Here is a 111593-nt window from a genome sequence, read left to right as displayed (position 1 = left end):
ATCACGCCCATCATCGATCAAGTGGTCGAGCGTATCAGCCGCGCACTTGCCTTTGCCTCCGTCCGCAACCGCATCGGCATGGTCGTGCCGCTGGTCGGATCGGTGGTCGGCGGGATCGTCAATTCCTCGTTCCAGAACGACGTCGGCAAAGCCGCCCGCTTCGCCTTCCAGGCCCGCCGCCTGCGCGCGGAAGAGGGCGTTATCGAGGGCTGATCGGGCGAGGAGCCTGTCCTACCCTCCCGCGTGGTAGAAATCGTAGATCTTCTGCGCGACCGCCTCGCTGATGCCGGGCGCGCGTTTCAGGTCGTCGAGCGCGGCTGCCCTCACCTTGCCTGCCGTGCCGAAGTGCAGCAGCAGCGCACGTTTACGGCTGGGGCCGATGCCGGGAATTTCGTCCAGCGGGCTGGCGGTGATGGCGCGGCTGCGCTTGGCGCGGTGGGCACCGATGGCGTAGCGGTGGACTTCGTCGCGCAGGGTCTGGAGATAGAATAGCAACGGCGAATTGACCGGCAGCGTCTTCTCGCGCCCGTCGGGGAAGTGGAACACCTCGCGCCCCTCGCGGCCGTGGTGCGGTCCCTTGGCGATGGCGATCAGCGGCAAATCCTCGATCCCCATTTCCGCCAGCGTATCGCGCACGCTCGACATTTGGCCCTTGCCCCCGTCGATCAGGACGAGGTCGGGCCAGACGGTCTCGTGGCTGTTCTTCTTCCCCTCTTCGCCGTCCGGGTTCTCGGCGAGATTGCGGAAGCGGCGGCTCATCACCTCGCGCATCATGCCGAAATCGTCGTTGGTCTGCGCGGACTTGATGTTGAACTTGCGGTACTGGCCCTTCTCGAAGCCTTCCGGCCCGGCGACGACCATCGCGCCCAGCGCCTTGTCGCCCTGGATATGGCTGTTGTCGTAGACCTCGATGCGCTGCGGCACGTCCTCCAGCTCTAGGAATTCGGCTAGCTCGCGCTGGATCTTTGCCTTCGCGCCGCTTTCCGCCTGTCGCCGCTCCAGTGCCTCGACCGCATTGCGCGTCGCCTGCTGCAACAGCTTGCGCCGCGTGCCGCGCTGGGGGATCGAAATGGCGACGGCATGCCCGGCCTTCTCGCACAGCGCCTCGGCGATCAAGTCCTGCTCGGGCAACTCGCGATCGACGAGGATTGTCTTGGGCGGCGGCACCTCTTCGTAGAATTGCAGGAGCACATCGGCGAGTACCTCCGCCTCTTCCACATCGCCGGTGTTGCGCGGGAAGATCGCGCGGTGGCCCCAGTTCTGCCCGCCGCGGATGAAGAAGGCCTGCACGCCCATGTGGCCGCCCTTGGCGGCCAGCGCGAAGACATCCGCATCGCCGACGCCGCTGGCGTTGATCGCCTGGCTGCCCTGGATGAAGGTCGCCGCGCGCAGCCGGTCGCGCAGGATGGCGGCCGTTTCGAAGTCGAGATCCTCCGCCGCCTTCGCCATCTGCTTTTCGAGGTCGGATTGCACCGCGCTGGACTTGCCGCCGAGGAAATCCTTCGCCTCCCGCACCAGCGATGCATAGCCCGCCTCGTCGATCCGGCCGACGCAGGGCGCGGAGCAGCGCTTGATCTGGTAGAGCAGGCAGGGCCGGTCGCGATTGTTGAAGAAGCTGTCGGTGCAGCTCCTGAGTAGAAACAGCTTCTGCAGCGCGTTCAGCGTCTTGTTCACGCTGCCCGCGCTGGCGAAGGGGCCATAGTAATTACCCTTGGCCCGCCGCGCGCCGCGATGCTTCTGGATACGCGGATAGGCATGGTCGGCGCGCAGCAGGATAAAGGGGAAGCTCTTGTCGTCGCGCAGCAGCACGTTGAACGGGGGGCGATAGCGCTTGATCAGCTGCGCTTCGAGCAACAGCGCCTCGGCCTCGGAGTTCGTGACTACGATCTCCATCCGGCGGCACTGGCTCACCATCCGCTGCAACCGGTTGGTGAGCGCCTTGACCTGCGTGTAATTCGCCACCCGCGCCCTCAGGCTGCGCGCCTTGCCGACATAGAGCACGTCGCCCCGCGCATCGAGCATGCGGTAGACGCCGGGGCGGGGCTTCAGCGTCTTCACCGTTTCGCGGATCGCGGTGAGGCCGGCTTCCAGATCGGGCTGAGCGCTGGCGACGGTATAAGTCGCGCGTTCCTCGTGGAAACGCTCCTTGCCTCTCGGGTCATGGGGGGAACCGGCTTTCGTGCGCGACATGGGTGGCAGATAGTGCGCGCACTCCGCTTGTGCAAAGCCGCGTTTGCCGCCATCCCCACCCGCCATGGACGGCAAACACATCGCACCGCCGCGCACGGTCGGCTTCTGGGGGACGGCGCTGTTCCCGCTCAACGGGATGATCGGGGCCGGCATCTTTGCCCTGCCCGCCGTGCTGGTGGCGGCGGTCGGCAACTTCGCGCCGTGGATGATGCTGGTGGGCGGCGTGCTCTTCCTGCCGCTGGCCCTGTGCTACGCCTGGATGAGCGCGCGGTTCGAGCATAGCGGCGGATCGGTGCTCTATGGCGAGGCGGCGTTCGGGCGCTTCGTCGGCTTTCAAGCCGGCTGGGCGCGCTATGTCAGCGCGATCGTCACCGCGGCGGCGAACATGCATGTCATGGTCGCCTATCTCGCAGTGGTATTCCCGGGGCTGGACGGGCCGGTGGCTGCGCCGGTCGCAGTGGCGGTCGGCCTGGCGATCATTACCGCGATCAATCTTTACGGTATGCGCGCTTCGGTCGGGACGCTGGGCGTCATGACCGCGATCAAGCTGGTGCCGCTCGCCGCGCTAGTTGTTTCAGCCTTCTTCGCCGGAGGAGAACTGGGCGCTGTCGCCCTGCCCGAGTTCAGCCAGGTAGAAACCGTGATCCTGCTCACCTTCTACGCCTTCATCGGCTTCGAGGGCGTGATCGAGGCGGCGGGCGAGTTCAAAAACCCAAAGCGCGATGTGCCGCTGTCGATCGTCACCATGGTGAGCGGGGTGACGCTGATCTACATGGCGGTGATCTGGGCCTTCATCCTGATCGGCCCCGAATTCGCGGGCGAGAACAATGCGCTGGCCGGCTCCGCGGAGGCGGCGATGGGCCAGATCGGCTCGCTCGCCATCGTGATCGCGGCCAGCTTCAGTATCGGCGCGAACAATTTCGCCAGCGGCGTCGCCCAGCCGCGGCTGATGTACGGCATGGCGCGGCGCGGCATGCTGCCGAGCTGGTTCGCCTATGTGCACCCACGCTTCCTCACGCCGTTCAACGCCATCCTGTTCTACGGCGTGGCGGCCATCCTGTTCGGGCTGTGGGAGGGCTTTACCGTGCTGGCCGTGGCGGGCACGTTGATCCGGCTTGTGACCTATATCGTCACGAGCTGTGCCCTCCCCGTGCTGGAGCATCGCGAGGGGCGGATCGTGCCACTGCATCTCGCCTGCGTGATCTTCGCGGTCGGTAGTTCGCTGTTCATCGCGAGCCAGACCGCGCTACAGGCGTGGCTGGTGCTCGGCGGTATATTGGTGGTCGGCGCGGTGCTGTATTTCCTCGCCGCGCGGCAACAGCCGGACTACGCGCTCGACGAGGGCTGACATGGCGGAGCGTTACGATGTAATCGTGCTTGGCGCAGGGGCCGCCGGGCTGATGTGCGCCGCGCGCGCGGGCCAGCGGGGCAAGCGCGTGCTGGTGCTCGAACGCGCGGAGAAGCCGGGGAAGAAAATCCTGATCTCCGGCGGCGGGCGGTGCAATTTCACCAATATCGGTTCGGGTCCGGCGAATTACCTGTCGCAGAACCCGCATTTCGCGAAGAGCGCGCTGGCCCGATACACGGCGCGCGATTTCCTCGAGCTGGTCGAGAGTTACGGGATCGCCTGGCACGAGAAAACGCTCGGCCAGCTATTCTGCGACGGGTCGGCCAAGCAGATCGTGGCAATGCTGTCGGAGGAATGCGCGAAAGGCGACGCGGATGTGCGCTGCGGCGAGGAGGTCGCCTCGGTCGAGCATGACGGCGATTTCACCGTTGCGACGCAGACTGCAACTTACACAGCACCCGCCCTCGTCATCGCCACCGGCGGGCCGTCGATTCCGAAGATGGGCGCGACCGGTTTCGCTTACGACCTCGCACGACAGTTCGGGCTCAAGGTGGTCGAGCCGCGCCCCGCCCTCGTCCCGCTGACGCTCGGCGGCGAAGAAGTGCTGTTTCGAGAAATTTCGGGTGTCTCCGCGCCGGTCGTCGCGAGCGCGGGCAAGGCCAGCTTCCCCGAAGCCGCCCTGTTCACTCATCGCGGCCTGTCCGGACCGTCAATCCTGCAGGCGAGCAGCTACTGGTCGCCGGGCGAGCCGGTGGTCGTGAACTTCCTGCCCGGCCACGCCGATGGCTGGCTGCTCGACGCGAAGCGCGAAATGCCTCGCGCCACGCTCAAATCGCTGCTCCGCGATGCCCTGCCAGACCGATTGGCAGACATCCTCTCCGAAAAGCTGGGCATATCGACCGAGCTCGGCAATGCGCCCGACAAGGAACTGCGCGCCGCGGAAGACCGCCTGCGTCGCTGGGAATTCCGGCCCAACGGCACCGAGGGCTTCGCCAAGGCGGAGGTCACCGTCGGCGGCATTTCGACCGCCGAACTTTCCAGCAAGACCATGGAGGCAAAGCGAATTCCCGGCCTCTACGCCATCGGCGAAGCGGTCGACGTCACCGGCTGGCTGGGCGGCTACAATTTCCAATGGGCCTGGGCGAGCGGGGTCGCGGCTGGCGAGGCTCTGTAAGGTTCCGCCGTTAGGGAAGGCATTGACGGGCGCGGCAAGTTGACCGGAACCGCAGATTCGCTAGCTTCGGATGTGACGGATCCGTGAAAACACGGGCCGCGCAGGGGATGCCGCCACACGCTCGCAACGGGTCTGGGGTGGTGCAGAAAGGAACGACATGCGCCAACTCCAGGGCATGGATGCGAGCTTCGTCGCGCTGGAAACGCGCAATTCGCCGATGCACATCGGCTCGATCCTGATCTACAACCCTGAGACCGCGCCCGGCGGCTTCGTCCGCTTCAAGGACATCCTGAGCTTCTTCGAAAGCCGCATGCAGCTCAGCCGCACGATCCGCCAGCGGCTGGTGCGCGTGCCCTTTGACCTCGACTATCCTTACTGGATCGAGGACCCGGATTTCGACCTCGAATATCACGTCCGCCATATCGCCCTGCCCAAGCCGGGCGACTGGCGGCAGCTGTGCATCCAGGCCGCCCGCATTTTTTCGCGCCCGCTCGATCTGAAACGACCCCCGTGGGAGTTCACCGTGGTCGAAGGGCTGGATAACATCGAAGGCGTTGCGAAAGGCAGCTACGCCATGGTGACCAAGGTCCACCACGCTGCGATCGACGGAATGAGCGGGGTGGATTTGCTGGAGGCGATGCACACTCTCGATCCCAACGAACCACCACCCAACAGTCTCGACGAATGGCAACCGGAGAAGGTGCCCAATCCCGTCGAACTGCTCGGCAAGAGCTATTTCAACGCGATCACCAATCCGATGAAGCAGCTGGAGGTCGCGGCGAAGGCTGCCCCTGGCCTCGCCAAGGCTCTGAAGGGCATGGTCGCCAAGGAATTCGACCTCTCGCGCGAGATGATCGCGCCCAAGACGCGCTTCAACCGCAAGATTTCGGGCCACCGCGTGGTCGAAGGGCGCAGCGTGCCGCTCGCCGATATCAAGATGATCCGGCAGGCGGTCGATGGCGCGAAGGTAAACGACGTGTTTCTCGCCATCGTCGGCGGCGCGATGCGCAAATACCTGCTTGCAAAGGACGACCTGCCCAAGAAGACGCTCACCGCCATGGCCCCGATTTCGGTCCGCACAAAGGACGAAAAAGGCGACATGGGCAACCAGGTCGCCGCGATGGTCGCGCCGCTGGGTACGCATATCGAGGAACCGCTGGAGCGGCTGCAATATTGCCACGACCGCACGAAGAATTCCAAAGCGATGACCGAGGCGATGGGCGCGCGCAACATGACCGAGGCGAGCAAGGTCAGCCCGGCCCTGTGGATGAGCCTCGGCGCGCAGCTCTATACCCGCCTCGGGCTCGCCAATCGAGGCGTCGGGCCGATCTTCTCGACCGTGGTGACCAATGTGCCCGGTCCGCCGGTGCCGATCTATTCCTGCGGCTCGCGGCTGGAAAGCCAGATGGGCCTCGTGTGCCTGACCGACGGCATGGGCCTGGGCCACGTCGTCCAAAGTTATACCGACGAAGCGACGATCAGCTTCACCGCCTGCCGCGAACTGCTGCCCGATCCCGATTTCTACATCGAATGCATCGTCGAAAGCTTCGAGGAACTGCGCGATGCGGCGAAGGCGGCGGCGGAAGCACCGGCGAAGGAGCCCACTGCCAAGAAATCTGCGCCTAAGAAAGGCGCGACAACGACCAAAAAGCCTGTCGCGAAGAAGCAGGCTGTACGCAAAACACCCGCCAAACCGGCGAAGGGAGGCACGAAACAGGCCACCAGCCGTTCGAAGGCCACCCGTAAAGGGAAAGGATCACAAACATCTTGACTACCGCAACTGCCGAGACGGCAACCGAAGCGCGCCCGCCGCACACGCTGCTTGCCCTGACCGAGCCGAGCCGAGCCATGGGCGAATTCGCCAGCTTCCTGGCGCTGCGCCCGCTGCTCAAGCGGCTGCCGAAAGGCGACGGGCATGGCGTGCTGGTGCTGCCCGGCTTCATGGCGTCGGATGCCTCGACGCGGCCCTTGCGCGCGATGCTGGAGCGGCTCGGCTACAATGCGGTCGGCTGGAACCTCGGTCGCAATTTGCGGGTCGACAATGCCCGCATCGAAGCGATGATGGCCTGCGTCGACGAAATCCACGATCGCACTGGCGACAAGATTTCGATCGTCGGCTGGAGCCTCGGCGGGGTCTTCGCGCGCGAGCTGGCCAAGCTGGCACCCGAAAAGGTCCGCATGGTCATCAGCCTCGGCAGCCCGATCAGCGACGATCGCAACCACACCAATGCGCGGCGGCTGTTCGAACTCCTCAACGGACGCGAACCCGAACCGATGCAGACCGGCAATTTCCGCGACCTCGCCAAGGCGCCGCCGGTGCCGACCACGTCGATCCTGTCCAAGGGCGATGGCGTGGTCCACTGGCGCGGGTCGGTCCAGGCGGCCGATCACGAGTGCTGCGAGAATATCGAGGTGATCGCCAGCCATATCGGCCTCGGCGTCAATCCGGCGGTGGTCTATGCCATCGCCGACCGCCTCGCCCAGCCCGAAGGCGAGTGGCACAAATTCAGCCCGCGCGGCATCGCCAACATCGCCTTCCCGCGCTCGCGGCTGCACTGACGCGCTAGAACGCCTTCCGGACGTCGATGCCGAGATAGCGCCCGGTCGGGTCGATCCGCAGCGGGTCGTAAGCATCTGGCACGACGCCGTCCTCGTCCACCACGCGGCGGCGCGCATCGAAGATGTTGTCGGCCTTGAGCGAGACCCGCAGGCCCTTGAGCCAGCCGTCGTCCTTGTCGAACACCTCGCCGAGATCGGCGAATAGCCGTAGGTCGAGGGTCGCAAGATCGTCGAAGAACAGATCGCTTGAGCCCGGAAGTCCGCTGCCGTTGAGCCGCGCCTTTCCGGTGTATCGGCCCGACAACCGCAAGCCGTAGCCCTGCCAGAACAGGCCACCCTCCAGCCGCGCGGAGTTCGCGGCAATTGCGCCGCCCCCCAGCACATCGCCAGCCAGCTGGTCGAACAGCGGGCCGCCGTCTGCCAGTAAGATGTCGTTCTCCAGCGTACGATCGAAATTGACACTGAAGAAATAGCGCGGCCGCTTGTCCTCGTCGCCGCCGCCGCGGCTGAAAGGGTTCATCCCCCCGCGCCGTCCGCCACCCCGGCGGGCCTGACCTTCCGTTTGTGCGCCATCGGCAGAACACATCCGCTCGCGCAGTGCCTTGAGCCGCTCGGGGTCGATTTCTCCATCCTCGTTCCTTAGGCGGGCCAGCATCGTCTCCGGCAAGCCATCCAGCTGGGGCGGATCGGCGCAAATGGCCGTGCGCATGGCGGCGAACCTTTCACCGCGCTGCTCGGCGCCCTCTCCGCAGAAACGCTCGCGCGCAGCGGCGATCTTCTCGGGATCGGGGTTGCCGCTGTCGTCCAGCAAGCGTGCGCGGAACTGTTCGGGGATTTGCGACAGGTCGGGGATCTCGCCTTGCGGCACTCCGCAGAAGGCCTTGCGCATCGCATCCATGCGCGCCGGGTCGAAGCCGCCACGCGCGCCTGCCCCGCCCCGCTGCGCATCACGCTCCGCTCCGCGCTCAGGCCGCTCGGGCGCCTTGCCGATCTGGCCGCGCGCGTTGAACCCGATCGACAGGATACGGCTGCGCGTTTCGAACAAGGTAATCGGCCGGCGATCGATCGCCAGCAGGTCGCCGCCAGCATCGCGCGTTACGCGGTCGGGAAAAGCTTCCTCGAAGGCCGCGCTGAACCCCGGCGTAGAGGTGACATCGTTCGAGCGATTAATCCCGTATTCCAAGTTCAGCCGCGCATCCTCCCAGAACGGCAGGCGCCAATTGCCGGAGAACTTCCAGTCCGATTGCGTTTCCGCGACGAGGTTGGGATTTCCGCCGGTAACCAAGGTGACCAACTCGGTCGCCCCGCTGGCATAGTCGAACACCGGCACGTTGAACTCGTCAATCCGCGGGCTGCCGAGATTAGTCAGGCTCGGCGCGACTTCGCGGCGGAAATAGGTCGCGCCCAGCGTCAGATTCTCGAACGGCCGCCAGGTTGCTCCTGCCGTCCAGTCGGTCAGCACGCCGAAATCGGACAGTTCGTCGATTCCTGCTGAAAGGTTCAGGCTGAGATCGCCGATGGCTCCCAGCGCTCCGTCGCGTTCGGCGATGGGTACGGCGAGATTGATGCCGCCGTCGACCCGCCTACGGGTGAGCGATAGATCCGTATCGGAGCGTGTGTCGGCGCTCTCGAGCCGCGTCCAGTCGAGACCCGCATCCAGCGTCACGGCCACGTCGCCCGCCGGAAGTGCGATGGGATAGCCGGTCAGGGTGGCGTTGTTGGTGATACTGTACGTCCTGCTGTCGGCGATATCGAAACCGGACGAATCGAAGCGGTCGATCTGCGTTTCGCCATCCGTAAACACGGCGTCGGAGATGAAATTGGCTTTCCAGTCGCCGAATGCGGAATTGAAGGTCCCGCCGAGCGAGATCGTGTCGGTTTCGCTACGCCGTTCGAGCGGTGTCAGCCCATCGTTCGCCAGCCCGGACAGACTACGGCTGCGGTCGCGGTTGAGGGTGGCGTTCAAGCTGATGGAATCGCCGCTCTCCATGAAGGCGCGCGCGTAGTTCGCCGTCAGCTCGCCACTCCAGGTGTCGGACACCAGCGAGCGGAAAGGTGCCTCGTCTTCGCGCCCTTCGATGGCGAGCCCGCGCTCCGCCTCGGTGAGCAGGCTGCGATCCTCGACTTCGGCATTGAAGTTGACCCGAGCTTTCTCGCCGATCCGCAGATAGGTGAGTTCCTGCTCGTTGTAGGAATAGCCGCCGCGCGAAGGCTGCTCGTACTCGACCTCTGCAGTGACGCTCTGAAAATTCGGCTTCAGGATGATGTTCACCACCCGCTGGTCGGGGGAATAGCCGAAGCGCTGGGCCACTTCCTCGGGGAAAACCTCGATCTTGGCGACAGACTCCGGCGGATAGGAGCGGAATTCGCGCCAGCTAGACACGCGGATCCCATTGATCAGGAAAACCGGGCGTCCGCCGCCGCGGCTGCCACGGGCTCCGCTACTGGTGGCAGGCTGGATCGCCTCGATGATGTCGGCGATCGAACCGCCGCCGAAAGCGGCGATATCTTCTTCGTCATATTCGGCGATGGGCGGCTGATCCACGATCAGCTGGCCGCGAATGCGCGTACTGGTGACGACGATCGTGTCGTCGTCGTACTCCGGCTCGTCGGACTCTTGCGCGTCGGCAGCGGGCTCCTGCGCTATCTCCGCCGCTTCTTGTGCGAGGCCAGTATTCGCCGAGACAAGCGCGGCGAGCGAGACGGTAATTGCAAGGCAATGCTTCAAGGGATCAGCTTTCGTATTTCGATATAACCGCCCCTCTCCTCCGTCAGTGTAGGAAACCCTTCAACGTTACAACAGGTGATGACGTATCGGATTGTAACCGGTCGAAGCGCATCCCACATTGGTCGGACAGCGCCCCGCGGCGCGGCGAGAGCGCCGAGGCTTCCCTTTTCGCAGGCTTGCCGCTACAGGGCGCGACCACGAAACTTCACCTAGACACGGATAGACAGACTGCATGGCCAAAGAAGAACTCCTCGAAATGCGCGGCAAGGTGGTCGAGCTGCTGCCGAACGCGATGTTCCGGGTAGAGCTCGAAAACGGCCATGAGGTGCTTGGGCACACTGCCGGCAAGATGCGCAAGAACCGCATCCGCGTGCTCGTGGGCGACGAAGTGCTGTGCGAACTGACGCCGTACGACCTGACCAAGGCGCGCATCACCTATCGCTTCATGCCCGGCCGTGGCGGCCCGGGCCAGGGCCCCGGCCCGCAGTAAGCGCGCGTGAGCTCGCCACGGCTCATTCTCGCATCGGCAAGTCCCCGCAGGCGCGAACTGATAGCGCGCCTCGGCGTGACTCCCGATGCCATCGCTCCCGCCGATATCGACGAGACGCCGCGCAAGGCCGAACTGCCGCGCGACTATGCCAGGCGCATGGCGCGCGAGAAGGCCGAAGCGGCCGCATTGGATGATGGCTTCGTGCTGGCGGGCGACACGGTCGTGGCGGCCGGTCGCCGCATCCTGCCCAAGGCCGAAGACGAGGCGACTGCGCGCCGATGCCTCGAACTTCTCTCCGGCCGCCGTCACCGCGTCCTATCGGCCATTGCGCTGCGCGACCCCGACGGCACGATGCGCGAGCGGTTGAGCGAGACCTTAGTAATGTTTAAGCGCCTGTCGACGCAAGAGATCGACGCCTACCTCGCCAGCGGCGAGTGGGACGGCAAGGCGGGCGGATACGCCATTCAGGGCATGGCCGAAGGGCTCATCAGCCGTATCCAGGGGAGCCACTCTGGCGTAGTCGGCCTGCCGCTCTACGAAACGCGCGCATTGCTGAAAGCGGCGGGGTTCGACATTGCCTGACACCAGGCCGGAGTGGTTTGTCGAGCATGGCATTAGCGAGACGCGCGCGCTCTTAGTGGAGGGCGACACCCCTCGGGCTGCGAAAATGCGCTGGCCGGGGGAACTTGCGCCCGGCGAGACCTTCGACGGAAAACTCCTCCGCAAGTCTGGATCGCGCGGTCTAGCGCTGCATCCGTCGGGCCGCGAGCTACTTGTCGATCGGCTGCCGCGCGATACGAGCGAAGGCGCAACCATCCCTCTTGTGATTACGCGCGCCGCCATCACCGAACGCGGTCGCTTCAAGCTGGCGGCTGCTCGCCCGAGGGCGGCGACATCCGCATCGGCGGACAGTCCGATAGATGGCGCAACACCTGTCCGCAGTTTCCCCGGCAGAGCGTGGGAGGACATCTGGCACGCCGCATCTTCCGGCGAAGTCGAATTCTCGGGCGGTTCGCTGCTCTTCGCCGTCACGCCAGCGATGACGCTGATCGACATCGACGGGGACCTGTCACCGCGAGAGCTTGCGCTGGCTGCCGTGCCGGAAATCGCGCGTTGGCTGCCGCTGTTCGATCTCGGCGGGTCCATTGGCATCGACTTCCCGACACTCGAAGCCAAAAAGGACCGCAAGGCAATCGATGCGGCGCTTGAGCAAGCCCTCGCGAACTGGCCGCACGAGCGCACCGCCATGAACGGCTTCGGCTTCGTCCACATCGTCGCGCGGCTCGAAGGCCCCTCGCTGCTCAATCGTTTTGCCACTTCGCGCGTGGGAATGGCCGCGCGTATGGCGCTGCGTCGGGCGGAAATGGTCGAGGGGCCGGGTGCGACTTTGCTGACGGTCCACCCCGCGCTGAAAGTCAAGCTCAAACCCGAATGGCTCGCGGAACTCGAACGCCGCACCGGTCGCCCGACGCGCGTCGAAACCGATCCCGGTCTTGCGATCGAGGCGGCGCAGGCCCAGATCGTGCCGCATGACTAAGCCCGCCAAGCCCTGCCCGATCTGCAAGAAAGCCCGCATCGAGGAATTCAGCCCGTTCTGCTCCAGCCGCTGCCGCGACCGCGACCTCTCGCAATGGTTTGGCGACGGCTATAGTGTGGCAGGCCGCCCCGCCCTGCCGGAAGAAATCGCGGCAGCGGTGACGGGCGCACAGGAAGACTGAATTCCCCCCTTGCCAAGGCGCGCCAGCTTCGCCATAGGCGCGCTCTCATTGCTCGCAGGGCCTCAGCGGTCCTCTTGCCGAAGCGGTGTGCCCGGGTAGCTCAGTGGTAGAGCAGACGATTGAAAATCGTCGTGTCGGTGGTTCGACTCCGCCCCTGGGCACCACTTCGCTACCCGAGCGATTTCAGCATTTCCGTGACTGCATTCACGCTCTCGCCTAGCGCTGCCAGATCGCGCGGGCGGGTCAGGCGATAGACCGGGGCCTGCGCTGCGATCTTGGCCGCGATCGCCCCCTGCTCGGCCCATAAGCCCATCTCCTCCAGCGCTTCGGGCCGGTAGATCGTCCCGGCGAGCACCGCCGCCAGCGCCGTGCCACCGGTCAGCTGATCCAGCGCGGGTTCGCTTCCACTTTGGAGCACCACGATCGCGTCGAGCGGCATGGCGCCCCCGCCCGCATGGTGCGCGGGGACCCGGCAGTGAAACTTGTCGTCGCGCAGCCAGTCCCGCACGATGATCCGGTCCCGCCAGCCGAGATGGTCGATCGCTTGGCTCCATAGCTTCAAGCGGCTGCTCGACGGGTAGATTAGCGCAGTGCCCTCGCCCGGTGCCGCACGGCTGAGATCGTCTGCCACCAGCGTCGCGCCGCTGGCGATCATCGCCGCCGCCATGGTGCTCTTGCCCTCACCCGCCTCGCCGCAGAAAAGCACGCACCGCCCGTCCAGCTCGACGGCGCTGCCATGCCACATCGCCTGCCCGCGCTGGTAGCCGAGCAGGCCCCAGGCGCTGCCGAGGGTGAAAAGCTGCAACTCGCGCGGATCGGCGCTGAGCGAGGGATGCAGCAGGATGCGCCGCCCCTCCTGCACCTGCCAGCCGCCAACACCTTCAATGGCGAAGCGCACGCCGTCAATATCGGTGGCGGTGCCGCCATCGGTCGGGCAGTCGGGACATCGTTCGTCGGACGTGACTATGGCGACATCCGGCTCGCCCTCATCTTCGGTGCGAAAGGCTTTCCATGCCTCGAGCTCGATCTGCGAGCCCACGAGCAGGCCGGAATGGCGATAACGCCACGGCAGGACTGGCCCGTCCGTCATGCGGAACCCCTGCCCGCGCCACACGCTTTGACCATCGAACCGAACAAAAAGGAATCCCTCATGACCCGCATCCTCGTGCTCTATTATTCGTCCTACGGCCACACTGCCAAGATGGCAGAAGCGATTGCCGAGGGCGTGCGCGAAACGGGCGCCGAGGCCGTGGTGCGGCACGTGCCCGAAACCGCGCCGCAGGAGGTGGTGGAAAGCGCAGGCTTCCAGCAGATGGAAGGCCACACCTGCATCGGTGGGCCGGAGGAGCTGGCCGAGTACGACGGCATCATCGTCGGCAGCCCCACCCGCTACGGCCGGATGAGCAGTCAGATGGCAGCCTTCTGGGACCAGACCGGCGGTCTGTGGCAGAAGGGCGCGCTGATCGGCAAGGTCGGCGCGGGCTTTACCTCGACCGCGAGCCAGCATGGCGGGCAGGAAACGACGCTGTGGTCGATCCTAAACAATCTGCTGCACATGGGCATGACGGTGGTCGGTCTCGATTACGGTTTCGAAGGACTGGTCGGCGTCGACGAGGTCAAGGGCGGCGCGCCCTATGGTGCCACCACGATCGCCGATGGCGACGGATCGCGCCAGCCGAGCAAAGTCGAACTCGATGGCGCGCGCTATCTTGGCAGGCGCGTAGCTAACACGGCAGCGAAACTTTGCGGCTGAGGGTTGTGCTGGCGTGATGCCGCGCTAACCCCTCCGGGATGCACGAGACAGCCAGCAGCGCGCTATCCGCCTTTGAACTCGCCGCGATCCTGGTGGTCGCCTCTGCCCTGCTCGGCTGGCTCAACCATCATTTCATCAAGCTGCCGCATATCATCGGCCTGACCGTGATGGGCGCGCTGGCGGCGATCGTGCTGACCGCGGTCGATGCGGTGGTACCAGGCATTACGCTGGACGACTGGGTAACCGAGACGCTCCAGCAGTTGAACTTCACCGAAACACTGCTGCAGGGGATGCTCAGCTTCCTGCTGTTCGCCGGTGCCCTGCATGTCGATCTCGACCGGCTGAAGGTCGCCTGGCTGCCGGTCCTGCTGCTGTCCACCGTGGGCGTGCTGATTTCGACCGTGCTGGTCGGGCTCGCCATGTGGGGCGTAGGCATGCTGCTCTCCCTGCCTATCGCGCCGATCTGGTATTTCGTTTTCGGCGCGCTGATCGCCCCGACCGATCCGGTGTCGGTGCTCGGCGTGCTGAAGGAAGAGAACGTCCCCGCATCGCTCCAGAGCGCAGTTGCGGGCGAAAGCCTGTTCAACGACGGCGTGGGCATCGTGGTCTTCATCATCCTGTTGGGCGCGGCGGTGAGCGGCAATGACTTCTCCCTGTCCGAAGGTGCACGGCTGTTCGCGATCGAGGCGGGCGGCGGGATACTGGTGGGGCTGGTGTTCGGCTGGGTCGGCTATCGCGCGCTCGCCAGCATGGACGAGTACACGCTGGAGGTGTTGATCACGCTGGCCGTGGTGATGGGCGGCTATGCGCTGTGTTCCTATCTCCACATCTCCGGCCCGCTGGCGATGGCGGTGGCCGGGCTGCTGATCGGCAACCAGGGGGTTACCTACGCCATGAGCGACGTGACCCGCGACTATGTGATCAAGTTCTGGGAGCTGGTGGACGAATTGCTTAATTCCGTCCTGTTCCTGCTCATCGGGCTGGAAATGATCGTGCTGACCGTCGGCTTCGACGAAGCGGCGCTGGCGCTGGTCGCCATTCCGATCACCTTGGCGGCTCGGGCAATCGGCATTTTGGTCTCGACCAAGGCCATTCCCGCCGCGCGCTTGCAGGACAAGGGCGCGGGCCGCGTGCTGTGGTGGGGCGGATTGCGCGGCGGTATTTCGATCGCACTCGCCCTCTCACTGCCGCCCGGCGAAACGCGCGACCTGATCCTCGCCGCAACTTTCGCCGCAGTGTTGTTCAGCGTCCTCGTCCAGCGCGCTACGCTCGGCCGGTTAATCGAGAAGCTGAAGCGCGATCATGCCCCCGCGGTCGAGGATGACGCCCCTACGGTCCACTGATTGCTTTAGCCGTACCGCTTCTGTATGCGGCTTGCCGAACGCCCCGGGCAGCGGTCGCATCCGATTCCGCCACCGGGGCGCAGGCTTTTGAAGCGCGAAGGAACAGCTGCATGGCACGTCGCCGCCAGATTTACGAAGGCAAGGCCAAGATCCTCTACGAGGGGCCCGAACCCGGCACGCTGATCCAATATTTCAAGGACGATGCGACCGCCTTCAATGCCCAGAAGAAGGGCACGATCAACGGCAAGGGCGTGATCAACAATCGCATCAGCGAGTTCGTGTTCACACGCCTCAGCCACATCGGCATCCCGACCCACTTCATCCGCCGCCTCAACATGCGCGAGCAGCTGATCCGCCAGGTCGAGATCATCCCGCTCGAAGTGATCGTGCGCAATGTCGCGGCGGGCTCCCTCAGCAAGCGCCTCGGCATCGAGGAAGGCGAGCTGTTGCCGCACACGCTGCTCGAATATTGCTACAAGGACGACAGCCTCGGCGATCCGCTGGTGTCCGAAGAGGAAATCGCCTGTTTCAACTGGTGCAGCCATGAAGAGCTGCAGGACATGGCCAGCATGGCGATCCGCATCAACGATTTCCTGTCCGGCATGTTCGCCGCGATCGACATCAAGCTGGTCGATTTCAAGCTTGAGTTCGGCCGCATCTGGGACGGGGATTACAGCCGCGTGATCCTGGCCGACGAGATCAGCCCCGACGGGTGCCGTCTGTGGGACATCAATACCGGCGAAAAGCTCGACAAGGACCGTTTCCGCCGCGACCTCGGCGGGGAGAGCGAAGCCTATCAGGAAGTCGCCCGCCGCCTAAAGCTGCTGCAGGACGACGATAACGGCCCCGGTGAGGTGCTCGACATGAGCGCCCATCGCAGCCGCTTGCGCTCCCCGGTCAAGCCGAAGAAATAGGCATAGGGCGCACGCACTATTGCCGCGCGCTGCGCTTGCGGCGCGGCGATTTTGCCTTAGGCTGACGTCCGGACTTGCCGCTGTTGCGGCGCAATCGGGACGCATTTCATGACCAGCCTCACCCCGCGCCGGCGCATTGCCGGCTTGCCCCTGCTCGCTCTGGCAGCGGCGGCCTGTCTTATCCCTGTGCATTCAGCTGCGCAGGAAACGGAACAGGCCGCCGAGGCGCAAATCGAGCCGAGTACTGTCACCGGCTGGAACTTCCCCGTCTACGACATTCCCGCCGACCCGACGGTCCGCTTCGGTACGCTCGACAACGGTATGAGATACGCGATCATGCGCAATGCGACGCCGCAGAACGAAGTGGTGCTGCGCATGCATTACGACGTCGGCTTCATCGACGAACTCGACGGCGAGCTGAACGCCGCACACTTCATCGAGCACATGGCCTTCAACGGGTCGGCCAATGTTCCCGAAGGCGAGATGATCAAGCTGCTCGAGCGGGAGGGGCTCAAGTTCGGCGCCGACACCAATGCCTCGACAGGCTTCGACGAGACGATCTACAAGCTGGCCCTGCCTCGCAATGACGAGAGCCTGATCGATACCGGCCTGATGCTGATGCGCGAGATCGGCTCGGAGCTGACCATCACGCAAGACGCGGTTGATCGCGAGCGCGGCATCCTGCAATCCGAAATCCAGACCCGGAACAGCTATCAGGCGCGCAACGCCCGCACGTCCTTCAAATTGCTCGCTCCGGACACTCTCTACGCCACGCGCTTTCCCGGTCCCGATGGAGCCGGCCCCACCGCCACGGTGACCGCCGAGCAATTGCGCGCGATGTACGAGCGCTATTACCGGCCGGACAATGCCACGCTGGTGATCGTGGGCGAAGTCGATCCGGACATGATCGAGGCCAAGATCAAGGAGCGCTTTGCCGACTGGCAGAAGCCGGACGAGCCGCTGTTTGTCACCAACGTCGGCACAGTCGATTTCGAGCGCGCACCCGCAGCGACCAATTTTGTCGATCCCTCGATCGATTATCTGGTCGAGATCACCCGCCAGTCGCCCTTCGTCGAGCGGCCCACGACCGTCGCCGAGGCAAGCCGGGCGTTCCAAATCGGCGTCGCCTCGCAAATCGTCAATCGCCGTTTGCAGAAGCTGGCGCTTGCGCCGGAATCGCCTGTTCTGCGCGCGGGGATGCGGATTGCCGATTTCCAAGATGTCGCAACGCACGCAGGCGTCACAGTCTACGCGCGCGAGGATCGCTGGGACGAAGCGCTCGCAGTCGGAGAGCAGGAGATCCGCCGCGCGCTCGAATACGGCTTCACCGCCAGCGAGATCACCGAAGCGCTGACCAATCTCGATACGGCGCTGAAGAACGGCGCCGAGCGGCAGGCGACGCGGCCGAGCGCGACGCTGGCGAACGGCCTCATCGCAACGCTGTCCGACGAGCGCCCCTTCGTCACGCCGGCCACCCGGTACGACGTGTTCCAGCGGATCCGCCCGGAACTGACAGCGGAGGCGGTTCATGCGATTTTCAAGCAAGCCTTCACCGGTTCGGGCCCGCTAATTCTCGTAGCGTCGAAGGCGCCGGTCGAAGGAGGCGAAGAAGCGATCCTCGAAGCCTATGAGGCGGCGCAAGAGGTCGCGGTGACGTCGCCGGTCGAGGAGGCGACGGCCGACTTCGCCTACACCGATTTCGGTACGCCGGGCACCGTGGTGGCGGACGAGCGGATCGAAGATCTCGGCTTCCGCGCGTTGACGTTCGACAACAACGTGCGGCTCAATCTCAAGCCGACCGATTTCAAGGACAACGAAGTCCGTTTCCATGTTCGCATAGGCGCGGGAGAGCTCGGCTACGGGCTGGACCAGCCGGGCGCGACGATGATGCTGAATTCGGTCTACGGACTTGCAGGGCTGGAGCAGCATGATTTCGAGGAGTTGCGCCGCATTCTGGCGGGGCGGAACGTGAGCCTCGGCATCGCCTCCGCGACCGACCACTTCCATGCCGCAGGAACCACCAAGGCTGCCGATTTCGAGCGCCAGATGGAGGTTACCGCGGCCTATCTGACCGCACCGGGGTATCGCCCCGAAGCCGAGGCCCGGTGGAACGCGATCATCCCGTCTTTCATCGCGCAAACGGATGCCTCGCCGATCAACGTCTTCCGCAACCAAGTACCCCGCGTGATCGGCGGAGGGGACAAACGCTTCGGCACGCCGGACGAGCAGGAATTGCTCGGGCTGACGCTCGACGACTTGCGCGCCGCTGTAGCGCCGGGACTCGAACAGGGTGCGATCGAGATCGCCGTAGTTGGCGACTTTGAAGAGCAGCAGGTGATCGATGCCGTCGCGCGGACCTTCGGAGCCTTGCCGGAGCGGCCCGAAGCGCTACGCGATTATCCCGAAGCACGGCAAGTCGTCTTCCCGCAGGACCGCAGCCTGCGCACGCTCTACCACAAGGGCGAAGCCGACCAGGGCCTTGTCCATGTCGCCTGGCCGACCGATGATGACGACAACCACAGGGAAGAGATAACCGGGCAGCTTGCCGCCGCGGTCATCACCCTGAGACTGACGGAAAAGCTGCGCGAGGAGCTCGGCGCGACCTATTCGCCCGAGGCCTATTCCAGCATGTCGAGCGTGTTCGACAGCTTCGGCTATCTCGGCGCGCTGGCTATCGTCGAACCTTCGAAGCAGGCGCTGGCCTTCGATGCGATCGACGAAATCGCCGCCGAGATGCGCGACTCTGCGGTGGACGACGACCTGCTGGCCCGCGCACGCAATCCGTTGGTGGAACGTATCGCCAAGCAGCGGCGCGAGAACAGCTATTGGGTCGGCGCGCTCGAAAACGCCCAACTCCGCGCCGACCGCCTCGACCGCATTCGTCGCTACGAGCCGCGACTGCGCGAGATCACCGCCGCCGACATCCAGGCTTTCGCCCGGCGCTACCTGACCGCCAACGGCGTGCTGCGCATTGCCGTCGTCCCGGAAGGCAGCGGCGAATAAATCCGGCGGACAACAAAAAGGCCGGGAAGGCATTCACCCTCCCGGCCTTTTCCCCCGTGACGATTGCGATCAGTAGCGGACGCGGGCCGACACGCCGAAGACGCGCGGGTCGTTCACGAAACCGGTATTGTTGTTGAAATCGATGCCGCCCTTCACATTGTCGGCATCGGTAATGTTGCGCACGAAGGCCGCGACTTCGAGGCTGCCGTCGGTGCGGGCATAGCCGACGCGCAGGCCGCCTTCGATCTGGTTGTTCGCGTTGAACTCCTCGCTCTCGTAGAGGAAGAAGTTCGTCGCGCCCTGATAGGCCCAGTCGGTGAAGGCGAAGATTTCGCCGCCATTGCCGATCGGGAAACCGTAACGCGCCGTTACGTCCGCGATCCATTCGGGCGCATTGGGGAACGGGTTGCCGTCCACCAGCGCGCGCGTGGTGCCGGACAGGACGACGGTCGGATCGACGACGGTGCACTGCGCGCAGATGCCCACAGCGAGGTTCTCGTCCTGGATCTTGGTGTCGTTCCAGCTGAGGCCGGCCGTAATCAGGAAATCGGGCGTCACCTGGAAGGCACTGTCGAGCTCGAAGCCGAGGCCGCGGCCCTTCTCCGCATTGACCAGCTGCACAAGGTTGCCCGCGCCGCCGACGGCAGAGAACTGCGGATCCTCGATCGTGTAGTAATAGACCGCGCCGTTCAGGCGCACGCGGCGGTCGGCCAGCTCGGACTTGAAGCCGACTTCGTAGCTGGTGATCTTCTCCGACAAAGCGATCGAGGGCGGCGCGCCGAAGGCCACGTCGCGGCCCTGGATGGTCGGTGCGCGGAAGCCGTTGGCGACGCGTGCGAAAACGCTGGCATCGTCGCTCACGTCGAGGAAGGCGGCGAGGTCCCAGCTAAGGCGCGAATCCTCGACTTCCCGAAACTGCAGGCCGGGACCGGAGATGAAGGACGGCGAGGTCACGCCGAACTGTTTCTCGTCATCGGTCCAGCGCAGGCCGCCGGTGAGCTTGAGCACGTCGGTCACCTGCGCCGAGAGCTGGCCGAACACCGCCCAGCTGTCATTGGTGTGGCGGACCGTCACGGAAGGCGGGAAATCGAAGCCGACGGTGGTCACGTTGAAATCGCTTTCGAACACGAACATGCCGACCTGCCAGTCCAGCGTGCCGCCGGTGTCGGAGGCCAGCCGCACCTCGTGGGTGAACTGGTCGAGCTCGATCGAGTCCTGCGTGTCGGAGGGGAACGGGATGAAGCCCGGACCGCTCACCGGCAGGAAGGCCGCGCCGAAGCCGCCGTCGATATCGCCGCGGCTGGAACCCTCGCTGTTGGCCCAGGACGTGATGCTGGTGACGGTGGCGAAATCGGCATCGTAGTCGACGCGGATGGTCGCGATGTCGGCTTCGTACTGCGCCTGGTTGCCCGCGCCCGCGTCGTAGAACACGGTCTTGCGGTCGTAATTCTCGTTGAGCTCGTTATCGCCCGGCCCAAGGATATTGGCACGGAACAGCGTCGAGGTGCCTTCGAGGTCGCGCAGCTGGTACGAACCCAGGATGCTCAACCGGTCGGTCGGCGTCAGCAGCAGCTGGATGCGACCAGCGAGTTCGTCATAGGCGCCATAGGTATCCTCTTCGCCGGTGAAGCCGTTGTCGATATAGTCGCCGCGGCTCTGCCACAGGCCCGATACGCGGACAGAGGCGATATCCGCCAGCGGCACGGTGATGCCTGCATCGAGCGAGATGGAATCGAAGCTGCCGTAGCTGACCGAGCCCTGCGCCTCGAAGGCGTCGCCCGGGCGCACGGTGTCGATCTTCACGATACCGGCCGGCGTGTTGCGGCCGAACAGCGTACCTTGCGGGCCGCGCAGCACCTCGATGCGTTCGATATCGAAGATCGGGAAGCTCTTGAGCGTCACGTTCTCGAGGACGACATCGTCCATCACGACCGAGACCGGCTGCGACGCGGCAAGGTCGAAGTCGGTATTACCGAGGCCGCGAATGTAGAAACGCGGAGCGGCACGCCCGTTCGAGCTTTCGACGAACAGGCCGGGCACGCGTGCGGCGAGGGCGGTAACTTCGGCACCGGCGTCGAAGATGGTCTTAACCGTGTCGGCATCGAGCGTGGCGGCGGAGACCGGCACGTCCTGCAGGTTCTCCTCACGGCGATTGGCGGTCACGACGATCGTGTTGAGCTGGCCATCGCCCTGCTGTTCGGCGCCGGTCGCCTCGTCCTGCGCGAAAGCGGGCTGCGAAGCGGCGGCGGCGAGCGCCACAAGGCTTGTACCGAACAGGCGGCGGGCGAGAATGCGATGGGTCATGGAAGAGGTCCTGCTTGATCCCCGCGCGATCCTCGCGAGGCGTTTGGAGGGTAAGGTCGAATGCGACGTGCCGCTTCATAGCCGATTCGCCGGCCATTCGCGTGCTGCAACTGCGAGATGCGTCACCAATCTGTAACCTATGTTGCATCGCGGCTACAGCGCAGGTGCCGGGACAGCGTCGCGATGCGGCAAAAGCCTGCCCCTCGTCTTGAAGTGCCGCGCGCTTCGCGGCATAGGCGCGCGCACACTCGCGCTAGCGAAAGGCAGCTCATGAAAATCCGCGTTCTCGTCAGTCTCAAGCCCGGCGTGCTCGACCCGCAGGGCCGCGCCGTGCACCACGCGCTGGAAGGGCTCGGCTTTAAAGGCGTGGAGGATGTCCGCATCGGCCGGACGGTCGAACTCGACGTGGCAGACGGCACCAGCGACGAAGCACTGGACGAAATGTGCCGCAAGCTGCTGGCCAATACGGTGATCGAGAATTACCGCATCGAGAAGGTCGGCTGATGTCTTTCCGTGCCGCCGTCATCACCTTTCCCGGCTCGAACTGCGACCGCGACATGGCGGTGGCGATCGAGCAGGCGTCAGGCAGCGCGCCGCTGCGGGTTTGGCATGGAGATGCGGACCTGCCCGACGGGCTGGATTTCATCGCCCTGCCCGGCGGCTTCTCTTACGGCGATTACCTGCGGTCGGGCGCGATGGCGGCGAACAGCCCGATCATGCGATCGGTCAAGGCCGCGGCGGATCGCGGCGTCCCGGTGCTCGGCGTATGCAATGGCTTCCAGGTGCTGACCGAGGCCGGCCTGCTGCCCGGCGCGCTGATGCGCAATGCCAGCCAGCATTTCATTTGCCGCACCGTTCCCCTGAAGGTGGAGAACGCACAATCGCTGTTCACCGGCGGCTACGAAGCCGGCGAGATGATCCATATTCCGGTGGCCCATCACGATGGCAACTACTTCGCCGACGACGAAACGCTCGACCGCATCGAAGGCGAAGGCCGCGTCGCCTTCCGCTATGCCGAGAATTGCAACGGATCGCGCCGCGATATCGCCGGCGTCCTCAACGCGGCGGGCAACGTCCTCGGCATGATGCCGCACCCCGAACGCGCGATCGAACCGGCACATGGCGGAACCGACGGGCGCAAGCTGTTCGAAACGGCTATCAAGGCTTTCGCCTGACGCTCTAGGCCCGCTTGCGGACGGCCTCCGCATTGCTTCGGACGAAGAGCATCCGCACGTCGGTGGCGGGCATGGGGCGGCCGAAGTGATAGCCCTGGATCTTGTTGCAGCGCAGGCTGCGGATCATCTCGGCTTCTTCCTCATTCTCCACGCCCTCGGCCGTAGTGGTCATGCCGAGGCTCTCCGCCATGGCGACCACGGCGCGGATGATGGCGAGCGATTCCCGGCTCTGCTGCGCTGCCCCCTGAACGAAGCTGCGATCGACCTTGATGGTCGAGAACTTGAGCTTGCGCAGGTAGCCGAGCGAGGAATAGCCGGTTCCGAAATCGTCCAGCGCCACCGAGCATCCCAGCGCCATGCACTGCTCCAGCGCCTTGCGAGCCACGCTCGCGTCGCGCAGGAAGATGCTCTCGGTCACCTCGATCTCGAGCCGCTTCGGGTCGAGGCCGCTGTGCGATAGCGCCTGCACCACGGTCGCGGCGAAATCGGGCTCCAGCAGCTGCTCCGGCGAGACGTTGATGTTGACCTTCACATGAGACGGCCAGTTGCCGGCCGCTTCCTTGCAGGCTTCCTGCATCACCCAAGTGCCGATCGGCACGATTAGCCGCGTGTCTTCCGCCAGCGGGATGAACTTGCCGGGGCTGACGAAGCCATGCTCGCTGCTGTTCCAGCGGACCAGGGCCTCGAAGCTGACGACCTTCTCGGTCTTGGCATCCACTACCGGTTGGTAGTGGAGCAGCATTTCCCCGCGTTCCAGCGCCTTGCGCAGCGAGAATTCCAGCTGGCGCTTCTCTTCCGCATTGGCGTGGAGCGAAGGCTCGTAATCGCAATGTTCGTTGCCGCCTGCATCCTTCGCCCGATAAAGCGCGAGGTCGGCATTGCGCAGCAATTCCTCGACCGTCTTGCCATCGCGCGGACCCACGGCCGAGCCGACGCTGGCGCCGACATAGAGGATCTGGTTTTCGATCTGGTACGGCTCTGACAGCTGTTCGATAACGGCGCGTGCCAAACGGTCGATGCGCTTGCGATCGGAAGCGTCGCGGATGACGACTGCGAATTCGTCCCCGCCCAGGCGACCGCAGATCTCGCCTTCACCCGTCAGGCTTTTCAGGCGACCGGCAACCTGCGCCAGCAACTGGTCTCCGACGAGATGGCCGAGGGAATCATTGACCGACTTGAACCGATCCAAATCGATCATCAGGAAGGCGCAGCGCGTGCGCCAGTGCGCGGCATATTCCAGCGCTTCGCCCAGCGTTTCATTGAGCAAGAGGCGGTTCGGCAATTGTGTGAGGGTGTCGTAGCGAGCAAGAAAGGCGATCTGGTCGGAGGACTCGCGCTGTTCGGTCACATCGGAGCCGACACCACGGAAGCCAATGAACTTGCCAGCTTCGTCGAGCATGGGGGTGCCGGAGATTTCCCACCAGCGTTCCGCACCGCGAATATTCACGCGGATGACTAGCTCCGAAAAAGATTCCTTGCGCTTCAGCTTCTCAGCGAACTCGCGCAGCCCATCGGAATCGGTAGCGGGATTCAGATCGCGGCCGGAAATAAGGTCGAAGAACAGCTTGCCTTCGGCATCTTCGGCGCTGCATCCGAGCGCAAAGGCGAAGCGTGGCGATACCGATTTCAGGCGGCGGCGCGGATCGATCTGCCAGAGCCAGTCTGCCTGATTTTCCTCGAATTCCCGCAAGAGCATGGAGACGACTTCGCTTTTTTCCATCGCGGCAGTCTCGTTCAACCGCCCGGTCACTGCGACGCGGGCATTCTCGATAGTGCCGAACGCCGCGAATAACATCGTGAACGTGACAACGGTCAGAAGCAGCCAGTCGCCAGCAAGCAGCGCGGCGACCAGCCCGCCGATCCCTGTCGCGATGGTAAAGGCGATCGATCCAAGCGGGGCGCTGAAACGGCTTGCCGCATTGGCGAGAATTAGAACCGCAGGAATGCTCCAGACGATTGCCAGGTGGTTCGCTCCGCCGGTCTGCGCGAAGAGCATCAAGCCGATCCCCCAGACGACGCCCTTGGCAGCGCTCGCCACGGCATGGCGCCGCATCTCCCAGATGCCATAATGGACAGTGTCTGCAAAACGCGCAGCCCGATCTTCGTGGGCAGCAAGCAGAACCGCGAAGATCAAGGCCACGCCCCAGGCTCCGATCAGCGCAAGCTCGACTTCGCCCCACAGGATCAGGGCGACCAAGGCGAAACCGATCGCATGCGAAATGGCGCGCGCCATCATGCGCTTGCTCAGCTGAGTGTATTGATAGCCATGGATACGCGACCACTCGGCACCCTCGGGCGTCGATAGCCCGATAGCTTCCCCAATCGACATTGGTGCGATCCCGTTCGCGGGTGACTTCTCTTGGTCGCTCACCGGGAGACGGTTAACGCGCAATCGTTAGCTGCAGGTAAAGGCTCAACCGATTTTCGTGTAATTACCTAACGTTAGCGCAGTTCGCTTTTCCGTAAGGAATACAGCGACAAACTCACTCCACCGTGACCGATTTCGCGAGATTGCGGGGCTGATCGACATCAGTACCTTTCACGCAGGCGACATGATAGGCGAGCAGTTGGACCGGTACGGCGTAAACGAGCGGTGCAATGAGCGGATGAACCTTGGGCATCTCGATCGTCGCCAGGCAGCCTTCGCCGGCCTGTTCCAGACCCTCGCGGTCGGAAATCAGGACCACCTGACCACCGCGAGCGCGCACTTCCTCCATATTGGAAACGGTCTTTTCGAAAAGCGGGCCGGACGGCGCGAGGACGATGACCGGCACATCCTCGTCGATCAGTGCGATCGGGCCATGCTTCATTTCGCCGCTGGCATAGCCCTCGGCATGGATATAGCTGATTTCCTTGAGTTTCAGCGCGCCTTCGAGTGCCATCGGAAAATCGGGACCGCGGCCTAGGTACAGCACGTCGCGCGCGGGGGCGATCAGCGGGGCCATTGCTGCGATGTCGTCATCGTGATCGAGCGCGGCATTGAGACAGGCGGGAGCCTCGAGCAGGTGAGCGACCACCTCCTGCTCTTCCTCACGACTCATAAGGCCTTTCTTCACCGCCATATGCGCGGCCAGCGCGGCGAGCACTGCGAGCTGGCACGTGAACGCCTTGGTCGAGGCCACGCCGATTTCGGGTCCGGCATGGGTCGGCAGCAGAAGGTCGGCTTCACGCGCCATTGAGCTGGTCGGCACGTTGACGACTGCAGCGATTGTTTGGCCAGCTTCCTTGCAGTGGCGGAGCGCGGCAAGCGTGTCGGCCGTTTCCCCGCTCTGCGAGATGAAAAGCGACAGTCCGCCCTCCTCCAGCACCGGCTCGCGGTAACGGAATTCCGAAGCGACATCGATATCGACCGGAACGCGAGCGAATTGTTCGAACCAGTATTTCGCGACCATCCCGGCATAGAAAGAGGTGCCGCAAGCAACGATAGTCACGCGGCGGATGCGAGAGATGTCGAAATCGAACTGAGGCAGCGCAACCGAATTGTCCGACTGGCGCAGGTAGGAGCCGAGCGTCTGTGCCACCACGGTCGGCTGCTCGAAAATCTCCTTTTGCATGAAGTGGCGATAATTGCCCTTCTCGACTGCGGCGGCCGATGCGCCGGAGGTGCGGATCTCGCGTTCGACAACGGCGCCGGTCTCGTCGTGGATCTCCGCCCCTTCGCGCGTCACCACCACCCAGTCGCCCTCTTCGAGATAGGCGATCTGCTGCGTCAGCGGGGCCAGCGCGAGCGCGTCGGAACCGAGATAGGTTTCCCCCTCGCCATGGCCCAGGACCAGCGGCGAGCCGCGGCGGGCGCCGATCAGCATATCCGGGTGCTCGCGAAACGCGATGGCGAGCGCGAAGGCACCGCGCAGGCGCGGCAGGACATTGGCGATGGCTTCCTGCGGGGTGTCGCCGTCCTCGACGCGTGCGGACACGAGATGCGCAACGACTTCGCTGTCGGTATCGCTTTCCAGTTTGCGACCCTGTTCGGTCAGTTCCGCGCGCAGTTCCTTGTAATTCTCGATGATGCCATTGTGCACGAGTGCGAGATGTTCGGTGGCATGCGGATGGGCATTGGTCGCGGTCGGTGCGCCATGGGTGGCCCAGCGGGTGTGTGCGATGCCGATATCGCCCGGCGCGGGATTCGCGGCAAGAACCTCGACCAGATTGGCAAGCTTTCCCTCCGCCCTGCGACGGACCAGTTCGCCGCCGTCAACAGTGCAGATCCCGGCGCTGTCATAGCCGCGATATTCCATCCGCTTCAGCCCGTCGACGAGCCGATCGGCTACCGCTTCCTTGCCGACGATTCCGATTATTCCGCACATTACTTACTATCCCCGCTTTGGCGTGGCGTGTGACTTAGCGGTTCTCGCCCGGCATTCAATCGTCTTTGCCCTTCGCTACCGCTGGCCGCGCCGCAGGCGTAGAGCGCCAGAGCAATAGCCCCGCCGCGATGATGATGCCCGCACCAGCCAACGTCGCCAGATCGGGAATATCGCCGAACCACCACCAGCCCAGGAACGTCGCGACCAGCATCTGGATATAAGTGGTAGGCGCTATGGTGGCCGCGCCCGCGCGCATCGTTCCCAGATAGGTCAGCCAGTGGGCCGTACTGGCCGTCACTGCGACGACCGCGCAGCGCGCGATGACCGTCCAGTCGGGCATGGTGACGCGCAGTTCGTCCACGCCGGACCAGTGGCCGCCGAGCATCGCCAGCACCAGCCACGGCATGGCGGCGGTCGCGATGAAGGCCTGCATCGACAGCGCGCTCCCCTGTCCAGCACTCGCCCGATTGGCGACCACCATGAGCGCGAAGAAGCTGGCCGATGCGAGCGGCAAAAGCGCGACCCAGCCAAGCGCGGCGAGATTCGGGCGCAGTACCAGCGCGACACCAGCCAGCGCGACGAGGGAGGCGACCCATACGGCCGGGCGCACTTTCTCTTTCAGTAGAGGCCCGCTCAATAGTGCGACGAACACCGGCGAAACGAACGCCAGCGCCATCGCCGAAGCGAGCGGCATGACGTAGATCGCCGAGAAGAAGCACAGCGATGCCGCCGCAAGGCAAAACCCGCGCGCTGCCTGAAGCCACGGGTGGCTCGGCCTGAAACCCCCTGGGCCTTCGCTGCGCATCAAAAGTGCCGAAAGGGCCACCGCCCCGATCGCAAAACGCAGGGTCGCCACGGCCAGCGGCGACCATTCGCCCGCCATCGTCTTGATCACCGCATCGCCGACGGACAGGGTCGCGAAACCGGCTGTCGCCAGCAGGATCCCGCGTCTCTCGTCGTCTTGCATAATCGGCCCCGCCGCTTGAACAGCATCGCCGCTAGACAATGTGCCGTCCGGTGACCAGCCGTTAACTCTCCCTCGTCCAGAGATCGTCTGCGCGCGGTACGGTTTGTCCGGCCAAACCGCCCATGCCGCACTAGTCCATTAGGGAAAAATCAAGGTTTCCAACTTATTCACCACGACGAGATAGACAGTCGAGGCGATCCTGCGATCGAGGGGCTGTATCGCGAACGGCCAGGTTTTTCGGGGGTTAGGTAATGAGCGCATTCGGACGAAAGAACGGACAGGCAGGCATGGCCTCCGGTGCGCGTCCGAAATTCGGCAGTGCCCGCCCGATGCAGGGCGGCGCACCTGCCCCTTCACCGAGCGAGAGCAAGAGCGACAGCAACGGCGGCGAGCAGTTTCCGCCGCTGCCGGCAGAAGGCGGTCCGAACGACGATGCGATGGCGCGCCTGTCGGAGCGCATGAATGCCCAGCATTCGAACAAGTCCGAAGTCGGTGGTTTCGAAGCAAGCGTCCACAAGATCAAGGAACAGGTGCTTCCGCGCCTGCTCGAACGCGTCGACCCCGAAGCGGCGGCAACACTTTCGAAAGACGAGCTGTCGGAAGAATTCCGCCCGATCATCATGGAAGTGTTGGCCGAACTGAAGGTCACGCTGAACCGCCGCGAACAGTTCGCGCTCGAAAAAGTCCTGGTCGACGAATTGCTCGGCTTCGGTCCGCTCGAAGAGCTGCTGAACGATCCCGACGTGTCCGACATCATGGTCAATGGTCCCGACCAGACCTATATCGAGAAGAAGGGCAAGCTGACGATCGCACCGATCAAGTTCCGCGACGAACAGCACCTTTTCCAGATCGCCCAGCGCATCGTGAACCAGGTCGGTCGCCGCGTCGACCAGACGACCCCGCTGGCCGACGCCCGCCTGAAGGACGGCAGCCGTGTGAACGTGATCGTTCCGCCGCTAAGCCTCAAGGGCACGGCGATCTCGATTCGTAAGTTCTCGGAAAAGCCCATCACGCTCGACATGCTCAAGGACTTCGGTTCGATGAGCGAGAAGATGTGTACCGCGCTCAAGATCGCGGGCGCCTGCCGGATGAACATCGTCATCTCGGGTGGTACCGGTTCCGGTAAGACGACCATGCTCAATGCCCTGTCGAAGATGATCGACCCGGGCGAGCGCGTGCTGACGATCGAGGACGCCGCCGAACTTCGTCTGCAGCAGCCGCACTGGCTGCCGCTGGAAACACGTCCGCCGAACTTGGAAGGCCAAGGCGCCATCACCATCGGCGACCTCGTCAAAAACGCCCTGCGTATGCGCCCCGACCGCATCATCCTGGGCGAAATCCGCGGCGCGGAATGTTTCGACCTTCTCGCCGCCATGAACACGGGCCACGATGGCTCGATGTGTACCCTTCACGCTAATAGCCCGCGCGAATGCCTCGGCCGTATGGAAAACATGATCCTGATGGGCGACATCAAAATCCCGAAGGAAGCCATCTCGCGCCAGATCGCTGAATCGGTCGACCTGATCGTGCAGGTGAAGCGCCTGCGCGACGGTTCACGCCGCACCACCGACATCACCGAGGTGATCGGCATGGAAGGCGACGTGATCGTGACCCAGAACCTGTTCAAGTTCGAATATCTCGACGAAAGCGAGGACGGGAAGATCCTCGGCGAGTTCCGCTCCTCGGGCCTGCGCCCCTACACGCTGGAAAAGGCGCGCCAGTTCGGCTTCGACCAGGCCTATCTGGAGGCGTGCCTCTAAGCGTCTAGCCCTGCATGATCGCAGGGACCGACACGGCGAGCATCCCACCGCCGAGCACTGCGAACATTACGAACAGCCCGGTCCACGGCACCCAGCCGACCTGGTTGATCTGCGTTCGTTTCAGCCGCCTGCGCTCCATGAGCGAGCAGATACCGGCGACGACCAGCAGGGCTACGCCCCATAGCGCCAGAATTTCGGCATCGCTGGCAAATAAAAGAAAGTCGGGCTCGGTCATCGCGCGGCATATGGTGGCGGTGGACAAGCCGCGCAACTGCTTCGGGAACCGGATCGGGGATCGGCCGTTATGACCTTCAAGCTCGCTGTTGAGCCTTTCGGGAAAGGACAGGACATGATCAAGAAGATCCTGCTTGCATTCGGAATTACCACGATGGCGTTGACCGCCACGGCCTGCAACACGGTCCGCGGTGTCGGACAGGATATCGAATCCGTCGGCGATGCCGGGGACGAGGTCATCTGACCCAGCCCCTAACGCAGAATTTCCAAGGCGCCCGCCCTCACCGGCGGGCGTTTTTGTTTCCGGTGCAGATCAGCGCTGGCGGCGGTAGACCACGGTGAGATTGTTCGCTGGCATCGGATAGCGGTTGGTTCGATCGAAGCCACTCGCCCGGGCGAGCCGATCCACAGCCGGCAAGGCTCGCAGACCCCATGCAGAATTGCGCGTATTCAGGCTCTCGTCGAAGGCGATATTCGACGGCGCGGTTTCGACGTCATCCTCGATGAACGGACCGTAGAGTATCAGCGGTTTACCAGCATCGAGCACTTCAGCCGCCTGCCTCATCAGGCCCTCGGTGGCGCTCCATGGGCTGATATGGACCATATTGATGCAAAGCACTGCGGCCGCACTCGCCACGGGCCAATCTTCCGAGGATGCGTCGAGGATCACCGGCGGTCGCAAATTGTCCGGCCCATCCTCCTCGCGCCACGCAGCGATCGAGGCGATTGCTTCGGGATCGGGATCGCTCGGTTGCCAGTCGAGCGCCGGAAAGCGCCGCGCAAAGGCCAGCGCATGCTCGCCGGACCCGCTCGCAATTTCGAGCACCAGTCCGCTCTCGGGCAATTCCTCTGCCAGAACGTCGCCTATGGGCAGGACATTCCGCCCTGCCGCAGGCGCATACCGCTTCAATTGACCGCCCGATCGCGCCCTTCCCAATAGGGTGCGCGCAGCTCGCGGCGCAGGATCTTGCCGCTCGCATTGCGCGGCATGACCTCGATTACATCGACGGTCTTGGGCACCTTGAAGCCTGCCAGCCGCTCGCGCGTGAAGGCGATGATGTCTGCCGGATCCACCTCGCTGCCGAGCTTGGGCACCACGCAGGCCTTCACCGCCTCGCCCCAGGTATCGTCCGGCACGCCGACTACGGCGACTTCCGCAACCGCCGGATGGCCGTAGATCGCGCTTTCGACCTGTGCCGGGTAGACGTTTTCTCCCCCGGAGATGATCATGTCCTTGATGCGATCCTGGATGAAGACATAGCCGTCCTCGTCCATGTAGGCCGCATCGCCGGTGTGCATCCAGCCGTCGATCAGCGAGGACGATGTCGCTTCCGGCAGGTTCCAATAGCCTGCCATGTTCGACGGGCTCTTGCAGATCAGCTCGCCGACCTCGCCGCGAGGCAGTTCTTCGCCATCCTCGCCGACAACCTTGAGCTCGGCACCCGGCACGGCCTTGCCTGCCGATTTCATCCGCTGGTTGCCTTCGAGGCTGTGGTCCTCCGGCGGCAGCATGGCGATGGTGCCGGTCGTCTCCGTCATGCCGTAGCATTGTAGGAAGCCTGCATCGGGGATCGTCTGCACCGCTTCGCGCAGCAGGTCGAGCGGGATCGGCGCCGCACCATACATGACGTATTTCACGCCGGACATGTCGGTGTCCTTCGCGCGAGGGTGCTGGATCACCATCTGCAGCGCGGCAGGCACGATGAAGAGCCGGGTAATGCCCTGCTCGAAGCCGTCGAGTACGCCGTCGGGCGTGAATTCCGCCTGCACGATGGCGCGGATACCCGCCGCCATCGCCATGATGCCGAGGCCCGTCCCGCCGATATGCGCGCAGGGCATGCAGACGAGGATTGCTTCGTCGTCATCCCAGCTCGACCATGGCTGCGCCGCTTCCTCTGCCGGAACGCGCAGCGAGAAGAGATTGGCATTGGTCAGCACCGCGCCCTTCGGGTTGCCGGTGGTGCCCGAGGTGTAGAGCTGGAGGATGGCGTCGTCGGGCCCGGCCGGGTCGAAGTCGGCAGGTGCTGCCGCCTCGATTTCCGCGAGCGCACTCGGCGTGTCGACGACTTCGGGTGCACTTTCCATCTGGCCGCATGCCTTGGCGGCAAGCTCGTCGAACCCGTTGTCGATGAAGAGCACCTTCGCGCCCGTATCACCGAGGATATAGGCGATCTCCGGCGCGGCGAGTCGCCAGCCGATCGGCACCATCACCGCACCCAGCCGGGCCGCCGAATAGAACAGCTCGAAATAATGGCGTGCGTTCTTGCCGAGCCAGGCGATCCTGTCACCCTTGGCGACGCCATGTGCGCCCAGCATAGCAACGATCTTGCGCGAGCGCAGTTCGAGTTCGCTGAAGGTCAGCGCGTTGCCATCCTGCTCCAGCGCAACAGTATCGGGCTTTTCTTCCGCCCAATGCCGCATCAATTCATCGAATGTGAGTTTATCCGTTGCCGACATAGGTCCTCTCCGCTGTTTTCAGCTGTGAGGCGCATCATGCCACATCGGTTGCATGGAGCAACCTGCTATTGCCATCGCCCCTGCTTGCGGGCGCTTCGCTCCCGGATTGCCAACCAAAGGAACAAGCCGAGCGGCCCTGCAAGAAAGGTCGCGAGCAGGATCGGGGCCTGCACGATGCGAGAGAACCCCTTGGCATCGGCATCGCGCGCGATCCACAGGCCGACGAAGAGGTCGAAGGCCAGGTAGTGCACCCAGCCCACGGTCACTCCGGCCTCGGTCGCGAAGATCGTCCGAACGCCCTCGATCGTGGTGAAATCGGGCGAGCCGCCAGCTCCGCCGCCGTCTAGCAAGCCGCTGAACAGTCCGATGACGCAGACCGCATAGGTCAGGCAAAGTAGGCCGACACCGAGATAGAGAACGGCCGCAAGCAAAGCGGGCCAGCGTGGCAAGGCGATCAGGCCGATCCACATGATTAGTGCGAGACCGTTCGCCAGTCCGAAAAGCGTCTCCCACATGACGGTCTTATCCTTCGTCCAGCCGCGGCAGCGTCTTCGCGGCGCGCATGATCGCGTCGTTATCGTGGATGAAGCGACCCCGGGCCGCGCGGCGCGCCAGGGCCAGCGCCGCATCGGCGACCGTCTCTGCCCTGATCGCCCGATACTGGCGGAAGCCGCCATGAAGCATCAGATTGACGAAAGGCGCCGCCGCAATGCCGATCCGCTCGCCCGGGCGGCGGTCGTTGTCCCGCTTGCCGCGCAGCAGGCCCGGGCGCAGGATATCGAGCCGGTCGAAGCGCAGTTTCGTCAAATCTCGCTCGACCTCGCCCTTCACCTTCAAATAGAAGTTTTTCGACGCGATCGCCGCACCCACCGAGCTGACGTGGACGAAGCGCTCCACCCCTTGCGCCTTGGCAGCCTCGGCCACGCTGAGCACGAGATCCTGATCGATCGCGCGGAACGCCGCCTCGTCCTCGCCGGACTTCTTCCACGTAGTGCCGAGCGCGCAGATCATCGCCTTGGGCTTGATCGCCTCGACCACCTCGCCCCACTTGGCAGGCTCGGCTACGAACAGCTCCATCCTGATACCTTTCGGCAGTTGTGCCTCGCGCCGGGCGATCGCCGAAAGACGCATGTCCTCGCGCCCGACGCAGGCCTCCATAACCTTCCCGCCGATCAGCCCGGTCGCACCGACCAGCAGGATGCGGAGCGCGTCAGACATTGCTAAGCCCCTCCGGAGCACGGCCATAAATGCGGCGGACCTGATCGATGGCAAAGCGATCGGTCATTCCGGCGATGAAATCCGCGATGTGGCGGCTGCGCTGCGGCTCGCCCTGCGGATGCTTCGCCAGCCAGTCGTCCGGCATGGTTGAGGGATCCTGGCTGTAAGCCGCGTAGAGCCGAGAGATTACATCGCGCGCGCGCTCGGCCGTAGAAAGCTGTTCGGGGTGGTAATACAGCCTATCGTACATGAATTTCTTCAGCCGCCGTTCCTGCTCCGCCATTCCCGCAGAGAAGGCCGCGAGCGGCTTGCCTGCGCCGCGTACCTCGTCGACGCTCCCCACACCATCGACGCGCGATCGGGTTTCGGTCAGCAGATCGTTGACCATCAGGCCGATCTGCGTGCGGATCAGTTCACGCAGCTTGCGCTCGTGCGGGGCGTGCGGGAAGCGCCGTTCGACCGCGCGCCATTGGTCGGCCAGCAGGTCGAGCGTCAGAAGGTCGTCGAGCTCGAGAAAACCGGCGCGCAGACCATCGTCGATATCGTGATTGTCGTAAGCGATGTCGTCGGCGAGCGCGGCTACCTGCGCCTCCAGCGAGGGCCAAGTGTCCAGTTCGAGCGGAAAGGCCGCGTCGATTTCCGCCAGTGCCCAGTTCGGTGCTGCGACCGGACCGTTGTGCTTGGCGAGGCCCTCCAGCGTCTCCCATGTCAGGTTCAGCCCGTCGTGATCGCAATAGGGGCTTTCCAGCCGCGCCAGCGTGCGGATGCCTTGCGCGTTGTGATCGTAGCCGCCGGCCTGTACCATCGCCTCTTCCAGCGCAGTCTCCCCGGCGTGGCCGAAAGGCGGATGGCCGATGTCGTGGCCCAGGCAGAGCGCTTCGGTCAGGTCTTCGTCCAGCCCCAGTTCGCGCGCGATGACCCGGCCGATCTGCGCCACTTCGATACTGTGCGTCAGGCGGGTGCGGTAGTGGTCGCCATCGGGAGCGACAAACACCTGCGTCTTGGAGCGCAGGCGGCGGAAGGCGATCGAATGGACGATGCGGTCGCGGTCGCGCTGGAATTCGCTGCGCGGCCCGCGCGTGCCTTCGCGCTCCTCGGGGAACTCGCGGCCACGCGATTTGGCGGGATCGGCAGCGTAGGGTGCTCTCGTCATCGCGGGCGGGGTTAAGCCAGCGCACCGGCGCGGACAACGTGAACAGATTGCGAACCCGCCACCTTATCAGCGAAAAAGAAATGGCCGCGCGACCAGTGCCGCGCGGCCCTCCCCATCATTCGATTACGATCAGTTGATGCCGATCGTGTCCGGATTGCCGTCCGGATCGCCATTGACGGTGCCGCCGGAACGGATGCTGCCGAGCAGCAGCAGGCCGGCCGCGTGCGGGCTGGCCATCGAGGTGCCCGACAGCGTGGCGTAGCCACCGTCCTTGTAGGTCGACGGAATGGCCGAACCCGGCTCCGCAAAATCTACCGGTGGATTGCCGTAGTTCGAGAAGCTCGACCAGCTGTCGTTGTTCTGCGTGAATGAGCTGATCGTGTAGATGTTCGGGTGGTTGGCCGACGCAGGCGACTTGGTGGTCGCGCTGGTGCTTTCGTTGCCGGCAGCCAGCGCGAACTCGAGCCCGCCCTGTGCCGCAGCGATGACGGCATCGTTCAGCGCCTGGCTGAAGCCGCCGCCGAGCGACATATTGGCTACGTCGTTGCCGTTGTCGATGCTGGCAGCGTAGTCCACACCGGCGATCACGCCGCTGTTCGAACCCGAACCGCGACGGTCGAGCACCTTGATGCCCACCACGGTCGTACCCGGCGCAACGCCGACGACGCCGATGCCATTGCCCTTGATAGCCGCGATCGTACCCGCGACATGCGTACCGTGGCCGTTGCCATCGTCCGCATTCTTGTCCCGCGTTGCGTTGAACGCGCTGGACAGCGCGACATCGACATTGAGGTCAGGGTGATCGAGATCGACTCCGGTATCGATGACGAGCGCGCGGCCTGCAGCGCCGCTAAGTCCGCCGCCGACGCGCGTCACGCCCCACGGCGTGCTTTCGCTCGGCTGGGCGGTACCGCCACCACCAGGCTTGCCACGCTGCGCCGTCGCCATCACCTGGTCCTGCTCGCAATAGGCGATACGCGGGTTGTTCGCCTGCATCTTGGAGACGCCCTGCGCCGACGCATTCACCGAGAAACCACGAATGGTATTCTTGTAGGTGAAGCCGACAGCGCCGCCCGCTGCCTTGGCCGAGCGGTTGGCTTCGGCCTTCACATTGCCCTTGGCGACGAGGCCGGGGTTGAAGACGCAGATATAGGAATTTTCGATTTTCGCGCCCTTGGCAGGCGTCGATTGGGCATTGCCGGAATTGGCCATGCCGGCAGCCGCAAGCGCAACGAGGCTAGCGGCCGCAATGCGACCGTACGTAATTTTCATGTTGTCAGTCCCTTCCCTCAGATAGGAAAAGGCAGCATGACGGCGATCCAATCGCAATCAATATCGCGATGGTTAATTTCGACCGAAAATCTGTGCGGTGTACCCGAAAAGACGCATTCCCATGCGCCGCTATATCAATTGATGATCCAGTCGGCTGCCGCACGGCAGTGGATATCGGTGGAATCGAACACCGGCAGCACATTGGCGCGCGTGTCGACGACCAGTTCGAGTTCGGTACAGGCGAGGACGATCGCATCCGCGCCTTCCTTGTCCTTCGACGTGATGAGCGTTTTCAACGCCCGCTCCGCATCCCGCGTGACGCGGCCCAGCATCAGCTCCTTGTAGATGATCCCGTCCACCATTTCGACATCCTCGGGATTGGGCGGCAGCAGCTCCACGCCATGAGCGATCAGACGCTGGCGGTAAAAGCTCTCCGTCATCACGGTGCGCGTACCGAGAATAGCGGCGCTCTCGCATTCGGCAGCCTGCATTGCGTCGCCGACGGCGTCGGCAATGTGCAAGAGTGGGATCGACACGGCTTCGGCCACCTGATCGTAAACCCGGTGCATGGTGTTGGCGGCGATGACCAAGCCTTGCGCGCCCGCGCTTTCCAGGCGTCGGGCGGAGTCGACGAGGATACCCGCCACCGCGTCCCAATCTTCGTGCTGCTTGGCTTCGTAAACCTTCGAATAATCGAGACTCTCGATCAGCATCGGTGCGCTCGCCATCGGCGGCGCCTGCTTCTGCACGAATTTGTTGATGCGCTCGTAATAGGCGCGGGTCGAGATCCAGCTCATGCCGCCGATCAGCCCGAGTGTGCGCAAGATTAAGCCCCTTTTACCCTGATGCAGCAGGCGCCTGATGAACCCGTCTGCGTTTCAGGGGATTAGAACGGACGGGTCAGGTGCCGGTTCCTCGCTCGGCGACCTGTTCCGCGATCCTTTGTGATGATAGCCAGTCGCGCAGGTCTTGAACGGTTTCGACGGGTGCCTCTTCCATCGGGATATGGCCAATGCCAGGATAGCTGACGAGCGTGGCGTTCGGCAGGTGCTCCATGTACCAATCGGCTGCTACAAACGGCACGAGCGCGTCCTCTTCGCCCCACATCACCAGCGTCGGCACATCGACCGCGCCGACTGCCTCGGCGGTAAACGGCACGCGCTCGGTGCCGAAACGCTCGCGTGTTGCCGCGCGGTTTCCCGGATAGCGGGCCATTTCCCAATAGCGATCGACAGCCTCGGGCGTGACCACGGCCTGGTTGGTAACGCTCTGCGACAGGCTGCGCTCGATCAGGCTCCGCGGCATGACCTGGCTGAGCGCCGTGCCGACGCCCGGCATGGCGGCGAGCGTGAAAGCGAGATTGCCGCCACCGTCCCGCTCTATCGGTGCACCCGAGGCATCGACCAGTACCAGCCCCGCGAGCCGTTCGGGGTGTTCGATGGCATAGCCCATGGCGATGCTGCCGCCCATCGAATTGCCTGCCAGCACGAAGCGGTCGAGATCGAGTGCATCGGCAACCAGGTCCAGATCGTCGACGAAGGCATCGCGGGCATAGCCGCCGTCGGGAGCTGGCCCGGTCAGCCCGTGACCGCGCTGGTCGTAACGGATGACTCGAAAGTCCTCGCGCAGGTTCTCGGTCCATGGCTGCCAGGTCATCAGGTCGGCATTGGAGCCGTGCAGCAGGACGATCGCCGGAGCATCGCGCGGCCCTTCGTCGCGCAAATGCACGGTGCGGCCGTCGGCGAGTTTCAGCCTTTGCGAGGGCTCGCCACCGTATTTCGCCCACATCTCATCCGCATCGGTATCGGGGACGCGGAAGATCAGGAAGGCGGCGACCAAAATCGCCGCCAGGACGCCCAGAATGCGCAGTACCCGTTTCACGGTGTCATCTCAGCGATCCAGCGGCTGACCACGTCCAGCCCGTCCTCGTCGACCGTTTCCTTGCCGATCTCCGGCATGGCGACACCGGGCTCGGAGCTGGCCATGCGGTAGGTCAGGATCGATTTCTCCGGCGCGCCCGGAACGATGTCGAACAGGTGACCACCCGCGCCGCGCCCCGCGGCGACCGGTCGCTTGCCGATGCCGAGCGCATGCGGGTCCTGCTGCTCCCAGCGCAGGTCGAGGCCGCTGTTCGAGGCGGTCGCGCCGGGGCGGTGGCAATGCGCGCAATTGACGTCGAGATAGGCGCGCGCCGCCGCGTTCAGGCTTGCGCTTTCGCGTGCCTCCCACAGCGGCAGCTGGTCCGCGCCCTCCGGCAAGCGGTCGAGATGTCCGGCCTGGACCATTTGCGCCAACCACTCGCCCGAGAGATTGCGCGCCTTGGGACCGATCGGCACCACCGCATCCTCCAGCCCATGGCATTCCTTGCACTGGTTCTTGTTCGGCACGCGGTAGCTGATCGCCTCCCCCTTCGGCGTGGTCAGATCGACGCGCGCACCGGCGACCGCCAGCTTCGCATCGGTCTGCTCCTCGTTCCAGAGATAGGGCAGCGCCACCCAGCCATCCGCGCGATGCAGCAACACGCGCGTCTCGATCAGCCGCCGGCTCTCGCCATCGCCGAACGCGAAAGTCTTTATCAGCGCCGCGCCGACCGGCATATCGATCAGCCCCTCGCCATCGGCGCGAAACTGCGTGCCGGGAGCGCGATAGACGAAGCGCAGCTTGTCCGCCCCGTCCGAATAGAGCGGCGTGTTGAGCCGGTAGGGATAGACGTGCGGCACCGGAACCTGCGCGCCGAGGTCGGCGAAGAAACCGTAGTCCGACAGCAGGCGCGGCATCCCTGTGCCCGCGATCGCCTTGTCGTTCACATATTGCGGTGGCGGCGGCGTGGCCTGCACGGAAAGCGCGCCCGCAAATGCGAGCGCCGCTGCCGCCAGGACGGCGCTATGTCTCATCCTGCCAACCGTGCCTCTAGCGCCGCCGGAGCGCCGATGCCGCTGCGGTCGAACTCGCCGGTCGGCTCCGCCACGCTCAGCGGGCCGGGTTGCGCGCCGCCGAGACCCTTGCCTGCCTCGGTCAAATTAAGGCTCCACCCCGCCGTGCCTTCCACGGCAGCGACCGAGCCGAGGCCGTCCCACAGCACCGGCGGGAGCTCGCCGCCGAAGGCCGCCAGCAGCATTTCCGCCCCGTCGAGCTGCGGATCGTAACCGCCGCCGTCATATGTGTTCTCTCCGATCGTCACCTCGCGCGGCAGCGGGTCGTAGCGTTCGTCTTCGAACGGCTGCGTATAAGCGATCACCATGACCGGCGCGGTCGGATTACCGGAAAGGATGTTGTTCTCCACCAGCACCTTGTCGTTGGCCATCACCATGATCCCGGTCCCACGCCGCACGCCCGCGACGATATTTCCGGCAGGGGCGAAGTTTTGCGTGTCGTTGGCGACGACGAGATTATTCGCCACGATCACATTGCCTCCGCCCATGACCGGCAGACCGGGAAGGTCGAACACCAGGATGCCGCCCGTATTGCGCGTGGCGACATTGTGCTCGACCAGCGCGTTGCGGCTGTTCTCGATCTCGATCCCGGCGACATTGGCCTCCGCGATCGAATTGCGCACGGTGATGTCGTTCGACTGGCCCACGTAAATGCCCGCATCGCTGGCGCCAGTGACCTTAACGCCATCGACCAGCACGCCGTTGCTCTCAACCGGATAGATTCCGTAAGCACCGTTCTCCTCATGCGGACCGCGCGTCCAGGTGACGCGGATGCGGTGATAGACGATATTGTCCGCGCCCTTGGACTTGATCCCGTCGCCCTTCGGGTTCTCCAGCGCGAAGTCCCGCACCGTCACATTGTCGCTGGTGATCAAGAATCCCTCGCCCGCGCCCTGCTGGCCGGTGAAGTCGAGCACCGTCCCATCCATGCCCGCACCGCGCACGGTGACATTGTCGACATCGAGGCTGAGCCCGTCGGTCAGCGCATAGCGGCCGGCCTCCAGCACGATCTCGTCGCCCGGCTGGGCAAGGATCAGCGCCTCCTGTAACCGCGCCTGGGCGCCCTCCCCGGGCGAGACGGTATGCGTTTCGGCGAGCAGCGGCAATGCGCTGGCCAGCAAGGCGGCAGCGATGGTCAGTCGGATCATGAGTCTCTCCCTTGCAACCCATTGTGCCGCAAGGGTTCGGGAATGCAAGTCAGATGGAAAAGGCGCAGACCGCCGCAGCGCTGCCGGTGACCTCGACCACTTCGGGATCGTCCACCCGGCGCAGGCGCTCGAGCAGTTCCGCGATGGAGACCGGCACGTCGGCCTCGCCATCCTGCGGGCGCAGCCGCTCCAGCTTGGCCAGCTGACGTGGGGAGAGGCGTTCGACCATGCGGGTCGCCATGCAGTCGGCCATCGGTTTGGGCACGCCGCGCGTGGTCAGTTCGGTGACGATGCGGTCCTCGGTCCAGCTGTCGAGATTGAGGTAGAACACCAGCGCGCCGACGCCGATGGCCAGCAGGGCAAGGATGATGACGACCTTCCGCATCGCCTCAGTCGAGCGCCTTCACGATTTCCTCGACCATCTTCTTGGCATCGGACAGCAGCATCATGGTCTGGTCCATGTAGAACACGTCGTTGTCGACGCCCGCGTATCCCACGCCGCCCATGCTGCGCTTGATGAAGAAGACCTGCTTGGCCTTGTCCACGTCGAACACCGGCATGCCGTAGATCGGGCTGGACTTGTCGGTCTTGGCAGCCGGGTTCACCACATCGTTCGCGCCGATGATGAAGGCAACGTCGGCCTGCGCGAATTCGGAATTGATGTCCTCCAGCTCGAACACGTTTTCGTAGGGCACCTGCGCTTCGGCAAGCAGCACGTTCATGTGGCCCGGCATGCGCCCGGCGACGGGGTGGATGGCGTATTTCACCTCAACGCCCTTTTCCTCCAGCATGTCGGCCATTTCGCGCAGCGCGTGCTGCGCCTGCGCCACCGCCATGCCGTATCCCGGGATGATGATGACCTTTTCCGCCTGTTCGAGCATGAAGGCCGCATCGGCGGCGCTGCCCTGCTTGTAGGGGCGCTGCTCTCTCGCTTCGCCGCCACCTGCGCCGCTGTCGTCCGCGCCGAAGCCGCCCGCGATCACGCTGATGAAGCTGCGGTTCATCGCGCGGCACATGATGTAGCTGAGGATCGCGCCCGAGGAGCCGACCAGCGCACCGGTGATAATCATCGCCGTATTGCCGAGCGTGAATCCCATCGCCGCCGCGGCCCAACCCGAATAGCTGTTCAGCATCGAGACCACGACCGGCATGTCCGCCCCGCCGATAGGAATGATCAGCAAGAAGCCGATGATAAAGGCGAGCACCGTCAGCGCGATGATCAGCGGCATGGTCTCGGAAGGCCCGGCCATCGCAAACAGCGCGGTCAGCACGATGATCGCCGCCAGCGTGCCGAGGTTGATGACGTGCCGAGCAGGCAGCAGGATCGGCGAACCGCTCATCCGCCCCGACAACTTGGCAAAGGCGATGACGGAGCCCGAAAAGGTAATCGCCCCGATAGCGATGCCGAGCCCCATCTCGACCTTCGAAACGGCACCGATGCCGATGTCGGTAAGTAACCCAAATGCCCCCGGATTGAGATAGGCCGCCCAGCCCACCAGCACCGCGGCGAGGCCGACCAGCGAGTGGAAAGCCGCGACCAGCTCCGGCATCGCAGTCATGGCGATACGGCGGGCGATGGTGATGCCGATGATCGCACCTATGGCGATGGCGACCAGTATTTCGCCCATTGAAAACAGATCAAATCGCTGGACACAGTCATGCACGCAAGCGACGTCAACCCCAACAGGTGTCTCGCTTACCAGAGCGCTCATGGGGAAGTGCGTCACCAGCGTCGTCACCACTGCGATCAGCATGCCGATCATGCCGAAGCGGTTGCCCGTCCGGCTCGTCGCGGGCGAGGACAGGCCGCGCAGCGCGAGGATGAAGAACACGCCCGACACGAGATAGGCGAGCGCGACCAACGGATTCACCGCCTCGCCGGTTGCTGCATGAGCGGGGGTGGCAAACAGGGTCGCCAACAAAACAAACGTCACCCCGGACTTGATCCGGGGTCGGTGCCTATCTCCTCGGACCGCACCTGAAGGAAGCACCACCCCGGCTCGGGGGCCGGGGCGACGATGGAGTGAGGTGAGCGCCCGCATCACTTCTTCTCCTTCTTCTTGTACATCGCCAGCATTCGCGCTGTCACCGCGAAGCCGCCGAAGATGTTCACGGATGCGAGCACGATGCCGAGCAGCCCCAGCCACTTCGCCCCCGGCACATCCGCCGCCGCCGCCGCGATCAGCGCGCCGACGATGATGACGCTGGAAATCGCATTGGTCACCGCCATCAGCGGCGTATGCAGCGCAGGCGTGACCGACCAGACCACGTAATAACCGACGAAACACGCCAGCACGAAGATCGACAGGATCGAAATGAAGTCCATGGGTTGAGTGCGCCTATCCTGGAACGTAAAATGCACGCGCCGGTGTCTTGCCCAGGATTACCGGACGTATCGGTATCGGCCGCATCATCTCGAATTGCGCCCCGTCCTTGGTCATCCCGGTCACTCTGAATTGACCTCCGAAGAGCTCCAGTTCGCCTTTCGAATCCAGTTCGTAGCGGTCGTAGGAGATCGTCTCGGCATCATCGCCGTTGGCGATCCTGAGGGCGACGAACACGACGTCCTTTTTCGGGATCGCGCGGCGCAGTACGAACTGCATCGAATAATTCACCGGATAGGGCTGTGTAGTCGAAAGGGTGTAGGGGACAGGTTCATCCAGCGCGCGCCAGTCGTTGTCTCCATCCTGCATCACCGGGAAGGCGGCAGCTTCCCCACCGGTAGTGAGGGCGCGGTCGAATGCGCCGTCGCGATCATCGTCTCGCAAGCATACAAAAACGCGCACCATCCGGTCATACTGAGGGGGATCATCAGGATTCTTGTTGGACGACGCGCAATAGGCGATCCCCTCGGTGCTGGTCGCTTGGAACAGCACGGTGTCCGCAGCGACGTAGCGCGTGATTACGCTTCCGGGAACTGCAATCCTTTGTGCTAGCGTGACCGTGACACCGGAAACTACCGGCACGCTGTAGAATGCGTCGTTCTCCTCGACAAAACCATCGGCTGCTTCGCCTTCCTCGGGCGCGGTGAGGAAAAGCGGGACGATCGAGGACCGCGCATTAGCCGGAGGCGTGAGAACGCAGGAAATCGTTATCGCAGCAGCTGCAAGAATGCCAGAAAGTCTCACGCCAGCTTCTCGTTCACGACTTTGCCACCCTGCGTTAGCCGCACGGCATCGCCAATCTCCTCGTCGAGCACTGGCTTGCCCGCCTCCTCGTCCCAAAAGGCAGAGAGGAAATTGTAGAGGTTGCGCGCGAACAGCGCGGAAGCGTCGGCGGCCAGATGGCCCGCCGTGTTCGAATAGCCCACGATCTTCACGCCGTGCTTCTCGACCGCCTCGTCCGGCGAAGAACCCTCGACGTTTCCGCCCTGCGCCACGGCGAGGTCGAAAATTACGCTGCCCGGCTTCATCGTGGCGATCTGCGTGTCCGAGATCAGCCGCGGTGCGGGTTTGCCCGGGATCAGCGCGGTGGTGATGACGATGTCCTGCTTGGAGATATGCGAGCTCACCAACTCAGCCTGCGCCTTCTGGTACTCTTCGCTCATCTCGGTGGCATAGCCGCCGGAACCTTCGCCCTCGATCCCCTCGACATCCTCGACGAACACGGCCTTCGCGCCGAGCGACTGGATCTGTTCTTTGGTCGCCGAGCGCACATCGGTCGCGCTTACCTGCGCGCCCAGTCGCTTGGCCGTCGCGATCGCCTGCAGGCCCGCCACGCCCACACCCATCACGAAGACCTTGGCCGCCTGCACCGTGCCGGCGGCGGTCATCATCATTGGGAAGGCGCGGCCATATTCGTTGGCCGCCGTGATCACTGCCTTGTAGCCGGCGAGGTTCGACTGGCTGGACAGCACGTCCATGCTCTGCGCTCGCGTGATGCGAGGCATGAATTCCATGCTCAGCGCTTCGTAGCCGGCAGCCGCATAGGCTTCAACCAGTTCGCGATTGCGGAACGGGTCGAAAGTCGCGGCAACCCAGGCACCTGGTTTGGCACCTTGCAGCAAAGCGACATCGGGCGCCTGCACGCCCATCACGATATCGGCGTCCTTCACGGCATTAGCCGCAGGGACGACCTCTGCTCCGGCCTGCGCATAGTCTGCGTCGAGAATGGCGGCACCGGATCCGGCACCTTCCTCAACCGCGACGGTAGCCCCGAGAGCGATGAATTTTTTTGCCGTTTCGGGGGTCAGCGCGACCCGGTTTTCGCCGGGCGCACGCTCTTTCAAGACCGCTATGCGCATCAAGCGCCGCTTACTCGGCGATCATGATGACGACGAGCAGCGCGATCACCGCAATCAGCGGAACCGACCATTTGAGGTTGGCAATGAACGAGGAATAGGTGCTGTTGTGTGCCTTGTGGTCATTGGCGGATTCCATGGTGGTACCCCTGATCTGGAATATCGATTGGCCGCGGGTCTATCGCGCCCGTGCGACCTGCTCAAGCCCTTCATCGCGCGGCCCACGGGATAACAGGCTTAATCAGGTCTTTACCCCGAGCGGCTATAACGCGATGATATCGGCCACCAACCGGCCACCACCTCAAGGGAGTGCCACGAGCGGATGGCGAGCGAGACAACACGTCTGCTGATGCTGATCGATGACGAACCGGCCCAGAGCCGCCTCGTCACGGCGCTTGCCGCGCGCGAAGGGTGGCGCACGCTGGTCGTGGGATCGAGCGACGAAGCGCTCGAAGCTCTCGGGACGGAAGAAGGCGCCGATGTGCGTGCCGTCCTGCTCGACCAGTGGGTTCCCGGTGATGCAGCCTGCGAACTGATCCGCGACATCCGCGCTGCCCGGCCCGACGTGCCGCTGCTGATGCTCACGGCGAGCACCTCGCCCCTGCTGGCGGTCGAGGCGATGCGCGCTGGCGCGACCGATTACCTCATCAAGCCGGTCGGACCCGATCGCCTGATGGCCGCGCTGCGCAGCGCGACCCGCGACGAAGCGCCGCGCGACGAATTGCAGCCGATGACCGAGAAGCTGCCGGCGGAGCTCGATTTCGATGCCATGGTCGGTACCGCCGCCCCGTTCCGCACCGCGCTGGCCAAGGCCGCCACTGCGGCGCGCGGGCATGGCAACGTGCTGGTCGAAGGCGACAGCGGCACCGGCAAGGAAATGCTGATGCGAGCGATGCATGCCGCATCCACCCGCGCCAAGGCGGTGATGAAGCTGGTCGGCTGCGGCTCCATGCCTGCAACGTCACTGGAATCGCTCGTCTTCGGCCACGAGAAGGGTGCCTTCGCAGGTGCCTTCGATCGCCAGACCGGCCTGCTGGAGCATTGCGACGGCGGCACGCTGATCCTCGATGATATCGACCGGATGGACTTGCCGCAGCAGGACCGCCTCGCCGATGTCCTCGAAAGCGGCATTGTGCGCCCCACCGGTGCAGCGCACGGCTTCAAGATCGACGTCCGCGTCTTCGCCTCGAGCGACGTTCCGCTCGAAGAGCTGGCGGCATCGGGCGCATTCTCGCAGCGACTTTACGACGCGCTGGGCACCACGCGCATCCACCTCCCTGCCCTGCGCGAGCGGATGGGAGACATCCCCGCCCTCACCCGCCACTTCCTCGCCAAGATCGGCCAGCAGCCGGGCTTCACCCACCATTCCATCGCCGACAGCGGACTGACCCTGCTCGAAGCCTACGACTGGCCCGGCAACGTCCGCCAGCTGCAATCCGTGCTCTACCGCGCCTGTGTGCATGAACAGCGCGAGGCGCTGACGGCGCACAGCTTCCCGCAGCTTGCCGAACTGCTTGGCGACAATCCCGACCGCGGCGAGAGCCGGGCGCGCGGGCTCGGCGTGTTGCTCTACGAAGAAGACGGCAACCTCCGCCCCCTCGAAGAGATCGAGGCCGACATCATCCGCCTCGCCATCGGCCACTACCGCGGCCGCATGACCGAAGTCGCCCGCCGCCTCGGCATCGGCCGCTCGACCCTCTACCGCAAGCTCAGCGAGCTCGGCATCGACAACGCCGCCTGAACGGCTTAGCCACGCAACCATGGCAAAACTGGACGACATGCTCTGCGTGGTCACCGGCGGTGCGCGCGGGATCGGCAAGGCGGTGTGCGAAGCTTTCCTGGCCGAAGGCGCGCGAGTCGTGCTCACCGATATCGACGAAGCGGAAGGTAGGAAAGCGGCCGACGCGCTTGGCTGCACCTTCCACCGGCTCGACGTGGCGAGCGAGGCGGAGTGGGACGCGCTTGCCGCAGCCTTTCCCGCCATCGACGTCCTCGTCAACAACGCCGGGATCACCGGCTTCGAGGACGGCCCCGCCCCGCACGACCCCGAGAACGCCAGCCTGGCCGAGTGGCACCGCGTCCATGCGGTCAATACCGACGGCTGCTTTCTCGGCTGCCGCTATGCCCTGCGCGCCATGCGAGCGAAGGGCGCAGGCTCGATCGTCAACATGTCCTCGCGCTCCGGCCTTGTCGGCATTCCCGGCGCAGCGGCCTATGCGGCCAGCAAGGCGGCGATCCGCAACCACTCCAAGTCGGTCGCGCTCTATGCCGCGCAGCAGGGGCTCGCGATCCGCTGCAACTCCATCCACCCCGCCGCGATCCTGACCGACATCTGGGAGCCGATGCTGGGCGACGGGCCGGACCGCGACGCGAAGATGGCCGCGCTGGTCGCCGACACGCCGCTGAAGCGCTTCGGCACGGTCGAGGAGGTCGCCGCGCTCTGCGTCTACCTCGCCAGCCCCGAGAGCGGCTACATGACCGGCGCCGAACTCACGCTCGACGGCGGGCTGCTGGCAGGGAGCGCCGCCTCGCCTGGCTAGCCCGGCAGGTCCCCGAAATCCGTCAGCGCCGCGTCGCGCAAGCCCCGCCACACGTTCCGCGCCTGCACCGTCTCGGGTACGTCGTGAACGCGGTGGAGCTGGACGCCGGCGTCCATGCCCTTCACCGCCAGCGTCACGCTGCCGCCGAGACGAGCATTCGCCTCCGCTTCATTGGACAATGCACCGATCATCCGCTTGCGGCTCGCACCCAGCAGCAGCGGGTGGCCGAGCGCGTGGAACAGTGGCAGGGCGTTTATCAGCGCAAGGTTCTCGGCGAGCGACTTGCCGAAGCCGATGCCGGGATCGAGCAGGATGTTGCGAGCCTCGATCCCCGCCTCCAGCGCCACATCGCGCCGGGCGCGCAGCGCGTCGAACACGTCGAGCACGACATTGGCGTAGTCCCCACCCTCGTGCAGGTCCTCCCCGCTGCCGGGCGCGTGCATCAGCACCACCGGTACGCCTGCGCGCGCGACCACTTCGGCGGCGCGCGGATCGTGGGTAAGGCCGCTGACATCGTTGACCAGCGCCGCGCCCGCCTCGATCGCCGCCTCCATCACCGCAGCCTTGCGCGTGTCGACGCTGACTGCCGCGCCCATGCCCGCAACGGCCTCGATGGCCGGGACGACGCGCGCGATCTCGTCGCCTTCCCAGACGGGCTTGGCGCCGGGCCGCGTGCTTTCGCCGCCCACGTCAATGATGCTCGCCCCCGCCTCCACCATCGCCGCAGCATGCTCGCGCGCGGCATCCGGACTGTCATGCGAGCCGCCGTCGCTGAAGCTGTCGGGGGTGACGTTGAGGATGCCCATCACCTGCGGCTGGTCGAGCCGCACCGTGCGCGCGCCCAGCTCCAGCGCCGGATGCGCGAGGGTAAGATTGGCCCACTGCTCCTCCGCATCGCCCGCGACATCGTCGGGCAGCTGCGCCAGCACCTCGGCCATCGTATCGGGCGCTGCGAGCCAGCGATCGACCACCTCGCCCCCGTGTTCTTTGGCCTGCCGCAGGACCACCGCAAAGCGGCTCGCATAACCCATCCCGCCCGCCAGCCGAATGGCATTGCCATGCTCGGCCTGCGGACCGGGGACGATGCCGATAGGGCGGATGTAAGCGTGTTGGATCATTGTTGGAAAGCCTCAGGGCAAGCACCGCGACATGGACCGCATGTTACACAGTCCAAGGCGGAAAAAGTGATGGAGGGGGTGATTGGCGCTTGGCTGAGCTGGTGGGAGGCGATGAAGCGCTGGATCATGGGCGCGGTGTTAGCGTGGGAATGCGATGTAGGACAGCGAACTCGCTATTACGCCGCGCAAGGCAACGCGACATTAAGCCCTTTTCTGCCCAGCATCGTCCAAGCCGCTATGCCAACGGTAATCGATCAAATATATTCAGTTGATTACAATGCCGGGATAAAGGGGTCATGCGACTTCGCGGAATATCAGCAGTGGAGTGACGGCGAACGCAGCAGACGGACGACCGAGTGCCACCCTTACGATTGGTGACAGAATTTTCGTTATCTGTCCTACAATGCTCTCAGTCAGACCCAAATTATTCTCATCGAACTTCCCATCAAGATCTGGCGTGAGATACTCGGGGTGAGCACTTAGGATGCCGAGGATAGACCACTCGCCAGACATCACGTTCCCGTAAGTTAGTGATATATCACTTGGCGGCATGACCAAATATTCTTGATTGACTGCGCACCAAACTAGCTTGGTTTGATCGTCTATTGTAAGCAGTCTCGCATGAACAGAGTGAGGCATTAGTTGGATCATATCGAGAAACATCTCGGTATTTTCTTTCTCCTCCTTCAGCGCGGCTTTCTGCGCTGAAGTCATGTTAGCAATTTTTTTCCCTCCTTGCGCACCTCCCAGCATTTTTCGCTGGAGAGAAGTGGTCTTCCAAGCGTCTTTCATCATTCCCAAGTCTTGAATACTCAAAAACCCGGATACCAGAACGAATTGGCCAACGTTGGCTGCTTCCAAGTCCCGCTGGATCATGCCGCGTTGGTCCAAAACATCAAGAAACTGAAGTGCATTGGCCCAGAAAGGGTCATAAACCCGCACAAGACTTTCACTTCCGGCTTCCCCGGGGCCAATCTCCAACTCGAGGTTACCCCCGCCAACAGGAGTGTTGCCACCGAATCCAATTCGCTTTCCCCGCTTGGCTCCCTTAGTTACACCCTCCGACGCTGTAACCCCCGTCAACGCTCCGCTATTGTCGAATTGTGACAGGTAAGAAGCTATTCGTCGGCTGTCGTGGTAAAGAAAGTCAAAGACGGAATCGGTGGTCTGTACGTCTTGCCCCTCGGCGGATACTATCGCCTCTTTCTTCGACATACTGATTTATCTCCTCGTCTTCCGGGCAGTCCTCTTCAGAGGCTGATTTCCTCCCTCGCAGAAACAACTTTCGAATTCGAGCGGCGAGTTGAGATAGCCCCAGAAATTTGAGGAACGATCTACTGCGGTTTCTTGGCACTTCCGGCTTGGTCACTGTGCAACACAACCTGACACGGGTTTGAATCTGCGCTCGGAGTTGACTTAGCACAACCAGCGTAAAATTGTCGTTCCGAAAGATTTCGCAGGAATCAATCCTCTACCGCCAGCAGATACAGCTGCCGCGCGGCAACGACGGCCTTCACCTCGCCGCCGTTCTCGTAGTGCCAGAAGGTCCAGCCGTTGCAGCTGGGCGCGCCCTGTAGCTCCTTTGTACGCAGGAAACGCTACGCACGGGAACGCAAACTTTGTCCGCAGCATTTTGCCACACGATGAAAAGGTCAGTCTTCTGTCTCAGTACCCTTGCACTGGCAAGTTGCGCGACTGTTCCGCCAACGGAGCCAAGCGCGGATGGCGGGAACGCTCCGACGGTCGAGATTGCCGGTTGCTGTTCCTTTTCCACCACGGGCACGGTGCACTCGAATAAAGCCGCCGTTCCGACGGATGGCTTCCTACCCGTTACCGTCGATACCGCCGAAGGGCCGGTCATCGTCTCTCCATATCTCGGATATTACGGTTGGCTCGATGCGGAGAACGGTGACAAGGTTTCCATAGCGGCTGGCACCGGACGATTGATCGCAACTCCCCAAGGCAAGAAATTCGTGGTCGCGCTGACGCGTTCGTCAGGCTTAAAGATCCCTCTGACAGTGGTCATCACCACTGATTCCATGAGCGACTGCCGCGCTTTCGAGCAGATCATCGAGACTTTCGAAATCGAGCGGCAATGGAGTATTGTCTCCTAAGCACGCGCTCCTACGTCATCATTCCTCAACCGCCAGCAGATACAGCTGCCGCGCGGGGTGGATCGGTCTACCTGACTACCACTTCAGGCGTCACAGCTGTGCTAGAAGGTGCGGTACGAAGTCGGGCTTAGCGAGCTCGAGCAGGTCGTCGGCCTGCGACTACCGCGCGAATGCAGAGTAGCAAAGCCCCGCGGACCTGACCCCGACTACAAAAAAGGCCCCGGCGTAAACCGGGGCCTTTTCCTTAACGTTCTGGACCGATCGATCAGAAACCGAGCTGGTCGCCCGAAATCCTGACGCCGGCGTAGAAGAACCGGCCGAGTGCGCTGACCGGGTAGAAGGTCAGGCCGACATCGGGTTCCTGGTCGAAGATGTTGTTCACCCCGACGTAGAAGCTCATGTCGTCGTCCGTCGTCCAGCGCAGCTGCATGTCGTGGACGAACTTGGCGTCGATCTTCAGATATTCCGGTGCAACGATATCGGGATCAGCTTCGATGTCCGCACGCGCGAAGCGAAGCGTTTCGTCCCAATAGTTGATGCCGTAATTCAGGTTGAAGTTGTCGAGCGTCCAGTTGAAGTCGAAATTGACCTGCCATTCCGGCGCGCCGCGGACGCCTGCTTCCTCGACGATGTCCGCGCCGGGGGTGCCCTGCGTCTTCAGTTCGATCAGGTGGTTGCCGATCACGCTGAAGTTGAACGTCCCCAGATTGTCGGTCGGCTGACGGTAGCGTACCGAGAAGTCGACACCCTTGGTGGAGAAAGCCGCGACGTTCTGCGGGCGCAGGGTGAAGTCCCGGACTACACCTGCATCGTTGGGGTCGAACCCGGCGCCGACCGGGGTGCGGTCGATATTGTCGCAGAATTCGTTGTCCAGCGTATCTGCATCGACGCAAAGTTCGAGCAGAGTGTTGGCCGTCGGGGTCGAAATCGCATCCTCGATTTCCACGTCGTAATAGTCGACCGACATGACCAGGCCCGGAATGAAGCTGGGCTGGAAGATGGCACCGACAGTGATGGTCTTGGCAGTTTCCTCGCTCAGATCGACGTTGCCGGTGCTGAGGCCGGGCAGGCTGGTCCCGGCATCGCCGGTGAAGCCTGCGATCTGGGCCGGAGTGAGGCCGAGATTGGTAAGAAGCGCGGTACAGTTCGCTTCGCGCGTTGCACTGCCGTTGTCGATATTGTCGAAGGCACACGGATCGTCGATGAATGCGAACGTCTGGTTGGACGGAGCAAACAATTCGCCGATGTTCGGCGCGCGAACCGCCTGGGCGTACGTGCCGCGGATCCGGAAATCGGGAACCGGAGCATAGACCAGGCCGCCCTGATAGGTGAAGGTGGTCCCGACAGTCGAATATTCCGATACACGGGCAGCGCCGTTAGCGGTAAGATCGTAGAAGCCCGGACGATCCTGAACGATCGGCACGCGCACTTCCACGAAGCCTTCATAGACGTCGAAGGACCCCGTTTCCGGGAACAGCGCGTTGCCGAAGGTCAGGCCGGTCGTATTGACCGGATCCGGAATGCTTTCGCTGATTTCCTTGCGATATTCACCGCCGAGCGCGAAGCCGATCGGATCGCCCCACAGCGCGAAGCCGTCACCGAAATCGCCACTGAATGCCGCCGTGGCGACATGCTGCTTGACCGTGCTGGTGTCGACCGCGGTCGTGTTGATGAAGGCCAGCGACGCCGGGTCCTGAGCGTTCGAGAAGATGTTGAACGGAACACAGCCGCTGTTCGCGCCGGGCGTGAACGACAACTGGTCGAAATCGTCGAAGAAGAATGCGCCGGTAACGTTCTGGTTCGAGCTGGTCGCATCGCCGGTGAGGTTCGAGCGGCAGACGATGTTGCCGTTGGGCGTGCCGGTCAGGAATTCGCCTTCGTCAACTGCATCGAGCGCCGCATAGAACCGGTCGTTGAAACGCGTGTTCGTCTGGCGGACCGTCGCATCCGACTGGCCGTAGACATAGGAAGCGTCGAAACGGATCGTGTCGGTGACGTCGGCTTCGATCCCGGCGACACCGCGATAGGTTTCGCGGCGGTTGGTTTCGCCGCGGCGGCCGAGGTCCAGATTGTCGCGACCCGTGACAAGAACGATGCCGAGACCGTCGAAGACGTTCACTGCAGGATCGTTGATGTTGTCCGGAATGAACGGGTTATCGGTTGGCACGCCGATGAAGAAATCGAAGGTCGGCTGGCCGAAGGATTCCGAATCGACCCGAGCATATTTGCCTTCCGCGAAGAAGCGGATGCTGTCGGTCAGTTCGTAGCTGAAAAGCAGATTGCCGATGTACCGATCGATCTTCGGCAGGATTTCCCCGCTGTAGGTCGACACGGGAGTGCCCGAACCACCGCTTTCGAAGAAGCTGCCCAGGAAGGTGCCGGGAATATAGGGGCGGCCATCGCCGAGAAAATCAGGCAGGAAGTCGCCGTCCACGTCGATTGCACCGATCGGGCTGGAGTCCAGATAGTTGACGTCCGATGCCAAGATCAGGTCCGGAACGTTCGGATCGTCACCCGCAGCCTGGTCGTCGAGATTGTCGTAGAACGAGCGGAAGCTGGGTCCGAATTCGCGGCGGTCCGAGAGCAGCAGATTGTCGTCATGGCCGTATTCGAAGTTCGCGGCGATGTTGCCGCGACCGCCGGCAAAGTTGGTACCGACGGTGGCCGAGATGAAGCCGGTGTAGCCATCGCCTTCCTCGCTGATGCCGCTCTGCGCGCGCACCGTATAGCCTTCGAAATCGCGCTTGGTGACGAAGTTCACCACGCCAGTAACCGCGTCGGCACCGTAAATGGCGGAGGCGCCACCGGTGACGATATCGACGCGCTCGATCAGGTCGATCGGGATCGTATTGGTATCGACCGAGGACGAACCCGGCACGGAAGCGACATGGCGCCGGCCGTCGATCAGCAACAGGGTACGCTGCGTTCCGAGGTTGCGAAGGTCGAGGAGGTTGAGGCCGACCCCGCCGATGCCGGCATTGGCACCCGAACCGTCGTTCGACGTGTAGGAACCGGTAAGAGCCGGAGCTTCCGTGAGGAAGTCGGTCAGGTTCGTAACGCCGCTGTTCTGGATGGCCGTGTCGTCGATGGCGACGACCGGGTTTGCAAAATCGTACTCGTTGGTGCGGATGCGCGTGCCCGAAACGACAATGGCGTTCTGCTCGACCGCGCCGGCAACATCGTCGCAATCGCCGTCGGCATCTTCGTCGATGCAGGTTTCGTCTTCGGCGGCATCCTGTGCCTGAACGCTCATCGGTGCGACCAGTGCAAGAACGGCTGCACTTGCCAGCATCGAGCGCTTGCTCAGGGCAATCGGCGTAAACTTCATATGTAACCCTCGATTATCGTAATTCGGAAAATTCGAATGAGGGCGCTAACAGCCAAAAGGGATGTGCGAGGCAAGGCCGTTGGTCGAAAAACCTCCCTTGCGCGATTTTGCACCTGTGAGTGCGACTTTTCCGCCACACAAGCGGAGCGGCTAATCTTCCACGGCCAGCAGATACAGCTGCCGCGCGGCGTCGATCGGTTTGACCTCGCTGCCAGTCTCGTAGTGCCAGAAGGTCCAGCCGTTGCAGCTGGGCGCGCCTTGTAGCTCCTTGCCGAGGCCGTGGATGCTGCCGGTCTGCTTTCCGGATGCCAGCGAGCCGTCCGCCCGCACCGTCGCGGTCCAGCGGCGTTTCTTGTCGAACAACTCGGTGCCGGGCTTCAGGTAGCCGTTCTCGACCAGCGCGCCGAAGGCCACCTTGGGAGCGCTGCGGCCGGCCTGCATCGTGGTGAGCGCGCTTTCGTCGAGCGGGAGTTCCTTTGCGATTCGCTTCAGCGCCGCCTCGCGGTAGACGCCCTCTCGCTCGCAACCGATCCACTGGCGGCCGAGGCGCTTGGCGACCGCGCCGGTAGTACCGGTGCCGAAGAACGGGTCGAGCACCACGTCGCCCTTCTCCGTAGTGGAGAGCAGCACGCGGTAGAGCAGGCTTTCGGGCTTCTGCGTCGGGTGGACCTTGTGGCCGCCCTCCTTCAGCCGCTCCGCCCCGTTGCAGATCGGCAGGACCCAGTCGCTGCGCATCTGGAGCTCGTCGTTGAGCGTCTTCATCGCGCGGTAGTTGAAGTGATACTTCGCCTTCTCGCCCTGCGAACACCACAGCAGCGTCTCATGCGCATTGGTGAAGCGTGTGCCGCGGAAATTGGGCATGGGGTTGGACTTACGCCAGACGATGTCGTTGAGGATCCAGAAGCCCAGGTCCTGCAAAATCGCGCCGACGCGGTAGATGTTGTGATAGCTGCCGATCACCCACAGCGCGCCGTCGGGCTTGAGGATGCGCTTGGCCTCCACCAGCCAGGCCTGCGTGAAATCGTCGTATGCCTTGAAGGTGTCGAATTTGTCCCAATCGTCGGTCACCGCATCGACATGGCTGCCGTCGGGCCGGTTGAGATCGCCGCCGAGCTGGAGGTTATAGGGCGGATCGGCAAAGACGAGGTCGATGCTGGCGCTTGGAATGGAGCGCATGGCTTCGACGCAATCGCCATCGAGGATGCGCCCGACCGGGAGCGCAATTGGCTGCTCCAGCGGCAAGTCCACGACTTTCTCGACGCGCCGTGCGCGCGTTTTCGCGGTCTCGATGACCCCCATTTGTCCGTCCCCTTCGCGTTAGTTATCCACAGGGTGAGTCCAAACGAGTCCGCCGTCAAGCAGCTTGTAGGTTGCCTAACGCGCGATATCTTGCGGAGGTGAGGGAGAACGAAAGGAGTCCCCCACAAGATGTTGAGTCTGCGTGGATTCTGACGACTCGATATGTGGGGGTGTGGCCGGGAAGACTCGACTCCCCGTGAAATCCTGCAATGATGGCGCTTCCAGACAGCCCGGGTCGCTTCAACCGGGAGGATCTCATGACATTAAAGGTTATCGGAGCAGGCGTCGGGCGAACGGCGACCTTCACCATGAAATTCGCGCTGGAGCATCTCGGCTTCGGGCCGTGCTTCCACATGGCGGAACTGTTCGCAGACGCGCGGCGGCAGGTTCCGCTGTGGCTGGACGCGGTTGCGGGCAGGCCGGATTGGGACGAAATCTTTCAGGGATTTCACTCGACCGTCGATTATCCGTCGGCCTCATACTGGCGCGAACTTGCCGCATATTACCCACACGCAAAAGTGCTGCTGACGGTCCGCGATGCGGACAGCTGGTTCGAATCCGTCAGCGAGACCATCTTCTCGGACGACATGCAGGCCCATCTGGTCGGCACCCCGACCGGAGACATGATGAAGGGCACCATCTTCGACCACTTCCATGGCGGCGACATTCGTGATCGGGCATTCATGACCCGATGGTTCGAGGATCGCAACGCCGCCATCATCGACGCCGTGCCGGAAGAGCGGTTGCTAGTGTTCCATCCGAAACAGGGATGGGAGCCGCTGTGCCAGTTCCTGAATGTTCCGGTGCCGCCGGAGCGTTTCCCGCGCGTCAACAGCCGCGACGAGATCACGGCTGCGAACGAGCAGGAAGGCGGAATGGCGAAGGATGACGACGCAGCCGAGAGCTTCGGCAAGTCCTATATCGAGACGCTGCGCGCCAAGGCCTTCGCCGTCTGACTGACTACGGAACTACGCGGGTGCAAGCCCCGGATCGACGCCGGTCAGCTCGACCGATTTCGCCCACAGCCGCGCTGCGAGCAGAGGGTCGCGGGCGGTCTTCGTGGCATAGGCCTTTCCGGACGTGGCCCCGCTCATTTCGCGCAGGCCCCACGAGCCGAAATAGTCCCCGCCCTCGGCCTCCGGATCGGTCGCGGCCTGCAATGCGGGTACGGCCCCGTTTTCGGCCGTGTTGAGGAAGAAGCCAACGGTTGGCCCGAAGACCTTGCCGAAAACGCCGAGGTGGCGGGTGATCTCGGTCTGCGCGACGCCGGGATGGCAGGCGATGGAGGTGACAGGAGAATTCGCGGCGCGCAAGCGGCGGTCGAGCTCGAAGGCGAACAGCAGGTTCGCGAGCTTGCTCTGCCCGTAGAACTTCGTGCGCGAATAGCCTTGCGACGCGTCGAGATTGTCGAAGTCGATCTTCGCTCCCTTATGCGCGATCGACGCCTGACTGACCACGCGCGCACCGCCATTGTCGGCCAGCTTGTCGAGCAGCAGACCGGTGAGAGCGAAATGGCCGAGATGGTTGACGGCGAACTGCTGCTCCGCCCCGCCGATCGAATGGCCGAGCGGCGGGATCATGATGCCGGCGTTGTTAATCAGCAGGTCGATCTTCGGCTCTTTCTTCGCCAGATTGGCCGCCTCGCGGATCGAGGCCATGTTGGAAAGGTCGAGCGGGAGGAAATCGAGATCCGCCTGCTCCGGCCCGCTGGAAATCTCCTTGATAGCGGCGGTCGCCTTTTCGGCATCGCGGCAGGCGAGAATGACGCGGGCACCCTTGCGCGCAAGGCCGCGGGCGATCTCCAGCCCGATGCCGGTATTGGCGCCGGTGACGATGGCGGTTGTCCCGCTCTGGTCGGGTACGTCGGAATAGGCAAAACTCACGCGAACATCTCCATCTGCGATACCGGCGCGAAGCTGCGGCGGTGCAGCGGCGTCGGCCCGTATGTTCGCAATGCTTCGAGATGCTCGGCCGTTCCGTAGCCCATGTTGCGCTCCCACCCGTAATGCGGGTGCGCCGTAGCCGCATCGCGCATGATCCGGTCGCGATGCTCCTTGGCGATGATAGAGGCAGCGGAGATGCAGGCTTTCTTGCCGTCGCCGCCCACGATCGCGCGCGCCTGCGGCCAGCGCCATTCCTCGCGCCGCCCGTGCGGGGTCATGTTGCCGTCGATCAGCACTTCGGCAGGCTCCAGCTGCAGCGCCTCGACCAGCCGCACCGTCGCGAGCGTCATCGCCAGCATGGTGGCTTGGAAGATATTGAGCCGGTCGATCTCGTCAGGTTGGATGACCGCGACCCCCCACGCGCAGCGTTTGCGGATATCCGGCTCCAGCTCCGCGCGGCGTTTTGCCGAGAGCTTCTTGGAATCGTCCAGCCCCTGCGGCGGTTCGCAGCACAGCACGCAGGCAGCCGCCACCACCGGCCCGGCGAGCGGGCCGCGTCCGGCCTCGTCCACGCCGACGATCAGCGGCGCGGCACCAAGTCCGCCTTCAGGTGTTGCACAAAACATAGACACGGGAGCCTTACCGATGATGAAGCAGCCTTCGATCCTTTTCGCCACCCTATCGCCCCTCGCCCTGCTCGCAAGCTGCGGCAACGCCTATTCCACCGATGGCGGCGAAACGGCGTCGACCCCCTCGCCGACCATGGACGGTGAATTCGATGGAGATTTCGCGATTACGGCGCATGGCGAATTCGACGAACCCTGGGCGTCTGCCTTCATCCCCGGCACGTCGATGCTGTTCATTACCGAAAAGCCCGGCACTGCGAAGATCTACAACACCGATAACGACCGCGTGATCACGGTCAGCGGTCTGCCGCAAGTGGATTACGGCGGCCAGGGCGGCTTGGGCGACGTGGCGTTCCTGCCCTCCGAAAGCACCAGTTCCGTCGGCACGCGCACCATCTATCTCAGCTGGGCGGAAGCCGGCGAAGGCGACACGCGCGGCGCCGTGGTCGGGCGCGGCCAATTGAACTGCGCCAGTGCGACTGCCTGCTCGGTCAGCAATCTCAATGTCATCTGGCGTCAAACGCCGAAGGTAACAGGCCGTGGCCATTATTCGCACCGCATCGTCTTCAGCCCGGACGAGCAATATATGTTCGTCTCGAGCGGCGAACGGCAGAAGCAGGACCCTGCGCAAAATACCGAGAACACGCTCGGGACCATCGTGCGCCTCAATCTCGATGGCAGCGCGGCATCTGGCAATCCCTTCGCCGACCAAGGCAGCCCGACCGACCAGATCTGGACTTACGGCAATCGCAACATTCTGAGCATGGATTTCGATAGCGCCGGTCGGTTGTGGGAAATCGAGCATGGCCCGGCGGGGGGCGACGAGCTCAACCTCGTCCAGCGCGGGGCGAATTACGGGTGGCCGGTGCGCTCCAACGGCGACAATTACGATGGCTCCAACATCCCGGACCACACGGCGGACGACGGCTTTACCAAGCCGGTCATCAGCTGGTCGCCCGTGATCGCGCCGGGGAACATGGTGTTCTATGACGGCGACCTGTTCGAAGGCATGGACGGCGATCTGATCGTGGCCGGCCTGAAGACGCAGGCGTTGATCCGGATCGCCTTCGATGGCGAGCAGGCCCGCGAAGTCGCCCGCTACGACATGGGCAATCGCATCCGACAGGTCGTCTATGGCCCCGATGGCGCGCTTTGGGTGCTGGAGGATGGCGAAGGTGGCCGGTTGCTGGAGCTGCGCCCGTCCTGATGGTGCGCGGCCTGGCTTCTGCGGGCCTAAGCCAAAGTTGATCGACTTGGCAGCGAGGCGCGATTAAGCGCCCCGCCCCATGGCGACACTCGTCCCCCTGTCCGCGATCGACCCGGCACTGGTCGAAGACCTGCTCGACGCCGCGTTCGGCGAGGGCCGCCACGCGCGTACTGCCTATCGCATCCGCGAAGGTGTCGAATGGCTCGACGGTCTGAGCTTCGCCGCGCTGGACGACGAGGACTACCTCGCCGGTACGATCCAGCTGTGGCCGGTAGCCCTCACCGACCCGCAGGGCCGCCCGCATCCGATGATCATGGTGGGGCCTGTCGCGGTCATGCCCGGCCGGCAAGGCGAAGGTTTCGGCAAGGCCCTGATGGCGGCGAGCCTCGGGGCGATCGATGCGGGCTTCGACGACGGCGCGGCACCGCTGCCGCAGGTGATGATCGGCGATCCCGACTATTACGACCGCTGGGGCTTCGTGGCGGATCACACCGGCGGCTGGCACTGCCCCGGCCCGTTCGAGAAGCACCGCTTGCTGGCACGAACGGGCAATCCAGCGATCCTCCCGCCCGAGGGGATGCTGGGGCCGTGGGCTGGGTAGTTTTATCCTGGTTACGGGCCGGACATCCGTCCGACCCTTGCGGCGGCACCGGCCCACGCCGGGTGGGGGAGCGAGATGGCACAGCCAGATCAGGACGGACGTCCTGACCGCATGCGACCAAAACCTCCATTGAGTCCCGCTCCACGTTCTGCCACCACACCTTCAATGCCCTATACCCCGCCCCCCGAACTCGCCGGAATGTCGCTCGCCGAAATCGCGCAGGCGGTGGCCGATCGCAAGCTGCCGCCAGTCGAGCAATGGTCGCCCGACAATGTCGACGATAGCCACATGCGGATCGCGGCGGACGGGACATGGTATCACGATGGCTCGCCGATCCGGCGGCCAGGCATGGTCCGCGCCTTTTCCGGCCTGCTCAACCGCGAGGATGACGGCAGCTACTGGCTGGTCGTGCCCTACCAGAAGCTGTCGATCGAGGTGGAGGATGCCTGCTTCATCGCCACCGATGTCTCGTGCAAGGACGGCGATCTCGTCTTCCGCACAAACACCGACGATGTGGTCGTCGCCGGGCCCGACAACCCGATCCGCGCGGCGGGCGATCCGGAAAAGCCTGCGCTCTACGTTCACGTCCGGCGCGGTTGCGAGGCGCGGCTCAACCGCTCGACCTATGAGCAGCTGGCTCAGATCGCGTTCGACGAAGGTGGCGACTTCACCGTGACGAGCGGAAGCGAAACCTTCTCTCTCCTGCCTGAATGAGCGCAATCTTCGATCGTCTGGTGCATCTGTTCGAACAGGGGCATGCGCAAGATGTCGGCCCGCTGATGTCGGATGCGCGCTTCGCCGATCTGGACCGCACCGCCGATGCTGCCGTGCTGATTGCCGTGACCGAGCGCGAGAACCCCACCGTCCTGCTGACCCAGCGCCCGCGCACCATGCGGGATCATCCCGGCCAAGTCGCCTTCCCCGGCGGCAAGCTGGACGAGGGCGAGGACGCGGTCGAAGCCGCCCTGCGCGAGGCGTGGGAGGAACTGGCCATCCCGCGCGAGCATGTCCGGCTGATCGGCACGACCGATCGCTACCAGACCGGCACCGGCTTCGACATCACGCCCGTGCTGGCGGTGGTGCCGCACGACTTGCCCATCCGCCCCGACCCGCGCGAGGTCGAAAGCTGGTTCGAATGCCCGCTCGACAAGCTGATGGATGCATCGCAATGGGACCGCAACGAAGTGTTCTGGAAAGGCGCGATGCGCGAATATCTCGAGATGGATCACGAGGGCTATCGCATCTGGGGCGTGACCGCGGCGATCTGCTGGAACCTGTCGCGACGCATCGCGTGGCTGGATCGCAGCCATGGCTGACCGCCTGCCCGATGCCGATTGGACGAAGCGTGAGGACCTCGGCCAGCTGGTCGAGGCGCTGGGTGCCACCAGCATGCGCTGGGTCGGCGGCTGCGTGCGCGACACCATGCTCGGCATCGAACCGCACGATATCGACTGCGCCACAACGCATCGCCCCGGCACGGTAATCGACAAATGCCGCGCGGCGGGCATTCGCACCGTTCCGACCGGCATCGACCATGGCACGATCACGGCGATCCTAGACGGCGGACCGGTCGAGGTGACCACGTTGCGCCGCGATGTTTCTACCGATGGCCGCCGCGCGACCGTAGCCTTCGCCGACGACTGGCGCGAAGACGCCGCGCGCCGGGACTTCACCATCAATGCGCTTTACGCCCATCCCGAGACGCTGGAGCTGGACGATTATTTCGGCGGCCTTGCCGATCTATCGGCGCGGCGCGTGCGCTTCATCGGCGATGCGCGCGAACGCATTCGCGAGGACCATTTGCGGATCCTGCGCTATTTCCGCTTCCAGGCGCGCTTCGGCGATGCGCTGGACGACGAAGCAGTTGCCGCCTGCGAGGAGCTTGCCGCGACGCTCAAGGGACTCAGCCGCGAGCGGGTGGCGATGGAACTGCTCGCCATCCTGTCTCTCCCCGATCCGGTGGCGACGGTGCAGCTGATGGAGCAGCTGGGCGTGCTCGGCGTCGTGTTGCCGGAAGCGCGTCGTAACGAGATCGTCTGTCTGATCGCGCTGGTCGCGAGCGAGGCCTCGCAAGGCCACGCGCCTGAGGGCATCAGAAGGCTTGCAGCGTTGATTCCGCCGATCCCGACCATAGCGGAGGCGGTAGCGGCGCGGCTCCGGCTGTCGAAAGCCCAGCGCGCCCGGCTGGTCTGTGCAGCCGAACGCAAACCCGCCGATGTCGATGCGCCGAGGGCACTGGCCTATCGCGAAGGCGCGGACTGCGCGATCGATCGCCTGCTCCTGTCTGGAGCAAGTACCGCAGCGCTGGCGGATTGGGAAATACCGCAACTACCGCTCAAGGGTGGTGAAATCGTCGCGCGGGGTGTCGGCGCCGGCCCGGAAGTCGCTCGCATCCTGAGAGCCGTGGAAACCCGCTGGATCGGCGAGGAATTTCCCGATCGCGACCGCGTGGAAGAGCTGCTTTCCGAAGAACTGGTACGGCGTGAAGGGCCTTCAGCCTAGCTTAAGCTGCACTGCACCATAAAGACCTTGCATTTGCCACTTTTGGCCGAATGTGCCATACGGCAGCCGTGTCCCGGAGGGGCTCGGCGGGTTGTGCAACCGCGAAAGGTTGCTCGCCCTTTTCCATTTTAGGCGGCTTCGATGCGCGTTGGCGCGTGGCGGAACCGCAAGTTTCGAAAACCAAGTCTTGGAGTTGATCATATGAAATTCGCGAAGCTGGCCGTCGCCGCCGTCGCTCTTGCCGCCACCCCTGCGCTCGCCAACGAGCAGGTCGTCGCCGGTGCCACCGTCTATGGCCCGCAGGGCGGCGAAGTCGGCACCATCGTGGCTGTCGAAAACGGCCAGGCCGTGCTCGACACCGGCAAGCACAAGGTTCCGCTCGCCGTGAACATGTATGGCGAAGGCGACACCGGCCCGACGATCACGGTCACCAAGGCCCAGATTGACGGCATGGTCGACGCGCAGCTCGCTGAAGCCGCTGCCAAGCGCGATGCCGCGCTGACCGTCGGCGCCGTAGCCATGGCTGCGGATCACGCGCCGCTCGGCACGGTCGTCGAAGTCGATGGTGACAATGTCGTGATCGCTCGCGGTGGTGACGAAGCCAACAAGGTCACGCTGCTGCGCTCGCACTTCGATGCGACCGACCACGGATTGATGGCCCGCCTGACGAACGCGCAGATCGATGCCGCCATGTCGCAGGCCGCTGCACCTGCCGAGGGCGACACCACCGGCGAATAACGCCGGACACCGACCCTTTCGGGATCGAAAACAGAACCGGAAGCGCGGGAGGGCGCTTCCGGTTTTTTTGTGGCGTGAGGTCAGATGATAGTCGTACGCAGCATCGAGAGCGCGAGAGGCTCGCCATCGCGCGCTTCCCACTCCAGCTTCCACGTCTGAGCACTGTCGCGATCCGGAAGACGCGCTTCGAGGATGAAGGGATCGCCATCGCCGATCGGGCGCATCGTGCACAGTCGCGTACGACCCTCTTCAGGCCCGCAATCCTTCACGAGCGATCTGACATCGAGTGAGATCAAAACCTGCAGATCGAATGCAGCGAGTATCGCCAAAGCATCCCTGCAGGCTCCGTCATCGGTCCGACACTCAACCTGGTCCCGGGCGACGGCACCGGTTTTCGCACTCTCGACGATTTCGGCGATTGTGCGGAGCCCGTAGAGCTGGCGATCGGGATAGCGATCGTTGCGCGGCACCATGCCGGTTTCAGCGATACATTGGCCACCACTCGTCGCCGCGCGAGGAGCGACGAGGTCCTTCGCGGGCCGACGCTTTGCAATCCGCGTGCCCTGTCCGGGAATCTCTTCCAACAAGAACCAATAGGTTGCGCGACGACAGGTTCCGTCGCCTTCGTCTCTGACCGGCCCAATAAAACGGGCGTCGAATATGCCGGGCGGAGCGAGATGTCCGGTCCATATCCTGCCGCTTTCGATGTCGCCCGCGATCTCGGGTGGCAAGAAGTGGTCGACATGCGTGAGCGGATCGACCGCGGTCAGCTCGTCCTTCTCAGGTAGCAGTTGTTCGGTACCGTCGGCATGCCCCGACACTGGCAGGAGAGCCAACGCGAGGAGGTAAGGAAAGAAGCGCATAGCGCTGTCCTCTCCTTACATTCTCGGAAGGTCAACCGCTAGCCGAAACGATTGTCCCGCGGGAAACCTTGCGGGGGCAGCCGGCCTGCACCGCCACGCGCGACTTTCCATTGCCACATCTCGGTTTCGGTGCGGGTGCGGTCGCCCTTGCCTCCCATCTTCCAGCTGAGGCCGTCCTCCAGCTTGAAGGTCGTCGCATCGGACAATCCCCCATCGCGGTAGTTCTGCAGCTTGACGCCTTGTCCCTTGGCGAGATCGGGCAGTTCTTCGAGATTGAATACCACCAGCTTGCGGTTGTCGCCGACCACCGCGACGTGGTCGTGCCCTTCCGGAATCGGCCGCGCGACGGCGAGCTTCGCATCGCCCTTCAGATTGACGACCTGCCGCCCTTTTCGCGTTTCGGCGAGGATGTCGTCGGTGGTGGCGGCGAAGCCCTTGCCCGTGGTCGCCGCCAGCAGCAGGCGCTGTCCCGGTCGGTGGACGATCACCGCGATGATGTTCGCGCTGGTGTCGATGTCGAGCGTGTTGCGCACCGGCTCGCCGAAACCGCGTGCGCCGGGCAGCTTGTCTGCGCCGAGCGTGAAAAAGCGCCCGTCGTCGCCTGCCAGCAGCAGCTTGTCGGTCGTCTGCGCGTGCAGCACGAAGGCGGGTCCGTCGCCTTCCTTGAACTTGAAGTCCTGCTCCAGATCGACATGGCCCTTGGCGGCGCGGATCCAGCCTTTCTGCGAGAGGATCACCGTCACCGGCTCCTTCTCGATCATCGCATCCATGCTGAATTCGACCGCCGGCGCGGCCTCGGCAATGGTCGTGCGGCGGCGGCCGAGATCGGTATCCGCGGCATATTCCTTGCGCAGTGCGTTCAGATCGCGCTTCAGCCGCGTGCGCTGGCGAGCGGGCGAGCCGAGCAGCTTTTCAAGCTCTTCCTGCTCTTTCAGCAGCTCGTCGCGCTCTTCGCGAAGCTGCATCTCTTCCAGCTTGCGTAAACTCCGCAGGCGCATGTTGAGGATCGCTTCGGCCTGCCGGTCGGTGAGCTTGAACTCAGCCATCATCACGGCCTTAGGCTCATCCTCGGTGCGGATGATCTCGATCACGCGGTCGAGGTTGAGGAAGGCGATGATATAGCCTTCGACCAGCTCCAGCCGCCGGGCGATCTGGTCGAGCCGATGGCGGCTGCGGCGCTGGAGAATGTCGATCTGGCTGGCAATCCAGTTGTCCAGCAGCTCCTTCAGTCCCATTACCATCGGCGTGCGCGTGCGGTCGAGCACGTTGAGATTGAGACCGAAGCGCGTCTCCAGATCGGTCAGCTTGTAAAGGCTTTCCTTGAGCAGTTCGGGATCGACATTGCGGCTGCGCGGCACGAGCACGAGGCGGATGTTCTCGTCGCTCTCGTCGCGCACATCCTCCAGGATCGGCAGCTTCTTGTCGGCGATCAGCTGGGCGATCTGCTCGATCAGCTTGCCCTTCTGCACCTGGTAGGGGATTTCGCTCACCACCAGCTGCCATTGGCCGCCGCCCAGCCGCTCTATCCCTGCGTCCCGATCTTCGGCCTTGTCAGCCTCGCTAGCGTGGAAGCGGCCGCGCACGCGGAAAGACCCGCGCCCGGTCTCGTAGGCATGGCTGATCGTCTCGGCGCTCTCCGGCACCACGCCACCGGTGGCGAAGTCCGGGCCCTTGAACAGTTCCATCAGCCGGGCATGCTCGACATGCGGGTTGTCGATCACCTCCAGCGTCGCATCGACTATCTCGGCGACGTTGTGGCTGGGAATATTCGTCGCCATGCCCACTGCGATCCCGCTGGCGCCATTAGCCAACAGATTGGGGAAGAGGCCCGGCATGATCTCCGGCTCTTCTTCCTCGTTATTGTAGGTCGGGATGAAATCGACCGTGCCGGCGTCGAGGCCTTCCATCAGGCGCATGGCCGTCCTAGTCAGGCGCGCTTCGGTGTAGCGGTACGCCGCGGCATTATCGCCGTCGATATTGCCGAAGTTCCCCTGCCCCTCGACCAGCGGATAGCGCAGGGCGAAATCCTGCGCGAGGCGGACCATCGCATCGTAAGCAGCGGTATCGCCATGGGGGTGGTATTTGCCGATGACCTCGCCGACCACGCGGGCCGACTTCTTGAAGCCGCTTGCCGGGTCGAGCTTCAGCTGGCGCATGGTCCACAGCAGGCGCCGGTGAACCGGCTTCAACCCGTCGCGCAGGTCGGGCAGCGAGCGCGCGGTAATCGTGCTCAGCGCATAGACGAGATAGCGCTCGGACAGCGCGGAATCGAAGGGTGCATCGACGATGGCATCGAAGGGATCGGCGCCGGAATCGTCCAGTTCGGAAGTGGCCATGACACCCGCCCTACCAGAGCCACGCTTCGCCTGTCAGCACGGAACGACGCGTCATCCCCACACGTTGCATGGGCATACATACATTACGGAGATACCTTATGACGAAACGCATCATGATCCTCGCAACCGACGGCTTCGAACAGTCCGAACTGATGAAGCCCAAGGCCAACCTCGAAAACGCCGGTTTCGAAACCACCGTGGTGAGTCTCGAAAAGGGCGAGATCAAGGGCTGGGACCAGAAGGACTGGGGCGAGAGCGTATCCGTAGAGAAGACGGTCGATGAGATTTCCGACTGTTCGGGCTATGACGCGCTGTTGCTGCCGGGTGGCCAAATGAACCCCGATATTCTCCGCATGAACGAGCGCGCCGTCGCGATCGTCCGCGAATTCGACATGGCCGGCAAGCCGATTGCGGCGATCTGTCATGCACCGTGGTTGCTTGCGGAAGCCGAAATCGTGAAGGGTAAGACCGTCACATCGTGGCCCTCGATCCGTACCGACCTGAGGAATGCTGGGGCCAATGTGGTCGACCAGGAAGCCGTCGTCGATGGCAATCTGATCACGAGCCGCAATCCGGACGATATTCCGGCATTCAGCAAGGCCCTCATCGAGATGCTCGGCGCAAGCGCCGAAAAGCGCGAGATGGAAACCGCCTAACTCCACTCTAAATCAAAACGAGCTTGGGAGCCCTGCCGCAGCGATGCGGCGGGGCTTTCGTTTTTCCAACCAACTCGCGCTTGCCACGCGATAGATATGTTGTCACATTACCTCTGTGTTTAGATTGTGTTCAGATTATGGCATAAATAAGGCGGTCGGAGCGGATAGAGTGGAGAGTTAGATGCAAAGGAACCTACTTATCGCAGTTTCGGCTGCCGCGTTACTGACGGCGTGTGGCGAAAACTCGGACCAACAAGCCGTCACTGAACGGATGACGACAGTCGATATCGAAGCTGCTGCCGAGGCTCCGCAGGCCGATTTCGGCTTCATTGAACCGATGCCGCAGAATGCGCCGCCGCCCGTGGCTGTAGTTCCGCCCCCTCCCCCGCCCGCCGTGAACCGCGCCGGTCAGGCCGAAACAGGCGAGCCCATCGGCAATGCCGGCGGCACGATTGCCGTCGGCATGCCGCAGGTCGCGTACACCTTTGCCTACGGATTCCGCGTACCGGCCGATACGATCCGCCCGCTGCAGGAACGCCACGCCGATATGTGCGAGGCCAAGGGGCCGCAGACCTGCCGCATCGTCTCGATGAACCAGGGTGAGCAGGAAGGGGACTATGCCTATGGCAGTCTGACCATCGCCGTGCGCAGCAGCGAGGCGCGCACCTTCGGCAAGGCGCTGACGACCGCAACCGGCCGGATGGAGGGCGAGCTGGTGTCCTCTTCCATCGAGGGCGAAGATCTGTCCAAATCGATCGTCGATACCGAAGCGCGGCTGCAAGCCCGCACGGTCCTGCGCGATCGTCTGATGGACGTGCTCCGCAACCGCCGCGGGACTGTCTCCGAGCTGGTCGCTGCAGAACGCGGCGTGGCGCAGGTCAACGAGGAAATCGATCAGGCGCGCAGTTGGCTCACGGAAATGCGCGCCCGCGTCGCTTTCAGCACAATGACCGTCGAGTATCAGGCGGGCGCCCCGGTCGAAGGCGGTTTTGCCGAACCGATCCGCAGCGCTTGGGGCTCACTGGCTTCGTTGCTCGGCAATATGATCGCCGTCTTGATGATCCTGCTGACAGTCGTACTGCCGCTGGGCCTGCTCGTCTGGCTGGCCGTCCGTTTGTGGAAGCGGGCAGGCCTTTCGACCGGCATCGGCGAGGATGGCTGGCGGCCAGCGCGCGATGGCGAACCCCAGCCGGCAAGCGACTGACATACCGGACCCATGGCCCCGCTCGTGCATTGAGCGGGGCATGGGGAACAAAATTCTGCAACAAATCGCGCTGCTTATCGCAGCCCTTTCCATTTCCGTTGCGGGGCCTGCACTGGCCCAGTCCGAGCGGCAAGTGGCGCAGGATTCCTCGCCCTATGTGTATGAAGTCGAAACGCTGCAGAACGGCGGCGGGACGGCAAGCCCGCTCGAGCTCGATACGCCGATGGGGCTGATGGAGAGTTTCATGGCCGCCGGCGAGCGCGGCGATTGGGAGCGGGCCTCGGCTGCGCTCGACCTCGCCAATGTCGATCGGACGGCGAATGCGGACTCCCCTCAGGACCTGGCGGCCAAGCTCTACGATCTGCTTCACCGGACAGTCGCCATCGACTGGGCCTCGCTCCCCGACCGCCCCGATGCCGTCGACACAACCACGACGAGCAAGGACCCGATGGCCGGCGCGGCGCGCCGCTCGATCGTAATCGGCTATCTCGAAGTCGATAACCGGACCGTCCCGATCAGGATCGCGCGCGTGCAGGCGCCCGGAAGCGAGCCCCTTTGGGTGTTCAGCCGCCAGAGTGTCGCCAATGTGCCGCAGCTTTACGCTATCTATGGGCCGAGCAAGTTCGAAGAGGCGCTGCCCGCCCCCCTGCGCAAGCAGGCGTTCTGGACACTCGCCTGGTGGGAAGTGATCGCCCTGCCGCTGATCCTGCTGGTCGCAGCATTTGCTGCAGCTCTGACCTATTTCGCAATCAATCGCTGGCGGCACCGGCTGGACGAGGACACGAAGCTCTACGGCATCCTCCAGGCCGTACACTTGCCCGCAACCCTGCTGGCCTTTGCCGGCACCTTTGCGCTTGTCCGAACGACGTTTTTCCGCCTGTCCGGACCGGTCAAGGACCTGCTCGACCCCCTGCAGCTGGTACTCATACTCGCTGCGATCATCGGCATTGCCCTAGCGGTGATCGATTATTTGTTCGACTTCGCCACGTCACGCCGGACCGACAAGCTCGAGGCGGCCGAGAATAACGCGGACCGCAACTTCTACACCAAGATGAGCGCAATCAGGCGGATCGTCACCGCCTTGCTGTTATTGGCGGGAATCGGCTTCCTGCTGGTCGCCAGCAATATTTCGAACACACTCGGTTTCTCGATCATCGCCTCGGCAGGCGTCATCGGCCTCGTGCTGGTCTTCGCCGCGCGCAAGGTGCTGGGCGACATCATGTCCAGCGTTCAGATCGCCTTCGCGCAGACGGCGCGGATCGGCGATGCGATCTATTACTGCGGGCAGTGGTGCTATGTCGAAAAGATCGGCTTCACCCACTTGCGCCTGCGGACCTGGGACGAACGGCGTGTGATCGCACCGCTCGGCGATTTCACCAGCGACAGCTTCGAGAACTGGACCAAACAGGACCCGAGCCTGATGATGCATGTCGAACTGGAACTGGACAATCGCGCCGATGTCGACGCGCTGCGCGAACCGTTCCGCGAATTCGTCCAGAGCGACGAGGATGTGATCGATCCGGACGATGCGGTTTGCGAAGTGATCTCGCAGAATGCACGGGCGATGACGGTGCGCTTCATGGTGCGGGCCGAAGATCCGAAGAAGGGCTGGAGCATGCATTGCCGCCTGCGCGAGCACATGCTTGCCGCCGCCTCACGCCTCGATGCCGCCGCCGGTCACGAGCCCGCCCCCGCCTTCCTCCCGCGCGAGCGTGAAGTGCGAATGGACGCGGAAGGTTAAAACCGCCGCATGTCGTGGCTTTCGGCGGGGATCGACACCGCCAGCCCGTCGAGCGCTTCGGTCAGGTCGATCTGGCAGGAGAGGCGGCTGGTCCGCGCGACGCCTGCTGCAAGGTCGAGCATGTCCTCTTCCTCTTCGCTGGCTTCATCGAGCCGTGCGAACCATTCGGGCGCGACGATCACGTGGCAGGTTGAGCAGGCCATCTGCCCCTCGCATGTCCCCTCCAGCGGCAGACCGGCGGCCTGGGCCACACGCAGTAGATTGTCGCCCGGCTCGCATTCGGCGGTGACGATCTCGCCCTTGGAGCTCGTGAATTCGACCTTCACAGCGCGCCCTGCGCTTTCGCCGCAGCGTTGATTTTCTCCGCCGCCTGCTCGATTTCCTCCATCGTTGTGTAGCGCCCGAAACCGAGCCGGATGGAGGCTTTGGCAAGCTTCTTCGGCAGGCCGATCGCCTCGAGAACATGGCTCGTTCGGCCCGATCCGCTAGCGCAAGCCGAGCCGGCGGAGAACATCACGTCGCGCACGTCGCTCATCAGGCGGTTCACGTCGAGCCCGCCGCCGTTCGGCCCCCGCGGGCGGATGTTGAGATTGCCGTGCCAGCGCGCCTCCGCGCTGCCGTTGAGCTCCCAGTTCTCGAACAGCTCGGTGGCGCGCTTCCAGAGCTTCTGCACATGCTCGGCATCCTGCTCCATCCGGTCCTTCGCCTCTTGCGCGGCGGCGCCCATGCCTGCGATCAGCGCAGGCGACAACGTGCCGGAGCGCATGCCGAATTCCTGCCCGCCGCCGGTCTGGACCTCGTCCAGCGACAGCCCTTCGCGCACCCACAAGGCACCGATGCCCTTAGGTCCGTGGAACTTGTGCGCACTGATGGCAATCATGTCCGCACCGGTAAGCTCGATCCGGCCATAGGCTTGGACCGCGTCGCAGAAATAGAGCGCGTTGTTCTCCTTCGCCTTGCGATGCCATTCGATGGTCGGCTGGATCGTCCCGATCTCGTTGTTGACCTGCATCAGGCAGACCAGCCGCGTGTCGCTCGGCAAATCCTGCTTTGTGTTGCACTGCCCGTTCTTCGCGACGTTGAGCACATGGCACTTGCCTGCATCCTGCGCGGTATCGAGCACGGCGGCATGTTCGATGGCTGACATGGATACCGCGCCGCCTTTCCCGCTCCCCCGGATGGCGAGATTGATCGCCTCGGTCGCGCCGCCGGTGAAGATCACCTTGCCGCCTGCCGGAAACAGAGCCGCGACCTGCTCGCGCGCCAGTTCGATGGCAGCCTTGGCCTGTCGGCCCATGCGGTGCGGGCTGTGTGGATTGCCGAAGCCAGTGCCGCCCGGCCCGTCCAGCCATCGCAGCATCGCATCGCGCGCCTCGGGCGCGAGCGGGGTGGTGGCCTGGTAGTCGAGATAGATCATGCTTTCGCCATCTCAAGCCACACCTCGCAGAAGCGTTCCACCTCGGCTCTCGTGGTGTTCCAGCCGAGCGAGACGCGGATGGTGTTTGCGGCGACCTCCGGTTCGACTTGCATCGCCTCCAGCACGCGGCTGGTCTTCATCGTGCCGCTGGAGCAGGCGCTGCCTTGCGAGACCGCAATGCCAGCCATGTCGAAACGCATGACCTGCGCGGTGGCGCTCATGTTCGGCATGGCGATGGCGCGGATGTAGGGTGTGGGGTCGGAAAGTCGGTCCGAGAGCCACGTGCCGCCAAGCTTTCGGCACTCATCGGCGAGCGCGTCGAGCGGCTCCAGCACTTCGGGCGCGACATAGGGATCGGTGCAAGCCTCCAGCGCCGCCGCCATGCCGAGAACGCAGGGCATGTTCTCGGTCCCGCGCCGATAGCCACGTTCTTGACCGCCAGAGGGGTCGAGTTGAGCGAAGTCTCTCACAAGTAGAGCTCCCACTCCGATAGGACCTCCAAGCTTATGAGCAGAGATGATGGCCATGTCAGCCTCAGACGGTATTGGATATTTTCCAGCACTTTGAGCACAATCAACGATTAACCGATCTTCATCGGCCACAATCGTTGTTCGGATATCTTTTATATTCTGACGGTTCCCAGTTTCGGAATTGATGTGCTGGATAGCGACATCTAGCACGCCCACCTCCAAAGCATTCGGCGTCAATTCATCATCGATGAGTGCCTTGTTGAGCAAGAATAGATTTATCGATCCGTCGGCAAGCACAGGGACTTTACGATTTTCGAAGGCTGCTAGATCGATTGCCGAGTGCTCAATGGTGCTGATGAATGCGCCTTCGGTCGATTGACTTCCATCAAATGCAACTTGCGCCGCCTCGCTCGCGCCGCTGGTGAAGATCACCTCGCCGTCCCACTCCAGCGCCGCCTTGATCCGCTCGCGCGCGTCTTCCAGCAGGCTGCGCGCCTTGCGCCCTTCCGCATGCGGCGAGCTGGGATTGGCCCATAGCCGGAAGCCCTCATCCATCGCCGCTTTCGCTTCGGGGCGCAGCGGCGTGGTGGCGGCGTGATCGAGGTAGATGCGTTCGGGAATGATACGGGCTCGAAATTATTGCGAAATCGCGGGGAAACCCTATATAGCCCGCGACCTCGCATGCGCCACCCATGGCCAGCGCGACCCATCAGATTCGACAGGTACTCCATCCATGCCGACCGTCATCTTCCCCGGCCCCGAAGGCCGTCTCGAAGGCCGTTTCTCTCCCGCACCGCGCCCGCGTGCGCCGGTGGCGATGATCCTGCACCCGCACCCGCAGGGCGGCGGCACGATGAACGAGCAGATGACGCAGCGGCTGTACAAGACCTTCGTCAACCGCGGCTTCGCGACGCTGCGCTTCAATTTCCGCGGCGTCGGCCGCAGCCAGGGTAGCTTCGATAACGGCGTGGGCGAATTGTCCGATGCCGCCAGCGCGCTCGACTGGGTGCAGCAGGTTCACCCGGAAGCGCAGGTGACCTGGGTCGCGGGCGTCAGCTTCGGTGCGCTCATCGGCATGCAGCTGCTGATGCGTCGCCCGGAAATCCGCGGCTGGATCAGCATCGGCGCTCCGGCGAGCATGTACGACTTCTCCTTCCTCGCCCCCTGCCCCGCCAGCGGCATCTTCATCCACGGCGCGCAGGACACAGTGGTGCAGCCCAATTCGGTCACCAAGCTGGTCGAAAAGCTGCGCACGCAGAAGCACATCACCGTGCATCACGAGGAAATCCCGCGCGCCAACCACTTCTTCGAGAACGAGCAGGCGGAACTGATGAAGTCGGTCGACAATTATCTCGACTTCCGCCTCGATCCGGCCTGCCCGATCAAGTGACGGAGTATCTCGGCCAGCGAGAGCGAGCCTAGAGAGTCCATCATCCGCGACCTTTGCCTGGCTGGCAAGCCAGCAGCGCAGGATGAACTGCCAAAAAAACGGGGGGGGGGCACCCCTCAATTGCCTCGAAGAAACGAGCTCTGCCGCTCTGTAGCTCGCTCCTCCTCGCATGTAACAAAATCTCATTGAGCTTGACGGTTGATTGTAATGTTGTAACATTATTCAAACGAGGAGACGCAGAAAAGTCTCCCGCATTGGAAGAGGAGCACATCCATGTCCTACATCACCCAATCGAACGGACCGTCGGTCGGCAGCATCGCCGCAGTCGTAGCCATTCACGCCGGTGTTGGCGCTCTGCTGGTTTTCGGGCTGACGGTCAGCGGCGCGATGCCGGATATCATCACCCGGCTCCCCGCGAAGGATATCCGTGACGTCCCCCCGCCGCCTCCACCTCCTCCGCCGCCGGAAAATACGGCGGACCCGAAGGAAAGCACCGTACCGCCGGTCTTCACCCCGGTGCCCAAGCTCGATCTCAAACCGACGCCGCCGATTATCGACACGACGGACTTAATCCCGCCGCCGATCCCCAGCCCGCAACCGGGACGCGGCGATATCGTGCTGCCGAAACCCGCACCGCCCGCTCCCACGCCCAGCTTCGAGCCGGTTCCCGCCCGCCCGAAGAACGATCCCGGGCGCTGGCTGTCGAACAACGACTATCGCTCGAGCTGGGCGCGCCGCGAATTGACAGGAGTTGCCAGATTCCGCCTTGAGATCGCCGCCAACGGCCGCGTGTCGAACTGCACCGTCATCGGTTCGACCGGGCATAGCGAACTGGATTCGGCGACCTGCAGCCTCGTCAGCAAGCGCGCCCGCTTCGAGCCTGCGCGTGGCGGCAATGGCGAGCCGGTTGCCGGCAGCTACACCGGCTCGGTTCTCTGGCAACTGCCCGAATAACGCTCCCTAGCGAGCGCCCTGCTCGAGCTTTTCCAGCGGGGCCTCGCCCCCGGCATCGGGCAGCGTCCAGATCGCCACGTTCATCAGGGCCACGAAAGCCAGCAGCACCATCAGCAGCGCGTTCTTCGCATTGCCGGTCCGCCGCCATAGGAAGAAGGCACCGATCAGGAGCAGGATCGCGGCAAGGACGGTGAGCGAAAGGACGGCATCGAGCATCGCTTTTCCATAGCGCCACGCGCGCGCCTCGCAAGCTTGCGACGAGCTTCCACTGCGGAACGGGGGCGCACCCCATCCGTTGCCAAGGGAAAGGAGACGACCATGAGCATTTTCGGCAAAATCAAGGACGCGATTTTCGGCAAGGATGCGAAGGCGCAGGAAGCGCCGCAGACCGCCCCCTCCGGCGCACCGAAGGCCAATCCCGGCAATGCCTGGGCCAATGCACCGGTCGTCGAGAAGAAAGCCACCCCGGTGGTCGACGTGGAAAACCATCTCGACTCCATGCCTGGCGCAGACCGGCTGAACTGGCGCACCTCTATCGTCGATCTGATGAAGCTGCTGAACATCGATTCCGACTACGAAAGCCGCAAGGCGCTGGCGCAGGAACTGGGCCGCGAGGATTATTCGGGGAGCGCCGAAGACAATATGTGGCTGCACAAGCGCGTGATGAACGAGCTGGCGGCCAACGGCGGCAAGGTCCCGGCAGACCTGCGCGACTGATTTCGCTGCAGCCTATTTGACAGGCCCTGACCGGCGGCGCACACCGCTGGCATGACTTCACACAGCTACGACATCACCCGCCGCCAGGCCCTCGCCGGGCTAGGCGCGACAACTGCACTCACCTTATCGGGTTGCGCGACCTACGCCGCCGACGGGACCTCTGCCCCCGTAAGCCTGACGCCCGATGAATGGCTCGACCAGGTCGGCTACAACCTCCTCACCCATGAACCCGAGCGAGCGACCTCGCTCGGCGTCGATACCGGCAGCCATGCCGCACTGCGCAGCCGGCTGGAAGACCAGTCGCCCGAGGGGCAAGCCGCCTATGCCGCCACGCTGCGCCGTGATCTGGAAATGACCCGCGCCTATCCGCGCGAGCTGCTCGATGCAGATCAGCTGACCAGTTTCGAAGTGGTCGAAAGCGCCTATGCCCTGGCCCTCGATGGCTTCGAGCTGCCCTATGGCGATACGCCCGTGGGCAACTGGCGCACCGCGCCCTATGTCGTCATCCAGAACGTCGGCGAATACCTTGCCCTGCCGCGCTTCATGCAGTCGTCGCATAATGTCGCGAATGCCGATGATGCCGACGCATATATCGAGCGGATGGAGCAGATGCCGTCGGTTTTCGACGGAGAGCTGGAGCGTATTCGTGCTGCCCGCGGCATGGGCGTGGTGCCGCCGGGCTTCCTGCTCGACAAAGCGATCGGCCAGATGGAGCAGACCATCGCCAGCGCCGGAAAAGGCGAGCTGTTTGCCGACGATCTGCGCGCCAAGCTCAACGCCAGCAACCTCCCCGAAAACCGCGCCGATCGGGCAATGTCGCTCGAAAGCGGCCCGATTGCCGAGGCGCTTTCCCGCCAGCTGGCCGAGTTGAAGACGGAACGAGCCGTGGCCACCGATGCGCCGGGCATTTCCGCGCGGCCACGGGGTGAGGAATTCTACGATTGGGCTCTCCGCTCGAGCACCACCACCACCCTCTCCGCCGATGACATTCACCGCCAGGGCCTCGAAGAGCTGGAAGCGCTGCACGCCCGCATGGACCCGATCCTGCGGGGCATCGGCTATACCAGCGGCTCGGTGGGCGATCGCATGCAGGCGCTGGGTGCAGACCCGCGCTACCAGTTCGCGGAGGGCGATCCCGGTCGCGAAGAGATCATGGAATTCATCTGGGACCGGGTGAACTGGATCAAGGCGCAGATGCCGCGCGCCTTCGAGACGCTGGTCGATCCCAATTTGGAGGTAAAGCGCATCCCGCCGGCCGAGGAAGTCGGCGCACCGGGTGCCTATGGAGGTGCGGGCAGCAAGGACGGCACAATACCGGGTCGCTTCTGGATCAATCTGCGGACCACCGACCTGCACCGCAAATACGACTTGGCGGACCTCACCTATCACGAGACCATTCCAGGCCACGTGTGGGAAGGCGAATATTCCAATCGCCTGCCGCTCATCCGTTCGATCCTCGCCTTCAACCCATTCAGCGAGGGCTGGGCGCTCTATGGCGAGCAACTTGCAGACGAACTCGGCGCCTATGACGACTTCGCGGTCGGCCGCCTCGGCTATCTCCAGAGCCTCGCCTTCCGTGCCTGCCGCATGGTCGTCGACACCGGACTCCACGCCAAGGGCTGGAGCCGCGAGCAGGCCGTCCGCTTCTTCGTCGAGGAGAACGGCAGCAAGCCGGAGGAAGTGGGTAGCGAAGTCGATCGCTACTGCAGCTGGCCCGGGCAGGCGACCGGCTACAAGCTCGGCCACAGCCGCATCGTCGACCAGCGCGCCCGCGCCGAAACCGCCTTGGGCACGGCCTACGACTTCAAGGCATTCAACGACGCGGTCGTGCTTGGCGGCAATGTCCCGATGGATGTGCTGGAGAAAAACGTCGGGCGGTATATCGACAGGGCTTCGGCTTGAAATAAAACTCGGGCTGCAGTTTCCATACTATCGATCCCGTGTCATACCCGAGCGGAATGACATTGGGGGTCGATATGAAGCGTTTCAGCTTGGGATTTGCGCTTGCGCTCGGTTTGTCTGTTCCGGCGCAGGCCGATTGGCATGTGGCGGAGTCCGATCACTTCGTCGTCTATGCCGACGACCGGGCGAAGGACGTGCAGGAATTTGCCGAGGCGCTGGAGCGGTACCATTCGGCGATGAGCCTGCTGCAGATGCGGGAGAATACGAAACCCAGCCCCTCCAATCGCGTCACCATTTTCGTCGTCGGGAGCGAGGGCAAGATCCGCAAGCTTGCCGGAGAGAATGCCAAGAACGTCGCCGGGTTCTACATCCCGCGCGCCGGCGCTTCGCGAGCCTTCGTTCCGGAAATCAACATGCGGGGACGCGAGACCGATTTTTCGGTCACGGTCCTGCTGCACGAATATGCGCACCATTTCCTAATTTCGGCCGCGCCCTATGCCATGCCGCGGTGGGTCAACGAAGGTGCAGCCGAATTCTTCGCATCAGCCAAGTTCGAAAAGGATGGCGGCTTGCAGATCGGTGCACCGGCCTATCACCGTGCGGCGGAGCTCGCTTTTGCCAAGGATGTCAGCGTGGAGGAGCTGATCGACCCGGAGCTCTACGAGAAGAACAAGGGCAAACGGTTCGACGCGTTCTATGGTCGCGCTTGGGCGCTCTACCACTATCTCTATTTCAACGAAGAGCGCAGCGGCCAGTTGCGCAACTACATGGTCGGCATCGCGGAAGGGAAAGCCCCGCGCACAGCCGCCATCGACGCTTTCGGCAATCTCGACGCCCTGCAAAAGGAAGTCGACCGCTATATCGACCAGCGCCGGATGAACGTCTGGACGCTGGACGCGGACATGTTGCCGACGAATCCGGTCACCGTGCGTCAACTCTCCGAAGGCGAAGGCGAAGTGATGCCCCTGCGCATTCGTTCGCAGCGTGGCGTCGATCGGGAAGAGGCTTTGGCACTCCTTCCCGAGATCCGCGAAATCGCCGCCGAATATCCGCGCGATGCCGGCGTGCTGACGGCGCTGGCCGAAGCGGAATACGATGCCGGCAATGACGAGGAGGCGATTGCGGCAGCGGACCGCGCTCTCGCAATCGATCCCAGCCGCAAGAATGCTTATGTGCAGAAAGGCTATGCCCTCTTCCGGCAAGCAGCGTCGGCATCCGACCAGGATGCTGCCTACGCTGCCGCGATGGCACCCTTTTCCGCGCTGAATCGGCTTGAGAACGACCACCCGATCCCACTGATGTATTACTACCGCAGCTTCGTGGAGCGCGGCGAGGAACCGAACGAAAACGCGCGTCTCGCCCTGGAACAGGCGATGCAATTCGCCCCGTTCGACAAGAGCCTGCGCATGAATGCGGCGATGATGCAGGCCAGCGAAGGCAAGATCGCCATCGCCCGCCAGACCATTGCCCCAATCGCCAACGATCCGCACGGCGGCGGATTGGCACAGACGGCGCGGCGCTTTTACGAAGCGATGGCCGGAGTCGAGGAAGGCACCGCCTGGAATCCGGGCGCAACCCTCGATCTGGCGACGGCCATCGCCGACGCTGCTACGGACGAGGATTCTGCATCGGAGTGATGGCGCTGCGTGGCCGAAGGGCTGGTTTGCAGTAAAACTCGCTGCGCCTAGCAGCGATCTGAGCGCGGCTAGCGCACCTGTGCGTCGGTTTCAACCAGCGCGATCTGGTAGAGCTTAGGCCAAAGTTTGCCGGTGACGAACAGGCGCCGCTGTTCCGCGTCCCACGCGATCCCGTTGAGCACGGCGTCCCGTCCGAAGACAGGGACCGAAGCCACGAGATCGGTCAGGTCGATCAGCCGTTCGACCCTGCCGTCTGCAGGATCGATTGCGACGATATAGGACGTCTCCCAGATATTGGCGTAGACCAGCCCGTCGATCATCTCGAGCTCGTTGAGGCGGCGCAGCGGGCGACCGTTCATGGTGACCTCGATACTGCGAAGGACGTCGTAGCTCTCCGGATCGAGCACCCGCAGGGTCGCGCTGCCATCGGAGTGGACGAGCCCTTCCCCGGACGTCGTCAGGCCCCAGCCGTCGAGCGGATAGCCGTCACGCGTCGCCAATGGCTCGAGAGTATCCGCATCCCAGCGATGGATCGCACCGTCACGCCATGTCAGGCTGATGAGTTCACCGTTCCATTCGGCCAACCCTTCGCCGAACTGGCTTGGCGGGATGGCCATTTCGAGGACCGCCTCGCCGGTTTCGAGATCGAGCTTGCGGATCACGGATTGCCCGACGCGCCCGGTGCTTTCGAACAGCGCGCCCTCGTGCCACAGCAGCCCTTGCGTGAACGCGGTGGCGTCATGCGGGTATTCGGTGATGACCTCGGCGCGGTAGACCACTGGGCCCGAATAGGCCTGCTCCGCCACGACCGGCGCCGTTTCCTGCGCGATCGCTCCCTGTATCGGTGCGAGCACGACGGCAGCGGCGGCAAGTCGGAGGACTAGGTTCATCCTCAATCCTCTGGCCTGACCATGCTGAGCGCAAGATTAAGGAGCAGGCGGATGGGTCGAGCGTCATCTCCAGCCAGGTCGAGAAAAAGCCCCGGTCCGGTTTCCCGGCCGGGGCTCTCTTCTGAGGTCCCGTCGATTTCACAATCGCCGGGCTCTCCTCTCCAACTGTTGAAGCGTCAGGCGGCTGCGGGAGCCGCGTCGCGCACGCCCTGGTCGACATGGGCAGCGAAGGGTTCGAAATTGTCCACGAACAGCTGCACCAGCTTGTGCGCGGTGCGGTCGTATTCGTCCTTGTCGTCCCAGGTGGAACGCGGGTCGAGGATCTGGCTGTCGACGCCGGGCACACTCACCGGGACTTCGAAACCGAAGTTCGGATCCTTGCGAAATTCCGCGTCGTTGAGCGAACCATCCAGCGCGGCATTGAGGAGCGCGCGGGTCGCCTTGATCGGCATGCGATGGCCCACGCCGTATTTGCCGCCGGTCCAGCCGGTGTTGACCAGCCAGCAGTGTACTTCGCCCTCTGCGATGCGCTTCTTCAGGAGGTTGCCGTAGACGCTCGGGTGGCGCGGCATGAAGGGCGCGCCGAAGCAGGTGCTGAAAGTCGCGGTGGGTTCGGTCACGCCGATTTCCGTGCCGGCGACCTTGGCCGTATAACCCGACAGGAAGTGATACATCGCCTGGTCGGGCGTGAGGCGCGCGATCGGAGGCAGCACGCCGAAGGCATCGGCGGTCAGCATGATGACGTTCGACGGCGGCGGGCCGAGGTTGTCGGCGCTGGTGTTGGGGATGGACGACAGCGGATAGGCGCCGCGGGTGTTCTCCGCGAGGCTGTTGTCGTCGAGGTCGATCTCGCCCGCGTCGTTCATCACGACGTTTTCGAGGACCGTGCCCTCCATCTTGGTCGTCGCGTAGATTTCCGGCTCGCTATCGGGATCGAGGCGGATCATCTTAGCGTAGCAGCCGCCTTCGAAATTGAAGACCGCCGTGTCCGACCAGCCATGCTCGTCGTCGCCGATCAGCGTGCGGCTGGCATCGGCGGACAGCGTGGTCTTGCCGGTGCCGGATAGGCCGAAGAACACCGCGCTCTTGCCGTCAGGCCCGATGTTGGCCGAGCAGTGCATCGGCATCACGCCCTTGGCAGGCAGCAGGTAGTTTAGAATCCCAAACACGCTCTTCTTCATCTCGCCGGCATATTTCGTGCCGCCGATCAGGATCAGCTTTTCCGACAGGTTGACGGCGATCACCGTCTCGCTGCGCGTGCCGTGGCGTGCCGGATCGGCCTGGAACGTCGGCAGGTCTATGATGGTATATTCCGGCTCGAACCCGTCGAGCTCGGCGGCGGTCGGGCGGACCAGCAGCGTGCGGATGAACTGGTTGTGCCAAGCAAGCTCGTTGATGACGCGCACATTGACTCGATATTCAGGCTGCGATCCGCCGAACAGGTCGGCCACGTACAGGTCGCTCTTCTCGCCGAGCGCGGCCATGAAATCCTCTTTCAGCGCAGCGAAGTGCTCCGGCTTCATCGAGGCGTTATTGTCCCACCACACGGTGTCTTCGGTCTCGCCGTCACGGACGATGAACTTGTCGTTCGCGCTGCGGCCGGTGTGCTTGCCGGTCTCGACCACCAGCGGCCCGTTCTTCGCCTTGCGGCCTTCGCCATTCTCCAGCGCGGCGGCGGTCAGCTCTTCCGCGGTCAGGTTCGGGTGAATCGTGGCATCGGTGGCGATGCCCTGGTCGGAAAGCGAAGTCGAAAGCGGGGTGGTCACCGAAAAATCTCCAGCGCGCGAGTGCGTTACTGTGATGGAATCATCCGCGCATACGAATGCGCGGTGCTCGCGTCAGCCTCTAATACCCCACCGCCCCTGCGTCAAACCGCACGACGGCAAATTCTGGCTTAGGCGGGCACAGCCTGCGTTGTTTTGCACGGATAATCGGATTAGGCACGGGGCATGAACAGCGATGCGATCCAGGGTGCGAACCCGCAGGACCCCGACCAGCGCGTGATCGCGCTCGTGGACGACGACCGGAACATCCTCACCACGGTGTCGATCGCGCTGCAGGCGGAAGGTTTCGCCACGCGGCTCTATTCGGATGGCGAGGCGGCGCTCGGCGCGCTGCTCAACAATCCGCCCGACCTGGCGATCTTCGATATCAAGATGCCCAAGATGGACGGCATGGAATTGCTGCGCCGCCTGCGCGAGGAATCCGCGCTGCCGGTGATCTTCCTGACCAGCAAGGACGACGAGGCGGACGAAGCCGCCGGCCTGCAAATGGGCGCGGACGACTATATCGCCAAGCCCTTCAGCCTTCGCCTGCTGCTCGCGCGCATCCACGCGATCCTGCGCCGCAGCGACGCGCGCCGACCGCTGGTTATGAGCGATGCGGTGCCAGCCGACACGTCCGAGAAGATCGATCGCGGGCGCTTGCACATGGACCCGGCGCGCCATCACGTGACCTGGGAAGACAAGCCGGTCTCGCTCACCGTCACCGAGTTCCTGCTGCTGGAGGCGCTGGCCGTGCGACCGGGCGTCATCAAGAGCCGGAACCAGCTGATGGATGCCGCCTATCCCGACGACGTCTTCGTCGACGACCGCACGGTGGACAGCCACATCAAGCGCATGCGGCGCAAGTTCCGCCGGGTCGATCCCGAATTCTCTGCCATCGAAACCCTGTACGGCGCCGGCTACAGCTTCAGCGATGGCTGACCAGCGGCCCGGGGTATCCGACAGAGCCAGCGCCCTGCGCAGCGACCGGTTCGGCCAGCTGCGCTGGTCGCACCGCCTGTCGCTCACCAGTCGCATCCTGTTCGTCAACGTGCTGCCGCTGGTGCTGCTTGGCGGCGGGGTCCTATATCTCGATGCCTACCGCAAGCAGCTGCTCGACGAGCGGTTCAAGCTCGCGCTGGTGGAGGCGCAGATCACCGCGGAAGCGCTGGCCGGCGCGACAGTCCAGCGGCAGGAAGCGTTGCTCATCCAGATCGGCAAGGAGCAGCGCCTGCGCCTGCGGGTCTATGGCCCGGAAGGCAATCTGGAATCGGACAGCTTCGCCCTCGCCCCGCCGAGCTTCGACCTGCCCGAGCCCTCCGAGGTCGACCAGACCGACCTCGCCCTGCGCCTCGACCGCGGGTTCGATCGGATCGTAGGCGCGCCTGCCCTCCCGGACTATGTCGAGCCCGCCACCGACGACGCTTCCGGCTGGCCGGAACTGGTCCGGGCACGCGAGGAAAGCCTGACACAGATCGTGCTGCGCGATGCCCCGGATGGCACGCATGTGATCAATGCCGCCGCACCGGTCGGGCTGGATGGCGATACGCTACTGCTGACACGCAACCCGGTCGACATTACCGAAAGCGTGCGCGCGGCGCGATCGACCGTGCTCGCCGTCGTGTTGCTGGCGCTGCTCGTATCGACGTTGCTGTCGCTGTTCCTCGCGCGTACCATTGTGCGCCCCTTGCGCGAGTTGGTGCAAGCCGCCGTCCGCGTGCGCCAAGGTCGCGACCGGCAAGTCGAAGTGCCGCGTCTGCCCGATCGCCGCGACGAAATCGGCATGCTCGCCCGCGCTTTCTCCGACATGACAGGGGCACTGCGCCAGCGCATCGATGCGGTCGAAAGTTTCGCCGCCGATGTCGCGCACGAGATCAAGAATCCGCTCGCCTCGCTGCGCAGCGCGACCGAGTCCCTCGCCAAGGTCGAGGATCCGCAGCTGCGCGCGCAATTGCTCGACATCGCGACGCACGACGTCCAGCGGATCGACCGGTTGGTAACGGAAATTTCCGACGCCAGTCGGATAGATGCGGAAATGTCGCGCGCCGAATTCGAGACGGTCGACCTCAAGCAACTCTTGTCGAACATCGTCGCCAGCCGCGAGGAGCGCGAAGAGAACGAGGACCGCACGATTGCGCTGGCGATGCCCGCGGAGCCGCTGGTCGTCGCAGGCGTGCCGGTGCGGCTGGAGCGAGTGATCGACAATCTGCTCGATAATGCCGTGTCTTTCTCCCCGCCGAGGGGCCGGATCGATGCGGTCCTGGAGCGGCACGATGGCTGGGTCACCCTGACCATCTGCGACGAAGGTCCCGGGATCCCTGAGGAAAAGCGCGAGAAAGTGTTCCAGCGGTTCCATTCAGACCGGCCCGAGGGCGAGGACTTCGGCAAGCATTCCGGTCTTGGTCTCGCAATCGCGCGGACAATCGCGGAGGCGCATGACGGCACGTTGGTCGCGACCTCGCGGCAGGGCGGCGAGCCAGGTGCCTGTCTCGTGTTTGGTCTGCCCGCAAGGCGATGAGCAAGCAGGTCCTGGCCAACGTGACAGGCGTTGCCATCGGCGGGCGAGCGCTGCTGATCGAGGGTGCACCTGGCGTCGGCAAGTCCTCGCTCGCGTTGGCGCTGATCGACAGGGGAGCGGTGCTGATCGGCGACGACGCGATCGAACTCGTTGTGCAAGACGGTGCGCTGATTGCCGCGCCTCCGCCTAATACCAGCGGACTGATCGAAGTCCGCAACATTGGGCTGGTAGAGTTGCCGACGGCACGTGCTCCGGTGGCTCTCGTCCTCAAGCTCGATCCCGACGCCCCGCGCTTCCCGATGGAGGTCCCGACGACTGTGATGGCCGACATTTTCGTGCCACTGCTGCCCTTTGCGCCCGGCGATGCGACGCAAGCCCTGCGCGCCGAACATGCGCTGGCAAAGCACGGCCTGCCCTTTCCAAGCGCGGCGCAAGCAGCAACAAGGCAAGTGCAATGACCGCCGATTCCCCCACTTCCCCGCGCCAGCGCGTCCTGCTCGTCACCGGCCTTTCGGGTGCGGGCAAGTCGACGGCGCTGCAGGTGCTGGAAGACATCGGCTGGGAAGCGATCGACAACTTCCCGGTGCGCCTGCTCGGCGGGCTGCTCGGCAATGAGGACGAGGACAGCCAGCTCGCCATCGGCTTCGATTCGCGCACACGTGGCTTCGTCCCCGCCGAGATCATCGCAATGTGCAAGCAGCTGGCGGCTCGCGGCGATGTCGAGGTGACGACGCTGTTCATCGACTGCGCCGGCGGCGAGTTGGAGCGGCGCTACAACGAAACCCGCCGTCCGCATCCGATGGCCCGCGGCCGTCCCGTACTCGACGGGATCAAGGCCGAGCGCGAGCTGCTGGAGCCGCTGCGGCGCTGGGCCGACATCGTCATAGACACCAGCGACTTCTCCACCAACCAGCTGCAGCAGGAAGTGCGCGAGCAATTCGCCAGCAGCGCCGAGCGCGAGATGACCGTCACCATCTCCAGCTTCGGTTTTGCCCGCGGCACCCCGCCCCTGGCAGACCTGCTGTTCGACATGCGCTTTATCGACAACCCGCATTGGATAGAGGGCCTTCGCGAGAAGACCGGACTTGAAGCCGAGGTAGCCGCGCATATCGAGGCCGATCCCGCTTTCGAACCGGCCTTCGCCCGCATCGCCGACCTGCTGCGCGAGCTGCTGCCGCGCTATGCCGCGCAGGACCGCAGCTATCTCAACATCGCCTTCGGCTGTACCGGAGGGAGACACCGCTCCGTCTACAGCGCCGAGCGGGCGGCGGACGTCTTGCGCGCCGAGGGGTTTTCGCCCACCGTTATTCATCGCAATCTGGGGAGCCGTCCCGCCGATCCGCTCGAACGGCGTTGATTCCCGCGGCCATTGATGGTTCAGGACCCGGCACGTAACCTTCCAAGGGTAATTATTCGGATACGCCCACGCATGATTGGCATGATTCTCGTCACCCACGGCAATTTGGCCGAGCACTTCATCGACGCGATGGAGCATGTGGTGGGCAAGCAGGAGGGTGTGGCGACCATCTGCATCGGTCCCAATGACGATATGGAGCGTCGCCGCCAGGACATCGCCGATGCCATCGCTAAGGTGGACACGGGCGACGGAGCGATCATCCTCACCGACCTGTTCGGCGGTACGCCCTCCAACCTCGCGATCTCCCTGCTCGACACGGGCCGGATCGAGGTGATCGCGGGCATCAACCTGCCGATGCTCATCCGCCTTGCCGGAGCGCGCAAGAGCATGGGCGTGGTCGATGCGGTGCACGCGGCGCAGACTGCGGGCCGCAACTACATCACGGTGGCCAGCGAGTTCCTCGGCCAGGATATCGACAGCGCGAAGGCTGCCACCTCTTGAGCGAGCTGCGCCGCACCCTCACGGTCGTCAACCAGCGCGGATTGCATGCGCGGGCCAGCGCCAAGTTCGTCGGCGCAGTCGCCGAACTGCCGGAAGGTTGCCAGGTGCGTGTGGCCAAGGGCGAGAACGAGGCGGCCGGCGGCTCCATCCTCGGCCTCATGATGCTCGGTGCAGCCAAGGGCGATACGATCGAGCTGATCGTCGCCGGCGACGGCAGCGAGGAGGCGATGAGCACCCTCGCCGCGATGATCGAGGACGGTTTCGGGGAGCCGTGACCATGGCTCCCAGCGACATCCGGCCGCGCCGCCTCATCACCGGCTTTTCCAACCCCACCGTCAAGGCGCTGCGTGCGCTGCGCGAGAAGAAGCACCGCAAGGCCGCGGGCAAGTTCCTCGCCGAAGGTCTGCGACTGCTGACCGACGCGCGCGAGTGTGGGCATTTGCCCGAGGTGCTGGTACTCGCTACGGGCCGCGATCCGCATCCGCTGTTGGCAGAGCTGGAAGCGGCGGTCGCGGCGGCGGGCGGCGAAGTGATCGAGACCTCGCCCGACATCCTCTCCAAGATCACCGGCAAGGACAATCCGCAGGCGGTCGCGGGCGTGTTCGCCGAATTCAACACCTCGCTGGCGAGCCTCGACCGCAGCCGCGCCGACATCTGGCTGGTCGCCCAGGCGCTGCGCGATCCGGGCAATCTCGGCACCATGCTGCGGACCGGCGACGCGATCGGCGCGGGCGGGCTGATCCTGATCGACGATTGCGCCGATCCCTTCAGCGTCGAGGCCGTGCGCGCCAGCATGGGCGCGGTGTTCACGCAAAGCATCGCGCGTGCCGAGTGGAGCGAGTTCGAGGGCTGGCTGCGCGGCGGTGCAGGCCAGCTCGTCGCCGCGAGCCTGCGCGAGGCCCAGCCCTATCGCGTCGCGCCCTATGCCGCACCATGTTTCGTCATGGTCGGCAACGAGAGTCGCGGGCTGCCGGAGGCGTACGAGATGGCCTGCGACCTGCGCGTGACCATGCCGATGAAAGGTCGCGCCGACAGCCTCAACGCGGCTGTCGCGGCGGCAGTTCTGGGGTACGAGGTGCTGGCGGGGCTGGAACAGCGGGACTGATCCGGACCCGCCCGCCTGGATCAAATGGCCAAATAGTCTTCCGCCGCGACCCGTTCGATCCGGTCGACGGTCAGCTTCCCGGCGGGCGCCTCCACCTGCCAGTTCAGGCCATCGGCTTCGAAGTTCAGCGCAACTTCAGCAGCAAGGACTTGTTCGACATTCCGCACGATCAACAGCGAGCCGAATCCCGTGCGTGAGGGCTCGGGGACTAGAGGGCCACCAATCTCGTTCCAGCGCATCCGAAAAACTGGCTCTTCCGCAGCTTCACCGGCAACCTCCCATTCGATGTCGACCCGGCCGCGATCATTGCTGAGTGCACCATATTTTTCGGCGTTCGTGGCGAGTTCATGGATAGCCAGTCCTATCGCTTCGGCAGCCTCCGTTCTGACGATCACCGGACTGGGCTTTGTGATATGTATTCGTCGCCGCATATCTTCGCCGAGATGGCGAAGTTGCGCCTCGACGATATCGGCCACGCGTGCTCCCGACCAATCGCCGCCGTCGAGAATTTCCTGATTGGACGCCAGCGCATTGATGCGGCGGTCGAGGGACCGGACGAGTTCGTCCTTCGGCAAGCCGGAGGACCGCCGCAGGATCGCTCTGATCGTAGCGAGCATATTCCGAGAGCGGTGGTTCACCTCCCGCATCAGCAGCTTGATGTGGTTCTGCGCTTCCAGCTGGTCGGTGATGTCGGTGTTCGTGCCGCACCAGAGAACGACGTTCCCTTCGTCATCCCTTAACGGGTTCGCACGACTGAGGAACCACCGGAACTCGCCGTCTGCTCTCCGCAACGGAAAAGTGTCGTCCCAGGGCTCTCCGCTATCCCACGCTTCCTGAATGCGGTTGGTGACACGCTCGACATGATCCGGATGATGGACTTTCTGCCACCCCCAACCCTGCATTTCCTCCAGATCGGTGCCGGTGAATTCGTACCACCGCTGGTTGAACCAGTAGATCCAGCCATCCTTGTCGGCGAGCCACGCCAGTTGCGGAATGTTGTTGGCGAGCGCGGTAAATTGGTCGGTCTTCTCGCGCAGACCGGACTGCAGTTCGATCTGCTCGCGCAAGTCGTTCGCGATCTTCGACGCACCGACGATCTGTCCGGATGCATCGCGCACCGGCGAGACTGTCACCGCGATTGGCACGGTTTCGCCGCTCTTCGTGAGACGCTTAGTAGTAAACCTGGGAACGACATGTCCCGCACGAATTCTTGCGAGGATCCGATCCTCTTCCTCGGCGCGATCTTCGGGCACGATCCGGCGGATCGACTGCCCAACCATTTCCGCGGCCGACCAGCCGAAAAGCGCCTCTGCCGCGGGGTTCCATGTCTGTACGGTGCCGTCGAGCGACTTCGAGATTATCGCGTCCGTAGAGCTTGCTATAATGGCAGCGAAACGGGCTGCGTCTATGTCGGGATCCGGTTCGTTTTCGGCCATGCGATGCGTTTGCTTAAACCAAATTCGTTCAGCGAGCCCGCAGTCATCTAACCGCTTCGCGGGTCTGCGACAACTGCGGCCTCACTCCGCCGCTTCGCGCCCCTCGCCCGTTTGATCCTCGATCTGCGCGGCGTCTTCCGCATTGTAGCGCGGGGTTGCCTCCACCTTCGGCACTTCCTCGATCTCGCGCTTGCCGATTTCGATGCCGCGTTCGGCTAGGCGCCTGCCCGACGTCAGCACGTTACGTTCGAAGCTGCCAACGAACTTGTTGTAATTGTTGACCGCCGTCTCCAGCCCGCCGCCGACGCGCTTCATGTGTTCGGCGGCGACGGCGAGGCGGTCGTAGAGCTCCGCCCCGGCCCTGCCGATCTCCACCGCTTCCTGCGCGATCGTGTCCTGCCGCCAGACCTGCGCCACGGTACGCGCGATGGCGACGAGGTTGGTCGGGGTCGCCAGCAGCACCTTGTTGCGGAAGGCGAAGTCCCACAGCTCCGGATCGTGCTCCAGCGCGGCGGCGACGAAATGCTCGCCCGGCACGAACATCACGACATAGTCGGGCGTGTCGTCGAACTGGCTCTGGTAGCTCTTGCTGCCGAGCGTCTGGACGTGGTTGCGCATGGATTTCGCATGCAGGTCGAGATGCCGCCCGCGCTCGTCGTCGTCATCCGCCTCAAAGGCGGCCTGGTAGGCGTTGAGCGAGACTTTGGCGTCGATCACCAGTTTCTTCTGCCCCGGCACATGCACCACCGCATCGGGGCGAAGCCGGCCATCCTCGGTCTCGATCGAATGTTCGAGGTTGAAATCGGTATGCTCCGACAGCCCGCATTGTTCGAGCACGTTCTGCAGCGCCCGCTCACCCCAGCGGCCGCGCGCCTTGGGGGCGTTGGTCAGGCTGTTGCCGAGCCGCTGTGCCTCGCGCCGGACCTCTTCCTGCCCGCGCTGCATCTCGGTGATCTGCTGGTAGAGCCGTCCGAAGGCATCGGTGCGCTTTTCCTCCAGCGCGGCGACCTGCTTCTCGTAAGCCTCCAGCCGCTTGCCCACCGGATCGAGCAGCGCGCGCAGCTTTTCCTCGCTGGTCTTTTCGGAATGCCCGAACCTCTCGTTCGCGCGCTTGAGGAAATCCTCCTGCGCCTTGGACAGTACGGCGGTGCCGGTGTTCTGGAATTCCTTGAGCAATTCCTCGCGCGCCTCGACCAGCAAGCGCTTCTGCTCGTCGAAATTAGCGGTCTTTTCCTTGAGCGTCGCCAGCTCGGACCCGAGCGCAGCATTGTCGCGCCGCAAGATTTCGAGAGCCGTTTCATGCGCGGCGCGGGTCTCGCGCAATTCGCCGTCGAGCGCATCTGCGCGGTCAGCCCGCACGGTCGCATTCTCCAGTTCTACGATGGCGCGGCGGAACTTCTCGTCCAGCTCCCGCGCCTCTGCATCGCGCTCGCCATGGCGCGCTTTCCAGTCGGCTGCCGGGCGCGATCCGGCGAACCAGCCGAGCGCCACCCCAATCAGGAGAGCGGCGACGGCGACGATGAGAACGGTCATATCCATGCGCCGGAACATAGCTGGAACGGGCGGCGCGGGAAAGGCCCACCCGGAACTATCCCCACAGCCGCGCGCTCCTCATGCAAAGAGGAGATATTCTATGTCGATCAAGGAAATGATCCAGGACCACCCCGCCGTGGGGGCCGACTATACCGAGGAACTGGGCGAAGCGGTCAAGCACGCGATGTATTGCGCGGCGATCGCCAGTAGCTGCGTCGATGCATGCAATGCGGAAGAGGGCGACATGTCCGAATGCATCCGCAAGTGTTCGGACGCGTCGGACATCTGCCAAGCCGTCAGCACGGTCGCGGGGCGTCGCACGCACGGCAATACGGCGGTGATCAAATCGCTGCTCGAAGCCTGCATCCTCGCCTGCAAGGTCTGCGCCGAGGAATGCGACAAGCACGAAAACCCGCACTGCCAGCGCTGCGCGCGGATGTGCCACGAAGTGGTCGAGGACTGTGTGAAAGCGCGCGATGCGATGCTGGACGCGGCGTAATTTGTTTAGCCTCAGGCGCCGGCGGCCGCGTCCGCGGCGTTAGGCTATCCTCGCTGCGCTCGGTTCTCTGGGAGGCGCAACCGCTCGTCAATCAGTGACCTCTCCCCTCCTAGAGCACCGGGCCGACGGAGGCCCGGCAAGGGCGACCGCCCGCCCGCAGCGGGTGCAGCTTGCTGCACATCTAGCGAGGACGACCCCGCGGATGCGGGTTCGCAAACAAAAATGCTAAGCCGCTTCGCGCAACTTTTTCAGCTTCTTGAGCGCCATGTTGCGCTTGAGGCGGCTGAGGTGGTCGATGAACAGAATTCCTTCGAGGTGGTCCATCTCGTGCTGGATGCACGTCGCCATCAGCCCGTCGAGGTCTTCCTCGTGGGTCTCGCCCTCCAAGTCCTGGTAGCGCACGCGGCAGGTGGACGGGCGATCGACGTCGGCGAAGATGTCGGGGACCGAAAGGCAGCCTTCCTGATAGGTCGCCAGCTCGTCTGCCGGGTCGAGGATTTCCGGGTTGATGAAGACGCGCGGCTCCTTCTTCACCGGATAGTGCACGTGTTCGTGCCCGCCATGATTGCAGACCTCGCCCTCGGCCTCGGTGTCTTCGGGCTGCAGGTCGATCACCAGCACGCGCTTGGGCACGCCGACCTGGATCGCCGCAAGCCCGATGCCGGGCGCATCATACATGGTTTCGAACATGTCGGAGACGAGCGTCTTCAACTCGTCGTCGAACTCGGTGACGGGTTCGGACACGACCTTGAGCCGGGGATCCGGCACTTCGAGAATTTCACGGATAGCCATGTGGGGTGAGATAGTCTGGCGGAGGGAAATGTTCAATATTGTGGAAGAGGAAAGCGCATCCGCGCTTTCCTTCGCTGTTCCATCCCACGCCCCCTCCCGGCCACCCATGGCATTATACTGATTGGGTGGTCGGGAGGGGGCGTGGGACGGAACAGCGAGGGCTGGACGGATGTCTAGCCCGCACGCAGACAAAATCAAACCGGTCGCCGTGCCCTCAGCGCCTGCGCCAAGGTGCCCTCGTCGAGGTAATCCAGTTCCCCGCCGACCGGCAGGCCATGCGCCAGTTGCGTGATCCGCAGGGGATACGCTTCCAGCCGCTCGGCGAGATAGTGCGCGGTCGTCTGACCCTCCAGCGTGGCGTTCATGGCGAGGACGATTTCGTCCACTCCACCCTCTTCCACCCGCGCCATCAGGCTGGCGATGTTGAGATCCTCGGGCCGAACGCCGTCCAGCGCCGACAGTTTGCCGCCGAGCACGTGATAGCGGCCGGTAAACAGCTTCGCGCGGTCGAGCGCCCACAGGTCGGACACGTCCTCCACCACGCACAGGCTCTTCATATCGCGGCGCGAGTCGGCGCAGATGGCGCAGGGGTTGCGCGTATCGACATTGCCGCAGGTTTCGCACTCGACCAGCGCCTCGCCGACCGTCGCCAGCGCGTCGAGCAGGGCCGGCAGCGCCGTCTCGCGCCGCTTGACCAGCCACAGCACTGCACGCCGCGCGCTGCGCGGGCCGAGGCCGGGTAGGCGGGCCAGCGCCGATGCGAGGGTTTCGATCTCTTGCGATGCCATCGCGCCACAGATAGGGGCGCGGGCGAGACAGAGAAAGGCCGCAATGCGCATTATCTTCATGGGTAGCCCGGATTTCGCCGTGCCGACGCTGCAGGCGCTGGTCGATGCGGCGCATGAGGTGGTGTGCGTCTACACCCAGCCGCCGCGGCCCGGCGGGCGGCGCGGCAAGGAGCTGACGCGCACGCCGGTTCATCGGCGGGCCGACGATCTCGGGATCGAAGTGCGGCATCCCAAGTCGTTGAAGTCAGCCGAAGAGCAGGAAGCTTTTGCTGCGCTGGAATCCGATATGGCCGTGGTTGCCGCCTACGGACTGATCCTGCCGCAAGCCATTCTCGACGCGCCGAAGCATGGTTGCCTCAACGTCCACGCCTCCATTTTGCCGCGCTGGCGCGGGGCCGCGCCGATCCACCGTGCGGTGATGGCGGGCGATCCGGTGACAGGCGTCACGATCATGCAGATGGAAGCAGGGCTCGACACCGGCCCAATGCTGACGATGGCGCGCACCCCGATCGAGGACAAGACGACCGGCGAATTGACCGAAGAACTGGCCGAGATCGGCGCCCAGCTGATGGTCGGCACGCTGATCGATATCGAGATGCTGCATCCCCTGGAGCAGGACGACGCCGAAGCGACCTATGCCGCCAAGATCGACAAGGCGGAGGCGCGGATCGACTGGGCGCGGCCTGCCGAGGATGTGGTCCGGCACGTGCATGGTCTCTCGCCCTTCCCCGGTGCGTGGTTCGAACTCGATGGCCAGCGGGTCAAGCTGCTGCGAGCGGAGATCGCCGAAGGTGAAGGCGCACCCGGCGAAGTGATCGACGACCGGCTCGCCATTGCCTGCGGCGAAGGCGCGATCCGCCCGGTCGAATTGCAGCGTGCCGGCAAGCCGAAAATGGACCTCGATACCTTCCTGCGCGGCAATGCGGTGTCCAAAGGCAGCGTGCTGGGCTGATGTCGGCGCGTGTGCCTCGACAGGCTCAGCATGAGCGGGTCTTGTGCCTAGTTCCACGTCCGCTCAGCCTGAGCCTGTCGAAGGCCATGCGCTTACCGATGCGCCGATGACCCGCTTCGCCCTCACCCTCGAATTCGACGGCACGCCGTTCTTCGGCCTCCAGCGCCAGAAAGATGGCCCGAGCGTGCAACAATCGGTGGAGGAAGCCGCGTTCCGCATTCTGGGAGAGGACGTGCGCCTGCATAGCGCAGGCCGAACCGACACCGGCGTCCATGCGCTCGCTATGCGCAGCCATATGGATATCGCCAAGGACATCGCGCCCTTCCGCCTGATGGAAGCCCTCAACGCGCATCTGCGGCCCGATCCGATTGCCGTGACCCATTGCGAGATCGTGCCCGAGGACTGGCATGCCCGCTTTGCCTGCACCGGTCGCAGCTATGTCTACCGCATCGCCAATCGCCGCGCGCCGCTGACGCTGGAGAAGGACCGGCTGTGGCAGGTCGGCACGCCGCTCGACCACGAGGCGATGCACCGCGCGGCGCAGGCGCTGGTGGGCCTGCACGATTTCACCACCTTCCGCTCGGTCCATTGCCAGTCGGACAGCCCCGTCAAGACGCTCGACCGGCTGGATGTGGAGCGAGAGGGAGAGGAAGTCCGTATCCACGCCGCCGCGCGCAGCTTCCTTCACCACCAGGTGCGCAGCATGGTCGGCTGTCTCGCGCTGGTCGGCATGGGCCGGTGGCGCGAGGAGCAGGTGGCAGAGGCTCTGGAAGCGAAGGATCGGCAGGCGCTCGGCCTCAACGCCCCGCCGCACGGGCTCTACTTCGTCGAGGCGACCTATCCCGACGATGCTTGACGTTGCGGCACCCTAGCCAAGCCGGATTGGTAAGCGTAGCGAGTCGGAGATACGTTTCACGATGCAACGAAAGGGACAAGGATGGCCTACACTGGCAAACAGCTTTTCACTACGCTGACGAGCGACGGCACCCTCACACTCGAGCTGGAGGACACAACCTTCCCCGATCCGACGGGCAACCAGGTCCTCGTCAAGATGGAGGCCGCGCCGATCAACCCGTCGGATCTGGCGATCCTGACCGGTGCCGCCGATTTCGAGAATGCCGACTATTCGCCGGGCAAGGTCGTCGCCACAATGCCGGAGCCGTTCAACAGCGGTCAGAAGGCGCGCCACGGCCAACGTCTGCCGGCAGGCAACGAGGGCGCAGGCACGGTCGTCGCCACGGGCGATAGCGACACGGCGAAAGCTCTGATGGGCCAGCGCGTCGCCTGCGTTCCCGGCAGCGCCTACTCCGAATACGCCATCGCCGATGCCGCAATGTGCCTGCCGCTGGGCGACCACAGCGCAGAGGACGGCGCGTCGAGCTTCGTCAATCCGATGACCGCGCTTGGCTTTGCCGAGAATGCCAAAATGGACGGTGCAAAATCGATCCTCCACACGGTCGGCGCGTCGAACCTCGGCCAGATGCTGGTGAAGATCTGCCAGGAAGACGGCCTTGGCCTCGTCAACATCGTGCGCAAACACGATCAAGTCGAGCTGCTGAAAGGTCTCGGCGCAAGCCATGTGGTCAATTCGTCGGACGACGATTTCATGGATCAGCTCAAATCCGCGATCGACGAGACCGACGCCTTCTACGGCTTCGATCCGATTGGCGGCGGCAAGATGGTCGATCATTGCTTCAAGGCGATGGAGCAGGTCGCGGTCGGCAAAATGACCGAATATTCGCGCTATGGCTCCAACCAGCAGAAGCGCATGTTCATCTATGGCCGCCTCGACTTCGGACCGACCACGCTGACGCCGAGCTACGGTTTCGGCTGGACGCTGTCGGGCTGGCTGCTGACGCCGTTCCTGCAGACTGCGGGGATGGAAACCGTCGGGCGTATGCGCAAGCGCGTGCTCGACAACCTCACGACCACCTTCGCCAGCAGCTACAAGACCAGGGTCGACCTCGAAGGCATGCTGACCAAGGACGCGATCCTCGACTATCGCCAGATGAAGACCGGTGAGAAGTATCTGGTGACGCCGAACGGTTGACGCTTAGCGCCCGTCGAAGGCGCGCTGGAGGGCGGCGGGATCGGTCTCGCCGCTCGCCAGCAGCAGTTGCAGGAGGATCCGTGCCTTCTGCGGATTGAGCGCGCGGGCCGCGACGAAGCCGTTGGAATCGTCCTCCGGCTCGCGATCCACCAGTCCCTCGTCGGCCCGGCTGGCGCGGACCACGGCGATGCCTGACGCTGCGACGTCTACCAGCGCCTGACGCACGGCTTCGGGCATATTGCCCTCGCCCACGCCCGCGACGACGACGCCGCGTGTGCTTCTGCCCAGCTGTCGCTCCACTGAGTCGGCATCCTGCCCGGCGTGGACATAGACGATCGCCACCTCCGGCAAATCGTCGCACCATGCAAAGCGCGCTTCGTCGCGGTCGCCCCAGGGCGCACCGAACCATTCGAGCGTGCCGGGTGTGACCAGCGCAATCGATTCGCGCGGGAAACCACGAAACGCTTCGGAGCCGCGCGTGCGAACCTTGCGCACGTCGCGCGCGGCGAACACGCGGTCTCCCATGACGACCAGCGTGCCGCGGCCTGCTGCATTCGCGTCGCAGGCCACGCGGACGGCATTGGCGAAATTCCGAAGCCCGTCATAGCCGACCGCGTCTGCAGGCCGCATCGCGCCTACCACCACCACCGGCTTGGTGGAGGGCAACGTCAGGTCGAGCAGGAACGCCGTTTCCTCCAGCGTATCGGTGCCATGCGTGACGATCACGCCCGAACAATCCGGATCGTCCAACGCCTCTACGATCGCGCGGTGAAGCGGGTTCCACACCTGCGGGCCGATATCCGCCGAATCGATATTGGCGATCTGATGGCCCGAAAGCTCCGCCTCCAGCCCCAGTCCGCCCACGCGTTCGAGATAGTCCTCGATCCCGATCTCGCCCGCGCGATAATCCTGCGCGATCGCATTGCCCGCGATCCCGGCAATGGTGCCGCCGGTGGCGAGAACGGTGAGCCTGGTCGTCATTCGCGCCGCCTAGCTGCCGATTGGCGATCTCGGCAATTGATTTTAAGATTTGCGGCGCTATGTGCAGCGGACCGCCACATCGGCGGCACCCGTGGTTGGGGCGATTAGCTCAGTTGGTAGAGCATCTCGTTTACACCGAGAGGGTCGGCAGTTCGAGCCTGTCATCGCCCACCACCACTTCCGATATAGCCCGATCTTCTATCCGCCGATCGCCTCGTCGATTGCCGCGCGGGCGTCCTCGCTCGACCAGTCGTAATCGCCCGACACGCGCCACACTTCCTGTCCCATCGCATCGTAGAGCACAGTCGTCGGCATGACTCCGCCGCCGATGGCGAAGCCCAGCGCGCCTTCAGGGTCCATCCAAGACCCGAGCATTTGAAAATCGCGCTCGGCGAAAAACGGGCCGACCTTCTCCGCGCCCTGCATATCCTGGCTGACGGTCAGCACGCGCAGGCTACCCTCGTAGTCGACCGCCAGCTCCTCGAGCAGCGGCATCTCCTTGACGCAGGGCGCGCACCAGGTGGCCCAGAGGTTCACCAGCACCGGCGTGCCTTGCAGTGCGCCCATGTTCAGCGCATCACCCTGAAGGTCGCGCACGTTGCTCGCCGGCATCAGAGTGCCGGCCTGGCTGCGGTCGATCTCGCCGGTTGGCGCGGGCGTAGCGGTGCTTTCTTGCGCGGCCTCGGGCTGACCACTATCGCAGCCCGCGACAAGCAGGCCCAGGGTGAATGCAGCAGTGAGCGACAAGCGGGACAATTCGGGCTCCAATGCCATGTGGGGCGGCAGGTTCGCACAAGGGCCTAGCGCGATCATGCGCGAAATCAACGCCTCGATCCCGTTCGACAAGGCACTGTGGCGGCATGACATCGAAGCCAGCAAGGCGCATGTCGCCATGCTCGGCGCGCAGGGGATCGTCACGGCCGAGGACATGGCAACTATCACCGAGGGGCTGGACAAGGTCGCCGCCGAATATGCGCGGGAGGGCGTGCCGGAGGACTGGGACCTCGAAGACATCCACATGACCACCGAGAGCCGTCTGGCCGAACTGATCGGTCCGGCGGCAGGACGGCTCCACACCGCGCGCAGCCGCAACGACCAGGTCGCAACCGATTTTCGCTTGTGGGTGCGCGACGCACTCGACCAGATCGATGCGGGATTGCTGGCACTGCAACAGGCGCTGGTGATGCGCGCCGGCGAGCATGCCGCCAGCATCATGCCCGGGTTCACGCATCTGCAGACGGCGCAGCCGGTCACGCTCGGCCACCACCTGATGGCCTATTACGAAATGATCGCGCGCGACCGCAGCCGGTTCGCGGACGCGCGAGCGCGGATGAACGAAAGCCCGCTCGGCAGCGCGGCGCTCGCCGGTACCGGCTTCGCGATCGACCGCGAAGCGACCGCGCAGGCGCTCGGCTTCGACCGGCCCACGCGCAACAGCCTCGATGCCGTGTCCGACCGCGACTTCGCGCTCGATTACCTGATGGCGGCGAGCCAGTGCGCGCTGCACCTGAGCCGCCTCGCCGAAGAGTTCATCATCTGGGCCAGCCAGCCCTTCGGCTTCGTGCGCATGCCCGACACGCTTTCTACCGGCAGCTCGATCATGCCGCAGAAGAAGAACCCCGACGCCGCCGAGCTGGTGCGCGGGCATGCGGGCCGCGTGATTGGCTGCGCCACCGCGCTGATGGTGACGATGAAGGGGCTTCCCCTCGCTTATTCCAAGGACATGCAGGACGACAAGCCGCCGGTGTTCGAAGCGCACGGCCTGATGGCGCTGAACATCGCCGCGATGACCGGCATGGTGGCGGACAGCGACTTCAAGACCGGACGGATGCGCCAAGCGGCAGAACTCGGCTATGCTACGGCCACGGACCTTGCCGACTGGCTCGTGCGTGAGGCGGACATCCCCTTCCGCGAGGCGCACCACATTACCGGCGCTGCCGTGAAGCGTGCGGAGGCCGACGGCGTGGCGCTCGACCAGCTGCCGCTGGATGTGCTCAAGGCGATCGACCAGCGGATCGACGAACGTGTTTACAAGGCGCTGTCGGTCGATGCCTCGGTGGCCTCGCGCAGCTCCTATGGCGGAACTGCGCCCGAACAGGTAAAGGCGCAGGTTCAGGCCGCGCGCAAAGCGCTGGGAATGGATGCCTAGATGAACAGATTACCGATCCTTGTGTGCGCGCTTGCCTTGGGCGCTTGCGGGCAGAAGGCCGACCTCGCGCCGGTCGAAGGCGCGGCCCTGCCGCCCGCTCCCTATGGCGCGGAAGTGCAGCCGAGCGCGGACGAACTGCTCGTGCTCGATCCGCAGGCCGCGCCCGATCGTTCGGTAGAACTGCGCACCCGCTCCGAAGAGCGCGAGGACGATCCCTTCGATCTGCCGCCCGAGTAGGTTCTCAGCCGAAAAGCACAGCTTGCTCGACTCGCCCCCGCGAATTCGGCAGAGGCGCTGGCCATGGACCATTTCCAGCTTCGTGACGGCGTGCTCCATGCCGAAGACGTGCCCCTGCCGCGCATTGCCGATGAGGTCGGCACGCCGGTCTATGTCTATTCGCGCGCCACGCTGACCCGCCATGCCCGCGTGTTCCGCGATGCGCTGGGCGAGCTCGACAATCCGCACATCGCCTTTGCAGTGAAATCCAACCCGAACCTCGCCGTGCTGAAAGTGCTGGCGAACGAAGGCTATGGCGCGGACGTCGTCTCCGGCGGCGAACTGACGCGTGCGCTTAAGGCGGGGATGAAGCCGGAAGACATCGTGTTCTCGGGCGTGGGCAAGACCCATGCCGAGCTGCTCCAGGGCCTCGAAGCGGGCATCGGCCAATTCAATATCGAGAGCGAGGAAGAGGGCTACGAGCTCGCCGCAATCGCCGAACGCCACGGCAAGCGGGCGGCCTGCGCGCTGCGGGTGAACCCCGACGTCGATGCGCGCACGCATGAGAAGATCTCCACCGGCAAGCGCGAGAACAAATTCGGCGTGCCGCTCGATCGGGCGGCGGAAATCTATGCCCGGCTGGCGGAAGAAGACGGTCTCGATATGCGGGGCGTTGCGGTTCACATCGGCAGCCAGCTCGGCGATCTGGAGCCACTGGAAACCGCTTTCGGCAAACTCGGCGCGCTGATTGCGGAACTTCGCGCGCAAGGCTGCACGGTCACTCATGCCGATCTTGGCGGCGGGCTCGGCGTGCCGTACAAGGCAGGCGAAACGCTGCCCGCACCCACAGAATACGGCGCGATGGTTGCCCGGGTGACGAAGGACTGGGACGTGCGCCTAATGTTCGAACCGGGCCGCGTGATCGCGGGCAATGCCGGCGTGCTGCTGACCCGGGTCATCCGCTCCAAACGCAGCGGCAATGGCCCGCCTTTCATGGTGGTCGATGCGGCGATGAACGATCTCGCGCGCCCCGCCATGTACGGCGCCTGGCACGATTTCGCTGCGGTCGCGCCGAGCGGCGACCGGATGACCGCGCATATCGTCGGCCCGATCTGTGAAACCGGCGACACCTTTGCGATGGACCGCGAATGCGACGCGCTGGTCGCGGGCGATCTCGCGGTGTTCCGCACGGCGGGCGCCTATGGTGCGACCATGGCAAGCAGCTACAATTCGCGCGGCTTCGTGGCCGAAGTGCTGGTCGACGGGGACAAATACGCGGTGGTCGCGGACCGGATCGCGGCGAGCGCGATCATGGATGCGGAACGCGTGCCGGAATGGCTGGCCTGATGCATTCCTTGCCGCTCTTCCACCGCATCGCGGGAATGCGCGTGGTGGTCGTCGGCACAGGAGACATGGCCGAGGCCAAGGCGCGGCTGGTGACGCGGGCGGGCGGCATTCCCTGCGCCGAGACCGAAGCGCATCATGCGAGGATCGGCTTCGTCGCGCTGGAGGACGAGCGCGCTGCCGAGGCCGCGGCTCTGCGACTCAAGCGCGCAGGCCTGCTGGTCAACGTCGCCGACCGGCCCGATCTGTGCGATTTCACCCTGCCCAGTGTGCTCGACCGCGACCCGGTGCTGGTGGCGGTAAGCACGGGCGGAGCGTCGGCGGGGCTGGCGAAGCATTTGCGGCTGCGGCTCGAAGAGCTTCTGCCGCCCTCGCTTGGCGCTCTTGCCCGCAGCCTCGCGAACGCACGCGAGGCGATCCGAGCTCTTTACCCGGTGGCAGCGGATCGTCGCAGGGCGATCGATCACGCGCTCGAAAAGGGTGGTTCGTTGGATCCGTTTTCCAGCAAGACGGCCACCGTCGATGAGTGGCTGGCGGAAAGCGGGCACGGCAGCGCCGACGAAGTTCTCGAGTTCGAGCTTGCGAGCGACGATCCGGACGATCTGACTCTGCGTCAGGCGCGTGCACTCGGCCAAGCCGATCACGTTCTGCACGATGTCGGAATTAACGAGGCGATCTTGGTACGTGCTCGCGCAGATGCCACGCGCACCGTTTTGCCGGCAAAGCCATCCAGCGGCGGTCTTTGTGTGATCCTGCGGACCGATCAGGCTAAGACAAAACCGTCAACGGACACACCAACCTCCGCGAAATAGCGCGCCATCGCGTCGACGGTGTCCTGCGACATCGCAATGAAGACCCGGCGCCGGTCTTCCGCATCCGCCACGCGCACAAGCAACCCGGCAGTTACCATCTGCCCGATCCACCGCAGCGCAGTGGTCGCCGGCACACCCGAAGCGATACACAGCGAGCTCACGCTGACCCGATCACCTTCGACTCGCGCTGCCGACAGATCAAGAAGCATGTCCCATGCGGGATCGGCGAACAATTCACCCTCGAAATAGTGCGCCCGTGCCTTCCGAGCCTTAATAACCAGCCTGATCGTCTCTGCCCGCGGCAGTTTTGGCACAGCCTTTCGGTCCTTGGTCATCACGTAGCTGTCGTCTTCAGCGTGCCAATTTGGCGCCGGGGATTCGAAACGGAACGCTCCCCCCTGCGCTCGCTGCCCCTGCGTTACCTTCTCGAGCTTTTCGGCAATCCGACCAACTTGCTCCGTCAGGCGCAGCAGCATCAGCCGGTCTTCTTCTCCCAATTCTCGCAAGCGCAGGTTCGGCACATGCGCCAGCACGCGCCCGATCGCGATTGCCCGCTCCGACCGGCAGGGATCGACGAGTATTTGCGGCGCAGAAGAAGAGAAGCATCCGAAGATCGCATCGAGCGCGCCCATGGTGGTCGAGACGACCATCTGCGTTCCCGCCTTGCCTGCGCGCATATCTAGCCGCGAGAGCAGTGCCAGCGCTTCAGCGGTATCTTCGGCGCAATCGACCAGCAGCACATCGCCCAGCGCGGTAATCGCACCATTCGCATAGTCCGCCAGCGACATGGAATGCAGCACACGAAAGCCTGCCGCCTCGGCATCGTCGCGCAACTCGCCGCGGATATGCGCGCGGTCCGCCAGCACGGTCACGCCGATCTGGCACCCGGCGGAATTGCACACCGGCTCGTAACTGAAATCCGCCTGCATCGAATCGCGCTCCTGTTTTTCTGTCGAACAGGATGAGAACAAATGAGGATCAGGTCAAGACTCAGGCGCGGATTTCGATCGGGGTGCCGTCGGGCACCAGGCTCCACAGCTCGGCGATTTCCGCATTGGTCAGTGCGATGCAGCCGTCGGTCCAGTCGCCCGGCACGCGCTGGTCGTTCGGGAGGCCGTTAGGCTGGCCGTGGATGAAGATCAGCCCGCCCGGGGAGCGCCCACGCGCCTGTGCATAGGAGCGATCGGCGGCGTTGGGGTAGTCGATGTAAAGCGACAGGAAATAGCTCGACTGCTGGTTGCCGTAGGTGATCGTATAGCGGCCTTCCGGCGTGCGTTCGTCGCCTTCGAATTGCTTGTGGCCGATCGGCCGGTCGCCGAATTGCAGGCCGCGATAGGTGCGGATGACGTCCGCGCCCTGATAGACCAACAGCGTCCGCTCCGACTTGTCGATCAGGATGAAATCGGCGACCTCGCCCTCACGCGCCTGTTGTGGCGACGCAGGCGAAGCGCCGAGCAGCGATAGCGAGAGCAACAGGGGGGCGAGCCAGCGCATGGCGCGCATCCTGCCATCGCTATGCCGATCAGTCCATGAACGGATCGCGCATCAGGATCGTGTCGTCGCGCTCGGGGCTGGTCGAGACCAAGGCGACGGGCGTTTCGATCAGCTCCTGCACGCGCTGGATGTATTTCACCGCATTGGCTGGCAGATCGGCGAAACTACGCGCGCCGGCGGTGCTTTCTTTCCAGCCATCCATGGTTTCGTAGATCGGCTCCACCGCGGCCTGGTCGGCGGCGTGGCTGGGGAAGTAATCGAACACTTGTCCGCGCAGGCGATAGCCGGTGCAGATCTTCACCTCGTCCAGCCCGTCGAGCACGTCGATCTTGGTCAGCGCAATGCCGGTCACACCACTGATTGCGCAACTTTGCCGCACGATGACCGCATCGAACCAGCCGACCCGGCGCTGGCGGCCGGTGACGGTGCCGAATTCGTGGCCTCTCTCCCCCAATCCCTGGCCGATCTCGTCCTCCAGTTCGGTCGGGAACGGGCCGCTGCCGACGCGCGTGGTATAGGCCTTGACGATGCCGAGCACATAACCGGTCGCATTGGGGCCGAGGCCGCTACCCGCCGCTGCAGTTCCGCTGACGGTGTTCGAGCTGGTGACGAAGGGATAAGTGCCGTGATCGATATCGAGCAGCACGCCCTGCGCGCCCTCGAACAGAATCTTCGCGCCGGCCTTGCGAACCTTCTTAAGGCGCTTCCACACCGGCTGGGCGTATTGCAGCACGAAATCGGCGATCTCGCGCAAGTCCTGCAGCAGCGCCTCGCGGTCCACCGGCGGCTGGTCGAAGCCGGCGCGCAAGGCATCGTGATGAGCGCACAGGCGATCGAGTTGCGGCTCCAGATCGTCGAGATGCGCCAGGTCGCACACGCGGATCGCACGGCGGCCGACCTTGTCTTCATAAGCAGGGCCGATGCCGCGACCGGTGGTGCCGATCTTGCCCGAACCCGCAGCCGCTTCGCGAAGACCGTCGAGGTCGCGGTGGATCGGCAGGATAAGCGGGCAATTATCGGCCACGGCGAGATTGTCGGCAGAGACCTTCACACCCTGCCCCTCGATCTTCTCGATCTCGGACTTGAGCGCCCAGGGGTCGAGCACCACGCCATTGCCGATAACGCTCAGCGTGCCGGAAACGATGCCGCTGGGCAGCAGCGAAAGCTTATATGTGGTACCGTCGATGACCAGCGTGTGGCCGGCATTGTGCCCGCCCTGGAAACGCACGACGGCATCGGCGCGGCTGGCCAGCCAGTCGACGATCTTGCCCTTGCCCTCATCGCCCCACTGGGCGCCGATCACGGTGACGTTGGCCATGTTGGATAAGCTTCCCTGCAATGCTGCACAAACGCCGCGGGGGTTAGGCGCATGCGAAAGGTGGAGCAAGGCATTTGCCCGGAAACTTGCCGCCAGTTCTCCATTGTTAAGGCAAAGGAGAAAGTATGACCGATTATCCCACTCTCACCCTTAACGACGACCGCCAGATTCCGCAGCTCGGTTTCGGCACGTGGCAAATCGAGGAGGACGACGCGCCCGAGGCTGTAAAGACCGCGCTCGAAACCGGTTACTGGCTGGTCGATACCGCAGCGATCTACCAGAACGAGCGCGGCGTTGGCAAAGGCATCGGCGACTGGGCCGACATCTTCCTGCAGACCAAGATCTGGAACGAGAGCCAGGGGTACGACCGCACTTTGAAGGCGGCGGACAAATGCCTCGACCGGCTGGGCCGCGACCATGTGGACATGCTGCTGATCCACTGGCCCTGCCCCGACAAGGGCCTGTTCGTCGATACGTGGAAAGCGCTGATCGAACTGCGCGATCAGGGCAAGGCGAAGAGCATCGGCGTCTCGAACTTCCGCGAGGAGGACCTGAAGCGCATCGTCGACGAGACCGGCGTGGTCCCGGCACTGAACCAGATCGAACTGCACCCCGGCTTCCAGCAGCGCGAAATGCGCAAGGTGCATGACGAGATGGGCATCGTGACGCAAAGCTGGTCTCCGCTCGGCCAAGGCGGCGGCATGGATAGCGATGCAGTGAAATCGGTGGCCGAGGAAAGCGGTCAGGACCCGAGCGCCGTGGTGCTGCGCTGGCATATTCAGCATGGTCTGTGCCCCATCCCGCGCTCGACCAACCCCGATCACATCCGTGCCAACTTCACCGCGCTCGATTTCGAATTGTCGAACGAACAGATGGCGAAGCTCGACGCGCTGGACGACAGCGAGGGCCGGCTTGGGCCGGAACCGGGCAAGTTCAACGATTAACGCGCCAACGCAAGGGGATGCGAAAGGCGCCCGCGCCTGCTATCGACGCTGCCGCCATGTCGCATCCCGTCCGCATAGCCGCGCTCTATCACTTCACGCGCTTCGACGATCCCGCCGCGATCCGGCCGGATTTGCTCGCCCTGTGCGAAACGCAGGGTGTACGCGGAACGCTGCTGCTCGCGCGCGAGGGGATCAACGGGACGATTGCAGGGAGCGCCGACGGGATCGACAGCTTGCTCGATCACATCCGGCGACTGCCCGCTTGCACGGAGCTCGAGGTCAAGTTCTCGAAGGCCGACGCTATGCCCTTCAACCGCATGAAAGTGCGGCTGAAGAGGGAGATCGTCACCATGGGTCAGCCCGATCTCGATCCGCTGCAGGGCGTCGGCACCTATGTCGACCCGCATGACTGGAACGCGCTGATTGCCGATCCCGACACAATCGTGATCGACACGCGCAACGATTACGAAGTGCAGATCGGCACATTCGCCGGCGCGGTCGACCCGCAGACCACCAGCTTCCGCGAATTTCCCGAGTGGTTCCGCACCAAGCGCGCCGAACTGGAAGCCGAGGGCCGCACGCCGAAAATCGCAATGTTCTGCACCGGCGGCATCCGCTGCGAAAAGTCGACCGCCTTCGCCAAAGCCGAGGGCGTGGACGAGGTGTTCCACCTCAAGGGCGGCATCCTCAAATATCTCGAAACCATCCCGGCAGAGCAAAGCCTGTGGCAGGGCGAATGCTTCGTCTTCGACGAGCGGGTCAGCGTCGGTCACGGCCTCGCGCCCGGCGATCACACGCTGTGCCGCGCCTGCCGCCGTCCGGTGAACGAAGCCGATCGCGCCGACGAGCGCTTCGAGGACGGGGTCAGTTGCCCGCGCTGTTATGGCGAGCGCAGCGATGAGCAGCGCGCCCGCTATGCCGAGCGCCAGCGCCAGGAACGCCTCGCTGCCGAGCGTGGCGAAGTGCATGTCGGCCGGCGCGAGAATGCGAGCAACGATGGCTGAAGCGATCCTCTACAGCTTCCGCCGCTGCCCCTATGCGATGCGCGCCCGGATGGCCTTGCATGTCAGCGGTCTCGCCTACGAACACCGCGAGGTCGTGCTCCGCGAAAAGCCCGCCGCGATGCTGGAGGTGTCGCCCAAGGGAACGGTGCCGGTTTTCGTGACTGACGAGGGCGAGGTGCTGGAAGAAAGCCTCGACATCATGCGCCATTCACTATCCCAGAACGATCCGGAGGGCTGGCTGGGCCGTGACGATCAGGCGCTACTCGCTGCCAATGACGGCCCCTTCAAGCACCACCTCGACCGCTACAAATACGCGACCCGCTACGAGGACGTCGACCCCGAACAGCACCGCGCCTCCGCGGTCGAAATCCTCGCCGAACTCGACCGTCGCCTCGCTGTGTCACCCTATCTATGCGGCGATGACCGCGGCTTCGCCGACATCGCGATATTCCCCTTCGTGCGCCAATTTGCCAATCACGACCGCGAACGGTTTGAGGGCGATGGGATGCCGAACCTGCAAGCGTGGCTGGAGGTGCTCGTGTCCTCCGGGCTATTCGCCGCGATTATGGAAAAGCATCCGAAGTGGGAGTTCCCCGCACAACGCAAAGCGCTCAGTTCGCGAATGCGTCGCCAGGCTCGAAAAAGCACATGATGCCATCCTTTGGTGCGATGTAGAGATCGAACATTTCCAGAATGCCACCGCCCAGAATGAAGGGTTCTTCGCAGGAATGGTCCTTCGGATAATGCTCGTATCGAATAGTAAAGTTTCTTTGGCCCACTGCGATCACAGCCTCCCGCCGATATAGCCTCGATGGCCTGAATTGGCCCAGCGTATTGAAGCGAATATCGAAACTTCTTCGACTTGACTTTTTCGGCAAAGGAGCTGCTGCCGTGGCAGACAGCGTTGCTTTACGACCAGTGTCGATGAAAACCTGATGCTCTTGCCCATCGATCTCAAGCGTCGCGGTCACTCGGCTTATAGCTGTATTTCCAGATCGGCGTACTGTTTCCGCGCTGCAAGCGACGGTAGCGACTGCACGTTCGAGGTCTGGTCTGCTACCAAAGCGCATACCGGCCATACCCAGAGTAAGCCTCTCGGCAGCAAATAAGATATCTGTGCCGATAATGGGAAACCGCGTCCGAGCCGCTGCAATTTTCGGCTTGATAACACTGACGCCGTTCACGAACATGATGGATGGCCTAATCACAGGTTCTATCCGCGATCCCAACGGAGATACGATGTGCCACTCATCGACGATGGCCTCACGGACCACGAATCTTTTCGGGACAAGGGATGCAGTTGCGCCGGTATCGATGAGCGCGGCAATGTCATGGGTGCCAAGCTGCATGGGTGCCCAAAGACGTTTGGATTTATACTTCAATGAAACCACGGTTTGACTCGTCGATCAGGCATCGTCACCGCTTCCGGACAGTTGGCGAGGCCGGGCGGTTGCCCGACCTCGCGTCTAAAAGCTTGTCATCAAAGCCCGATCAAGTCCTTGCCTGCCTCCAGAAGATCGCGCGCTCCATCGGCAATATCGCTGAAGATGCTCGCGCCTTCAGCTACAGTCTGAGTCGTGCTCGTCGCGGTGCACGTGTAGGACTGCGTCCAAGAGCCATCGGAATTTTCGGTGCGGCTGAAGGTGCTGAGCTTGGTGCCGTCAGGGCAAGTCGGATCGTTACCGCCAGCGATACAAAGCATTTCGTCGAAATTCAATTCAGCAATCATCAGTTCCTCCATTGGCTTGGTTTAAAGCCTCCCCCGACCGGGCGACATGGAGGGGTTATTCGACGCCTGCCGGGTCCGGTATAGGTCCCATGCGCGAAGGACATCCGCCCTAGGCGTATGAGGCTAGAGCGAACTTGCTAGTCCAGTCGTACCGGGGTGGAAGACCTTAGAGGGCGACGGCTTCCGTCCCATCGAGCCGGTGCGTGCACCCTAGCGCCGCAGCATCTTCCCCACCCGTAAGCGCGGCCACAGTGCGCCAGCCGATCGCGCGCAGGCGAGCGGCGACGTTGCGGTCGTGGCCGAGGGGCAGGAACAGCGTCTTGCGGGGGACGGGCGTTTGGTCGCCAAGTGCATCGAGTAGGGGATCGATATAGAGCGAGAAGCCTGTCGCCTCTTCATCGCTGCCTTTGATCACATAGGTACCGCCCCGCCCCAGCGCGCCGCGCGCGCCTTCGCCGTAGAGCGTGAAGCCGAACCAGCTCTGGTATTCGAAGCCGTGGCGTTCGGTCGGGTCTAGCGTCAGGCGGGCGCGGTCGCCGACCGAGGCGGCGATTTTGCGCAGGCCCGCAATGCGACTGGCGAGAACCCCGCCCGCGTCGATGACCGCCAGCTTTTCGATGGCGTCGGGCAAAGGGCCGGTTGCGTAAAGGAGCGGCAGGTAAGCTTCGCCGCCGACTGCCGACAGCCCGCCAGCGTCCTTGGTGTCGAGTTCGCGGCGGACCGCCTCGCGCCGCCCGGCATCGAGCGGCAGAGCCTTCTCGGCCAGCGTATCGACCAAGTCGGGCAAGGTGAAATCGAGCGAAATGTTCGCCACGCCCGCCGCTTCGAGCGCGTCAATGGCGACATTTACGATCTCGCTTGCCGCGGCCACGCTGTCGCTGCCGACGAGTTCCGCGCCCATCTGCAGCCGCTGGCGGGCCGGGTCGAGCTGGTCCGCCTTGAGCAACGCGATGTCGCCAGCATAGCACAAGCGCAGGGGTCGCGGTGCTTCGGCGAGGCTGGTCGCGGCGATCCGCCCGACCTGCACCGTCATGTCGCTTCGCAGGGCCAGCGTGCGCAGGCTGTCGGGATCGGTGAAGCGCACCATACGCCGCGTGGCTACGCCCTCCATGCGTCCGGCGAGCGATTTCTCAAACTCCACCAGCGGTGGCCGCACGCGGTCGTAGCCATGCGAATCCATGCTATCGAGCACGGCGCGCATGGCCTGGACTATGGCACGTGACCGCGCCGGCAGCGCATCTTCGAGCCCGACGGGCAGGAGGTCGTCTTGATTTGTCATCGCGGCGGCCCCTGCCCCAATGTCGGTCAGAACGCCAGAGGCATCACGGTCTTCACACCTTCGAGCGCGCAGGCCTGCTTCACGACCTCGTCCGGGATCGGCTGGTCGACGCTCAGCAACAGGGTGGCCTCCCCGCCTGCCGCGCGGCGGCCCAGGTTGAAGGTGCCGATGTTGATGCCGTTCTCGCCCAGCAGCGAACCGATGCGGCCGATGAAGCCGGGCGCGTCTTCGTTGACGATGTAAAGCATGTAGCCCTTCAGCTCGGCTTCGATCCGCACGCCGAACATTTCGGTCAGCCGCGGTGCGTCGGCGCCGAACAGCGTCCCGGCGACCGAGCGATCGCCCTGCTCCGTGCCAACAGTCACGCGGATCAGCGTGTTGTACGCGCCCTCCTTTTCGTGCCGGATGGAGCGGATATCAAGGCCGCGCTCCTTGGCGAGATAGGGCGCGTTGACCATGTTCACCGTGTCCGAATACTGGCGCATGAGCCCCGCCAGCACTGCACCCTCGATGGGCTTGCCGGAAAGCTGGGCCGCCGCGCCTTCGCGCTCAATGCTGATCTTGGTCAGATTACCATGCGCCAACTGGCCGACGAGGCTGCCGAGGTTTTCGGCGAGGCCCATATAGGGCTTGAGCTTCGGGGCTTCCTCGGCACTGAGGCTCGGCATGTTGAGCGCATTGGTGACGCCGCCATTGACGAGGTAGTCGGCCATCTGCTCGGCCACCTGCAGAGCGACATTGACCTGCGCTTCGGTGGTCGACGCACCAAGGTGCGGCGTGCAGATGAAATTGGGCTTGCCGAACAGCGGCGATTCCTTGGCCGGTTCGGTCTGGAACACATCGAGCGCCGCGCCTGCGACCTGGCCACTGTCGAGCGCCTCGGCCAGCCCCGCCTCGTCGATCAGACCGCCGCGCGCGCAGTTGACGATGCGGACGCCCTGCTTGGTCTTGGCAAGGTTTTCCTTCGACAGGATATTGCGCGTCTCGTCGGTCAGCGGGGTGTGCAGCGTGATGAAATCGGCCCGCCCTAGCAGCGTGTCGAGATCGACCTTCTCGACCCCGATCTCCACCGCGCGTTCCTCGGTCAGGAAGGGATCGAACGCGATCACTTTCATCCGCAGGCCTTGTGCGCGGGCGGCGACGATGGATCCGATGTTGCCCGCGCCGATCAGGCCGAGCGTTTTGCCGGTCAGCTCGACACCCATGAAGTCGTTCTTGGGCCATTCGCCGGCCTGCGTACGCGCATTGGCCTGCGGAATCTGCCGCGCGAGCGCGAACATCATTGCGACGGCGTGTTCGGCGGTCGTGATCGAATTGCCGAAGGGCGTGTTCATCACCACCACGCCCTTGCCGCTAGCACAGGGAATATCGACATTGTCGACCCCGATCCCGGCACGCCCGATGACCTTGAGGTTGGTCGCCGCGTCGAGAATTTCGGGCGTTACCTTGGTCGAGGAGCGGATGGCGAGGCCATCGTACTCGCCGATGCGGGCTTTCAGTTCTTCGGGCGTCTCGCCGGTGATGACGTCGACATCGCAACCGCGTTCTTCGAAAATGCGCGCGGCGTTCGGGTCCATCTTGTCGCTGATGAGGACTTTTGGTTTGGTCATTTTGCTAACCTCGTCATCCCAGCGTACGCTGGGATCGTTATCGGAAATGTCGGAGCGTGCGGGAAGCGGTCCCAGCATTCGCTGGGACGACGCCTGTCAGCCCGCTTTCACGGTCTCGTAGGCCCATTCGATCCACGGCAGCAGACGCTTCAGGTCTTCCTGCTCGACCGTACCGCCGCACCAGATGCGCAGGGACGGCGGGGCGTCGCGATACCCGTTGAAGTCGTAACCGACATCGCGCTCTTCGAGCAGCTTGACGATCTTCTTGGGCACGCCCGCCTTGTCCTCGTCGGACAGCCCATCGTACCACTCGCCCTGGAAAACGAAGCACACACCGGTGTTGGTGCGCTTGGCAGGATCGGAGACCATGTTGCGTAGCCACGGGGTCGCCTCGATCCAGTCGAGCACGATCTTCGCGTTCGCGTCGGCGCGTTCGAACATCGCCTTGCGGCCACCCATCGCCTGCGCCCATTCGAGCGCATCGATATAGTCTTCGGTCGCCAGCATGGAAGGCGTGTTGATGGTCGCGCCTTCGAAGATGCCGGTGTTGATCTTGCCGCCCTTCTTGAGGCGGAAAAGCTTGGGCAGCGGCCATTCGGGATCGTAGCTTTCGATCCGCTCGACCGCCTTGGGGCTCAGGATCAGCATGCCGTGCTGGGCTTCGCTGCCCATCACCTTCTGCCAGCTGTAGGTCGTGGCATCGAGCTTGGACCAGTCCATCTCCATCGCGAAGACGGCGCTGGTGGCGTCGTTGATCGTCACACCCTCGCGCCCTGGTGCGATCCAGTCGGTGTTCGGAATCTTCGCCCCCGAAGTCGTGCCGTTCCAGGTGAAAACGACGTCGTTCTCCTGCGGGATCGACGCAAGATCGGGGATCTCGCCGTAGTCGGCATCCAGCGTGGTCAGCTTGGGCAGCTTGAGCTGCTTGACCGCATCCTGGATCCAGACGTTGCCGAAGCTTTCCCACGCCGCAACGGTTGCCGGGCGATCGGGGCGCAGCATCGTCCACATCGCGCATTCGAGCGCGCCGGTGTCCGAGGCCGGCATGATGCCGACAAGGTAGTCCTCGGGCACGCCGAGCATCTCCTTCGACAGGTCGATGGCATATTTCAGCCGCGACTTGCCGAGGGCGCTGCGATGCGAGCGGCCGAGCGATTCGGTTTTGAGATTGGAAGCGGACCAGCCCTTGTGCTTGGCAGTCGGTCCGGACGAAAAGAAAGGGCGCTCAGGCTTGAGCGTCGGTTCGGCAGTCATGTATTCTCTCCTTGCAGAGAGCACGCGCGGCGTTGGGACCGCGTGGCCCGTCGGCGGCAATAATCTTGCGGGCAGCGTAGTCAATGCGAAATAGGAATGCATCGACAGGCTGGGGTTCGCTGGGTTCAACGCAGGCTGTGCGGAATAGGTCCGTTTTTGTTAAATGCGGGCCAGACATCCGTCCGGCCCTCGCTGTTCCATCCCGCGCCCCCCCTCCCGACCACCCAATCAGTATAATGCCCTGGGTGGTCGGGAGAGGGGGCGCGGGATGGAACAGCAAGGGAAGCGCGGATGCGGTTCCCGCACCCAACCGAACTTCCTACTCTCGCCAAACGCCCTCCTGCACCCTATGGCCCGCGACGATGAACGCTTCCGACCTTCGCATCGCCATGTTCAGCGGCAACTACAACATGACTGTGGATGGCGCGAACAAGGCATTGAACAGGCTGGCCGAGTTCCTGCTTCGCCAAGGTGTCACTTTGCGCGTGTATTCACCGACCATCGACACACCCGCGTTCGAACCGCAAGGCGATCTGGTCAGCCTGCCCTCTGTGCCCATCCCCGGCCGCTCGGAATATCGCGTCCCTTATGGGTTGAATGACGAGGTGCGCCGCGATCTCGAAGACTTCCGGCCCAACATGATGCACATTTCGTCGCCGGATTTCAGTGCGAGAGCGGCTGTGGAATGGGCGCGCAAACGCGATATTCCCGTGCTCGGTTCGGTGCACACGCGCTTCGAAACCTATCCGCGCTACTATAAGCTCGGCTTCCTCGAACCGCTGGTCGAGACGTACCTCCGCAATCTTTATCGCAAGTGCGACGCGCTGGTGACGCCCTCGCAAAGCATGGTCGATACGTTGCACGAGCAGCGCATGCATCGCGATATCTCGATCTGGTCGCGCGGGGTCGACCGGACCATTTTCCACCCCTCCAAGCGCGATATGGAGTGGCGCCGCGCCCAGGGGCTGGCGGACGACGACGTGGCCATCGTCTTTCTCGGCCGGCTGGTCATGGAGAAGGGGCTCGATATCTTCGCCGACACGATCGTCGAGCTGCGCAAGGAGCAGGTGCCGCACAAGGTGCTGGTGATCGGCGACGGGCCGGCGCGCGGGTGGTTCGAGAAGACCCTGCCCGGCGGAACCTTCGTGGGTTTCCAGGGCGGCGCGGACCTAGGCCGGGCGCTGGCGAGCGGCGACATCTTCTTGAACCCCTCGGTCACGGAAACCTTCGGCAATGTCACCCTGGAGGCGATGGCCTGCGGGCTGCCGGTCGTGGCTGCCGGAGCGACGGGGAGCGCCAGCCTGGTCGAGGACTGGGAGACCGGTCGTCTGGTCGAGGCAGGCAAGCCACGCGAATTCGCCGAAGCGCTCTCCCCTTACTGCAAGAACCCCGAGCTGCGCGCGCGCCATGGCGAGGCCGGCGCACGCGCAGCGAGCGAGTATTCGTGGGATGCGATCAACCAGGTGGTGGTCGATACCTATCTGCGTCTGCTCGAACAGCGCAAAGCTTAGTTCCGCTTAGCGCAGCACGCCCTTGCGCCGCATGCTGATCGCATAGACCAGCAGGAACACCGCGATGCTCCACAGCAGGATCGGGAACCAGCCCGGTTGTATCTCCGCCAGTTCTGGCGGCATGTCGGCACCC

Annotated in this window: 107 protein-coding genes, 2 tRNA genes and 2 pseudogenes (2 of these 111 only partly in view); 56 read left to right on the top strand and 55 right to left on the bottom strand. The window is 64.0% G+C overall.

The window, feature by feature from the left end; genetic code table 11:
• Positions 1-213 carry the final stretch of an EcsC family protein gene (locus Q9K02_RS06085; RefSeq protein ID WP_305932081.1) on the top strand. The gene continues 525 nt to the left of window position 1, outside the view, so only the last 213 of its 738 coding nucleotides appear in the window; its start codon lies off the left edge, out of view; its stop codon occupies positions 211-213.
• Between the two features lie 18 nt (positions 214-231).
• Here Q9K02_RS06085 and uvrC read toward each other — a convergent pair whose 3' ends face one another.
• Positions 232-2190, bottom strand: coding sequence for an excinuclease ABC subunit UvrC (gene uvrC / locus Q9K02_RS06080; protein WP_305932080.1), 1959 nt, complete (start codon positions 2188-2190; stop codon positions 232-234).
• 64 nt (positions 2191-2254) lie between these two features.
• Here uvrC and Q9K02_RS06075 point away from each other — a divergent pair, with 64 nt between their 5' ends.
• The 4 genes from Q9K02_RS06075 to Q9K02_RS06060 all read left to right on the top strand — a co-directional run bounded on the left by Q9K02_RS06075 (position 2255) and on the right by Q9K02_RS06060 (position 7271).
• Positions 2255-3538: an APC family permease gene (locus Q9K02_RS06075; RefSeq protein WP_305932079.1), complete on the top strand. Its 1284-nt coding sequence runs from the start codon at positions 2255-2257 to the stop codon at positions 3536-3538.
• Between the two features lies 1 nt (position 3539).
• Positions 3540-4712, top strand: a complete 1173-nt coding sequence (locus Q9K02_RS06070) for a BaiN/RdsA family NAD(P)/FAD-dependent oxidoreductase (protein WP_305932078.1) — start codon at positions 3540-3542, stop codon at positions 4710-4712.
• Between the two features lie 157 nt (positions 4713-4869).
• On the top strand, positions 4870-6483 hold the full coding sequence (locus Q9K02_RS06065; protein WP_305932077.1) for a WS/DGAT/MGAT family O-acyltransferase: 1614 nt from the start codon (positions 4870-4872) through the stop codon (positions 6481-6483).
• Positions 6480-7271: an esterase/lipase family protein gene (locus Q9K02_RS06060; RefSeq protein ID WP_305932076.1), complete on the top strand. Its 792-nt coding sequence runs from the start codon at positions 6480-6482 to the stop codon at positions 7269-7271. Before Q9K02_RS06065 ends, Q9K02_RS06060 begins: the two co-directional genes overlap by 4 nt.
• Positions 7272-7275: 4 nt before the next feature.
• Here the strand turns inward: Q9K02_RS06060 and Q9K02_RS06055 are convergent, their stop codons facing one another.
• A complete protein-coding gene (locus tag Q9K02_RS06055) occupies positions 7276-9999 on the bottom strand; it encodes a TonB-dependent receptor (protein ID WP_305932075.1) in 2724 nt (907 codons plus the stop codon).
• A gap of 232 nt (positions 10000-10231) precedes the next feature.
• Here Q9K02_RS06055 and infA point away from each other — a divergent pair, with 232 nt between their 5' ends.
• The 5 genes from infA to Q9K02_RS06030 all read left to right on the top strand — a co-directional run bounded on the left by infA (position 10232) and on the right by Q9K02_RS06030 (position 12371).
• On the top strand, positions 10232-10489 hold the full coding sequence (gene infA / locus Q9K02_RS06050) for a translation initiation factor IF-1 (protein WP_011413465.1): 258 nt from the start codon (positions 10232-10234) through the stop codon (positions 10487-10489).
• Between the two features lie 6 nt (positions 10490-10495).
• Positions 10496-11071, top strand: coding sequence for a Maf family protein (locus Q9K02_RS06045; protein WP_305932074.1), 576 nt, complete (start codon positions 10496-10498; stop codon positions 11069-11071).
• A complete protein-coding gene (locus tag Q9K02_RS06040; protein WP_305932073.1) occupies positions 11064-12026 on the top strand; it encodes a ribonuclease E/G in 963 nt (320 codons plus the stop codon). The genes Q9K02_RS06045 and Q9K02_RS06040 overlap by 8 nt, the downstream gene beginning before the upstream one ends.
• Positions 12019-12207 (top strand): DNA gyrase inhibitor YacG, encoded by a 189-nt coding sequence (yacG, locus tag Q9K02_RS06035; RefSeq protein ID WP_305932072.1) that lies wholly within the window; start codon positions 12019-12021, stop codon positions 12205-12207. The genes Q9K02_RS06040 and yacG overlap by 8 nt, the downstream gene beginning before the upstream one ends.
• Before the next feature lie 89 nt (positions 12208-12296).
• A tRNA-Phe gene (locus Q9K02_RS06030) sits at positions 12297-12371 on the top strand.
• Between the two features lie 5 nt (positions 12372-12376).
• Here Q9K02_RS06030 and Q9K02_RS06025 read toward each other — a convergent pair.
• Positions 12377-13297: a phosphoenolpyruvate carboxykinase (ATP) gene (locus Q9K02_RS06025; protein WP_305932071.1), complete on the bottom strand. Its 921-nt coding sequence runs from the start codon at positions 13295-13297 to the stop codon at positions 12377-12379.
• 60 nt (positions 13298-13357) lie between these two features.
• Between Q9K02_RS06025 and wrbA the strand changes: the two genes are divergently transcribed.
• The 4 genes from wrbA (at position 13358) to Q9K02_RS06005 (ending at position 19220) form a co-directional block, all read left to right on the top strand.
• On the top strand, positions 13358-13960 hold the full coding sequence (gene wrbA / locus Q9K02_RS06020) for an NAD(P)H:quinone oxidoreductase (RefSeq protein WP_305932070.1): 603 nt from the start codon (positions 13358-13360) through the stop codon (positions 13958-13960).
• A gap of 38 nt (positions 13961-13998) precedes the next feature.
• The gene (locus Q9K02_RS06015) at positions 13999-15303 is read left to right on the top strand and encodes a cation:proton antiporter (protein WP_305932069.1); all 1305 of its coding nucleotides are present in this window, start codon (positions 13999-14001) and stop codon (positions 15301-15303) included.
• Positions 15304-15413: 110 nt separating this feature from the next.
• Positions 15414-16217: a phosphoribosylaminoimidazolesuccinocarboxamide synthase gene (gene purC, locus Q9K02_RS06010; protein WP_278327273.1), complete on the top strand. Its 804-nt coding sequence runs from the start codon at positions 15414-15416 to the stop codon at positions 16215-16217.
• Between the two features lie 108 nt (positions 16218-16325).
• Positions 16326-19220, top strand: a complete 2895-nt coding sequence (locus tag Q9K02_RS06005) for a M16 family metallopeptidase (protein ID WP_305932068.1) — start codon at positions 16326-16328, stop codon at positions 19218-19220.
• Between the two features lie 69 nt (positions 19221-19289).
• On the opposite strand, the gene Q9K02_RS06000 is transcribed toward Q9K02_RS06005, so the two are convergent.
• A complete protein-coding gene (locus Q9K02_RS06000) occupies positions 19290-21524 on the bottom strand; it encodes a TonB-dependent receptor (protein ID WP_305932067.1) in 2235 nt (744 codons plus the stop codon).
• Between the two features lie 270 nt (positions 21525-21794).
• Between Q9K02_RS06000 and purS the strand changes: the two genes are divergently transcribed.
• Positions 21795-22028, top strand: coding sequence for a phosphoribosylformylglycinamidine synthase subunit PurS (gene purS, locus Q9K02_RS05995; protein WP_278327277.1), 234 nt, complete (start codon positions 21795-21797; stop codon positions 22026-22028).
• Positions 22028-22699, top strand: a complete 672-nt coding sequence (purQ, locus tag Q9K02_RS05990) for a phosphoribosylformylglycinamidine synthase subunit PurQ (protein ID WP_305932066.1) — start codon at positions 22028-22030, stop codon at positions 22697-22699. Before purS ends, purQ begins: the two co-directional genes overlap by 1 nt.
• Positions 22700-22703: 4 nt before the next feature.
• Here purQ and Q9K02_RS05985 read toward each other — a convergent pair whose 3' ends face one another.
• From Q9K02_RS05985 to Q9K02_RS05975, 3 genes are all read right to left on the bottom strand, one after another.
• Positions 22704-25028: a putative bifunctional diguanylate cyclase/phosphodiesterase gene (locus Q9K02_RS05985; RefSeq protein ID WP_305932065.1), complete on the bottom strand. Its 2325-nt coding sequence runs from the start codon at positions 25026-25028 to the stop codon at positions 22704-22706.
• Between the two features lie 154 nt (positions 25029-25182).
• Entirely contained in the window at positions 25183-27006 is a 1824-nt protein-coding gene (glmS, locus tag Q9K02_RS05980) for a glutamine--fructose-6-phosphate transaminase (isomerizing) (protein WP_305932064.1), read from the bottom strand.
• A 55-nt stretch (positions 27007-27061) separates the two neighbouring features.
• Positions 27062-27973 (bottom strand): DMT family transporter, encoded by a 912-nt coding sequence (locus Q9K02_RS05975; RefSeq protein ID WP_305932063.1) that lies wholly within the window; start codon positions 27971-27973, stop codon positions 27062-27064.
• 251 nt (positions 27974-28224) lie between these two features.
• Here Q9K02_RS05975 and Q9K02_RS05970 point away from each other — a divergent pair, with 251 nt between their 5' ends.
• Positions 28225-29733: a TadA family conjugal transfer-associated ATPase gene (locus Q9K02_RS05970; protein ID WP_305932062.1), complete on the top strand. Its 1509-nt coding sequence runs from the start codon at positions 28225-28227 to the stop codon at positions 29731-29733.
• 4 nt (positions 29734-29737) lie between these two features.
• On the opposite strand, the gene Q9K02_RS05965 is transcribed toward Q9K02_RS05970, so the two are convergent.
• A complete protein-coding gene (locus tag Q9K02_RS05965) occupies positions 29738-29968 on the bottom strand; it encodes a hypothetical protein (RefSeq protein ID WP_278327283.1) in 231 nt (76 codons plus the stop codon).
• A gap of 114 nt (positions 29969-30082) precedes the next feature.
• On the opposite strand from Q9K02_RS05965, the gene Q9K02_RS05960 reads away from it, so the two are divergent.
• A complete protein-coding gene (locus Q9K02_RS05960) occupies positions 30083-30211 on the top strand; it encodes an entericidin A/B family lipoprotein (protein WP_305932061.1) in 129 nt (42 codons plus the stop codon).
• A 69-nt stretch (positions 30212-30280) separates the two neighbouring features.
• On the opposite strand, the gene Q9K02_RS05955 is transcribed toward Q9K02_RS05960, so the two are convergent.
• The 16 genes from Q9K02_RS05955 to Q9K02_RS05880 form a co-directional block, all read right to left on the bottom strand.
• On the bottom strand, positions 30281-30877 hold the full coding sequence (locus tag Q9K02_RS05955; RefSeq protein ID WP_305932060.1) for a DUF938 domain-containing protein: 597 nt from the start codon (positions 30875-30877) through the stop codon (positions 30281-30283).
• On the bottom strand, positions 30874-32424 hold the full coding sequence (locus Q9K02_RS05950) for a long-chain-fatty-acid--CoA ligase (protein WP_305932059.1): 1551 nt from the start codon (positions 32422-32424) through the stop codon (positions 30874-30876). Before Q9K02_RS05950 ends, Q9K02_RS05955 begins: the two co-directional genes overlap by 4 nt.
• A 65-nt stretch (positions 32425-32489) precedes the next feature.
• Positions 32490-32939 (bottom strand): ABA4-like family protein, encoded by a 450-nt coding sequence (locus Q9K02_RS05945; protein WP_305932058.1) that lies wholly within the window; start codon positions 32937-32939, stop codon positions 32490-32492.
• A 7-nt stretch (positions 32940-32946) separates the two neighbouring features.
• Positions 32947-33642 carry an NAD(P)H-binding protein gene (locus Q9K02_RS05940; protein WP_305932057.1) on the bottom strand — a complete coding sequence of 232 codons (696 nt, stop codon included), beginning with the start codon at positions 33640-33642 and terminating at the stop codon, positions 32947-32949.
• Complete coding sequence (locus Q9K02_RS05935) at positions 33635-34795, bottom strand: deoxyguanosinetriphosphate triphosphohydrolase (RefSeq protein ID WP_305932056.1); 1161 nt, start codon at positions 34793-34795, stop codon at positions 33635-33637. The genes Q9K02_RS05940 and Q9K02_RS05935 overlap by 8 nt, the downstream gene beginning before the upstream one ends.
• Positions 34796-34924: 129 nt before the next feature.
• Positions 34925-36067 (bottom strand): S8 family serine peptidase, encoded by a 1143-nt coding sequence (locus tag Q9K02_RS05930; protein WP_305932055.1) that lies wholly within the window; start codon positions 36065-36067, stop codon positions 34925-34927.
• A 134-nt stretch (positions 36068-36201) separates the two neighbouring features.
• Positions 36202-36891 carry an aspartate/glutamate racemase family protein gene (locus Q9K02_RS05925; RefSeq protein ID WP_305932054.1) on the bottom strand — a complete coding sequence of 230 codons (690 nt, stop codon included), beginning with the start codon at positions 36889-36891 and terminating at the stop codon, positions 36202-36204.
• A 76-nt stretch (positions 36892-36967) separates the two neighbouring features.
• Complete coding sequence (locus tag Q9K02_RS05920; protein ID WP_305932053.1) at positions 36968-37948, bottom strand: alpha/beta fold hydrolase; 981 nt, start codon at positions 37946-37948, stop codon at positions 36968-36970.
• Positions 37945-38961 (bottom strand): SO2930 family diheme c-type cytochrome, encoded by a 1017-nt coding sequence (locus Q9K02_RS05915; protein ID WP_305932052.1) that lies wholly within the window; start codon positions 38959-38961, stop codon positions 37945-37947. Before Q9K02_RS05915 ends, Q9K02_RS05920 begins: the two co-directional genes overlap by 4 nt.
• On the bottom strand, positions 38958-40148 hold the full coding sequence (locus Q9K02_RS05910; protein WP_305932051.1) for a parallel beta-helix domain-containing protein: 1191 nt from the start codon (positions 40146-40148) through the stop codon (positions 38958-38960). Before Q9K02_RS05910 ends, Q9K02_RS05915 begins: the two co-directional genes overlap by 4 nt.
• 49 nt (positions 40149-40197) lie before the next feature.
• Positions 40198-40533: a hypothetical protein gene (locus Q9K02_RS05905; protein ID WP_305932050.1), complete on the bottom strand. Its 336-nt coding sequence runs from the start codon at positions 40531-40533 to the stop codon at positions 40198-40200.
• A gap of 4 nt (positions 40534-40537) precedes the next feature.
• A complete protein-coding gene (locus Q9K02_RS05900) occupies positions 40538-42019 on the bottom strand; it encodes an NAD(P)(+) transhydrogenase (Re/Si-specific) subunit beta (RefSeq protein WP_305932049.1) in 1482 nt (493 codons plus the stop codon).
• 170 nt (positions 42020-42189) lie between these two features.
• Positions 42190-42474 carry an NAD(P) transhydrogenase subunit alpha part 2 gene (locus tag Q9K02_RS05895; RefSeq protein WP_006833497.1) on the bottom strand — a complete coding sequence of 95 codons (285 nt, stop codon included), beginning with the start codon at positions 42472-42474 and terminating at the stop codon, positions 42190-42192.
• A 13-nt stretch (positions 42475-42487) separates the two neighbouring features.
• Positions 42488-43276 (bottom strand): hypothetical protein, encoded by a 789-nt coding sequence (locus tag Q9K02_RS05890; RefSeq protein ID WP_305932048.1) that lies wholly within the window; start codon positions 43274-43276, stop codon positions 42488-42490.
• A complete protein-coding gene (locus Q9K02_RS05885; protein ID WP_305932047.1) occupies positions 43273-44391 on the bottom strand; it encodes a Re/Si-specific NAD(P)(+) transhydrogenase subunit alpha in 1119 nt (372 codons plus the stop codon). Before Q9K02_RS05885 ends, Q9K02_RS05890 begins: the two co-directional genes overlap by 4 nt.
• A gap of 10 nt (positions 44392-44401) precedes the next feature.
• Positions 44402-44527 (bottom strand): aa3-type cytochrome c oxidase subunit IV, encoded by a 126-nt coding sequence (locus Q9K02_RS05880; protein WP_278327299.1) that lies wholly within the window; start codon positions 44525-44527, stop codon positions 44402-44404.
• A gap of 183 nt (positions 44528-44710) precedes the next feature.
• Here Q9K02_RS05880 and Q9K02_RS05875 point away from each other — a divergent pair, with 183 nt between their 5' ends.
• Entirely contained in the window at positions 44711-46129 is a 1419-nt protein-coding gene (locus Q9K02_RS05875) for a sigma-54-dependent transcriptional regulator (protein WP_305932046.1), read from the top strand.
• A 19-nt stretch (positions 46130-46148) separates the two neighbouring features.
• Complete coding sequence (locus Q9K02_RS05870) at positions 46149-46928, top strand: SDR family oxidoreductase (protein WP_305932045.1); 780 nt, start codon at positions 46149-46151, stop codon at positions 46926-46928.
• On the opposite strand, the gene folP is transcribed toward Q9K02_RS05870, so the two are convergent.
• The 4 genes and pseudogenes from folP to Q9K02_RS05855 all read right to left on the bottom strand — a co-directional run.
• On the bottom strand, positions 46925-48046 hold the full coding sequence (gene folP / locus Q9K02_RS05865; protein WP_305932044.1) for a dihydropteroate synthase: 1122 nt from the start codon (positions 48044-48046) through the stop codon (positions 46925-46927). The genes Q9K02_RS05870 and folP overlap by 4 nt on opposite strands.
• Positions 48043-48198 (bottom strand): annotated as a pseudogene (locus Q9K02_RS14555) (hypothetical protein); the annotation flags it as partial. The gene folP and the pseudogene Q9K02_RS14555, both read right to left, overlap by 4 nt.
• Positions 48199-48340: 142 nt before the next feature.
• Positions 48341-49261, bottom strand: a complete 921-nt coding sequence (locus tag Q9K02_RS05860; RefSeq protein ID WP_305932043.1) for a hypothetical protein — start codon at positions 49259-49261, stop codon at positions 48341-48343.
• Positions 49262-49509: 248 nt separating this feature from the next.
• Positions 49510-49629: pseudogene (locus Q9K02_RS05855) on the bottom strand (site-specific DNA-methyltransferase); the annotation flags it as partial.
• 201 nt (positions 49630-49830) lie between these two features.
• Between Q9K02_RS05855 and Q9K02_RS05850 the strand changes: the two are divergent.
• On the top strand, positions 49831-50160 hold the full coding sequence (locus Q9K02_RS05850) for a hypothetical protein (RefSeq protein ID WP_305932042.1): 330 nt from the start codon (positions 49831-49833) through the stop codon (positions 50158-50160).
• 265 nt (positions 50161-50425) lie between these two features.
• Here the strand turns inward: Q9K02_RS05850 and Q9K02_RS05845 are convergent, their stop codons facing one another.
• Positions 50426-53488, bottom strand: coding sequence for a TonB-dependent receptor domain-containing protein (locus Q9K02_RS05845; RefSeq protein ID WP_305932041.1), 3063 nt, complete (start codon positions 53486-53488; stop codon positions 50426-50428).
• Between the two features lie 150 nt (positions 53489-53638).
• Complete coding sequence (locus Q9K02_RS05840) at positions 53639-54787, bottom strand: site-specific DNA-methyltransferase (protein ID WP_305932040.1); 1149 nt, start codon at positions 54785-54787, stop codon at positions 53639-53641.
• A 257-nt stretch (positions 54788-55044) separates the two neighbouring features.
• Here Q9K02_RS05840 and Q9K02_RS05835 point away from each other — a divergent pair, with 257 nt between their 5' ends.
• Positions 55045-55743, top strand: coding sequence for a sulfotransferase family protein (locus Q9K02_RS05835; RefSeq protein ID WP_305932039.1), 699 nt, complete (start codon positions 55045-55047; stop codon positions 55741-55743).
• 12 nt (positions 55744-55755) lie between these two features.
• Here the strand turns inward: Q9K02_RS05835 and Q9K02_RS05830 are convergent, their stop codons facing one another.
• Both Q9K02_RS05830 and Q9K02_RS05825 read right to left on the bottom strand, forming a co-directional pair.
• Positions 55756-56670, bottom strand: a complete 915-nt coding sequence (locus tag Q9K02_RS05830; RefSeq protein WP_305932038.1) for an oxidoreductase — start codon at positions 56668-56670, stop codon at positions 55756-55758.
• Positions 56667-57296 (bottom strand): ribonuclease HII, encoded by a 630-nt coding sequence (locus tag Q9K02_RS05825; protein WP_305932037.1) that lies wholly within the window; start codon positions 57294-57296, stop codon positions 56667-56669. Before Q9K02_RS05825 ends, Q9K02_RS05830 begins: the two co-directional genes overlap by 4 nt.
• A gap of 22 nt (positions 57297-57318) precedes the next feature.
• Between Q9K02_RS05825 and Q9K02_RS05820 the strand changes: the two genes are divergently transcribed.
• From Q9K02_RS05820 to Q9K02_RS05795, 6 genes are all read left to right on the top strand, one after another.
• Positions 57319-58503, top strand: coding sequence for a PQQ-dependent sugar dehydrogenase (locus tag Q9K02_RS05820; RefSeq protein ID WP_305933463.1), 1185 nt, complete (start codon positions 57319-57321; stop codon positions 58501-58503).
• A gap of 79 nt (positions 58504-58582) precedes the next feature.
• A complete protein-coding gene (locus Q9K02_RS05815; protein ID WP_305932036.1) occupies positions 58583-59104 on the top strand; it encodes a GNAT family N-acetyltransferase in 522 nt (173 codons plus the stop codon).
• 165 nt (positions 59105-59269) lie between these two features.
• Positions 59270-59818, top strand: a complete 549-nt coding sequence (locus Q9K02_RS05810; RefSeq protein ID WP_305932035.1) for a DUF1285 domain-containing protein — start codon at positions 59270-59272, stop codon at positions 59816-59818.
• Positions 59815-60420 (top strand): CoA pyrophosphatase, encoded by a 606-nt coding sequence (locus tag Q9K02_RS05805; protein ID WP_305932034.1) that lies wholly within the window; start codon positions 59815-59817, stop codon positions 60418-60420. Before Q9K02_RS05810 ends, Q9K02_RS05805 begins: the two co-directional genes overlap by 4 nt.
• Positions 60413-61606 (top strand): CCA tRNA nucleotidyltransferase, encoded by a 1194-nt coding sequence (locus Q9K02_RS05800; protein ID WP_305932033.1) that lies wholly within the window; start codon positions 60413-60415, stop codon positions 61604-61606. Before Q9K02_RS05805 ends, Q9K02_RS05800 begins: the two co-directional genes overlap by 8 nt.
• Before the next feature lie 201 nt (positions 61607-61807).
• Positions 61808-62344: a hypothetical protein gene (locus tag Q9K02_RS05795; RefSeq protein WP_305932032.1), complete on the top strand. Its 537-nt coding sequence runs from the start codon at positions 61808-61810 to the stop codon at positions 62342-62344.
• An 80-nt stretch (positions 62345-62424) separates the two neighbouring features.
• Here Q9K02_RS05795 and Q9K02_RS05790 read toward each other — a convergent pair whose 3' ends face one another.
• Positions 62425-63207, bottom strand: coding sequence for a hypothetical protein (locus tag Q9K02_RS05790; protein ID WP_305932031.1), 783 nt, complete (start codon positions 63205-63207; stop codon positions 62425-62427).
• A gap of 38 nt (positions 63208-63245) precedes the next feature.
• The gene (gene parC / locus Q9K02_RS05785) at positions 63246-65543 is read right to left on the bottom strand and encodes a DNA topoisomerase IV subunit A (RefSeq protein ID WP_305932030.1); all 2298 of its coding nucleotides are present in this window, start codon (positions 65541-65543) and stop codon (positions 63246-63248) included.
• Between the two features lie 98 nt (positions 65544-65641).
• Between parC and Q9K02_RS05780 the strand changes: the two genes are divergently transcribed.
• From Q9K02_RS05780 to Q9K02_RS05770, 3 genes are all read left to right on the top strand, one after another.
• Positions 65642-66199: a type 1 glutamine amidotransferase domain-containing protein gene (locus Q9K02_RS05780; RefSeq protein WP_305932029.1), complete on the top strand. Its 558-nt coding sequence runs from the start codon at positions 65642-65644 to the stop codon at positions 66197-66199.
• A 271-nt stretch (positions 66200-66470) separates the two neighbouring features.
• Entirely contained in the window at positions 66471-67403 is a 933-nt protein-coding gene (locus Q9K02_RS05775) for a DUF4349 domain-containing protein (RefSeq protein ID WP_305932028.1), read from the top strand.
• Positions 67404-67443: 40 nt separating this feature from the next.
• On the top strand, positions 67444-69144 hold the full coding sequence (locus tag Q9K02_RS05770; RefSeq protein WP_305932027.1) for a mechanosensitive ion channel family protein: 1701 nt from the start codon (positions 67444-67446) through the stop codon (positions 69142-69144).
• Here Q9K02_RS05770 and Q9K02_RS05765 read toward each other — a convergent pair.
• Genes Q9K02_RS05765 through Q9K02_RS05755 form a run of 3 tightly spaced genes read right to left on the bottom strand, consistent with a single transcriptional unit; the run spans position 69141 to position 71586 of the window.
• Positions 69141-69470, bottom strand: a complete 330-nt coding sequence (locus Q9K02_RS05765; RefSeq protein WP_305932026.1) for a 2Fe-2S iron-sulfur cluster-binding protein — start codon at positions 69468-69470, stop codon at positions 69141-69143. The genes Q9K02_RS05770 and Q9K02_RS05765 overlap by 4 nt on opposite strands.
• Positions 69467-70561, bottom strand: a complete 1095-nt coding sequence (locus Q9K02_RS05760) for a cysteine desulfurase family protein (RefSeq protein WP_305932025.1) — start codon at positions 70559-70561, stop codon at positions 69467-69469. The genes Q9K02_RS05765 and Q9K02_RS05760 overlap by 4 nt, the downstream gene beginning before the upstream one ends.
• Positions 70558-71586: a cysteine desulfurase family protein gene (locus Q9K02_RS05755; protein WP_422785413.1), complete on the bottom strand. Its 1029-nt coding sequence runs from the start codon at positions 71584-71586 to the stop codon at positions 70558-70560. Before Q9K02_RS05755 ends, Q9K02_RS05760 begins: the two co-directional genes overlap by 4 nt.
• Before the next feature lie 178 nt (positions 71587-71764).
• Here Q9K02_RS05755 and Q9K02_RS05750 point away from each other — a divergent pair, with 178 nt between their 5' ends.
• Both Q9K02_RS05750 and Q9K02_RS05745 read left to right on the top strand, forming a co-directional pair.
• Positions 71765-72421 (top strand): alpha/beta hydrolase, encoded by a 657-nt coding sequence (locus Q9K02_RS05750; RefSeq protein WP_278327323.1) that lies wholly within the window; start codon positions 71765-71767, stop codon positions 72419-72421.
• A gap of 273 nt (positions 72422-72694) precedes the next feature.
• Positions 72695-73375 carry an energy transducer TonB gene (locus Q9K02_RS05745; RefSeq protein WP_305932024.1) on the top strand — a complete coding sequence of 227 codons (681 nt, stop codon included), beginning with the start codon at positions 72695-72697 and terminating at the stop codon, positions 73373-73375.
• 6 nt (positions 73376-73381) lie between these two features.
• Here Q9K02_RS05745 and Q9K02_RS05740 read toward each other — a convergent pair whose 3' ends face one another.
• A complete protein-coding gene (locus tag Q9K02_RS05740) occupies positions 73382-73591 on the bottom strand; it encodes a hypothetical protein (protein ID WP_305932023.1) in 210 nt (69 codons plus the stop codon).
• Between the two features lie 102 nt (positions 73592-73693).
• Between Q9K02_RS05740 and Q9K02_RS05735 the strand changes: the two genes are divergently transcribed.
• The 3 genes from Q9K02_RS05735 (at position 73694) to Q9K02_RS05725 (ending at position 77631) form a co-directional block, all read left to right on the top strand.
• Positions 73694-74092, top strand: a complete 399-nt coding sequence (locus Q9K02_RS05735; protein ID WP_305932022.1) for a DUF3597 domain-containing protein — start codon at positions 73694-73696, stop codon at positions 74090-74092.
• 51 nt (positions 74093-74143) lie between these two features.
• A complete protein-coding gene (locus Q9K02_RS05730) occupies positions 74144-75994 on the top strand; it encodes a DUF885 domain-containing protein (RefSeq protein ID WP_305932021.1) in 1851 nt (616 codons plus the stop codon).
• 74 nt (positions 75995-76068) lie between these two features.
• Positions 76069-77631 carry a DUF1570 domain-containing protein gene (locus tag Q9K02_RS05725; protein ID WP_305932020.1) on the top strand — a complete coding sequence of 521 codons (1563 nt, stop codon included), beginning with the start codon at positions 76069-76071 and terminating at the stop codon, positions 77629-77631.
• Between the two features lie 68 nt (positions 77632-77699).
• Here Q9K02_RS05725 and Q9K02_RS05720 read toward each other — a convergent pair whose 3' ends face one another.
• Complete coding sequence (locus tag Q9K02_RS05720; protein WP_305932019.1) at positions 77700-78521, bottom strand: glutaminyl-peptide cyclotransferase; 822 nt, start codon at positions 78519-78521, stop codon at positions 77700-77702.
• Between the two features lie 176 nt (positions 78522-78697).
• Positions 78698-80287 (bottom strand): phosphoenolpyruvate carboxykinase, encoded by a 1590-nt coding sequence (locus tag Q9K02_RS05715; RefSeq protein WP_305932018.1) that lies wholly within the window; start codon positions 80285-80287, stop codon positions 78698-78700.
• A gap of 183 nt (positions 80288-80470) precedes the next feature.
• Between Q9K02_RS05715 and Q9K02_RS05710 the strand changes: the two genes are divergently transcribed.
• The 7 genes from Q9K02_RS05710 (at position 80471) to Q9K02_RS05680 (ending at position 85765) form a co-directional block, all read left to right on the top strand.
• Positions 80471-81226, top strand: coding sequence for a response regulator transcription factor (locus Q9K02_RS05710; protein ID WP_278327330.1), 756 nt, complete (start codon positions 80471-80473; stop codon positions 81224-81226).
• Positions 81219-82802 carry a sensor histidine kinase gene (locus Q9K02_RS05705; RefSeq protein ID WP_305932017.1) on the top strand — a complete coding sequence of 528 codons (1584 nt, stop codon included), beginning with the start codon at positions 81219-81221 and terminating at the stop codon, positions 82800-82802. The genes Q9K02_RS05710 and Q9K02_RS05705 overlap by 8 nt, the downstream gene beginning before the upstream one ends.
• Positions 82799-83260, top strand: coding sequence for an HPr kinase/phosphorylase (locus tag Q9K02_RS05700; RefSeq protein ID WP_305932016.1), 462 nt, complete (start codon positions 82799-82801; stop codon positions 83258-83260). The genes Q9K02_RS05705 and Q9K02_RS05700 overlap by 4 nt, the downstream gene beginning before the upstream one ends.
• Entirely contained in the window at positions 83257-84159 is a 903-nt protein-coding gene (gene rapZ, locus Q9K02_RS05695) for an RNase adapter RapZ (protein WP_305932015.1), read from the top strand. Before Q9K02_RS05700 ends, rapZ begins: the two co-directional genes overlap by 4 nt.
• A gap of 72 nt (positions 84160-84231) precedes the next feature.
• Entirely contained in the window at positions 84232-84660 is a 429-nt protein-coding gene (locus tag Q9K02_RS05690; RefSeq protein WP_305932014.1) for a PTS sugar transporter subunit IIA, read from the top strand.
• A complete protein-coding gene (locus tag Q9K02_RS05685) occupies positions 84657-84935 on the top strand; it encodes an HPr family phosphocarrier protein (RefSeq protein WP_305932013.1) in 279 nt (92 codons plus the stop codon). Before Q9K02_RS05690 ends, Q9K02_RS05685 begins: the two co-directional genes overlap by 4 nt.
• 2 nt (positions 84936-84937) lie before the next feature.
• Positions 84938-85765 carry a TrmH family RNA methyltransferase gene (locus Q9K02_RS05680; protein WP_305932012.1) on the top strand — a complete coding sequence of 276 codons (828 nt, stop codon included), beginning with the start codon at positions 84938-84940 and terminating at the stop codon, positions 85763-85765.
• A 20-nt stretch (positions 85766-85785) separates the two neighbouring features.
• Here Q9K02_RS05680 and Q9K02_RS05675 read toward each other — a convergent pair whose 3' ends face one another.
• Together Q9K02_RS05675 and Q9K02_RS05670 are read right to left on the bottom strand one after the other, a co-directional pair.
• The gene (locus tag Q9K02_RS05675) at positions 85786-87201 is read right to left on the bottom strand and encodes a PAS domain S-box protein (protein WP_305932011.1); all 1416 of its coding nucleotides are present in this window, start codon (positions 87199-87201) and stop codon (positions 85786-85788) included.
• A gap of 81 nt (positions 87202-87282) precedes the next feature.
• Positions 87283-88734 carry a DNA recombination protein RmuC gene (locus tag Q9K02_RS05670; RefSeq protein ID WP_305933461.1) on the bottom strand — a complete coding sequence of 484 codons (1452 nt, stop codon included), beginning with the start codon at positions 88732-88734 and terminating at the stop codon, positions 87283-87285.
• A gap of 100 nt (positions 88735-88834) precedes the next feature.
• On the opposite strand from Q9K02_RS05670, the gene Q9K02_RS05665 reads away from it, so the two are divergent.
• Positions 88835-89233, top strand: coding sequence for a four-helix bundle copper-binding protein (locus Q9K02_RS05665; RefSeq protein WP_305932010.1), 399 nt, complete (start codon positions 88835-88837; stop codon positions 89231-89233).
• Between the two features lie 225 nt (positions 89234-89458).
• Here the strand turns inward: Q9K02_RS05665 and Q9K02_RS05660 are convergent, their stop codons facing one another.
• Positions 89459-90025, bottom strand: a complete 567-nt coding sequence (locus Q9K02_RS05660; RefSeq protein WP_305932009.1) for a peptide deformylase — start codon at positions 90023-90025, stop codon at positions 89459-89461.
• Between the two features lie 194 nt (positions 90026-90219).
• Entirely contained in the window at positions 90220-90813 is a 594-nt protein-coding gene (gene recR, locus Q9K02_RS05655) for a recombination mediator RecR (protein ID WP_305932008.1), read from the bottom strand.
• A 43-nt stretch (positions 90814-90856) separates the two neighbouring features.
• On the opposite strand from recR, the gene fmt reads away from it, so the two are divergent.
• The 3 genes from fmt (at position 90857) to Q9K02_RS05640 (ending at position 93815) form a co-directional block, all read left to right on the top strand.
• Complete coding sequence (gene fmt, locus Q9K02_RS05650) at positions 90857-91765, top strand: methionyl-tRNA formyltransferase (protein ID WP_305932007.1); 909 nt, start codon at positions 90857-90859, stop codon at positions 91763-91765.
• Positions 91766-91871: 106 nt separating this feature from the next.
• Positions 91872-92621, top strand: coding sequence for a tRNA pseudouridine(38-40) synthase TruA (gene truA / locus Q9K02_RS05645; RefSeq protein WP_305933460.1), 750 nt, complete (start codon positions 91872-91874; stop codon positions 92619-92621).
• An 81-nt stretch (positions 92622-92702) separates the two neighbouring features.
• Complete coding sequence (locus tag Q9K02_RS05640; RefSeq protein WP_305932006.1) at positions 92703-93815, top strand: zinc-binding dehydrogenase; 1113 nt, start codon at positions 92703-92705, stop codon at positions 93813-93815.
• A 3-nt stretch (positions 93816-93818) separates the two neighbouring features.
• Here the strand turns inward: Q9K02_RS05640 and Q9K02_RS05635 are convergent, their stop codons facing one another.
• Positions 93819-94796, bottom strand: coding sequence for an asparaginase (locus tag Q9K02_RS05635; protein WP_305932005.1), 978 nt, complete (start codon positions 94794-94796; stop codon positions 93819-93821).
• A 98-nt stretch (positions 94797-94894) separates the two neighbouring features.
• Between Q9K02_RS05635 and Q9K02_RS05630 the strand changes: the two genes are divergently transcribed.
• Positions 94895-94970: transfer RNA gene (locus tag Q9K02_RS05630), tRNA-Val, on the top strand.
• 24 nt (positions 94971-94994) lie between these two features.
• Here Q9K02_RS05630 and Q9K02_RS05625 read toward each other — a convergent pair.
• Positions 94995-95570: a TlpA family protein disulfide reductase gene (locus Q9K02_RS05625; RefSeq protein WP_305932004.1), complete on the bottom strand. Its 576-nt coding sequence runs from the start codon at positions 95568-95570 to the stop codon at positions 94995-94997.
• On the opposite strand from Q9K02_RS05625, the gene argH reads away from it, so the two are divergent.
• The 4 genes from argH to Q9K02_RS05605 all read left to right on the top strand — a co-directional run bounded on the left by argH (position 95569) and on the right by Q9K02_RS05605 (position 99317).
• Positions 95569-96945: an argininosuccinate lyase gene (gene argH / locus Q9K02_RS05620; RefSeq protein ID WP_305933459.1), complete on the top strand. Its 1377-nt coding sequence runs from the start codon at positions 95569-95571 to the stop codon at positions 96943-96945. The genes Q9K02_RS05625 and argH overlap by 2 nt on opposite strands.
• Positions 96946-97182 (top strand): hypothetical protein, encoded by a 237-nt coding sequence (locus tag Q9K02_RS05615; protein WP_305932003.1) that lies wholly within the window; start codon positions 96946-96948, stop codon positions 97180-97182.
• 63 nt (positions 97183-97245) lie between these two features.
• A complete protein-coding gene (gene lysA, locus Q9K02_RS05610; protein ID WP_305932002.1) occupies positions 97246-98508 on the top strand; it encodes a diaminopimelate decarboxylase in 1263 nt (420 codons plus the stop codon).
• The gene (locus tag Q9K02_RS05605) at positions 98508-99317 is read left to right on the top strand and encodes a precorrin-2 dehydrogenase/sirohydrochlorin ferrochelatase family protein (RefSeq protein WP_305932001.1); all 810 of its coding nucleotides are present in this window, start codon (positions 98508-98510) and stop codon (positions 99315-99317) included. The genes lysA and Q9K02_RS05605 overlap by 1 nt, the downstream gene beginning before the upstream one ends.
• On the opposite strand, the gene Q9K02_RS05600 is transcribed toward Q9K02_RS05605, so the two are convergent.
• The 3 genes from Q9K02_RS05600 to Q9K02_RS05590 form a co-directional block, all read right to left on the bottom strand.
• The gene (locus Q9K02_RS05600; protein WP_305932000.1) at positions 99269-100246 is read right to left on the bottom strand and encodes a helix-turn-helix domain-containing protein; all 978 of its coding nucleotides are present in this window, start codon (positions 100244-100246) and stop codon (positions 99269-99271) included. The two genes, Q9K02_RS05605 and Q9K02_RS05600, sit on opposite strands and share 49 nt — an antisense overlap.
• 61 nt (positions 100247-100307) lie before the next feature.
• A complete protein-coding gene (locus Q9K02_RS05595) occupies positions 100308-100811 on the bottom strand; it encodes a L,D-transpeptidase family protein (protein ID WP_340309983.1) in 504 nt (167 codons plus the stop codon).
• 28 nt (positions 100812-100839) lie between these two features.
• Positions 100840-102129 (bottom strand): adenylosuccinate synthase, encoded by a 1290-nt coding sequence (locus Q9K02_RS05590; protein WP_305931998.1) that lies wholly within the window; start codon positions 102127-102129, stop codon positions 100840-100842.
• A gap of 125 nt (positions 102130-102254) precedes the next feature.
• On the opposite strand from Q9K02_RS05590, the gene Q9K02_RS05585 reads away from it, so the two are divergent.
• Genes Q9K02_RS05585 through Q9K02_RS05575 form a run of 3 tightly spaced genes read left to right on the top strand, consistent with a single transcriptional unit; the run spans position 102255 to position 104729 of the window.
• On the top strand, positions 102255-103073 hold the full coding sequence (locus tag Q9K02_RS05585) for an aldo/keto reductase (RefSeq protein WP_305931997.1): 819 nt from the start codon (positions 102255-102257) through the stop codon (positions 103071-103073).
• Positions 103074-103090: 17 nt separating this feature from the next.
• Positions 103091-104077: an oxygen-dependent tRNA uridine(34) hydroxylase TrhO gene (trhO, locus tag Q9K02_RS05580; RefSeq protein WP_305931996.1), complete on the top strand. Its 987-nt coding sequence runs from the start codon at positions 103091-103093 to the stop codon at positions 104075-104077.
• On the top strand, positions 104070-104729 hold the full coding sequence (locus Q9K02_RS05575) for a glutathione S-transferase (protein WP_305931995.1): 660 nt from the start codon (positions 104070-104072) through the stop codon (positions 104727-104729). Before trhO ends, Q9K02_RS05575 begins: the two co-directional genes overlap by 8 nt.
• On the opposite strand, the gene Q9K02_RS05570 is transcribed toward Q9K02_RS05575, so the two are convergent.
• The 5 genes from Q9K02_RS05570 to Q9K02_RS05550 all read right to left on the bottom strand — a co-directional run bounded on the left by Q9K02_RS05570 (position 104689) and on the right by Q9K02_RS05550 (position 109949).
• Positions 104689-105426 (bottom strand): hypothetical protein, encoded by a 738-nt coding sequence (locus tag Q9K02_RS05570; protein ID WP_305931994.1) that lies wholly within the window; start codon positions 105424-105426, stop codon positions 104689-104691. The two genes, Q9K02_RS05575 and Q9K02_RS05570, sit on opposite strands and share 41 nt — an antisense overlap.
• 131 nt (positions 105427-105557) lie before the next feature.
• Entirely contained in the window at positions 105558-105818 is a 261-nt protein-coding gene (locus Q9K02_RS05565; RefSeq protein WP_305931993.1) for a hypothetical protein, read from the bottom strand.
• 154 nt (positions 105819-105972) lie between these two features.
• Positions 105973-107085 carry an ATP phosphoribosyltransferase regulatory subunit gene (locus tag Q9K02_RS05560; RefSeq protein ID WP_305931992.1) on the bottom strand — a complete coding sequence of 371 codons (1113 nt, stop codon included), beginning with the start codon at positions 107083-107085 and terminating at the stop codon, positions 105973-105975.
• A 26-nt stretch (positions 107086-107111) separates the two neighbouring features.
• Positions 107112-108695 (bottom strand): phosphoglycerate dehydrogenase, encoded by a 1584-nt coding sequence (serA, locus tag Q9K02_RS05555; protein ID WP_305931991.1) that lies wholly within the window; start codon positions 108693-108695, stop codon positions 107112-107114.
• 96 nt (positions 108696-108791) lie between these two features.
• The gene (locus Q9K02_RS05550; protein WP_305931990.1) at positions 108792-109949 is read right to left on the bottom strand and encodes a phosphoserine transaminase; all 1158 of its coding nucleotides are present in this window, start codon (positions 109947-109949) and stop codon (positions 108792-108794) included.
• Between the two features lie 362 nt (positions 109950-110311).
• Between Q9K02_RS05550 and Q9K02_RS05545 the strand changes: the two genes are divergently transcribed.
• Complete coding sequence (locus Q9K02_RS05545) at positions 110312-111460, top strand: glycosyltransferase family 4 protein (RefSeq protein ID WP_305931989.1); 1149 nt, start codon at positions 110312-110314, stop codon at positions 111458-111460.
• A gap of 6 nt (positions 111461-111466) precedes the next feature.
• On the opposite strand, the gene Q9K02_RS05540 is transcribed toward Q9K02_RS05545, so the two are convergent.
• Positions 111467-111593: the 3' end of a hypothetical protein gene (locus Q9K02_RS05540; RefSeq protein WP_305931988.1), read on the bottom strand. Its footprint extends 311 nt past the window's final position; 127 of the gene's 438 nt are visible here — the last part of the coding sequence; the start codon falls outside the window, past its right edge — the gene reads right to left on this strand; the stop codon is at positions 111467-111469.

The organism is Qipengyuania profundimaris (assembly GCF_030717945.1).
In the GTDB taxonomy this organism is placed as follows: domain Bacteria; phylum Pseudomonadota; class Alphaproteobacteria; order Sphingomonadales; family Sphingomonadaceae; genus Qipengyuania; species Qipengyuania profundimaris.
The sequence above is the reverse complement of the archived record's forward strand: the minus strand, read 5'-3'. Positions and strand labels throughout refer to the sequence as shown.

Bases quoted from the DNA above. Each gene is read 5' to 3' on its own strand.
- Q9K02_RS05725 (WP_305932020.1), top strand. From the start codon at position 76,069: ATGAAGCGTTTCAGCTTGGGATTTGCGCTTGCGCTCGGTTTGTCTGTT.
- Q9K02_RS05780 (WP_305932029.1), top strand. From the start codon at position 65,642: ATGACGAAACGCATCATGATCCTCGCAACCGACGGCTTCGAACAGTCC.
- Q9K02_RS05885 (WP_305932047.1), bottom strand. From the start codon at position 44,391: ATGCGCATAGCGGTCTTGAAAGAGCGTGCGCCCGGCGAAAACCGGGTC.
- Q9K02_RS06070 (WP_305932078.1), top strand. From the start codon at position 3,540: ATGGCGGAGCGTTACGATGTAATCGTGCTTGGCGCAGGGGCCGCCGGG.
- Q9K02_RS05670 (WP_305933461.1), bottom strand. From the start codon at position 88,734: ATGACCGTTCTCATCGTCGCCGTCGCCGCTCTCCTGATTGGGGTGGCG.
- Q9K02_RS05615 (WP_305932003.1), top strand. From the start codon at position 96,946: ATGAACAGATTACCGATCCTTGTGTGCGCGCTTGCCTTGGGCGCTTGC.
- Q9K02_RS05740 (WP_305932023.1), bottom strand. From the start codon at position 73,591: ATGCTCGATGCCGTCCTTTCGCTCACCGTCCTTGCCGCGATCCTGCTC.
- Q9K02_RS05605 (WP_305932001.1), top strand. From the start codon at position 98,508: ATGCATTCCTTGCCGCTCTTCCACCGCATCGCGGGAATGCGCGTGGTG.
- infA (WP_011413465.1), top strand. From the start codon at position 10,232: ATGGCCAAAGAAGAACTCCTCGAAATGCGCGGCAAGGTGGTCGAGCTG.
- Q9K02_RS05895 (WP_006833497.1), bottom strand. From the start codon at position 42,474: ATGGACTTCATTTCGATCCTGTCGATCTTCGTGCTGGCGTGTTTCGTC.
- Q9K02_RS05970 (WP_305932062.1), top strand. From the start codon at position 28,225: ATGAGCGCATTCGGACGAAAGAACGGACAGGCAGGCATGGCCTCCGGT.
- Q9K02_RS05560 (WP_305931992.1), bottom strand. From the start codon at position 107,085: ATGACAAATCAAGACGACCTCCTGCCCGTCGGGCTCGAAGATGCGCTG.
- parC (WP_305932030.1), bottom strand. From the start codon at position 65,543: ATGGCCACTTCCGAACTGGACGATTCCGGCGCCGATCCCTTCGATGCC.
- Q9K02_RS05905 (WP_305932050.1), bottom strand. From the start codon at position 40,533: ATGCGGAAGGTCGTCATCATCCTTGCCCTGCTGGCCATCGGCGTCGGC.
- Q9K02_RS05575 (WP_305931995.1), top strand. From the start codon at position 104,070: ATGGCTGAAGCGATCCTCTACAGCTTCCGCCGCTGCCCCTATGCGATG.
- Q9K02_RS05860 (WP_305932043.1), bottom strand. From the start codon at position 49,261: ATGTCGAAGAAAGAGGCGATAGTATCCGCCGAGGGGCAAGACGTACAG.
- Q9K02_RS05600 (WP_305932000.1), bottom strand. From the start codon at position 100,246: ATGCAGGCGGATTTCAGTTACGAGCCGGTGTGCAATTCCGCCGGGTGC.
- Q9K02_RS06015 (WP_305932069.1), top strand. From the start codon at position 13,999: ATGCACGAGACAGCCAGCAGCGCGCTATCCGCCTTTGAACTCGCCGCG.
- fmt (WP_305932007.1), top strand. From the start codon at position 90,857: ATGCGCATTATCTTCATGGGTAGCCCGGATTTCGCCGTGCCGACGCTG.
- Q9K02_RS05660 (WP_305932009.1), bottom strand. From the start codon at position 90,025: ATGGCTATCCGTGAAATTCTCGAAGTGCCGGATCCCCGGCTCAAGGTC.
- Q9K02_RS06075 (WP_305932079.1), top strand. From the start codon at position 2,255: ATGGACGGCAAACACATCGCACCGCCGCGCACGGTCGGCTTCTGGGGG.
- Q9K02_RS05775 (WP_305932028.1), top strand. From the start codon at position 66,471: ATGACGACAGTCGATATCGAAGCTGCTGCCGAGGCTCCGCAGGCCGAT.
- Q9K02_RS05730 (WP_305932021.1), top strand. From the start codon at position 74,144: ATGACTTCACACAGCTACGACATCACCCGCCGCCAGGCCCTCGCCGGG.
- recR (WP_305932008.1), bottom strand. From the start codon at position 90,813: ATGGCATCGCAAGAGATCGAAACCCTCGCATCGGCGCTGGCCCGCCTA.
- Q9K02_RS05640 (WP_305932006.1), top strand. From the start codon at position 92,703: ATGGCCTACACTGGCAAACAGCTTTTCACTACGCTGACGAGCGACGGC.
- Q9K02_RS05750 (WP_278327323.1), top strand. From the start codon at position 71,765: ATGCCGACCGTCATCTTCCCCGGCCCCGAAGGCCGTCTCGAAGGCCGT.
- Q9K02_RS05965 (WP_278327283.1), bottom strand. From the start codon at position 29,968: ATGACCGAGCCCGACTTTCTTTTATTTGCCAGCGATGCCGAAATTCTG.
- Q9K02_RS05635 (WP_305932005.1), bottom strand. From the start codon at position 94,796: ATGACGACCAGGCTCACCGTTCTCGCCACCGGCGGCACCATTGCCGGG.
- Q9K02_RS05940 (WP_305932057.1), bottom strand. From the start codon at position 33,642: ATGTCTGACGCGCTCCGCATCCTGCTGGTCGGTGCGACCGGGCTGATC.
- Q9K02_RS05795 (WP_305932032.1), top strand. From the start codon at position 61,808: ATGAAATTCGCGAAGCTGGCCGTCGCCGCCGTCGCTCTTGCCGCCACC.
- Q9K02_RS05945 (WP_305932058.1), bottom strand. From the start codon at position 32,939: ATGTGGGAGACGCTTTTCGGACTGGCGAACGGTCTCGCACTAATCATG.
- Q9K02_RS05845 (WP_305932041.1), bottom strand. From the start codon at position 53,488: ATGAAGTTTACGCCGATTGCCCTGAGCAAGCGCTCGATGCTGGCAAGT.
- uvrC (WP_305932080.1), bottom strand. From the start codon at position 2,190: ATGTCGCGCACGAAAGCCGGTTCCCCCCATGACCCGAGAGGCAAGGAG.
- Q9K02_RS05675 (WP_305932011.1), bottom strand. From the start codon at position 87,201: ATGGCCGAAAACGAACCGGATCCCGACATAGACGCAGCCCGTTTCGCT.
- Q9K02_RS05910 (WP_305932051.1), bottom strand. From the start codon at position 40,148: ATGATCCGACTGACCATCGCTGCCGCCTTGCTGGCCAGCGCATTGCCG.
- Q9K02_RS05825 (WP_305932037.1), bottom strand. From the start codon at position 57,296: ATGTTTTGTGCAACACCTGAAGGCGGACTTGGTGCCGCGCCGCTGATC.
- yacG (WP_305932072.1), top strand. From the start codon at position 12,019: ATGACTAAGCCCGCCAAGCCCTGCCCGATCTGCAAGAAAGCCCGCATC.
- Q9K02_RS05735 (WP_305932022.1), top strand. From the start codon at position 73,694: ATGAGCATTTTCGGCAAAATCAAGGACGCGATTTTCGGCAAGGATGCG.
- Q9K02_RS05870 (WP_305932045.1), top strand. From the start codon at position 46,149: ATGGCAAAACTGGACGACATGCTCTGCGTGGTCACCGGCGGTGCGCGC.
- lysA (WP_305932002.1), top strand. From the start codon at position 97,246: ATGGACCATTTCCAGCTTCGTGACGGCGTGCTCCATGCCGAAGACGTG.
- purQ (WP_305932066.1), top strand. From the start codon at position 22,028: ATGTCTTTCCGTGCCGCCGTCATCACCTTTCCCGGCTCGAACTGCGAC.
- Q9K02_RS05790 (WP_305932031.1), bottom strand. From the start codon at position 63,207: ATGCGCTTCTTTCCTTACCTCCTCGCGTTGGCTCTCCTGCCAGTGTCG.
- Q9K02_RS05690 (WP_305932014.1), top strand. From the start codon at position 84,232: ATGATTGGCATGATTCTCGTCACCCACGGCAATTTGGCCGAGCACTTC.
- Q9K02_RS05745 (WP_305932024.1), top strand. From the start codon at position 72,695: ATGTCCTACATCACCCAATCGAACGGACCGTCGGTCGGCAGCATCGCC.
- wrbA (WP_305932070.1), top strand. From the start codon at position 13,358: ATGACCCGCATCCTCGTGCTCTATTATTCGTCCTACGGCCACACTGCC.
- Q9K02_RS05570 (WP_305931994.1), bottom strand. From the start codon at position 105,426: ATGCAGCTTGGCACCCATGACATTGCCGCGCTCATCGATACCGGCGCA.
- Q9K02_RS05935 (WP_305932056.1), bottom strand. From the start codon at position 34,795: ATGACGAGAGCACCCTACGCTGCCGATCCCGCCAAATCGCGTGGCCGC.
- Q9K02_RS05950 (WP_305932059.1), bottom strand. From the start codon at position 32,424: ATGTCGGCAACGGATAAACTCACATTCGATGAATTGATGCGGCATTGG.
- Q9K02_RS05550 (WP_305931990.1), bottom strand. From the start codon at position 109,949: ATGACTGCCGAACCGACGCTCAAGCCTGAGCGCCCTTTCTTTTCGTCC.
- Q9K02_RS05755 (WP_422785413.1), bottom strand. From the start codon at position 71,586: ATGGATGAGGGCTTCCGGCTATGGGCCAATCCCAGCTCGCCGCATGCG.
- Q9K02_RS05700 (WP_305932016.1), top strand. From the start codon at position 82,799: ATGAGCAAGCAGGTCCTGGCCAACGTGACAGGCGTTGCCATCGGCGGG.
- Q9K02_RS05915 (WP_305932052.1), bottom strand. From the start codon at position 38,961: ATGAGACATAGCGCCGTCCTGGCGGCAGCGGCGCTCGCATTTGCGGGC.
- folP (WP_305932044.1), bottom strand. From the start codon at position 48,046: ATGATCCAACACGCTTACATCCGCCCTATCGGCATCGTCCCCGGTCCG.
- Q9K02_RS05595 (WP_340309983.1), bottom strand. From the start codon at position 100,811: ATGCGCTGGCTCGCCCCCCTGTTGCTCTCGCTATCGCTGCTCGGCGCT.
- truA (WP_305933460.1), top strand. From the start codon at position 91,872: ATGACCCGCTTCGCCCTCACCCTCGAATTCGACGGCACGCCGTTCTTC.
- Q9K02_RS05960 (WP_305932061.1), top strand. From the start codon at position 30,083: ATGATCAAGAAGATCCTGCTTGCATTCGGAATTACCACGATGGCGTTG.
- Q9K02_RS05760 (WP_305932025.1), bottom strand. From the start codon at position 70,561: ATGATCTATCTCGACTACCAGGCCACCACCCCGCTCGCGCCCGAGGCG.
- Q9K02_RS05665 (WP_305932010.1), top strand. From the start codon at position 88,835: ATGTCGATCAAGGAAATGATCCAGGACCACCCCGCCGTGGGGGCCGAC.
- Q9K02_RS05710 (WP_278327330.1), top strand. From the start codon at position 80,471: ATGAACAGCGATGCGATCCAGGGTGCGAACCCGCAGGACCCCGACCAG.
- Q9K02_RS05805 (WP_305932034.1), top strand. From the start codon at position 59,815: ATGAGCGCAATCTTCGATCGTCTGGTGCATCTGTTCGAACAGGGGCAT.
- Q9K02_RS05545 (WP_305931989.1), top strand. From the start codon at position 110,312: ATGAACGCTTCCGACCTTCGCATCGCCATGTTCAGCGGCAACTACAAC.
- serA (WP_305931991.1), bottom strand. From the start codon at position 108,695: ATGACCAAACCAAAAGTCCTCATCAGCGACAAGATGGACCCGAACGCC.
- Q9K02_RS05840 (WP_305932040.1), bottom strand. From the start codon at position 54,787: ATGGGGGTCATCGAGACCGCGAAAACGCGCGCACGGCGCGTCGAGAAA.
- trhO (WP_305931996.1), top strand. From the start codon at position 103,091: ATGCGAAAGGCGCCCGCGCCTGCTATCGACGCTGCCGCCATGTCGCAT.
- Q9K02_RS05705 (WP_305932017.1), top strand. From the start codon at position 81,219: ATGGCTGACCAGCGGCCCGGGGTATCCGACAGAGCCAGCGCCCTGCGC.
- Q9K02_RS05770 (WP_305932027.1), top strand. From the start codon at position 67,444: ATGGGGAACAAAATTCTGCAACAAATCGCGCTGCTTATCGCAGCCCTT.
- Q9K02_RS05880 (WP_278327299.1), bottom strand. From the start codon at position 44,527: ATGGAATCCGCCAATGACCACAAGGCACACAACAGCACCTATTCCTCG.
- Q9K02_RS06005 (WP_305932068.1), top strand. From the start codon at position 16,326: ATGACCAGCCTCACCCCGCGCCGGCGCATTGCCGGCTTGCCCCTGCTC.
- Q9K02_RS05975 (WP_305932063.1), bottom strand. From the start codon at position 27,973: ATGCAAGACGACGAGAGACGCGGGATCCTGCTGGCGACAGCCGGTTTC.
- Q9K02_RS05810 (WP_305932035.1), top strand. From the start codon at position 59,270: ATGCCCTATACCCCGCCCCCCGAACTCGCCGGAATGTCGCTCGCCGAA.
- purC (WP_278327273.1), top strand. From the start codon at position 15,414: ATGGCACGTCGCCGCCAGATTTACGAAGGCAAGGCCAAGATCCTCTAC.
- Q9K02_RS05585 (WP_305931997.1), top strand. From the start codon at position 102,255: ATGACCGATTATCCCACTCTCACCCTTAACGACGACCGCCAGATTCCG.
- Q9K02_RS05800 (WP_305932033.1), top strand. From the start codon at position 60,413: ATGGCTGACCGCCTGCCCGATGCCGATTGGACGAAGCGTGAGGACCTC.
- Q9K02_RS05835 (WP_305932039.1), top strand. From the start codon at position 55,045: ATGACATTAAAGGTTATCGGAGCAGGCGTCGGGCGAACGGCGACCTTC.
- rapZ (WP_305932015.1), top strand. From the start codon at position 83,257: ATGACCGCCGATTCCCCCACTTCCCCGCGCCAGCGCGTCCTGCTCGTC.
- Q9K02_RS05930 (WP_305932055.1), bottom strand. From the start codon at position 36,067: ATGAAAATTACGTACGGTCGCATTGCGGCCGCTAGCCTCGTTGCGCTT.
- Q9K02_RS06025 (WP_305932071.1), bottom strand. From the start codon at position 13,297: ATGACGGACGGGCCAGTCCTGCCGTGGCGTTATCGCCATTCCGGCCTG.
- Q9K02_RS06000 (WP_305932067.1), bottom strand. From the start codon at position 21,524: ATGACCCATCGCATTCTCGCCCGCCGCCTGTTCGGTACAAGCCTTGTG.
- Q9K02_RS06065 (WP_305932077.1), top strand. From the start codon at position 4,870: ATGCGCCAACTCCAGGGCATGGATGCGAGCTTCGTCGCGCTGGAAACG.
- Q9K02_RS05820 (WP_305933463.1), top strand. From the start codon at position 57,319: ATGAAGCAGCCTTCGATCCTTTTCGCCACCCTATCGCCCCTCGCCCTG.
- glmS (WP_305932064.1), bottom strand. From the start codon at position 27,006: ATGTGCGGAATAATCGGAATCGTCGGCAAGGAAGCGGTAGCCGATCGG.
- purS (WP_278327277.1), top strand. From the start codon at position 21,795: ATGAAAATCCGCGTTCTCGTCAGTCTCAAGCCCGGCGTGCTCGACCCG.
- Q9K02_RS05875 (WP_305932046.1), top strand. From the start codon at position 44,711: ATGGCGAGCGAGACAACACGTCTGCTGATGCTGATCGATGACGAACCG.
- Q9K02_RS05590 (WP_305931998.1), bottom strand. From the start codon at position 102,129: ATGGCCAACGTCACCGTGATCGGCGCCCAGTGGGGCGATGAGGGCAAG.
- argH (WP_305933459.1), top strand. From the start codon at position 95,569: ATGTGGGGCGGCAGGTTCGCACAAGGGCCTAGCGCGATCATGCGCGAA.
- Q9K02_RS05720 (WP_305932019.1), bottom strand. From the start codon at position 78,521: ATGAACCTAGTCCTCCGACTTGCCGCCGCTGCCGTCGTGCTCGCACCG.
- Q9K02_RS05625 (WP_305932004.1), bottom strand. From the start codon at position 95,570: ATGGCATTGGAGCCCGAATTGTCCCGCTTGTCGCTCACTGCTGCATTC.
- Q9K02_RS05565 (WP_305931993.1), bottom strand. From the start codon at position 105,818: ATGGAGGAACTGATGATTGCTGAATTGAATTTCGACGAAATGCTTTGT.
- Q9K02_RS05985 (WP_305932065.1), bottom strand. From the start codon at position 25,028: ATGTCGATTGGGGAAGCTATCGGGCTATCGACGCCCGAGGGTGCCGAG.
- Q9K02_RS05815 (WP_305932036.1), top strand. From the start codon at position 58,583: ATGGCGACACTCGTCCCCCTGTCCGCGATCGACCCGGCACTGGTCGAA.
- Q9K02_RS05680 (WP_305932012.1), top strand. From the start codon at position 84,938: ATGGCTCCCAGCGACATCCGGCCGCGCCGCCTCATCACCGGCTTTTCC.